Origin of the sequence: Mesorhizobium sp. B3-1-6, from assembly GCF_006439555.1 — a bacterium.
Classification (GTDB): Bacteria; Pseudomonadota; Alphaproteobacteria; order Rhizobiales; family Rhizobiaceae; genus Mesorhizobium.
This window is the reverse complement of record NZ_VFTM01000003.1, coordinates 112,499-226,786: the sequence shown is the minus strand read 5'-3', so window position 1 is coordinate 226,786 and position 114,288 is coordinate 112,499. Positions and strand designations below refer to the sequence as shown.

General features: G+C 62.7%; 102 protein-coding genes, 1 tRNA gene and 4 pseudogenes (1 of these 107 running past the window's edge). 55 read left to right on the top strand and 52 right to left on the bottom strand.

Features of this window, described 5'->3' with window-relative positions; translation table 11 throughout:
- Positions 1–194, bottom strand: partial view of a nucleoside hydrolase gene (locus tag FJ414_RS05305; protein WP_246672306.1) — the 5' end (the start) only. It extends 739 nt beyond the left edge of the window; the window shows 194 of its 933 coding nt (coding positions 1–194); it begins with the start codon at positions 192–194; the stop codon falls past the left edge of the window.
- Positions 195–424: 230 nt separating this feature from the next.
- Between FJ414_RS05305 and FJ414_RS05300 the strand changes: the two genes are divergently transcribed.
- A complete protein-coding gene (locus tag FJ414_RS05300) occupies positions 425–1,420 on the top strand; it encodes a LacI family DNA-binding transcriptional regulator (RefSeq protein ID WP_181181530.1) in 996 nt (331 codons plus the stop codon).
- Positions 1,421–1,498: 78 nt separating this feature from the next.
- Here FJ414_RS05300 and FJ414_RS05295 read toward each other — a convergent pair whose 3' ends face one another.
- The 4 genes from FJ414_RS05295 to FJ414_RS05280 all read right to left on the bottom strand — a co-directional run bounded on the left by FJ414_RS05295 (position 1,499) and on the right by FJ414_RS05280 (position 6,015).
- Positions 1,499–2,422, bottom strand: a complete 924-nt coding sequence (locus FJ414_RS05295; RefSeq protein WP_140642022.1) for a glycosyltransferase family 4 protein — start codon at positions 2,420–2,422, stop codon at positions 1,499–1,501.
- 205 nt (positions 2,423–2,627) lie between these two features.
- A complete protein-coding gene (locus FJ414_RS05290; protein ID WP_281405792.1) occupies positions 2,628–3,029 on the bottom strand; it encodes a hypothetical protein in 402 nt (133 codons plus the stop codon).
- A 147-nt stretch (positions 3,030–3,176) separates the two neighbouring features.
- Positions 3,177–4,919, bottom strand: a complete 1,743-nt coding sequence (locus FJ414_RS05285; protein WP_181175534.1) for a GGDEF domain-containing phosphodiesterase — start codon at positions 4,917–4,919, stop codon at positions 3,177–3,179.
- Positions 4,920–5,127: 208 nt separating this feature from the next.
- A complete protein-coding gene (locus FJ414_RS05280; RefSeq protein ID WP_181181529.1) occupies positions 5,128–6,015 on the bottom strand; it encodes an MEDS domain-containing protein in 888 nt (295 codons plus the stop codon).
- 186 nt (positions 6,016–6,201) lie between these two features.
- On the opposite strand from FJ414_RS05280, the gene FJ414_RS05275 reads away from it, so the two are divergent.
- Entirely contained in the window at positions 6,202–7,092 is an 891-nt protein-coding gene (locus FJ414_RS05275) for a LysR substrate-binding domain-containing protein (RefSeq protein ID WP_140642016.1), read from the top strand.
- A gap of 48 nt (positions 7,093–7,140) precedes the next feature.
- Here the strand turns inward: FJ414_RS05275 and gshB are convergent, their stop codons facing one another.
- The 3 genes from gshB to FJ414_RS05260 all read right to left on the bottom strand — a co-directional run bounded on the left by gshB (position 7,141) and on the right by FJ414_RS05260 (position 9,686).
- Complete coding sequence (gene gshB, locus FJ414_RS05270) at positions 7,141–8,082, bottom strand: glutathione synthase (RefSeq protein WP_140642014.1); 942 nt, start codon at positions 8,080–8,082, stop codon at positions 7,141–7,143.
- A 225-nt stretch (positions 8,083–8,307) separates the two neighbouring features.
- Entirely contained in the window at positions 8,308–8,682 is a 375-nt protein-coding gene (locus FJ414_RS05265) for a GtrA family protein (protein WP_140642012.1), read from the bottom strand.
- The gene (locus tag FJ414_RS05260) at positions 8,682–9,686 is read right to left on the bottom strand and encodes a glycosyltransferase (RefSeq protein WP_140642010.1); all 1,005 of its coding nucleotides are present in this window, start codon (positions 9,684–9,686) and stop codon (positions 8,682–8,684) included. The genes FJ414_RS05265 and FJ414_RS05260 overlap by 1 nt, the downstream gene beginning before the upstream one ends.
- 126 nt (positions 9,687–9,812) lie before the next feature.
- Between FJ414_RS05260 and FJ414_RS05255 the strand changes: the two genes are divergently transcribed.
- From FJ414_RS05255 to FJ414_RS05220, 8 genes are all read left to right on the top strand, one after another.
- On the top strand, positions 9,813–11,609 hold the full coding sequence (locus FJ414_RS05255; RefSeq protein ID WP_140642007.1) for a GtrA family protein: 1,797 nt from the start codon (positions 9,813–9,815) through the stop codon (positions 11,607–11,609).
- A gap of 257 nt (positions 11,610–11,866) precedes the next feature.
- The gene (locus FJ414_RS05250; RefSeq protein ID WP_140642085.1) at positions 11,867–13,216 is read left to right on the top strand and encodes an EAL domain-containing protein; all 1,350 of its coding nucleotides are present in this window, start codon (positions 11,867–11,869) and stop codon (positions 13,214–13,216) included.
- A 274-nt stretch (positions 13,217–13,490) separates the two neighbouring features.
- The gene (locus FJ414_RS05245; RefSeq protein WP_140642005.1) at positions 13,491–14,258 is read left to right on the top strand and encodes an SDR family oxidoreductase; all 768 of its coding nucleotides are present in this window, start codon (positions 13,491–13,493) and stop codon (positions 14,256–14,258) included.
- Positions 14,255–15,187 carry a 2-dehydro-3-deoxygalactonokinase gene (locus FJ414_RS05240; RefSeq protein ID WP_246672302.1) on the top strand — a complete coding sequence of 311 codons (933 nt, stop codon included), beginning with the start codon at positions 14,255–14,257 and terminating at the stop codon, positions 15,185–15,187. The genes FJ414_RS05245 and FJ414_RS05240 overlap by 4 nt, the downstream gene beginning before the upstream one ends.
- Positions 15,187–15,825 (top strand): 2-dehydro-3-deoxy-6-phosphogalactonate aldolase, encoded by a 639-nt coding sequence (locus tag FJ414_RS05235; protein ID WP_140642001.1) that lies wholly within the window; start codon positions 15,187–15,189, stop codon positions 15,823–15,825. The genes FJ414_RS05240 and FJ414_RS05235 overlap by 1 nt, the downstream gene beginning before the upstream one ends.
- Positions 15,825–16,697, top strand: coding sequence for an SMP-30/gluconolactonase/LRE family protein (locus tag FJ414_RS05230; protein WP_140641999.1), 873 nt, complete (start codon positions 15,825–15,827; stop codon positions 16,695–16,697). The genes FJ414_RS05235 and FJ414_RS05230 overlap by 1 nt, the downstream gene beginning before the upstream one ends.
- Before the next feature lie 112 nt (positions 16,698–16,809).
- Complete coding sequence (locus FJ414_RS05225) at positions 16,810–17,868, top strand: D-alanine:D-lactate ligase-like protein (RefSeq protein WP_140641997.1); 1,059 nt, start codon at positions 16,810–16,812, stop codon at positions 17,866–17,868.
- A gap of 83 nt (positions 17,869–17,951) precedes the next feature.
- Positions 17,952–19,220, top strand: a complete 1,269-nt coding sequence (locus FJ414_RS05220; protein WP_210239638.1) for a low temperature requirement protein A — start codon at positions 17,952–17,954, stop codon at positions 19,218–19,220.
- A 17-nt stretch (positions 19,221–19,237) separates the two neighbouring features.
- Here FJ414_RS05220 and FJ414_RS05215 read toward each other — a convergent pair whose 3' ends face one another.
- The 9 genes from FJ414_RS05215 to FJ414_RS05175 form a co-directional block, all read right to left on the bottom strand.
- Positions 19,238–19,525: a DUF1330 domain-containing protein gene (locus tag FJ414_RS05215; protein WP_040986451.1), complete on the bottom strand. Its 288-nt coding sequence runs from the start codon at positions 19,523–19,525 to the stop codon at positions 19,238–19,240.
- Positions 19,526–19,756: 231 nt separating this feature from the next.
- Positions 19,757–20,440 carry an orotidine-5'-phosphate decarboxylase gene (pyrF, locus tag FJ414_RS05210; RefSeq protein WP_140642081.1) on the bottom strand — a complete coding sequence of 228 codons (684 nt, stop codon included), beginning with the start codon at positions 20,438–20,440 and terminating at the stop codon, positions 19,757–19,759.
- 23 nt (positions 20,441–20,463) lie between these two features.
- Positions 20,464–21,060 (bottom strand): NADPH-dependent FMN reductase, encoded by a 597-nt coding sequence (locus tag FJ414_RS05205; protein ID WP_140641995.1) that lies wholly within the window; start codon positions 21,058–21,060, stop codon positions 20,464–20,466.
- Positions 21,061–21,132: 72 nt separating this feature from the next.
- Positions 21,133–21,735, bottom strand: coding sequence for a phospholipid N-methyltransferase PmtA (gene pmtA / locus FJ414_RS05200; protein ID WP_140641993.1), 603 nt, complete (start codon positions 21,733–21,735; stop codon positions 21,133–21,135).
- 164 nt (positions 21,736–21,899) lie between these two features.
- The gene (gene dnaJ, locus FJ414_RS05195) at positions 21,900–23,030 is read right to left on the bottom strand and encodes a molecular chaperone DnaJ (protein ID WP_140641991.1); all 1,131 of its coding nucleotides are present in this window, start codon (positions 23,028–23,030) and stop codon (positions 21,900–21,902) included.
- 222 nt (positions 23,031–23,252) lie between these two features.
- The gene (gene dnaK / locus FJ414_RS05190) at positions 23,253–25,169 is read right to left on the bottom strand and encodes a molecular chaperone DnaK (protein ID WP_140641989.1); all 1,917 of its coding nucleotides are present in this window, start codon (positions 25,167–25,169) and stop codon (positions 23,253–23,255) included.
- Positions 25,170–25,632: 463 nt separating this feature from the next.
- Positions 25,633–26,601 carry a substrate-binding domain-containing protein gene (locus tag FJ414_RS05185; protein WP_140641987.1) on the bottom strand — a complete coding sequence of 323 codons (969 nt, stop codon included), beginning with the start codon at positions 26,599–26,601 and terminating at the stop codon, positions 25,633–25,635.
- An 18-nt stretch (positions 26,602–26,619) separates the two neighbouring features.
- Positions 26,620–27,915 (bottom strand): ABC transporter permease, encoded by a 1,296-nt coding sequence (locus FJ414_RS05180; protein ID WP_140641985.1) that lies wholly within the window; start codon positions 27,913–27,915, stop codon positions 26,620–26,622.
- A complete protein-coding gene (locus FJ414_RS05175) occupies positions 27,912–29,492 on the bottom strand; it encodes a sugar ABC transporter ATP-binding protein (protein ID WP_140641983.1) in 1,581 nt (526 codons plus the stop codon). Before FJ414_RS05175 ends, FJ414_RS05180 begins: the two co-directional genes overlap by 4 nt.
- A gap of 219 nt (positions 29,493–29,711) precedes the next feature.
- Between FJ414_RS05175 and FJ414_RS05170 the strand changes: the two genes are divergently transcribed.
- Positions 29,712–30,731: a LacI family DNA-binding transcriptional regulator gene (locus FJ414_RS05170; RefSeq protein ID WP_140641981.1), complete on the top strand. Its 1,020-nt coding sequence runs from the start codon at positions 29,712–29,714 to the stop codon at positions 30,729–30,731.
- On the opposite strand, the gene FJ414_RS05165 is transcribed toward FJ414_RS05170, so the two are convergent.
- The 5 genes from FJ414_RS05165 to FJ414_RS05140 form a co-directional block, all read right to left on the bottom strand.
- Positions 30,721–31,521 (bottom strand): inositol monophosphatase family protein, encoded by an 801-nt coding sequence (locus FJ414_RS05165; protein ID WP_140641979.1) that lies wholly within the window; start codon positions 31,519–31,521, stop codon positions 30,721–30,723. The two genes, FJ414_RS05170 and FJ414_RS05165, sit on opposite strands and share 11 nt — an antisense overlap.
- A 72-nt stretch (positions 31,522–31,593) precedes the next feature.
- Complete coding sequence (locus FJ414_RS05160; RefSeq protein ID WP_140641977.1) at positions 31,594–32,592, bottom strand: LLM class flavin-dependent oxidoreductase; 999 nt, start codon at positions 32,590–32,592, stop codon at positions 31,594–31,596.
- A gap of 3 nt (positions 32,593–32,595) precedes the next feature.
- Positions 32,596–33,417 carry an arylamine N-acetyltransferase gene (locus FJ414_RS05155; protein ID WP_140641974.1) on the bottom strand — a complete coding sequence of 274 codons (822 nt, stop codon included), beginning with the start codon at positions 33,415–33,417 and terminating at the stop codon, positions 32,596–32,598.
- A gap of 91 nt (positions 33,418–33,508) precedes the next feature.
- The gene (locus FJ414_RS05150; RefSeq protein WP_140641971.1) at positions 33,509–34,678 is read right to left on the bottom strand and encodes an AI-2E family transporter; all 1,170 of its coding nucleotides are present in this window, start codon (positions 34,676–34,678) and stop codon (positions 33,509–33,511) included.
- A gap of 443 nt (positions 34,679–35,121) precedes the next feature.
- Positions 35,122–36,183, bottom strand: coding sequence for an LLM class flavin-dependent oxidoreductase (locus FJ414_RS05140; RefSeq protein ID WP_140641969.1), 1,062 nt, complete (start codon positions 36,181–36,183; stop codon positions 35,122–35,124).
- A 232-nt stretch (positions 36,184–36,415) separates the two neighbouring features.
- Between FJ414_RS05140 and FJ414_RS05135 the strand changes: the two genes are divergently transcribed.
- The gene (locus tag FJ414_RS05135; RefSeq protein ID WP_140641967.1) at positions 36,416–36,844 is read left to right on the top strand and encodes a DUF6481 family protein; all 429 of its coding nucleotides are present in this window, start codon (positions 36,416–36,418) and stop codon (positions 36,842–36,844) included.
- 164 nt (positions 36,845–37,008) lie between these two features.
- Here FJ414_RS05135 and sugE read toward each other — a convergent pair whose 3' ends face one another.
- Both sugE and FJ414_RS31975 read right to left on the bottom strand, forming a co-directional pair.
- The gene (gene sugE, locus FJ414_RS05130; RefSeq protein ID WP_140641965.1) at positions 37,009–37,323 is read right to left on the bottom strand and encodes a quaternary ammonium compound efflux SMR transporter SugE; all 315 of its coding nucleotides are present in this window, start codon (positions 37,321–37,323) and stop codon (positions 37,009–37,011) included.
- Between the two features lie 193 nt (positions 37,324–37,516).
- On the bottom strand, positions 37,517–37,642 hold the full coding sequence (locus FJ414_RS31975; RefSeq protein ID WP_095819016.1) for a hypothetical protein: 126 nt from the start codon (positions 37,640–37,642) through the stop codon (positions 37,517–37,519).
- Positions 37,643–37,865: 223 nt separating this feature from the next.
- Between FJ414_RS31975 and FJ414_RS05120 the strand changes: the two genes are divergently transcribed.
- Positions 37,866–38,825: a cation diffusion facilitator family transporter gene (locus FJ414_RS05120; protein ID WP_140641963.1), complete on the top strand. Its 960-nt coding sequence runs from the start codon at positions 37,866–37,868 to the stop codon at positions 38,823–38,825.
- A gap of 35 nt (positions 38,826–38,860) precedes the next feature.
- The gene (locus tag FJ414_RS05115) at positions 38,861–39,265 is read left to right on the top strand and encodes a GFA family protein (protein ID WP_140641961.1); all 405 of its coding nucleotides are present in this window, start codon (positions 38,861–38,863) and stop codon (positions 39,263–39,265) included.
- Positions 39,266–39,321: 56 nt separating this feature from the next.
- On the opposite strand, the gene FJ414_RS05110 is transcribed toward FJ414_RS05115, so the two are convergent.
- Entirely contained in the window at positions 39,322–40,575 is a 1,254-nt protein-coding gene (locus tag FJ414_RS05110; protein ID WP_140641959.1) for a DNA recombination protein RmuC, read from the bottom strand.
- Between the two features lie 103 nt (positions 40,576–40,678).
- Between FJ414_RS05110 and def the strand changes: the two genes are divergently transcribed.
- Genes def through truA form a run of 4 tightly spaced genes read left to right on the top strand, consistent with a single transcriptional unit; the run spans position 40,679 to position 43,521 of the window.
- Positions 40,679–41,209 (top strand): peptide deformylase, encoded by a 531-nt coding sequence (gene def, locus FJ414_RS05105; protein WP_140641957.1) that lies wholly within the window; start codon positions 40,679–40,681, stop codon positions 41,207–41,209.
- A gap of 58 nt (positions 41,210–41,267) precedes the next feature.
- Positions 41,268–42,203 carry a methionyl-tRNA formyltransferase gene (gene fmt / locus FJ414_RS05100; protein ID WP_140641955.1) on the top strand — a complete coding sequence of 312 codons (936 nt, stop codon included), beginning with the start codon at positions 41,268–41,270 and terminating at the stop codon, positions 42,201–42,203.
- On the top strand, positions 42,200–42,706 hold the full coding sequence (locus FJ414_RS05095) for an N-acetyltransferase (RefSeq protein ID WP_140641953.1): 507 nt from the start codon (positions 42,200–42,202) through the stop codon (positions 42,704–42,706). The genes fmt and FJ414_RS05095 overlap by 4 nt, the downstream gene beginning before the upstream one ends.
- 23 nt (positions 42,707–42,729) lie before the next feature.
- Positions 42,730–43,521 carry a tRNA pseudouridine(38-40) synthase TruA gene (truA, locus tag FJ414_RS05090; protein WP_140641950.1) on the top strand — a complete coding sequence of 264 codons (792 nt, stop codon included), beginning with the start codon at positions 42,730–42,732 and terminating at the stop codon, positions 43,519–43,521.
- Here the strand turns inward: truA and FJ414_RS05085 are convergent.
- Positions 43,518–44,123, bottom strand: coding sequence for a transporter (locus FJ414_RS05085; protein ID WP_140642079.1), 606 nt, complete (start codon positions 44,121–44,123; stop codon positions 43,518–43,520). The genes truA and FJ414_RS05085 overlap by 4 nt on opposite strands.
- Positions 44,124–44,125: 2 nt before the next feature.
- Positions 44,126–45,325 carry a succinyl-diaminopimelate desuccinylase gene (dapE, locus tag FJ414_RS05080; RefSeq protein WP_140641948.1) on the bottom strand — a complete coding sequence of 400 codons (1,200 nt, stop codon included), beginning with the start codon at positions 45,323–45,325 and terminating at the stop codon, positions 44,126–44,128.
- A 176-nt stretch (positions 45,326–45,501) separates the two neighbouring features.
- Between dapE and FJ414_RS05075 the strand changes: the two genes are divergently transcribed.
- Positions 45,502–46,536, top strand: coding sequence for a 2-dehydropantoate 2-reductase (locus tag FJ414_RS05075; protein ID WP_246672301.1), 1,035 nt, complete (start codon positions 45,502–45,504; stop codon positions 46,534–46,536).
- Here FJ414_RS05075 and FJ414_RS05070 read toward each other — a convergent pair.
- Genes FJ414_RS05070 through dapD form a run of 3 tightly spaced genes read right to left on the bottom strand, consistent with a single transcriptional unit; the run spans position 46,511 to position 48,470 of the window.
- Positions 46,511–47,212, bottom strand: coding sequence for a hypothetical protein (locus tag FJ414_RS05070; RefSeq protein WP_140641944.1), 702 nt, complete (start codon positions 47,210–47,212; stop codon positions 46,511–46,513). The two genes, FJ414_RS05075 and FJ414_RS05070, sit on opposite strands and share 26 nt — an antisense overlap.
- A 7-nt stretch (positions 47,213–47,219) precedes the next feature.
- Positions 47,220–47,591: a DUF805 domain-containing protein gene (locus tag FJ414_RS05065; RefSeq protein ID WP_140641942.1), complete on the bottom strand. Its 372-nt coding sequence runs from the start codon at positions 47,589–47,591 to the stop codon at positions 47,220–47,222.
- Positions 47,592–47,615: 24 nt separating this feature from the next.
- The gene (gene dapD, locus FJ414_RS05060; RefSeq protein WP_140641940.1) at positions 47,616–48,470 is read right to left on the bottom strand and encodes a 2,3,4,5-tetrahydropyridine-2,6-dicarboxylate N-succinyltransferase; all 855 of its coding nucleotides are present in this window, start codon (positions 48,468–48,470) and stop codon (positions 47,616–47,618) included.
- A gap of 144 nt (positions 48,471–48,614) precedes the next feature.
- Here dapD and FJ414_RS05055 point away from each other — a divergent pair, with 144 nt between their 5' ends.
- Positions 48,615–49,454 carry an LOG family protein gene (locus FJ414_RS05055; RefSeq protein WP_140641938.1) on the top strand — a complete coding sequence of 280 codons (840 nt, stop codon included), beginning with the start codon at positions 48,615–48,617 and terminating at the stop codon, positions 49,452–49,454.
- A 35-nt stretch (positions 49,455–49,489) separates the two neighbouring features.
- Here FJ414_RS05055 and FJ414_RS05050 read toward each other — a convergent pair whose 3' ends face one another.
- The gene (locus FJ414_RS05050; protein WP_246672300.1) at positions 49,490–50,113 is read right to left on the bottom strand and encodes a response regulator transcription factor; all 624 of its coding nucleotides are present in this window, start codon (positions 50,111–50,113) and stop codon (positions 49,490–49,492) included.
- A 297-nt stretch (positions 50,114–50,410) separates the two neighbouring features.
- Positions 50,411–51,088, bottom strand: a complete 678-nt coding sequence (locus tag FJ414_RS05045; RefSeq protein WP_181181528.1) for a sensor histidine kinase — start codon at positions 51,086–51,088, stop codon at positions 50,411–50,413.
- A gap of 275 nt (positions 51,089–51,363) precedes the next feature.
- Between FJ414_RS05045 and FJ414_RS31385 the strand changes: the two genes are divergently transcribed.
- From FJ414_RS31385 to FJ414_RS31380, 3 genes are all read left to right on the top strand, one after another.
- Complete coding sequence (locus FJ414_RS31385; protein WP_181181527.1) at positions 51,364–51,741, top strand: hypothetical protein; 378 nt, start codon at positions 51,364–51,366, stop codon at positions 51,739–51,741.
- 160 nt (positions 51,742–51,901) lie between these two features.
- Entirely contained in the window at positions 51,902–52,354 is a 453-nt protein-coding gene (locus FJ414_RS05035; protein WP_140641933.1) for a hypothetical protein, read from the top strand.
- Positions 52,354–52,821 (top strand): hypothetical protein, encoded by a 468-nt coding sequence (locus tag FJ414_RS31380; RefSeq protein ID WP_181181526.1) that lies wholly within the window; start codon positions 52,354–52,356, stop codon positions 52,819–52,821. The genes FJ414_RS05035 and FJ414_RS31380 overlap by 1 nt, the downstream gene beginning before the upstream one ends.
- A gap of 336 nt (positions 52,822–53,157) precedes the next feature.
- Here FJ414_RS31380 and FJ414_RS05025 read toward each other — a convergent pair whose 3' ends face one another.
- The gene (locus FJ414_RS05025) at positions 53,158–53,865 is read right to left on the bottom strand and encodes a pyrimidine 5'-nucleotidase (protein ID WP_140641931.1); all 708 of its coding nucleotides are present in this window, start codon (positions 53,863–53,865) and stop codon (positions 53,158–53,160) included.
- Positions 53,866–54,015: 150 nt separating this feature from the next.
- Here FJ414_RS05025 and FJ414_RS05020 point away from each other — a divergent pair, with 150 nt between their 5' ends.
- From FJ414_RS05020 to FJ414_RS05015, 3 genes are all read left to right on the top strand, one after another.
- A complete protein-coding gene (locus FJ414_RS05020) occupies positions 54,016–54,777 on the top strand; it encodes a GGDEF domain-containing protein (protein ID WP_140641929.1) in 762 nt (253 codons plus the stop codon).
- Positions 54,778–54,945: 168 nt separating this feature from the next.
- Positions 54,946–55,104 (top strand): hypothetical protein, encoded by a 159-nt coding sequence (locus FJ414_RS31375; protein ID WP_181166880.1) that lies wholly within the window; start codon positions 54,946–54,948, stop codon positions 55,102–55,104.
- Positions 55,101–56,540, top strand: coding sequence for a GMC family oxidoreductase (locus FJ414_RS05015; RefSeq protein WP_140641927.1), 1,440 nt, complete (start codon positions 55,101–55,103; stop codon positions 56,538–56,540). The genes FJ414_RS31375 and FJ414_RS05015 overlap by 4 nt, the downstream gene beginning before the upstream one ends.
- A gap of 93 nt (positions 56,541–56,633) precedes the next feature.
- On the opposite strand, the gene phhA is transcribed toward FJ414_RS05015, so the two are convergent.
- Entirely contained in the window at positions 56,634–57,470 is an 837-nt protein-coding gene (gene phhA, locus FJ414_RS05010; RefSeq protein ID WP_140641925.1) for a phenylalanine 4-monooxygenase, read from the bottom strand.
- A 135-nt stretch (positions 57,471–57,605) separates the two neighbouring features.
- Between phhA and FJ414_RS05005 the strand changes: the two genes are divergently transcribed.
- Positions 57,606–58,082: an Lrp/AsnC family transcriptional regulator gene (locus FJ414_RS05005; RefSeq protein WP_140641923.1), complete on the top strand. Its 477-nt coding sequence runs from the start codon at positions 57,606–57,608 to the stop codon at positions 58,080–58,082.
- A 290-nt stretch (positions 58,083–58,372) separates the two neighbouring features.
- Positions 58,373–59,941, top strand: coding sequence for a magnesium-protoporphyrin IX monomethyl ester anaerobic oxidative cyclase (gene bchE, locus FJ414_RS05000; protein ID WP_140641920.1), 1,569 nt, complete (start codon positions 58,373–58,375; stop codon positions 59,939–59,941).
- Positions 59,942–59,985: 44 nt separating this feature from the next.
- On the opposite strand, the gene argB is transcribed toward bchE, so the two are convergent.
- Both argB and FJ414_RS04990 read right to left on the bottom strand, forming a co-directional pair.
- Positions 59,986–60,879: an acetylglutamate kinase gene (gene argB, locus FJ414_RS04995; RefSeq protein ID WP_140641918.1), complete on the bottom strand. Its 894-nt coding sequence runs from the start codon at positions 60,877–60,879 to the stop codon at positions 59,986–59,988.
- A 452-nt stretch (positions 60,880–61,331) separates the two neighbouring features.
- Entirely contained in the window at positions 61,332–62,846 is a 1,515-nt protein-coding gene (locus tag FJ414_RS04990) for an amidase (protein ID WP_140641916.1), read from the bottom strand.
- Positions 62,847–62,989: 143 nt separating this feature from the next.
- Between FJ414_RS04990 and FJ414_RS04985 the strand changes: the two genes are divergently transcribed.
- The 4 genes from FJ414_RS04985 to msrB all read left to right on the top strand — a co-directional run bounded on the left by FJ414_RS04985 (position 62,990) and on the right by msrB (position 65,746).
- Positions 62,990–63,529 carry a sigma-70 family RNA polymerase sigma factor gene (locus FJ414_RS04985; RefSeq protein ID WP_140641914.1) on the top strand — a complete coding sequence of 180 codons (540 nt, stop codon included), beginning with the start codon at positions 62,990–62,992 and terminating at the stop codon, positions 63,527–63,529.
- Entirely contained in the window at positions 63,526–64,248 is a 723-nt protein-coding gene (locus tag FJ414_RS04980) for an anti-sigma factor (protein ID WP_140641912.1), read from the top strand. The genes FJ414_RS04985 and FJ414_RS04980 overlap by 4 nt, the downstream gene beginning before the upstream one ends.
- 206 nt (positions 64,249–64,454) lie before the next feature.
- Entirely contained in the window at positions 64,455–65,012 is a 558-nt protein-coding gene (locus FJ414_RS04975) for a fasciclin domain-containing protein (RefSeq protein WP_140641910.1), read from the top strand.
- Between the two features lie 230 nt (positions 65,013–65,242).
- Positions 65,243–65,746, top strand: a complete 504-nt coding sequence (msrB, locus tag FJ414_RS04970) for a peptide-methionine (R)-S-oxide reductase MsrB (RefSeq protein ID WP_140641908.1) — start codon at positions 65,243–65,245, stop codon at positions 65,744–65,746.
- Positions 65,747–65,839: 93 nt separating this feature from the next.
- On the opposite strand, the gene FJ414_RS04965 is transcribed toward msrB, so the two are convergent.
- Entirely contained in the window at positions 65,840–67,453 is a 1,614-nt protein-coding gene (locus tag FJ414_RS04965; RefSeq protein ID WP_140641905.1) for a DHA2 family efflux MFS transporter permease subunit, read from the bottom strand.
- Between the two features lie 118 nt (positions 67,454–67,571).
- Complete coding sequence (locus FJ414_RS04960) at positions 67,572–68,765, bottom strand: HlyD family secretion protein (protein WP_140641903.1); 1,194 nt, start codon at positions 68,763–68,765, stop codon at positions 67,572–67,574.
- Between the two features lie 133 nt (positions 68,766–68,898).
- Between FJ414_RS04960 and FJ414_RS04955 the strand changes: the two genes are divergently transcribed.
- Both FJ414_RS04955 and FJ414_RS04950 read left to right on the top strand, forming a co-directional pair.
- Complete coding sequence (locus tag FJ414_RS04955; RefSeq protein WP_140641901.1) at positions 68,899–69,597, top strand: TetR/AcrR family transcriptional regulator; 699 nt, start codon at positions 68,899–68,901, stop codon at positions 69,595–69,597.
- Positions 69,598–69,818: 221 nt separating this feature from the next.
- Complete coding sequence (locus tag FJ414_RS04950) at positions 69,819–72,293, top strand: DNA translocase FtsK (RefSeq protein ID WP_140641899.1); 2,475 nt, start codon at positions 69,819–69,821, stop codon at positions 72,291–72,293.
- Positions 72,294–72,305: 12 nt separating this feature from the next.
- Here the strand turns inward: FJ414_RS04950 and yihA are convergent, their stop codons facing one another.
- From yihA to FJ414_RS04935, 3 genes are all read right to left on the bottom strand, one after another.
- Entirely contained in the window at positions 72,306–72,974 is a 669-nt protein-coding gene (gene yihA / locus FJ414_RS04945) for a ribosome biogenesis GTP-binding protein YihA/YsxC (RefSeq protein WP_140641897.1), read from the bottom strand.
- Between the two features lie 14 nt (positions 72,975–72,988).
- Complete coding sequence (locus FJ414_RS04940; protein WP_140641895.1) at positions 72,989–73,627, bottom strand: CatB-related O-acetyltransferase; 639 nt, start codon at positions 73,625–73,627, stop codon at positions 72,989–72,991.
- A gap of 87 nt (positions 73,628–73,714) precedes the next feature.
- The gene (locus FJ414_RS04935) at positions 73,715–74,029 is read right to left on the bottom strand and encodes a hypothetical protein (protein WP_140641893.1); all 315 of its coding nucleotides are present in this window, start codon (positions 74,027–74,029) and stop codon (positions 73,715–73,717) included.
- 166 nt (positions 74,030–74,195) lie between these two features.
- Here FJ414_RS04935 and FJ414_RS04930 point away from each other — a divergent pair, with 166 nt between their 5' ends.
- The 3 genes from FJ414_RS04930 to FJ414_RS04920 are packed head-to-tail and all read left to right on the top strand — an operon-like array spanning position 74,196 to position 77,483.
- A complete protein-coding gene (locus tag FJ414_RS04930; RefSeq protein ID WP_140641891.1) occupies positions 74,196–74,660 on the top strand; it encodes a MarR family winged helix-turn-helix transcriptional regulator in 465 nt (154 codons plus the stop codon).
- Complete coding sequence (locus tag FJ414_RS04925; RefSeq protein WP_140641889.1) at positions 74,653–75,942, top strand: efflux RND transporter periplasmic adaptor subunit; 1,290 nt, start codon at positions 74,653–74,655, stop codon at positions 75,940–75,942. The genes FJ414_RS04930 and FJ414_RS04925 overlap by 8 nt, the downstream gene beginning before the upstream one ends.
- Positions 75,939–77,483, top strand: a complete 1,545-nt coding sequence (locus FJ414_RS04920; RefSeq protein WP_140641887.1) for a DHA2 family efflux MFS transporter permease subunit — start codon at positions 75,939–75,941, stop codon at positions 77,481–77,483. Before FJ414_RS04925 ends, FJ414_RS04920 begins: the two co-directional genes overlap by 4 nt.
- A 445-nt stretch (positions 77,484–77,928) precedes the next feature.
- On the opposite strand, the gene yidC is transcribed toward FJ414_RS04920, so the two are convergent.
- From yidC to rpmH, 3 genes are read right to left on the bottom strand one after another with little or no spacing between them, the layout of a single operon-like run.
- Entirely contained in the window at positions 77,929–79,749 is a 1,821-nt protein-coding gene (gene yidC / locus FJ414_RS04915; RefSeq protein WP_140641885.1) for a membrane protein insertase YidC, read from the bottom strand.
- 14 nt (positions 79,750–79,763) lie between these two features.
- Positions 79,764–80,117 carry a ribonuclease P protein component gene (gene rnpA, locus FJ414_RS04910; protein WP_140641883.1) on the bottom strand — a complete coding sequence of 118 codons (354 nt, stop codon included), beginning with the start codon at positions 80,115–80,117 and terminating at the stop codon, positions 79,764–79,766.
- 16 nt (positions 80,118–80,133) lie between these two features.
- A complete protein-coding gene (rpmH, locus tag FJ414_RS04905) occupies positions 80,134–80,268 on the bottom strand; it encodes a 50S ribosomal protein L34 (protein WP_008833937.1) in 135 nt (44 codons plus the stop codon).
- 254 nt (positions 80,269–80,522) lie between these two features.
- Between rpmH and FJ414_RS04900 the strand changes: the two genes are divergently transcribed.
- Both FJ414_RS04900 and FJ414_RS04895 read left to right on the top strand, forming a co-directional pair.
- Positions 80,523–82,013: a HAMP domain-containing sensor histidine kinase gene (locus FJ414_RS04900; RefSeq protein ID WP_140641881.1), complete on the top strand. Its 1,491-nt coding sequence runs from the start codon at positions 80,523–80,525 to the stop codon at positions 82,011–82,013.
- Between the two features lie 188 nt (positions 82,014–82,201).
- Positions 82,202–82,278 (top strand) — tRNA-Arg (locus tag FJ414_RS04895).
- 327 nt (positions 82,279–82,605) lie between these two features.
- On the opposite strand, the gene FJ414_RS04890 is transcribed toward FJ414_RS04895, so the two are convergent.
- A complete protein-coding gene (locus FJ414_RS04890; RefSeq protein ID WP_140642075.1) occupies positions 82,606–84,171 on the bottom strand; it encodes a winged helix-turn-helix domain-containing protein in 1,566 nt (521 codons plus the stop codon).
- A 178-nt stretch (positions 84,172–84,349) separates the two neighbouring features.
- On the opposite strand from FJ414_RS04890, the gene FJ414_RS04885 reads away from it, so the two are divergent.
- Positions 84,350–85,597 (top strand): NAD(P)/FAD-dependent oxidoreductase, encoded by a 1,248-nt coding sequence (locus FJ414_RS04885; protein WP_140641879.1) that lies wholly within the window; start codon positions 84,350–84,352, stop codon positions 85,595–85,597.
- A gap of 401 nt (positions 85,598–85,998) precedes the next feature.
- On the opposite strand, the gene FJ414_RS04880 is transcribed toward FJ414_RS04885, so the two are convergent.
- Together FJ414_RS04880 and FJ414_RS04870 are read right to left on the bottom strand one after the other, a co-directional pair.
- Positions 85,999–87,669: a recombinase family protein gene (locus FJ414_RS04880; protein ID WP_140641876.1), complete on the bottom strand. Its 1,671-nt coding sequence runs from the start codon at positions 87,667–87,669 to the stop codon at positions 85,999–86,001.
- Positions 87,670–88,035: 366 nt separating this feature from the next.
- Positions 88,036–88,491, bottom strand: coding sequence for a hypothetical protein (locus FJ414_RS04870; protein ID WP_140641874.1), 456 nt, complete (start codon positions 88,489–88,491; stop codon positions 88,036–88,038).
- 246 nt (positions 88,492–88,737) lie between these two features.
- Between FJ414_RS04870 and FJ414_RS04865 the strand changes: the two genes are divergently transcribed.
- A complete protein-coding gene (locus FJ414_RS04865; protein ID WP_140641870.1) occupies positions 88,738–88,950 on the top strand; it encodes a helix-turn-helix transcriptional regulator in 213 nt (70 codons plus the stop codon).
- 220 nt (positions 88,951–89,170) lie between these two features.
- On the opposite strand, the gene FJ414_RS04860 is transcribed toward FJ414_RS04865, so the two are convergent.
- Complete coding sequence (locus tag FJ414_RS04860) at positions 89,171–90,646, bottom strand: inorganic triphosphatase (protein WP_348639989.1); 1,476 nt, start codon at positions 90,644–90,646, stop codon at positions 89,171–89,173.
- Positions 90,647–90,770: 124 nt separating this feature from the next.
- On the opposite strand from FJ414_RS04860, the gene FJ414_RS04855 reads away from it, so the two are divergent.
- A complete protein-coding gene (locus tag FJ414_RS04855; protein ID WP_140641868.1) occupies positions 90,771–90,950 on the top strand; it encodes a hypothetical protein in 180 nt (59 codons plus the stop codon).
- Between the two features lie 303 nt (positions 90,951–91,253).
- On the opposite strand, the gene FJ414_RS04850 is transcribed toward FJ414_RS04855, so the two are convergent.
- Positions 91,254–92,285, bottom strand: a complete 1,032-nt coding sequence (locus FJ414_RS04850; RefSeq protein ID WP_140641866.1) for a helix-turn-helix domain-containing protein — start codon at positions 92,283–92,285, stop codon at positions 91,254–91,256.
- A gap of 85 nt (positions 92,286–92,370) precedes the next feature.
- Between FJ414_RS04850 and FJ414_RS04845 the strand changes: the two genes are divergently transcribed.
- Complete coding sequence (locus tag FJ414_RS04845) at positions 92,371–93,786, top strand: FAD-binding oxidoreductase (RefSeq protein WP_140641864.1); 1,416 nt, start codon at positions 92,371–92,373, stop codon at positions 93,784–93,786.
- Between the two features lie 400 nt (positions 93,787–94,186).
- On the opposite strand, the gene FJ414_RS04840 is transcribed toward FJ414_RS04845, so the two are convergent.
- Positions 94,187–98,992, bottom strand: coding sequence for a winged helix-turn-helix domain-containing protein (locus tag FJ414_RS04840; RefSeq protein ID WP_181181525.1), 4,806 nt, complete (start codon positions 98,990–98,992; stop codon positions 94,187–94,189).
- A 229-nt stretch (positions 98,993–99,221) separates the two neighbouring features.
- Between FJ414_RS04840 and FJ414_RS04835 the strand changes: the two genes are divergently transcribed.
- The 4 genes and pseudogenes from FJ414_RS04835 (at position 99,222) to FJ414_RS04815 (ending at position 102,798) form a co-directional block, all read left to right on the top strand.
- Positions 99,222–100,037: a DUF1194 domain-containing protein gene (locus FJ414_RS04835; protein ID WP_181181524.1), complete on the top strand. Its 816-nt coding sequence runs from the start codon at positions 99,222–99,224 to the stop codon at positions 100,035–100,037.
- A 297-nt stretch (positions 100,038–100,334) separates the two neighbouring features.
- Positions 100,335–100,433 (top strand): annotated as a pseudogene (locus tag FJ414_RS31715) (ATP-dependent DNA ligase); the annotation flags it as partial.
- Positions 100,434–101,437: 1,004 nt separating this feature from the next.
- Positions 101,438–102,349 carry an ankyrin repeat domain-containing protein gene (locus FJ414_RS04820; RefSeq protein ID WP_140641855.1) on the top strand — a complete coding sequence of 304 codons (912 nt, stop codon included), beginning with the start codon at positions 101,438–101,440 and terminating at the stop codon, positions 102,347–102,349.
- A gap of 137 nt (positions 102,350–102,486) precedes the next feature.
- Entirely contained in the window at positions 102,487–102,798 is a 312-nt protein-coding gene (locus FJ414_RS04815) for a thermonuclease family protein (protein ID WP_181181522.1), read from the top strand.
- A gap of 1,207 nt (positions 102,799–104,005) precedes the next feature.
- On the opposite strand, the pseudogene FJ414_RS04810 reads toward FJ414_RS04815, so the two are convergent.
- A pseudogene (locus FJ414_RS04810) lies at positions 104,006–104,740 on the bottom strand (transposase); the annotation flags it as partial.
- Between the two features lie 197 nt (positions 104,741–104,937).
- Between FJ414_RS04810 and FJ414_RS04805 the strand changes: the two are divergent.
- The 7 genes from FJ414_RS04805 (at position 104,938) to FJ414_RS04770 (ending at position 113,374) form a co-directional block, all read left to right on the top strand.
- Positions 104,938–105,231, top strand: a complete 294-nt coding sequence (locus tag FJ414_RS04805) for a hypothetical protein (RefSeq protein ID WP_140641851.1) — start codon at positions 104,938–104,940, stop codon at positions 105,229–105,231.
- 98 nt (positions 105,232–105,329) lie between these two features.
- On the top strand, positions 105,330–106,625 hold the full coding sequence (locus FJ414_RS04800) for a HEPN domain-containing protein (protein ID WP_140641849.1): 1,296 nt from the start codon (positions 105,330–105,332) through the stop codon (positions 106,623–106,625).
- Positions 106,626–107,423: 798 nt separating this feature from the next.
- Positions 107,424–108,104, top strand: a complete 681-nt coding sequence (locus FJ414_RS04795) for a hypothetical protein (protein WP_140641847.1) — start codon at positions 107,424–107,426, stop codon at positions 108,102–108,104.
- A gap of 94 nt (positions 108,105–108,198) precedes the next feature.
- Complete coding sequence (locus tag FJ414_RS04790) at positions 108,199–110,073, top strand: hypothetical protein (protein ID WP_140641845.1); 1,875 nt, start codon at positions 108,199–108,201, stop codon at positions 110,071–110,073.
- Between the two features lie 351 nt (positions 110,074–110,424).
- Positions 110,425–110,730, top strand: a complete 306-nt coding sequence (locus FJ414_RS04785; protein WP_140641842.1) for a DUF2604 domain-containing protein — start codon at positions 110,425–110,427, stop codon at positions 110,728–110,730.
- Entirely contained in the window at positions 110,727–111,344 is a 618-nt protein-coding gene (locus FJ414_RS04780) for a putative metal-binding protein (protein ID WP_140641840.1), read from the top strand. The genes FJ414_RS04785 and FJ414_RS04780 overlap by 4 nt, the downstream gene beginning before the upstream one ends.
- A 494-nt stretch (positions 111,345–111,838) precedes the next feature.
- Positions 111,839–113,374, top strand: coding sequence for an E2 ligase fold family C protein (locus FJ414_RS04770; protein WP_140641836.1), 1,536 nt, complete (start codon positions 111,839–111,841; stop codon positions 113,372–113,374).
- Between the two features lie 526 nt (positions 113,375–113,900).
- Here the strand turns inward: FJ414_RS04770 and FJ414_RS04765 are convergent.
- A pseudogene (locus FJ414_RS04765) lies at positions 113,901–114,149 on the bottom strand (NmrA/HSCARG family protein); the annotation flags it as partial.
- A gap of 1 nt (position 114,150) precedes the next feature.
- On the opposite strand from FJ414_RS04765, the pseudogene FJ414_RS31645 reads away from it, so the two are divergent.
- Positions 114,151–114,255, top strand: a pseudogene (locus FJ414_RS31645) (LysR family transcriptional regulator); the annotation flags it as partial.
- Positions 114,256–114,288: the final 33 nt, after the last annotated feature.

Below are 114,288 nucleotides of genomic sequence, written 5' to 3'. Positions count from 1 at the left end.
ACGGGCGCGTCGCAGCCGAGAAAATCGATCAGATCCAGCGTGTTCCTGGCCGTCTTCTCGATCTCGACATTGCCGCAGACGGCGCCGATCCCGACCAGCTCGATCCTGTCCGCGCAGAGCGTCGCCGCCGCGATGCAGACGGCATCGTCGGTGCCGGTGTCGACATCCATCACCAGCGGGATCCTGGAAAGCATGGTCACGTCGCGGTCTCTTGCGTTGCCGGGCTTGCACTGTGGGACAGCGGAACGGGCATTGGAAAGTCTCATATATCGAGGAAGTTAAACGTTTACCTAAGGCAATACCGGCCAGCTGTCAACACGATCGGCCGGCCGGAGCTCCTGCTCGCCACCTGGCCTGTCGACTTTGCCGACGTAAGAGGCTACGGGATCAGGGCGACGGCGCTTGACAAGCAATGCGAGGACATGTGGCGGCGACCATCAAGGATATTGCGAGAGGTGCCGGCGTATCCATCGCCACCGTCTCCAAGGTCCTCAACCGCAAGGACGCCTTTATCAGCGAGGAAACGCGCAGCCGCATCTGGTCGCTGGCGCGCGAGCTCAACTACACGCCCAACTCCATCGCCCGCTCGCTGGTCACCCGTCGCTCGCAGGTCCTCGGCATCATCGTTCCGGATATTCTCAATCCCTATTTCACCGAGCTGGTTCGCGCCTGCGACGACGCTGCCCGGCAGCGCGGCTATACGACGATCCTGTGCAACTCGGATGGCATTCCGGATAAGGAGGAGGCGCATCTGGCCTTCCTCGCCGGCCATGGCGTGGACGGCATCGTGCTGGCGGCGAGCGGCGTGATCCCGAATGCCGGCCTGCTGCGGGGCCTGAACATCCCGTTCGTGTCGATGGACCGCGAGGTCCCGGAGCTCGATTGCCTGGCGGCGACCGTCGATACCGACTATCGCAACGGCGCCTTCCAGTCGGCCGGCTACCTGATCGCCAAGGGCCACACCCGCATCGCCTTCCTGAGCGGTTCGGCGGAAAGCTCGAACACCAGGATCAGGCTCGCCGGCTTCGAGGAAGCGCACCGCCAGGCCGGCATCGCCGTCGATCGAAACCTCATCCGCTGCGGCGAATTCCAGCACAGTTTCGGGCGCCAGGCGACATTGGAGCTTCTGGAAGCCACCCGGTTTTCGGCCATCTGCTGCATGAGCGACATGCTGGCCATCGGCGCCACGGTTGCGCTCCGCGAAAAGGGGCTTGTTGTCCCCGACGACTGCGCCGTCATGGGCTTCGACAACATCTATCTGGCGCCGTTGCTGGAACGCCCGCTGTCGACGATCGACCGCCGCATCTTCGAAGCAGGCACCATCGCCATCGACGCGCTGGTCGACTTCCTCGAAGGGCCCGACCGGCGCCGCGCGGCGATCGTGATGGAGCCCAGCGTGGTCGAGCGCAAGACGGCCTAATTGGCGCAGTGGGACGACGCCCGGAGCGCTACCTAATGCATGTCGCGCAAAACCGAGGTCACTTTTGCGCGACATGCATTAGGCGGTGATGAAGGCATCGACCGTACCTGAAAGCGATCGATCGATTGCGATGTGGGGTGGAAGCCACTCCATGACAGGATATCGGAAAGGCCAAGGCATGGCGATCCGGCGCAAAGAGCCGCTTTCCAGAAAAATCTCATTTACAAGGTCTATGAACCGCCCGCGGTCTCGTTCAACTCGTTTCAAAGTTTGCGAACGAATATAAGCCCGGGGGATTCGTCGCTCCTTCAGCGCTAAGACAGCCTCCGCGATGGATCGAGGATCGGGTGGAACTGTAAGCGAATAATCGTCACCCAGATAAAGGTCTCGGCCACCATGGTTCGGGGTCGTGACAACAGGTAGCCCCGCGAGAAGATATTCTGTGCTGGCGAACATTGGTCCCTCCATTTCAGAGAGACAAATTCCCACGGCTGCACGATTTAGATGCATGTTCACGTGAGCCGGCGCCAATCGGACAGGCTTGCCGGTGCTGTCAAACTCATTGATAAACACGTGACCCGGCGCGAACTCCTTGTGCCGATTTATTCGCGCCCTTTCCGACTCCGTCGTAGATGACCCGACTAAATCACGATAAAAGACAAATGCGCAACGCTCGATGCCAAGAGACAAGTCGTGGCGTTTCCACGAAGCCAGTTGCGCATTGTAGATTGCATCAAATTCTACAGGGACGTTCTTGAGGGGCCTGAATATGTATTCGGAGGTTGTTGAAGTCTTGTTGTGCAGGACGGCCGCCTCACCGGACTGGTTCAAGAGGTCAGCCTCGGCTTGTGTGTTGGATAGGAAGATCAGCGAGTGACGGGGGTTCCTAAGTCTATGCAGAACGGCATAGGTCCGGATCGTTTTGACGCTGGAATTGTTTTCGATGGACCAGGTTGGCGAGATGAGAAACCAGGCACGGTGGCTGCGTGGAAGGAGAGGCATGTGACTTGCCAATCCGAGGGGCGTGCCGGACATTCCCGAATAGGATATGAACGGATCGCCCGACAGCAAACTTGCCTGAAGAGCAGGTTGCGACTTCGCCGAAGGGTACCCTTTCCGGAGATAGCGGCGATGACGCAACATTGCTCCGACAATCTCGAATACGGTAGGAGGGCGATACCCGTGCTGTAGAGTCAACATGCGGCAATTACGCGGCCGACTTCAGCCGCTTCTCCTCCACGCAATCCCAGAACAGGGCAGCTATATCGGCGCCGCCGAAACGCTGCACCTCGCGCACGCCGGTCGGCGAGGTCACGTTGATCTCGGTCATGTAGTCGCCGATCACGTCGATGCCGACCAGGATGAAGCCGCGTTCCCTGAGCGCCGGCCCGATGCGGGCGCAGATCTCGCGCTCGCGTTCCGTCAGCTCGGTTTTTTCGGCGCGGCCGCCGACATGCATGTTGGAGCGGGAATCGTGATCGGCCGGCACGCGGTTGATGGCGCCCACCGGCTCGCCGTCGATCAGGATGATGCGCTTGTCGCCCCTGAGTTCCGAGAACTCGGTGACGAAGATCTTTTTCCGGGCGACCGTGCGAATCCGCGCCACCATCTTTTCTCAAGCCCCCGGATACCGGCTCGCTCGCGGCCCTGCGTCAGGTTGCGAGCGAGATCAAGCCAGACAACCACAGATTTTTGCTTTGGGCAAGAACATTACGGGAACATATCGACGCTGAGGTTATGCCAGCCACGCACGATCCTAACGGTGTCCAAGCTGGGGCGGGAGGCACGCGAAAGTCGCGGCATCAACGGCCTCGCCAAAGAAAAACCCTTGTCCGAAGCGGCAATTCATATCCCGTAGACGTGCGCAGTCATCGCCCGTTTGTATCCCCTCCGCTACGACACGAAATCCGAGTTCGTTCGAGATCCTGATGATCGATTCGACGATGATCTGCTTGGAGCGGCTCTCTCCAAGCCCCGTGATAAAGGTGCGATCGATTTTGATCTCCGTAATTGGAAGCTCTTCCAGGTAGCGCAGGTTCGCGTAGCCCGTCCCGAAGTCATCGATCGAGAGCCCGACCCCAAGTTGACGAAGGTCTCTCATTATCGACAGCATTTCAGCGGAGCTTTCGACCATCAAGCCCTCGGTAAGCTCAAGCGTGATCCAGGCGGGATTGACCTCGCGTTCCGACAGAACCTCGGAAACGAATTGCGGCATATCGCGAAGCTTGAATTCGATCGCCGAGACGTTCATCGAGAACTTGAGCGCAGTCGACCGGCCGTCGTTTGTCCGCTGCGCATAGTCCACGACTGCCCGCAAACCGCGGAACCCGATGTCAAGTATGAGGCCCGTGTCTTCGGCGTGCTCGATGAATCTACCGGGCTGCTGAGTTCCGAACAGGCCGTGATGCCATCGCAACAAAGCCTCACCACCGACCAGAGTTCCCGTGTCCAGCTCGACCTGCGGCTGATAATAAAAACCGAATTCGTCATTGGCCAATGCCTGCTGCATTTCGCGGGTCAGGCGCAGCCGATTGCGGGCCTGCCGCTCATCCTCGGGTTTGAATTCGCGAACCTCCAGGAAAGCCGATGATTTTGATCTGCGCAAGGCAACGCCGGCTTGGCGGGCCAGAGTCATCGCATCGGCCTTCGGGTGTCCGACGACATAACCCATGGCGAACCGCATGTTGATGGTGGCGCCGGCAACGACGAAGCTTTGCGAAAGGACCGACCGGATCGTCGCATTGGTGGTCTCAGCACTTTGGCCGGGTGTCAGCGGATGCGCGACGCCAAATTCGTCTGAGCCGGTCCGCGAGACGACGGCGATGCTCGCTCTGGCGAGCCGCTGCGCAATCTGTTTCAGGACCTGATCGCCGACGTCGTAGCCGTAGCCTTCGTTGATGTCATGGAACCCTGCCATGTCGATCTTGGCGATCAGGATCTGTTCCTGCCGGCCAACCAGGAGATTTCCAATTTCCTCGATAAAGGCATACCGATTGAGGGCCCCGGTCAGAAGGTCTGAGCGCGCACTATGCTCGATCTGCTCAGCGGCGTTCTTCCCTGCGGTCACATTGCGGATCAATCCGATGTAGTGCGTTGCCTCCTGCCCATCCGCACTGACCGGCACGAGCCGAAGATCATTCCAGAACAGACTGCCGTCTTTGCGATAGTTCCTCAAAGTGACGGATATGCTCGTCCGCCTCGCAATTGCCTCGCTAACCGCATGTATTTCAGGCTGGAGCCGGTCGCTACCTTGCAGAAAGCGGCAGTTTTTCCCGACAAGCTCGCTGCTGACGTAGCCTGTAATCTCCTGGAAGGCCCGGTTGACGTACACCAGCGCGCAATCCTTGTCGCGGAGATCACTGATGGCCACGCCGTCTCGTGAGAGATCAGGCAGCCTATTCGTGATTGTTTCCGGTAAGTGGTCGCGAAGCCAGTCCGAGCGTTCATTCCCTGTCGAGGTAACCAGCGCGCCGAAACCGGCCTTGAATTTTGGTGGCATGGCTCGCCTGCAAGACATGTGGGTTCAGGCAGAAAGTATCAGCCGCCGTCACACTTTCTACTGGGAGGAATAACAGGGCAGATGTTCACGTCCAGCGTAGCGACGCCAGTCTGGTGCGCCACGTGGTGAGGCGGGAGCGCGAAAAATGAGTACTCCGCTGGCAGACTGGCGGAACTTCCGAAGTCCGTCCTTGCTGTGTTCGTTCGCGCTAATCGCTCAGGACGATGCGAAGCAGGTCGACGGTGCTCCTCGCCCCGGTCTTCTTGATGAGGTTCTCGCGGTGAAACTCGACGGTTCGGGGGGCGATGTTCAAGATGCGGGCGATCTCCTTGCTTGAGTGCCCTTTGACGATCTGGGCCAGCACCGTGCGCTCTCTTGACGTCAGCGCATCATGTCCCGGAAATGAATTCGGCAGCATGTCCGGCGCGCCGTTGGGCTTCTTTCCGCCCTGCTGTTTTGGTTGCCTGAGCTCAGGGGACTCAAGAAACTCCCAATCATTGTTTTGCCTGATAATCGTGCCCTGATGGGCGCGCGCCACCTCGAGAAGGTCCACGATCCCGCTTTTCGCCATGGAATAAGTGCACAAGACGAGCATTTTCTGGCCCTCGACGGACCGGTCCAGGTCGCGCTCATATTCGCAAAACTTCTCCCAATGGTCGGTGCCGAGCCAGAATGCGTTCCCGCTGATCCGTATTCCGTCATAGCCTTTCGTCAGTGCGTTCCCAAGCTTTTCGTTCCAGCTTCGGATAATCCGTTTCAGGTCAAATTCACCGCCGGGCAGGTACCACTCGGCAGCACACACCATTTCGATCTGGCCGGCAGATAGGCGCGCGTCGATATCGGGAATGGAACCTCGCAGCGCGTTTCTGGCTTCTTCCTCTGTGATCGGCTCGGAGATCGCCCATAGGCAAAACTCGTTGTTCTCCAACCCGGCCTGAAAGTATGCGGCATTGGCATCTAGCAAATCTTGTGCGGCTTCGTAGAAAACGCACATATGCATGCCCCAAGAAATCTCGCCGAAAACGCCTATCCCTGACTTGCGCTGTGGGCCGGTCCCATCGTCGTCATGCCATTCTGAGGAGTGCCTGGAGGTCATCGGAAAATCACCTGCAGCGCAGGCGTTGCATATCCTTAATCGCAACATAGGGTCGCACATGGACCGGAAAGCGACGAGGCGCTCGCCGCGACATGAAAACCCAAGATGGGCATCCCTTGCCTATCACTCAAATAGATTATACTAATGCCATTAAGCGATTTGATAGCTTAATTAAAGGACGCTTCCTTGGAAATTCGACAGCTGCAGCATTTCGTCGCCGTGGCGGAGGAAAAGCACTTCACCCGGGCCGCGCAGCGCGTGAACATCGTGCAGTCGGCGCTTTCAAATTCGATCCGGTTGCTCGAGGAAGAACTCGACGCCAAATTGTTTATCCGGAGCACGCGTCAAGTAAGGCTGACCGACGCTGGACGAATGTTGCTCGACAAGGCGAGGAGTGCGCTGGATTCCATCCGGGATGCGCGCGAGTCTGTTGCAGCTGTCCGCAATCTGGAACGAGGAACATTGAGCATCGGTACGGTCCAAAGTCTGCCGGCGTTTCTTGATCTGCCCTCGCTCATCGAAAAATTCCACGCCTTGCATCCCGGCGTTGAGGTCAAACTCCGCCAAGGCAGCTCTTCGGAACTCATCGAAAGAATGAGGAACGGTCGTCTCGATCTGGCGTTTTTCCCCCTCAGCGAGTCACCAGCCGATATCAAGACCGATATGATTGCCTGCGAGCCTCTCGTCCTGGCATGTGCTCCAGGGCATCCCCTCGCGGGGGCGCAAGGCGTCTCTTTTGCTGCTCTGAAAGATGAGCCCTTTGTCGATTTCGAACCGACCTGGGGGACGCGATGGCTGGTTGACCAAGGATTTCTCGGCGCCGGCATTGGCCGACACATTGCCTTCGAGGTCAGCGATCTCGAAACTCTCTTCGAGTTGGTGAGGCGAGGCATGGGCGTGGCTCTTTTACCCGAAGCGATCGCGGAAGCTCGTCTCCCCTCGCTCGGAATTGCTCAACTCGCCGGGCCGGAGATTTGCTGGGAACTCGTGGTGGCCTACCAGACAGTAGAAGGCGACGATGAGGGACCGCCAGATCATGCTGCGCGAGCCTTTTTGAATCTATTGGATATGCCATAGGGTCGGTCGAATGCCACTGCCCGAACTGACCCATAGCGCGGGCCGAAGCTACCCCCGCTTCTCCTCCACGCAATCCCAGAACAGGGCAGCTATATCGGCGCCGCCGAAACGCTGCACCTCGCGCACGCCGGTCGGCGAGGTCACGTTGATCTCGGTCATGTAGTCGCCGATCACGTCGATGCCGACCAGGATGAAGCCGCGTTCCCTGAGCGCCGGCCCGATGCGGGCGCAGATCTCGCGCTCGCGTTCCGTCAGCTCGGTTTTTTCGGCGCGGCCGCCGACATGCATGTTGGAGCGGGAATCGTGATCGGCCGGCACGCGGTTGATGGCGCCCACCGGCTCGCCGTCGATCAGGATGATGCGCTTGTCGCCCTTGCGCACGTCCTTGAGATAGCGCTGCACGATATAGGGCTCGCGGAACAGCTGGCCGAACATCTCGAGCAGCGAGGCGAGATTGCGGTCGGCTTCTAGCAGATGGAAGATGCCGGCGCCGCCATTGCCGTAGAGCGGCTTGACGATGATGTCGCCGAATTGCTTGCGGAAGGCGGCCACCTCCTGAGAGTCCTTGGTGATCAGCGTCTCCGGCATCAGGTCCGGGAATTCGGTGACGAAGATCTTTTCCGGGCTGTTGCGCACCCAGGCCGGGTCGTTGATCACCAGCGTCTTCGGATGGATGCGCTCCAGTATATGCGTGGTGGTGATGTAGTTCATGTCGAAGGGCGGATCCTGCCTCAGCAGCACCACGTCCATCTCGGAGAGGTCGGTGCGCACCTTCTCGCCGAGCGAATAGTGGTTGCCCTTCTCGTCGCGCACCTGCATCTCCTCGATGCGCGCGAACACCTTGCCGCCCAGCATCGACAGCCGGTCCGGCGTGTAGTGAAAAAGCTTGTGGCCGCGCCGCTGCGCCTCCAGCGACAGCGCGAAGCTGGTGTCGCCGGCGATCGACACGGTGGAGACATGGTCCATCTGGACGGCGATCTTCAGCGGCATTTGCGGTCTCCGGGGAACTCAGACGCCCGATATAAGGAAATCGGCGGCGCCTGCCAATCGTGCTCGCTTGGTGCAGAAGCTCAGAGACCCGTTTCGAAATTCGCTCTGGCGAGTCATATGGTGGTTGTTTCGAGAACCGGAGCGGAGCGGACGTTTGGGTCCGTGAGCACCGGAAGCGCAGAAACCGCCATCAGATGGCCGCCAGAGTAGAATTTCCAAACGGTCTCAGCGGTCGAAGACCAGCCTGGAATAGCCCAGGAAGGACAGCGTCATCGCGACGACCGAGGCGACGCCAAGGGCCGCCAGCGGCGTCAGCGCAGGCAGCGCGAAGAGCAGCGCGCAATAAACCAGGTAGTTGACGATGCCGGTGGCGATGCCGACGCCGCCATAGCGCGCGCCTTCCTGCGCCAAGCCTCGGCTCGACGGCGAGAAGGTCAAATGGCGGTTGATCTGCCAGGTGACGCAGAGCGCGAAGCCGATCGACAGCACGCGCGCCGCTATCGGGCCGAGCGGCGTGGTGGCAAGCAGCAGCCAGAGCGCCGCCGCGTCGGCGACGAAACCGATGCCGCCGGTAAGGATGAAGCGGACGAGGCGGCCCACTATGCCGCCCGCGAGGCCTTGCCCGGCTCGCTTTTCGATGAGGCCTGCCCGGATATCCCGCGCTCGGCCCGGCCGGAGGAAATCGACAGGTAGAAGATGCGCTTCTGCTCGGCCCGGCCGCGCGACACCGAATCGAGGATCAGCCCGGTCATCATCGAAAGCATGGCCAGAAGCAGCATGCCGATCGACAGCACCCAGGTCGGCATGCGCGGCACCAGTCCTGTCTCGGCGAATTCGACCAGCACGGGTATCATCAGGCCGACGCTCGCCGCCAGGAAGAACAGCGCGAACGTGCCGAAGAAGCGCAGCGGCTGCGTCTCCTTCACCAGCATGGCGAACATCCACAGGATCCTGGCGCCGTCGCGGAAAGTCGACAGTTTCGACGACGAGCCCTCCGGGCGGCGGCCGTAATCGAGCGCCATCTCGCTCACCGGCAGCTTGAGCTGCGAGGCATGCACCGACATCTCGGTCTCGATCTCGAAGCCGCCGGACACGGCCGGGAAACTCTTGACGAAGCGGCGCGAAAACACCCGGTAGCCGGAGAAGATGTCGGTGAAGTCGGTCCCGAACAGGCCCTTGTAAAGGCGGTTGAAGACGCGGTTGCCGAAGGCGTGGCCGTTGCGGCCGGCATCGTCGGTGACGCCGCGCCTGGTGCCCACCACCATGTCGGAGCGCTCCGTCTGCAGCACATTGATCAGCTGCGGCGCATCTTCCGGCGCGTAGGTGCCGTCGCCGTCGGCCATCACATAGATGTCCGCGTCGATGTCGGCGAACATGCGCCGCACCACATTGCCCTTGCCCTGGCGCGGTTCGCGCACGACGGTGGCGCCGGCCGCGCGAGCTTTCAGCGCCGTGAGGTCCTTGGAATTGTTGTCGTAGACATAGATCGCGGCCGAAGGCAGCGTCTCGCGGAAGCGCAGCACGACCTCGCCGATCGTCAGCTCCTCATTGTAGCAAGGCAGGAGCACGGCAATAACCGGCTCGTGGCGGACTGCATGCGGCATGTCTGTCTCCGGACGCTCGACCAGCCTCCAGCCGTCCCTGTGCCGGCCCCTCGAGCCGTTTTACTATTTATTGAAGCCGTTAAGGCTAGGTTTAAAACCGATCCTCTCCCTGCAAAGGCCACTGCAATGGGCACAACCGAGACCGGCGCCGCCACCTGGAAGTCCGATCTGGTGCTGGCGCTGCTTGCGGCCCTGCTCGCCTTCGCCGTCGATGCGTGGGCCGGCTTTGGCCAACTGACCGATGCCGGCGGCGACAACGACAATCTGCTGCGCCTCGTCGAGGTCCGCGACCTGCTGGCCGGCCAGGGCTGGTTCGACCTGCACCAGTACCGGATGGGGCTGGAAGGCGGCTTCGTCATGCACTGGTCGAGGCTGGTCGACGCGCCGATCGCGGCCATCGCGCTTGCCGCTTCCGCGCTCACCGGCAGCAGGCCGGTTGGCGAGGACGTGGCGCAGGTGCTGTGGCCGGCGCTGCTGCTTTGGTCGACCTTGTTCTTCACCGCCCGCGCCGCGCGCAGCTTCGGCGGCGGCGGCGCGGTGCTGCCCGCCATCCTGATTGGCGCGGCCGGCTACTATTTCATCGGCATCTACGACCCCGGCGCGCTCGATCATCACAACGTCCAGCTGATGCTCACCATGGCGAGCCTAGCTTTGCTGCTCGAGGCGCCTTCCCGGCGCTGGGCCGCGCTGTTGTCCGGCCTCTGCGCCGCGCTGACGCTCGCCGTCGGCATGGAAACCGTGCCCTACGTCGCCACCATCGGCCTTTGCGTGTCGCTGTTGTTCGTCGCCGATCCGGGCGGCGAGCGGGCGATCGCCCGGGATTTCGGCCTCGGCTTCGCCGGCGTCGCGGCGCTTGTCTTCCTGGTCACCATCCGTCCGTCTGATTGGGGCGCGGCGCAGTGCGATGCCTTCTCGGTGGCGCAGTTCGTCGTCGCGGCCATTGCCGGCATCGGCCTGGCGGCAATCGCCGCTGTCGAGCCCGCCGCAGGCAGCTGGCGGCGCAGATTGGCGTCGCTTGCCGCGCTGGGCGTCGTGCTCGGCGTGGTCGTGGCGGTGCTGTTCCCGCAATGCCTCTCGGCGCCCTACGCCTCGCTCGACCCGCGCCTCAAGGAATTGTGGCTCGACCATATCGACGAGGCCCAGTCGCTGTTCACGCTGCTTGTCCGCGATCCGGCGCGTGTCGCGGCGCGTTACGCCACGCCGCTGGTCGCGATCGTCCTGATGGCGCTGCATCTGCGCCGCGGCGGCTGGCGGCGGCAGGACAGCCTCGTCGCGGCACTGCTCGCCGTCGCTTTCGTGGTCGGCGCCTGGCAGGTGCGCGGCACCACCTTCTCGATCGCCTTCGCGGTCGTCCCGCTGTCGGCCTGGATCGCCAAATGGCGGGCGCGGGCCGAAACCAGTTCCTCATTTAGCGTGGCGCTGCGCCTTGCGGCTGTCTGGCTGGTCTCGATCAATCCGGTATGGACGGGCGTCGCCGCGGCCGCCTCGGTCGCGTTCGAAAAAGGCAAGGCCGTCGCCGACGGCAGCGCAACGGACAAGACCTGCGAGAAGAAGGCCACCTTCACGCCGCTTGGCGCCATGGCCGATACCACCGTGCTCACGATTTCCAATCTTGGAGCGCCCGTCCTCGTCTATAGCGACCATCGCGTCTTCGCCGGTCCCTATCACCGCAATGTCGCCGGCAATCTCCTGGCGCTGGACGCCTTTCTCGGCTCGGCCGACAACGCGCGCGCAATCGTCGAGGCGCATCGTGTCGGCCTCGTCGCCGTCTGCCCCGGCAATGTCGAGACCCTGATCCTGACCCGGAAAGCCCCGCAGGGCTTCCTTGCCGGCCTGCTGCGCGGCTCCGTGCCGGACTGGCTCGAGCCGGTCAGCGGGAAAGGCAGCCCGATCGAACTCTACCGCGTAAAGCAAGCCGGCTAAAGCAATGTCCCGAAAGGCGCGAAGCGGCCATCCGTTCGCCTTAACCGGGAGCATCCCGGAAAAGGTCGTTCGATATTTCTATTAGAGATTACGCATGAACGACTATTTGGGGCTAGATTACCGCTTTTTGCCCGAAGCTGAACAGCCGCCGGCGAGGCAAGCAACTTTTGCATAACAGAAAATCGATTTTCCGATACTTTTCCTAAACGCTTTGCTGCCAGTGTGGCCGAAAATACCGACATCAGAACAGAGGCATGATGCAAACGACGTTTGGCACCGGTCAGCCAGGCAAGGAAAATACGGATCTGGCCTTCACGGATTCGTTGACCGGGCTCGGCAACCATCGTCGCTTCTTCGACAAGGTCGATCGCCTGATCAGCGACCGCGCCGACGATCCCGCGCCGTTCACCGTCGGCATCCTCGACCTCGACGGCTTCAAGCCGATTAACGACCTGTTCGGCCACAAGGCCGGCGACGACATCCTGATCCAGGTGGCGATGCGGCTGCGCGCCTCGATGGATGGCTACTCCACCGTCTGCCGCATCGGCGCCGACGAGTTCGCCTACCTCTACCCGATGGTGTTCTCGGAGGAGCAGGCGGCCGAGAAGTCGCGCATGCTGATCGAGATTCTGTCGGCGCCCTATGATGTCGGCGAACGCACCGCCAGGCTTTCGGCCTCGGTCGGCTGCTCACTGTTCTATTCCGGCGACGAGACCACCGAGATCCTCATCAATAAGGCCGAGACCGCGCTCTATCACGCCAAGCGCTCGGGCCGCGGCCGCGTCGTCGTCTACACCCGCGAGATGGAAGAGGCGGCCAAGCGCGTCACCCGCATCGAGCAGGCGCTGCGCCGCGCCGTCTCGGCCGGCGAGGTCGAACCGCATTTCCAGCCGATCGTCGACTTGAACAGCCGCCGCACCATCGGCTTCGAGACGCTGGCGCGCTGGACCGACCGCGACCTCGGCGTCGTGCCGCCATCCGTCTTCATCCCGATCGCCGAGGAACGCGGCATCATCGGCCCGCTGTCGCAGCTGGTGCTGCGCAAGGCGACCGAGGCGGCGCGCAGCTGGCCGAAGGAATTGTTCCTGTCCTTCAACCTGTCGCCGTCGCAGCTCGTCGACCAGAACACCGGCCTGCATATCCTGGCCATCCTCGACCGCACCGGCTTCGATCCGCGCCGGCTGGAGATCGAGATCACCGAGACCGGCCTGATGAACGATCCGGCCTCGGCCGAGAAGATCGTCGAGGATCTGCGCCGCGTCGGCATCCGTGTCTCGCTCGACGATTTCGGCACCGGCCAGTCGTCGCTCGGCCGCCTGCGCGAGTTCCATTTCGACAAGCTCAAGATCGATCGCGCCTTCGTCTCCTCCATCCTCGACGACCGCCCGTCCGAGCACATCATCCGCGCCATTCTTGCCATGTGCGAGGGGCTCGGCATGGATGTCGTCGCCGAAGGCATCGAGGACGAGGCGCAGGCCGACCGCCTCGTCCAGTTCGGCTGCGCCGGCGGACAGGGCTATCTGTTCGGCAAGCCGGCCGATGCCGACGCCACGCTCGGCTATCTGCGCGATTCCTATCGCGGAGCGCTGCACGCCAAGGCAATCTGACAAGGTCTGTTGATATTCAGGTGAGGCCGGTCTGCAAATGGCGGTCTCCTGCGCTTCCGGTGCTCACGTACTTTAGGTACGCTCCGCTCCGGTTCTCGGAACCCACCATTTTCGATTCGGCCTGACCTGAATCTCAACAAACCTTGAGCTGCTTCCGGGAGGCGGAGGTGCAGACCTCATTTGTCGGACATAAGCTTCCGAAATCCGACGTTTCTCCCTTGCTCCCGCGCTTTGTCTGGCTAGGATGCGCGCCGGCAAAACGGGAGAACGGATCATGATGCCATCGGCGCGTTTCGCCGACCTTGACGGCGCCTCGGTGCTGATCACCGGCGGCGGCTCCGGCATCGGCGCCGCGTTGACGGAAGGCTTCATGCGGCAGAACGCGAAAGTCGCCTTCATCGATATCGCCGACAAGCCAAGCACTGCCCTTGCCGACCGGCTGGAGAATGAGATTGGCCGCCGCCCGCTCTATCTCAAGGCCGATCTGCGCGACATCGAGGCGCTGCGCGCCGCCGCGGCCAGGGCGGCTGAAGCGCATGGCGACGTCACGGTGCTGGTCAACAATGCCGCGCTCGACGAGCGTCACGCGGTGGAAGACGTCACCGTCGAGTTCTGGGACAACAATCTCGCCGTCAATCTGCGGCCGCATTTCTTCACCGCGCAGGCGGTGGCGCCCGGCATGAAGCGCGCCGGCGGCGGCTCGATCATCAACTTCACCTCCACCTCCTATCTGATCAACCACCCCGACATGCCGGCCTACACCGCGGCCAAGGCAGGCATACTCGGCCTGACCAAGGGCCTTGCCGGCAAGCTCGGCGGCGACCGCATCCGCGTCAACGCGGTGGCGCCGGGCTGGGTCATCACCGAACGGCAGCGCGAGCTTTGGGTCACCGATGAGGGACTTGCCGCACATGTCGCCAAGCAATGCATCAGGCAAGTGATGCAGCCCGACGACATGGTGGGCACGGTGCTGTTCCTGGCGTCGGATGCTTCGCGCATGCTGACCGCGCAGATGTTGATCGTCGACGGAGGCTTCCTGTGAGCCCGGCACCCGCGGTCGCCGCGCTCGACTGGGGCACGACCAGGCTCAGGGCCTGGCTGCTCGACGGTACGGGCAAGGTTCTTGCCGAGCGGCGCGGCGACGACGGTCTGATCACCGCCCGCGAAAAAGGTTTTGCCAACGTGCTGGAAGGCCATCTTGGCGCCATGGGCGCGCCGGACACGCTGCCCGTCATCATCTGCGGCATGGCCGGTTCCCGGCAAGGCTGGATCGAGGCGCCCTACGTCACCGTGCCGGCGCCGATCGGCGCCGTCTTGCGCGGCGCCGCCCGCATCGAGGGCTCGAGCCGCGACATCCGCATCGTGCCAGGTCTCGCGCAGCGCCTGGCCGAAGCGCCGGATGTCATGCGCGGCGAGGAAACCCAGCTTGCCGGCGCCGGTTTGCCGGCAAAGGGACGCCATCTCGTCTGCATGCCCGGCACGCATTCCAAATGGGTCGCGGTCGAGGATGGCTCGGTCGAAGGTTTTGGCACCTGGCCGACCGGGGAATTGTTTTCGGTGCTCGCCACGCACTCGATCCTGAAACATTCGCTGGGCGAGCATCCCGCTCCGGTCGCCGCGGACAGCCCGTTCTTCGGGCAGTGGTGCGAGCGGGCCCTGGGCGAGGGTGGTGAGGTCACCTCGAAACTGTTTGCCATCCGCGCAGCCGGCCTCTTGCAGGATCTGCAGCCCGCCGATGCGGCGGCATGCCTGTCCGGACTTCTGATCGGCGGCGAGATCGCCTCGGCGAGGCGCCGCTATGGCGCGAGCGACGCACCGGTGGCGCTGGTCGCTTCGGGCGCGCTGGCCACGCTTTATGGCGCGGCGCTCGGCCTTGCCGGCCTTGCTTTTCGCACTGTCGACGCCGATGAAGCGGTGCGCGCCGGTCTCGTCGAGGCCGCGCGCGAGAACGGCATGATTGGAGGCGCTTGATGAGCCAGACCGCACCCTTCCCGAAGCTGAAACGCGGCCTTGTCGCCATCCTGCGCGGCCTCAAGCCGGCGGAAGCGGTGGCGATCGGCCGAGCGGTCCACGACGCCGGCATCGAGGCGATCGAAGTGCCGCTCAATTCGCCGGAGCCGTTCGTCTCCATCGCCGATCTGGTCAAGGCGCTCCCGCAGACCGCGCTGATCGGCGCCGGCACGGTGCTGACGGCGACGGACGTCGATGCTTTGCACAAGGCAGGCGGACGCCTGCTGGTCAGCCCCAACATCGATGCCGAGGTCATGGGCCGCGCCATGCATCATGGCATGGTGACGATGCCAGGCGTGTTCACGCCCACCGAGGCTTTCCAGGCGATCCGGCTCGGCGCCTCGGCGCTGAAATTCTTCCCCGCCAGCGTGCTTGGATCGAGCGGCATCGCGGCGATCCGCGCCGTGCTGCCGGCAACGACGCTGGTCGGCGCCGTCGGCGGCGTTTCCGACAAGGATTTTGCCGGCTACAAGGCGGTCGGCGTCAGCGTCTTCGGCCTGGGGTCGAGCCTCTACAAGCCGGGTGCGACAGTCGAGGACGTGGCGCAGCGCGCCCGCGCCGCGGTCGCCGCCTGGGACGAAGCTTTCGGAGTGGCGTGATGGACGGCGTTTCGGTTTTTTCCGACCATATCTGCGAGCTCGGCGAAGGCCCGAGCTACGATCCCACCACCGACACGCTGTTCTGGTTCGACATCGTCAACGGCAAGCTTCTGGAAAAGCCGCTCGCCGGCGCGCTGAAGGTGCATGATCTCGGCACCATGGCCAGCGCCATCGCCGTCATCGACGACGACCGTCAACTGATTGCCACCGAGATCGGCCTGCAGGTCCGGGACGTCAAGACCGGCAGGCTGACGCTGCACACGCCGATCGAGGCCGACAACCCGCTGACGCGCTCCAACGATTCCCGCGTTCATCCCTGCGGCGCCTTCTGGACCGGCACGATGGGCAAGGACGAGAAGAAGGGCGCCGGCTCGATCTACTGGTTCTTCAAGGGCGAGCTGCGCCGGCTGTTTTCGGGCATCACAGTCTCGAATTCCATCTGCTTCTCAGAGGACGGCAAAATCGCCTACTACACCGACACCGCGACCGGGCTTCTGATGCGCGTCGCCTGCGATCCGGCGACCGGCCTGCCCGCCGGTGAAGTGAAAGTGTTCGTCGATCATCGCTCCTCGAAAGGCTATGTCGACGGTTCAGTCGTCGACCGCGACGGCGTGCTGTGGAACGCCGTCTGGGGCGGCAGGGCGGTGAAGGCCTATGCGCCCGACGGCACGCTGCTGCGCGAGATCGCCATGCCGGTGACCCAGGCGTCCTGCCCCGCCTTTGTCGGCCAGAAAGCCGACCGGTTGGCGGTGACCTCGGCCTGGAAAGGCAAGGACGAGAAGCAGCGCGCTCTCGATCCGCAGGCCGGCATGACCTTCCTGCTCGACATTCCGGTCAAAGGCCGCTTCGAGCCGCGCGTGCTGATCGCCTGAGCGGAACGGCGCGCAGCTGTCGCGCAACCGTCCGGCCCGGTCGGTTTCCCGCAAGCCAATCATGGGCGCCATGCGATGGTGGCGGCCGACGTCCCTCCAGAGCAGTCCACCCATGCCGCGTAGCAATCCCAAGCTGATCCTCGTCCATGAGCCCGAGAAGGCTTGTTTCGACCGGCTGGTCGCGGACGGCCATGCGCCGGATCGCGCCGCCGAGATATCGTCCTACCTGGCGCAGTCGACCGATCTCGCGCCCGATTTCGATTCGCTGGCCGTCGCCTGCGACAAACGCGGCCTCGCCTTCGTACCGGTGGAACTGGATGCCGCCGCAAACGCGCTCGCCGGGGCTGACCCAAACGTCACGCTGGTCTGGACGCTGACCGACGGCATCGCCTATTTCCGTGGCGGTGCGGCCCCTGCGCTCGCCCGCCTCAACGGCCTGCGCACCATCGGCGCCGACGATTCGCTGTTCGCGCTTTGCCAGGACAAGTTCCGCTGCGGCGCCGTGCTTGGCGCTCTCGGTCTTCCGGCGCCGCAAGCAGGCCTTGCCCGCCGCGGCGAATGGCTTGTCGAGCCGCCGCCGTCGCCTGCCGGTTGGTTCGTGAAACCCAACCGGCTCGGCGCCAAGATCGGCATCTGGCCGGATTCCCGCGTCAGCGATCTCGGCCATGTGTTGGAGCTTAGCCGGCGTGTCTTTTCCCATTATCGCGACGACGTCGTCGTCCAGCCCTATGTCGCCGGCAGCAACGTGCGCGCGAGCTTCCTCGGGTTGAAACCCGAAACCGGCGTCGAGGCTTTGGGCATCTTCTTCGTCGACTCCGGCGGCGACTTTCAGACCATGGCCGACTCGATGGCGCTCTACGGCGAAACCGGCCAGGCCGCGAAGGATGCGGGCACCTATGCCGAGCCGGAACTCGAGCCGGTCGGCTCGAGCCAGCCGGCGGCCGACCGGAAAATCCGCGCCATTGCGCAAAAACTGATAAGCGGTCTTGGCCTTCGGGATGTCTTTTCCGTCGATTTCAGGGTCGAGGCCGACGACACCGTGCATCTCATCGAGTTCGAGGTGTGCCCCGGCCTGCCCTGTTTCGATTTTCGCGACTATTGCCGCAGGCAGTGGGGCCTGAGCCTCGCCGATGCGATGGCGGAGACGGCCGCCAACAGGCTCTTTGGTTGAGACAGGCTCTCGGCGCGATAGCCGCGCCTTGACGCTTGATTCATCGCCTCTACTGTCGCGGCTGTGTCAACGAGAGCCGCGCAATGAACACAACGCCCGTCAGCGTTCAAAGTCTCCACCATCATTTGAAGCGCATGAGCGGCCGCGACCCGCATGAGGAGCATCGCGTCGCCACGCCGCTCGAGCTGCTCTTCGACCTGACTTTCGTCACCGCTTTCGGCCTCGCCGCCTCGCAGCTGGCGCATGCCCTGGCCGAGGGCCATTATGCAGCCGGGCTGCTCGGCTTCGGCTTCGCCAGCTTCGCCATCTGTTGGGCCTGGATCAATTTCTCCTGGTTCTCCTCGGCCTATGACACCGACGACTGGGTCTTCCGCCTCATCACCATGGTGCAGATGATCGGTGTGCTGGTGCTGGCCATCGGCCTGCCGCGCATGTTCGCCTCGATCGAGCATGGTGAGCATCTCGACAATTCCGTCATGGTGCTGGGCTACGTCATCATGCGCGTCGCCATGATCTTCCAGTGGCTGCGCGCGGCCAGGCAGGATCCGGCGCGGCGCGACATCTGCCTCACCTATGTCACGGCCATCGCCATCGCCCAGGTCGGCTGGGTGGTGCAGATCCTGGTCGATTTCTCGATCGAGACCAGCGCCGTGCTTGCAATCATCCTGCTGCTGGTCGAGCTTGCCGGGCCCGTGCTCGCCGAGCGCAGGAATGGCGGCACGCCCTGGCACGCGCATCACATGGCCGAACGCTACAGCCTGTTCGCCATCATCGCGCTCGGCGAAGGGGTTGTCGGCACGTTGGCTTCGTTGTCGGCCGTCGTCGAGGAGCAGGGCTGGAACCTCGATGCCGCGCTTGTCGGCGTCGCCGGCACCGGTCTCACCTTCGGCATGTGGTGGTGCTACTACATGCTGCCGTCGGCACCGGTCCTGCATACGCACCGCGACCGCTCATTCGTCTGGGGCTACGGCCAGATGCTGATCGTGGCCGCGATCGTCGCCACCGGCGCCGGCCTGCATGTCGCGGCCTATTTCCTCGAGCACAAGGCCCATATCGGTCCGCTGGCGACGCTGCTCTCAACCGCGATCCCGCTCGCCATCTTCCTCGGCATGATCTATGCGCTCTACTATTATCTCGTGCGGCGCTTCGACCCGTTCCACATCTGGCTGCTGCTGGCCACGGCGGCGGTCGTGGCACTTGCCGTCGCCGCCGCCATTGCCGGCGTGGACATGGCGGTGTGCCTGATCATTCTGACGCTGGCGCCGGCGGTCACCGTCGTCGGCTACGAGATCCATGGCCACCGGCATGAGGCGGAATCGCTCGCCATCGACGAGCGGCACACGCTGCACTGACGGGTTTTCGAGGCTGGTCAGATGCCTTCGACCAGAACGATCTCGCCGTCGGCCACTTTCTGGCGGATCGCGACGGCGCGCTGGTATTCCGGCGAGTGGTAGCAGTCATGCGCCGCCGCCAGCGATTCGAACTCGATGATCACGTTGCGGGCGCGGCCCGGCCCTTCGGCCTTTTCATGCTCGCCGCCGCGCGCCAGAAATTTCGCGCCGAAGCGGTCGAAGGCGAGCTTCGCGGCGGCGACATAGTCCTTGTAGCCCTCGGCGTCGCGCACATCGACACGGGCGATCCAATATCCCTTCGGCATTCTTTTTCTCCTGTCTGTTTTCGCGAACGAGGACCAGTTCCGAAAGTCGCTCCGGTGAGGCAGCTGGTGGTGCTTTCGAGAACCGGCCTTCGCCGTAGCCTTCATGGAACGGAGACTTATGAGGGCTTCGGCCGGCGAAGGCCGGAGCGGAGCGTACTTAAAGTACGTGAGCACCGGAAGCGCAGAAAACGCCGCCAGATGACCGCCGGAGTAGAGTTTCGAAACTGGTCCTCAGGCCGACTGCATTTCGGCGAGTATCGCTTCGGCTGCCGCGCGCCGGTCCGGCGCCGCGACGATCGGCCGGCCGACGACCAGGTGGCTGGCGCCGTTGCGGATCGCCTGCGCCGGCGTCACCACGCGTTTCTGGTCGCCATGGTCGCTGCCCGCCGGCCGGATGCCCGGCGTCACCACCGCCATGTCGGGTCCGACGATCCGTCGCACCGCCTCGGCCTCCTCGGCCGAGCAGACGATGCCGCCCATGCCGGTGTGCAGCGCCTGTTCGGAGCGTCTGAGCACCAGCGTGTGCGGGTCGTATTCATAGCCGGCGTCGATCATGTCCTGCTCGTCCATCGAGGTGAGCACGCTGACCGCCAGCAGGCAAAGCTCGCTTCCCCTGGCCGCGTCCACGGCGGCCCGCATGGCCTTCGGATAGGAATGGATGGTGAGCATCGTCATGCCCATCCTGACGATGTTCTCGACCCCTTTGGCCACCGTGTTGTCGATGTCGAGCAGTTTCATGTCGAGGAACACCTTGGTGCCGCCGCTGGCCAGTTCCCGCGCGAAGTCCAATCCGCCGGCGAAGGCGAGCTGGTAGCCGATCTTGTAGAAGGAAACGGCGCCTTCGAGCTCGCGCACCGCCTTCTCGGCCTCCTTCAGCGTCGGCAGGTCGAGCCCGACGATCAGCCGCTCCCGCATTGCATCGGCCTCCGCGAAATTGATCACGCCTCGATCCGGGTGGACAGCATGCGCGAGGTTTCGATCAGTGTACGGCATAGGCGCTCCATCGATTGGTGTAGTCTGGCGTCCTTGAACTGTCCGTCCTCGGCGAACGCCGTGTCGGCCTCGGAGACCGAGCATTCCGGCGTGATCACCTCCATCTGGCAACGCACCAGCACCGCGCGCAGATGATTGATGCAGCGTATGCCGGCGAATTTGCCCTCCGACGACGAGCAGAGTCCGACCGGCTTGCCGGCAAACGGTCTGTACGCGCGGCTGCCGTCGCGCCGTATCCGGCTCACCCAGTCGATGCTGTTCTTGAGCAGGGGCGGGATCGAGCCGTTATATTCGGGCGTCGCGATCAGCAAGCCGTCATGGGCGGCGATCTGGCGGCCGAGCTTGACCGCGTTCTCGGGGATGCCTTTTTCCTTTTCCAGGTCCTCGTCCATGATCGGCAGCGGATAATCGCCAAGCGAGATGCGCGTCACCTCGGCGCCTTGCATGGCGAGTTCCTTCTGCGCCGCATCGGCGGTCCGGCCGCTGAAGGCGCCGGTCCGGACCGAGCCGGCGAAGACGAGGATTCTTGGGATCACGGGCATTGCTTCGCAAAAGGCAGTAGGCAGTAGGGGATAGGCATTAGGAGAGTGGTTTCCTGACTATTCCCTACCGCCTTATCCCTCCCTTCGGTAGATCCAAAGCTGCGTCGGCGGGATGTTGCGGATGATGAAATCGAAATGCTTGACCGTGTAGTTGCCGCGGCCGGGCGGGATCGGCGACAGCGGGCCGTAGGTCAGCTGCACGATCGGCCTGCCGGCGGGAATGCGGGCGAGCAGGCTTTCGATATAGGCGATGCGCTGGGCGACCGGGAAGTTGAGCAGCGGCACGCCGGAAACGACCGAATCGAACACCATGTCGCGCTTGTCGCCGAGCGTGGCATTGAGATTGAAGGCGTCGCCCTCGATCACGTTGACGCCGGGATAGAGCCCGCGCAGATGGCGCACGAAGTCGGTCGAATATTCGACCGCGTAGAGGTTTTCGGGCTTCACGCCCTGGGCCAGGATGGCGCGGGTGATGACCCCGGTGCCGGGCCCGACCTCGAGCACCGGCAGGCCCGATCTCGGATTGACGATCGACGCCATCTTGCGGGCGGTGATGGAACTGGTGGGAACGATCGAGCCGACGGTTTTCGGCTTGTCGATCCAGCCTTTGAAGAACTTCAGCTCGTCGTCGAATTTTTCCGCCAGCGCTTTGCGCAACCCGGGACTACGTGCCATGCGAGCTCTCCTCAATGCTCACCCCCCGATCCGCTACTTAGCAGTTGGGTGGAACAAGGCAAGGCGTCAACCTGGCATAAGGTGTTGACGACGCTTGGGAAGCCGAACGCAAGTCGCTCAAAAGCGCGAAGCGGTTTGGGACAACGACTTGCGTCAAAAAGACCTCAGCCTTCGCCGAACGACTCGAAGAAGTCCTTCATGCGGGCGAAAAAGCCGCTCGACTGGGGCGAATTGTCCTTCGAGGAGAGTTGCTCGAACTCTTCCAGCAATTCGCGCTGGCGGCGCGTCAGGTTCTGCGGCGTCTCGACCGCCGTCTGGATATAGAGGTCGCCGACATTGGGCTGGCGCAGCACCGGCATGCCCTTGCCCTTCAAGCGGAACTGGCGCCCGTTCTGGGTGCCTTCCGTCACCTTGACCTTGGTCTGCGTGCCATCGAGCGTGGTGACCTCGAAGGAGCCGCCAAGCGCTGCCGTCGTCATCGAGATCGGCACCTTGCAATAAAGATCGGCGCCGTCGCGCTGGAAGAATTCGTGCGGCTTGACCGCCAGGAAGATGTAGAGGTCGCCGGACGGTCCGCCGCGCAGGCCGGCTTCGCCCTCATTGGCCAGCCGGATGCGGGTGCCGTCCTCGATGCCGGCCGGGATGTTGACCGACAGCGAGCGCTCCTCGGTGACGCGGCCCTGTCCGGCGCATTTCGGGCAGGGATCCTTGATCGTCTGGCCGCGGCCCTGGCATTGCGGGCAGGTGCGTTCGATCGAGAAGAAGCCTTGTGTGGCGCGCACCTTGCCGTGGCCGTGGCACATCGAGCAGGTCACCGGCTGCGTGCCGGGCTTGGCGCCGCTGCCGGAGCATTCCGAGCACGAGATCGAAGCCGGCACGCGGATCTGCGCCGTCTTGCCGGCAAAGGCTTCTTCCAGCGTGATTTCCATGTTGTAGCGCAGGTCGGCGCCGCGTTCGCGGCCGCCGGAGGAGCGGCGCTGGCGGCCGCCCATCATGTCGCCGAAAATATCCTCGAAGATGTCGGCGAAGCCGCCGGCGCCGAAACCGTGTGCTGCGCCGTTCATGCCGCCCTGCTCGAAGGCGGCGTGGCCGAAACGGTCATAGGCGGCGCGCTTCTGCGGGTCCTTCAGCGTCTCGTAGGCTTCGTTGATTTCCTTGAACTTGTGCTCGCAGGCACCGTCACCCGGGTTGCGGTCGGGATGGAACTGCATGGCGAGCTTACGGAAAGCGCTCTTGAGTTCCTTGTCGTCGGCGCCTTTTTGCACGCCCAGCGTTTCGTAGAAATCAGCTTTCATTTTTTCCCGCTGTCCGGATGCTCAATGTCTTCAAGCATTGTTGGCGACGTTTGCCGGCACGTTCTTGGATTTAGGAGCGATGTTTCCCGGATGCTAGTACCAAGCCGGCGCCACTCCGGGTTTTTCCGTCACATTTTCAGGCAGGTCCGCACTTTTTCAACGAAGGTTGCAAAAAAGCCCGGCCTTGCGCCGGGCTTTTGCACTTATTCGCCGTCAGCCGGCTCAAGCCGACTTCTTCTTGTCGTCGTCTTCGTCGATTTCCTCGAAGTCGGCGTCGACCACGTCCGAATCCTTGGCGGCATCCGCCTTGGCGTCGGCTTCGGCCGCTTCCTTCTGCGAGGCCTCGTACATGGCCTGGCCGAGCTTCATCGAAGCTTCGGCAAGCGACTGCGACTTGGCCTCGATATCGGCCGGGTCGTCGCCTTCGGCCGCGGCCTTCAGCGCGGCGATGGCGTCGGCAATCGCGGTGCGGTCAGCCTCCGAGACCTTGTCGCCATAGTCCTTGAGCGACTTCTCGGAAGAATGCACCAGCGCTTCGGCCTGGTTGCGCGCCTCGACGAGGGCACGGCGCTTCTTGTCCGCGTCGGCATTGGCCTCGGCGTCCTTCACCATCTTCTCGATGTCGGCGTCGGACAGGCCGCCCGAAGCCTGGATGCGGATCTGGTGCTCCTTGCCGGTGCCCTTGTCCTTGGCCGAGACGTTGACGATGCCGTTGGCGTCGATGTCGAAGGTGACCTCGATCTGCGGCACGCCGCGCGGGGCCGGCGGGATGCCGACCAGGTCGAACTGACCGAGCATCTTGTTGTCGGCCGCCATTTCGCGCTCGCCCTGGAAGACCCGGATCGTCACCGCCGACTGCGAATCCTCGGCGGTCGAGAAGGTCTGGCTCTTCTTGGTCGGGATCGTCGTGTTGCGCTCGATCAGCCTGGTGAACACGCCACCCAGCGTCTCGATGCCCAGCGATAGCGGCGTCACGTCGAGCAGGAGCACGTCCTTGACGTCGCCCTGCAGCACGCCGGCCTGGATGGCGGCGCCGAGAGCGACGACCTCATCCGGGTTGACGCCCTTGTGCGGCTCCTTGCCGAAGAACTGCTTCACGATCTCCTGGATCTTGGGCATGCGGGTCATGCCGCCGACCAGCACCACTTCGTCGATCTCGCCGGCCTTCAGGCCGGCATCCTTGAGCGCCGCCTTGCAGGGCTCGATCGTGCGCTGCACGAGATCCTCGACCAGGCTTTCGAACTTTGCCCGGGTGAGCTTCATCGTCAGGTGCTTCGGGCCGCTGGCGTCGGCGGTGATGAAGGGCAGGTTGATCTCGGTCTGCGTCGTCGACGACAGCTCGATCTTGGCCTTTTCCGCGGCTTCCTTGAGGCGCTGCAGGGCAAGCTTGTCGTTCTTCAGGTCGATGCCCTGTTCCTTCTTGAACTCGGCCGCCAGATACTCGACGAGCCGCATGTCGAAGTCCTCGCCGCCGAGGAAGGTGTCGCCGTTGGTCGACTTCACCTCGAACACGCCATCGCCGATTTCCAGCACGGAAATATCGAAGGTGCCGCCGCCAAGGTCATAGACCGCGATGGTCTTGCCGTCCTTCTTCTCCAGGCCATAGGCGAGCGCCGCGGCCGTCGGCTCGTTGATGATGCGCAGCACCTCGAGGCCGGCGATCCTGCCGGCGTCCTTGGTCGCCTGGCGCTGGGCGTCGTTGAAATAGGCCGGAACGGTAATGACCGCCTTCTCGACCTTCTCGCCGAGATAGGCTTCCGCCGTCTCCTTCATCTTCTGCAGGATCATGGCCGAGATCTGGCTGGGCGACTGCTTCTTGCCGCCGGCCTCGACCCACGCGTCGCCATTGTCGCCCTTGACGATCTTGTAGGGGACAAGCTTCTTGTCCTTCTCCGTCACCGGGTCGTCATAGCGGCGGCCGATCAGGCGCTTGACCGCGAAGATGGTGTTTTCCGGATTGGTGACCGCCTGGCGCTTGGCCGGCTGGCCGACGAGACGTTCGCCGTCATTCGAGATGGCGACGATGGAAGGCGTCGTGCGCGCGCCCTCAGCGTTCTCGATCACCTTGGGGTCCTTGCCATCCATGATGGCGATACAGGAATTGGTGGTGCCGAGATCGATACCGATAACTTTTGCCATTGTTCTAGTCTCTCCTCTAAGCAGGCTCTCAGGACCCTTCAAAAGGCGTTCCGACGAAAGCCCCTGTTCACAAGAAATCCCATCGCGGTCCCCGCTTTTCGAGGCCGGACGGCTGGCGCGTATATAAGAACAGGCGACACAAGGCGCAAGCATTCTGCGCAAGGTGTCCGTCGTCTCGGCGCGGGCCGGAAGGCGAGCCGCCGCGCCTTGCGGCAGGACCGGCGCGAGATCGCGCTATCGCATTGTTCCGGATCGCTTTTTTGAAACAGGCGCCGTTGACGGCGCGCGGATAGGCCTTCCGGGCAGGGCACGGCTTGCCCTGGCGGGCGTGACTTTCGGTCGCGAAAGAGCCCGAAATCCGCGTTGCCGCGATGGTTTCGGAACCTGGCGACGAGATTTGAAGAGCGCCCAGCGCCCTGGCAAAAGCCCTGCCGGGCGCGTGGCCCGGCAGGGTATCCCGGGCTTAGAGCCCGTTGTCCTTGAGAATCTTGGCGGCGTTGTCCTTGGTGACCCTTTCCGTCGGCAGCGTGATGGTCTTCTCGACCTTCTCGCCGTTCAGGAACTTGATCGCCTGGCGCAGGCCCTCGGCGCCCGGCGTGACATAGGTGAAGGTCGCCGTCAGTTCGCCCTTGTTCACCATCTGCACGCCTTCGTTGGGCAGGCCGTCGATGCCGATGAACTTGATGTCCTTTTCGCGCCCGACGTCCTTGGCCGCGAGATAGGCGCCATAGGCCATCGGATCGTTGTGGCCGTAGACGAGGTCGATCTTCTCGTTGGTCTTCAGCGCGTTGGCCATGATGTTGTAGGCCTGGTCCTGCTTCCAGTCGCCCGACTGCTGGTCGAGCAGGTACTTGATGCCCGGCTCCTTGTCGGTGAATTCATGGAAGCCGTCATGGCGGTCATGCGCCGGCTGCGTTCCCATGCCGCCCCAGATCTCGACGACATTGCCGGCGGCCTTGCCCTTGCCGCCGAGGAGCTCGACGGCGTATTCGCCCGCGGCACGGCCGATCAGCGCGTTGTCTCCGCCGACGAACTGCGTGTAATCCTTGGTGTCGACATTGCGGTCGAGCACGAAGACCGGGATCTTGGCGTCGATCGCCTGCTGCACCACGCCGGTGAGCCCGGCCGATTCCTTCGGCGACACCAGCAGCGCGTCGACTTCCTGGCGGATCAGGTTCTCGACATCGGCGACCTGCTTTTCGGTCTTGTCCTCGCCGTCGGTGATGATCAGCTCGACGTCCGGATGCTTGGCGGCCTCCGCGATGATGTCCTTGTTGAACTGGGCGCGCCAGGGCTCGATGGTCGTCACCTGCGAGAAGCCGATCTTCCACTTCTTGTCCTGGGCAAAGGCATGGTTGCCGGACAAGATTGCGGTGGTCGTCAGCAGTGCCGCCGCGAAAGTGGCGAGCTTCAGCATATCACGTCGTTTCATGGTCCTGTTTCCTCCGGATTATAGAGACGAGGTCTCCTGTGACGGTCGCTTGGCCGCGGCCGTTTCCTTTTGCGCCGCCCGTCCGTTGGGCAGGCGCAGATAGCTGAGAAGGTCGCCGGCGTTGCGCTCCTGCACGAGCACGGTGCCGATGATGATCGCCCCCTTCAGCACCAGCTGAAGGTTGGAATTGATGTTGTGCAGTTGCAGGATGTTGGACAGCAGCCCGAAGATCAGCACGCCGCAGAAGGTGCCGATCAGGCTGCCGCGTCCGCCCATCAGGCTGGTGCCGCCGATGACCACGGCGGCGATGGCGTCGAGCTCGAGCCCCGCGCCGGCATCGGGCTTGCCTTGCCGGTACTGCGCCACGTAGAGCACCGCCGCGATGCCGGCGAGCAGGCCGGACACCGCATAGGTGGCGATCTTGACGCGCCCCGCGGCGATGCCCGAAAGCCGCGCCGCCTCCTCATTGCCGCCGATGGCGTAGACATAGCGGCCGAAGGGCGTGAAGCGCAGCACCGCGCCGTAGATCACGATCGCGCCGAGGAAGAACAGGCCCGGCATCGGCACGACGCCGAACACCAGCGAGCGCAGGATCTCGAATTCGGCGGTGGCGTTGGAACCGGTATAGACCGGCAGCACCGCATTGTTCTGGCCGGCGGTCAGCCTGGCGATGCCGAGCGCGGTCACCATCATCGCCAGCGTGACGATGAAGGGCTGCAGCCGCCCGGCGACGATGATGAAGCCGTTGATGGTGCCGAACAGAAGGCCGACGCAAGGCGCCACCAGAAGCACGCCGAGTACACCGAACTTGGTCTCGACCTGCGGCAGCAGGTACCACAGCGAAAGGCAGCATAGGATGACGCCGACCACGCCCGGGATGACCAGCCCGCGCGCCTTGTCCAGCCGCACCTCGCGGCCGGCTTCGGCGCCGGCGCGGGATTTCTCGATGTTGAGCAGGATGAAGCGGGTGACGAGCGCGCCGAGGCACAAGGCGACCAGCGCCGTTGTCGGCACGCCGAGCGCCGCCGACGGCGTGACGCCCGGCACCGTCAGCAGCATGGCGCAGACGACCGAGCAGATCGCCATCAGCGAGCCGACGGAAAGATCGATGCCGCCGGTCAGGATCACCGCCGTCATGCCGGTGGCGATGAGGCCGGTGGTCGACACCTGGCGCAGCACGTCGAGCAGGTTGCCGTAGGACAAAAAGATGTTGTTGCCCTTGGAGCTGATCGGCGAGCCGAACACGCCGATCAGGAAGATGGCGATCAGCCCCCAGTAAAGCTTGGTGCGGGAGAGAAGGCTGATGAGGTTCATGCGGCGGATCTCGCTGTGCGTCTCGGCGCGGCGAGCCGCATGATAGCTTCCTCGCTGGCTTCGGCGCGGGACAGGATGCCGCGCTGGCGGCCTTCCGCCATAACCAGGATGCGATCGGCGAGATGCAGAAGCTCCGGCAGTTCGGAGCTGATCACGGCAATCGCCAAACCGTCGCCGGCGAGCTTGAAGATGAGGTCGTAGATTTCGCGCTTGGCGCCGACATCGATGCCGCGCGTCGGCTCGTCGAGCAGAAGCACGCGCGGCCGCGTCGCCAGCCATTTGCCGATCACCACCTTCTGCTGGTTGCCGCCCGACAGCGTGCCGGCGGCCTGCTCGATGCTTTCGCAGCGTATGCCGAGCGCCCTGACCGCCTCTCGCGCAAGGCCTTGCTCGCCTGAGCGCGAGCGCAGGCCAAAGCGCGCCAGCGCGCCGACCAGAGGCAGGGCGACATTGTCGGTGATCGAGGCTTGGAGATGCAGGCCTTGCGTCTTGCGGTCCTCGGTCACCAGGGCGATGCCGAGCCGTCGGGCCTCGCGCGGCGAGCCGATCTCGACCGGCGCGCCGTCGAGCTGGATCTCGCCGCCGGTGCGGCCGCCGCTGGAGCCGAAGATCGCTTCCAGGATTTCGGTGCGGCCGGAACCCAGCAGCCCGCCGATGCCGAGGATCTCGCCCGCCGAAAGGTCGAAGCTCACGCCCTCGATCACCGTGCGCCAGCCATGCCGGTCGGGCTTCGACAGCGACAGGTCCCTGACCGAGAGCACCACCTTGTCGCCGGTGCCGCGCTCATGATCGGAGGAAGCGAGGAGGTCGCGGCCGACCATGGCCGAGATGATGGCGTCTTCGCCTAGTCCCGCCATGTCCTCGGTCAGCACATGGCGCCCGTCGCGCAGCACCGTCACCCGGCTTGCCAGATGCATCACCTCGTCGATGCGGTGCGAGATATAGACGATCGCGACGCCGCTTGCCGCAAGCTGGCCGATGATGCGGAACAGTCTCTCGCACTCGGCCGGCGACAGCGCCGAGGTCGGCTCGTCCATGATCAGGATGCGCGCCGATTTCGACAGCGCCTTGGCGATCTCCACCAGTTGCTGCTCGCCGACCCTGAGCGTGCCGACCCGCGCTTCCGGATCGAGCTCGATGCCCAGCCGCTGCAGCAGCGCGCTGGCGGCGCGGCTGCTCGCCTTGCGGTCGACGACCAGCCCGGCGATCAGCTTTTCGCGGCCGAGGAAGATGTTGTCGGCGACGCTGAGCTCGGGAACGAGGTTGAGCTCCTGGTGGATGATGGCGATGCCCGCATCCTCGGCGTCGCGGACGCCGGTGAAACGCACCGCCTGACCGTCGATCGCCACGGCGCCTTCGTAATCGGTATAGACGCCCGAGAGGATCTTCATCAGCGTCGACTTGCCGGCGCCGTTCTCGCCCATCAGCGCATGCACCTCGCCGGGCCTGAGGTCCAGGCTCACATCGGACAGCGCGGCGATGCCGCCAAATCGCTTGGAAATGCCGGTCGCGCTCAGGACGACGGCGGGACCGTCGGCGGCCGCAATGCCAGTCGTGATGGAATCAGCGCGCTGCATGGCAAAAGGACGGCCTCCCTCCGTCGTCTTCGACTGCCCGAACGCTAATCTAAACGTTTCGAATGTGTCAAGCGCCTATCTCCTCACTGAGGATTGATGCATTTCAATTCTTGCGAAAAACACCGGGTTTACGTAGGTTTAGCCAAATAAGGGTGGCTAAACGTTTCGAAAATGACGGTGTCAGGGCGGAAAAACCAGCGGAAATCCACGGCGCCGACCATGTTGCATGTGGCGGAGGCGGCGCGTGTGTCCGTGGCCACCGTGTCGGCATTGCTGAACGGCACCGCCACCGTCAGTCCGGAGCTTACCCAGCGCATCGAGCAGGCGATCCGCGACATCGGCTACAAGCGCAACGCCATTGCCCGCAGCCTCAAGATGGGCACCACGCGGACCATCGGGCTCACCGTGCCGCACATCACCAACCCGTTCTTCACCGATGTCGTCTCGGTCATCCAGCAGGCGTTCGACCGCGCCGGCTATGCCGTCATGCTGTGCTGCACGGACGAGGATTTGAACACGCAGGACGAGCAGATACGCCTGCTGCTCGACCGCATGGTCGACGGGCTGATCGTGGCCCGCGTCGGCGACGGCGGCATTTTGAAGAGCATCGTCGAGGACGCCAATGTGCCGGTGGTGCTGCTCGACCGTCTCTGCGAAGGCGTCGACACCGATGCGGTGGTGCTGGACAACCAGCGCGCCGTGTTCGACGCCGTCACCTATCTTATCCATCTTGGCCACCGGCGCATCGGCTACATCACCGGCACCTCCGACATATCCCCCATGCATGACCGCATGATCGGCTACCGCGAGGCGCTGCAGGCCGCCGGCCTGCCGGTGGCCGAGGAGCTCGTGCGCTCCGGCAATTTCCACGAGATCGACGGCTACAACGCGACCATGCAGCTCTTGTCGCTGCACGACCGGCCAAGCGCGATCTTCTCGGCCAACAACCCGATGGTGATCGGCACCATGAAGGCGATCCGCGACATCGGCCTCAGCTGCCCCGAGGACATCTCGGTCGCCTGCTTCGACGATTTTCCCTGGTCGGACGTGTTCGTGCCGCAGCTGACCACCGTGGCGCAGCCCGTGCAGGCGATCGGCGAGCAGGCGGCGAACCTTCTGCTCGACCGGCTGGCCGGCAATCGCGACGCGCCGCCGCGCAAGCTCGTCCTCAAGGGCCGGCTGATGATCCGCAATTCCTGTCGGCCGCTGGGAGCGGTCGCGCAGACCGTCAGCGCGTAAATCCGAAGGCGGTCTCGCAAAGCAGCTGCAGCCTGGGGAAGATGTGTTTGCCGCCGGTGATCACGCGGGTGCCTTTGCCGATCACGGTCTTGGGGTCCGCTTTCAGCACCGTGCCGCCGGCCTCCTCGACCAGCAGCATGCCGGCCAGGCAATCCCAGGCATTCATGTGCTCCTCGATATAGCCGATCAGCCGGCCGGACGCCGCATAGGCAAGCATCAGCGCTCCAGAAGCATTGCGGTAGAAGACGCCGCCTTCGCCCATGATCAGGCCGATGAGCACGACGACATTCGTGGTCGAAACGCGGTTGGAAAGCCCGGTGCCGACGGCGCCCTCGGAAAGCGACGCCGCATTGCTGGCCTTGATCGGCTTGCCATTGAGGAAGGCGCCGCCGCCGAGGCGGCCGTAGAAGGTCTCGTCGGTCGAAGGCTCATGGATGACGCCGACCTCCGTCTCGCCATTCCTGGCGCAGGCGATCACCACGCACCAGGCGGGAATGCCGCGCACGAAATTGGCGGTGCCGTCGATCGGGTCGATCACCCAGACATGACCGGTTGTTCCGGCCACGGCCGCGTGCTCCTCGCCGACGATGCCGTCTTGCGGATAGGCCTCGGCGATTGCCGCGCGGATGAACAGCTCGACCTCGCGGTCGCCTTCGGAAACCAGGTCCTGATGGCCCTTGCTCTCGACGGTCAAATTGTCGAGGTCGCGAAAATATTTGAGGCCCAGCTCGCCGGCGCGCCGCGCCAGGTCGATGGCAAAATGCATGCGGTCGTCGAGGTCGTGGGTCACGGGGGAACTCTTTGTTGAGGAAAAGCCGTCCGCGCCCTTAGCAGACCGGTGTGTCATTCAAAAGCGGCCCTCTCAGGCCGCCTTCGACATCGATTTGTGCACGTCGGCGAGGATCTCGAAGGAACGCACGCGCGCCGCGTGATCGAAGCACTGCGCCGTCACCATCAATTCGTCGGCGCCGGTGCGGCCTATGAAGGCGTCGATGCCCTGGCGCACCGTTTCCGGCGAACCGACGACGGCGCAGGACAGCGCCTGGGCAAGCATGGTCTTCGCGACGGAATCGAGATCGCGGTCGTAATTCTCGACCGGCGGCGGCAACTGGCCGGGCCGGCCGCTGCGCAGATTGACGAAGGCCTGCTGCAGCGAGCTGAACAGAAGCTTCGCTTCGGCGTCGGTCGGCGCGGCAAAGACGTTGAGGCCGAGCATGACATAGGGCTTGTCGAGCTGCGCCGAGGGCTGGAACCGCGTGCGATAAACCTCCAGCGCATGGTCGAGCTCGGCCGGCGCGAAATGCGAGGCGAAGGCGTAAGGCAGGCCGAGAAGTGCCGCGAGCTGCGCGCCATAGAGGCTGGAGCCGAGGATCCAGACCGGTACGGTCTGGCCTTCGCCGGGCACCGCGCGGATGCGCTGGCCTTCCTCGGCCGGCTGGAAATAGCCCATCAGCTCGACCACGTCCTGCGGGAAGTTATCGGTGGACTCCAGGTTGCGGCGCAGCGCTCGCGCGGTCAGCATGTCGGTGCCCGGCGCGCGGCCGAGACCGAGGTCGATGCGGCCGGGAAAAAGCGCGGCCAGCGTGCCGAACTGCTCGGCGATCACCAGTGGCGCATGGTTGGGCAGCATGATGCCGCCGGCGCCGACGCGGATCGACTTGGTGCCGCCGGCGACATGCGCGATCACGACGGACGTCGCGGCGCTCGCAATGCCCGGCATGTTGTGGTGCTCGGCCAGCCAGTAACGCTTGTAGCCCAGGCGCTCGGCATGGCGGGCAAGGTCGAGCGAATTGGCGAGCGACTGCGTTGCGGTGCTGCCTTGCGTGATCGGCGACAGGTCGAGAACCGAAAGGTCCGTCATTGGTCAGGTCTCCACGATGCGTTTTTCCCGCAGCCTTGTCTCGAAGGCGGCGCGGTCGGGAATGACGATGGCGAGCTGGTTCTCCAGCACGTCGGCGAGTTCGGCGGCCATCGCGATTTCGCGCTGCTCGCTGCGGCCGCCGGCATGATGCGTCGACAGCCGGTTGTTGCGCAGCGCATAGCGCCGGTCGGGCAAGGCGAGCGCGGCCACCAGCGTCGTCAGGAAATGCGAGCTCGGATGCGTCGACAGGAAATGGCTGGCGACCCGGTAATCGACCTCATAGGCTTGGCTCATGTCGAAGCGGTAGAGCGTACGCCAATCACCGCCAATGCCTGCTTGCAGGCGCAGATGGTCGCCGGTTTCGACAACGCGGAAGGCCTCGTGCGGCGTCTGCTGTTCGAGGCCCGGCTCCAGCAGCAACGGCGCCGTCAGCGTCAGGCCGCCGAAGCCGACATCGGCGATATAGGCACGGCCGCCAAGCTCGATGCGCAGCAGCATATGGCTGCGCGCCGTAATGGCGTCATCAGGCTGGCCCCAGAGCACGCGGGCGGCAAGTCCGCTGACCGTGAACCCCAGCGCGTCAAGCGCATGCATGAAGATCAGATTGTGCTCGAAGCAATAGCCGCCGCGGCCCCGGCTAAAAATCTTGTCCTGCAGCGAAGCGACGTCGAGGCCGACGGAAACGCCCATCAAGGCGTCGATGTTCTCGAACGGAATCGCCCGCGGGTGGATTGCGTGCAGCGCCTGCAGCGTGGCGAGCGAAACGTCGGTTGGCCCGTCATAACCTATGCGGGCGAAATAGCCATCGAGATCGAAGTCGCTCATTCAGGGGACAGGTCCGGCTTGACCGGTCCGATATAGGCACTCGCCGGCGGTGCCGCAAACAATGTGCGAGGTTTGAGATTGTGCCAAGGTTTCAGGGCGCGGATTTATGATTGTTCTCGGTCGCTTCCTCGTCCACGGCCATGGACTGCTGCGCCGCGAGGAAGTTGCCGACATGGCTCAAGCCCTCGAAATGGTCGCAGAAGACCTTGATGACGACCAGCAACGGCACCGCCATCAGCGCGCCGACGAAGCCCCATAGCCATGACCAGAAGGCGATGGCGATTAAGATCGCCACCGCGTTGATCTCAAGGCGGCGGCCGACCACCGTCGGCGTCACGAACTGGCCTTCGACGATATCGCACAACACCACGAAAGCCGGCGGCAGCAGCGCATAGGCGATCGTGTCGAAGCTGATCAACGCGATGATGGCGACGAGCAGGACGGTCATCAGCGCGCCGACATAGGGCAGGAAATTGAGCAGCGCCGCCGCCGCGCCCCACACCAGCGGGGTGGGCATGCCGAGCCCCCAGAGGCCCAGCCCGATTGTCGTGCCGAGGCCGGCATTGATCAGGGCAACGGTAAGCAGATAGTGCGAGATTTCGTGCTCGACGTCATAGACCACGCGCAGCGCCCGCTTCTTCTGGGTCATGCTGGTGAAGGACTGCACGATCTTCTCGTAGAACAGCGTGCCCGAGGCGAGCAGGAACAGCGACAGCACGAAGACGATGGTGATCGAGGTGCCGGCTTCCAGGATATTGCTGGCCGCCGTGGACAGAACGCCGGAAGGCGCCACCGCGACCCGCTGCACGCCTGGCTCCTGCGAAGTCTCGGTCAGCGCTTCGAGCTGATGCGCGAGATCCATCACCCGTTCGAGCGGCCGCTTGAACGGTGCCAGCCGCTCGGTGAGCTGCTGGCCGATCGAATAGGAGTTGTTGATGAGGTCGATGACCGGACCGCTGAGCAGATAGCCCGCGACGACGAAAACAAAGATGGAAAGCAGCACCAGCAGCGTCGCCGAAACCACCTCCGGTACGCCGTGCTTGCGCAGGAAGCGCACGATCGGCGTCAGCGTCAGCGCCAGCAGGAAGGCGAGGATCACCGGCATGAAGAAGTCACGGGCGAAGTAGAGCGCTGCGATCGTCAGCAGAATGAAAATCCCGATCACCAGCGACCGCGTCAAGCGCATGTCCGCCCGGGCGTTGGCACGCGGATCAGGGCTTTCGGCAACGCTCGCGCCCGAAGCAATCGGTTCGGTTTTCATCGGTTCCCCTTGCAGCCCGTCACCCAAACAATGAATGCATGGCAGGCTTCTGCGCGAAACGCGGGAGTTCCGGGCAAGGTTCCATGAGCCGGCTTTCCCCGGCATCGCTCATGCGGTCGCGCTATTACATGACGTGTAATTGAGCCGCCGCGCCGGCCTGGCCTAATACGGGGCAGGCTTTCGCGACGACAGATCGAGCCGCAAACCGTCGCCGCCCAGGAACCGCGTGTCGAGTGCATGTTCCCGGCCGATGAGGCAACCGAGACGCTCCATGCCGAAGTGATGGCCGTCGGCGCCGGGCATCCAGAGGCCTAGCGCGCTTCACCGTTTCACGGAAACGGCGAACCGCTCTATCTCTTTGTTTCTACGCAATTCCGGACGGAAAACCGCTCACACGTTTCCTGGAATTGCTCTAGCATCTGGAGACCGGCTTCGACTGCCGCTCAGGCGACCGGCGCCAAGATGGCGGGCGCGGCCTTGGCCGTTTCCTTGCGCACGATCGGCGCGACCTTGGTGCCGTAGAGCTCGATCGCCTTCATGATCTTGGCATGCGGCATGGTGCCGATCGCCATCTGCAGCAGGAAGCGGTCGTTGCCGAAGATCTTGTGCTGGGCGACGATCTTTTCCGCCACAGCTTCAGGATTGCCGACGAAGAGCGCGCCGTTGGGTCCGCGCGCCTGGTCGAAATGGGCGCGCGAGGTTGGGCCCCAGCCACGCTCGCGGCCGATGCGGTTCATTACTTCGGCCTGCGGTCCATAGAAGTCGTCGGCGGCCTGTTCGATCGTCTGGGCGATGAAGCCGTGCACGTTGATGCTGGTGGCAAGCGTTGCCGGGTCGGTGCCGGCGCGCCGCGCTGCCTCGCGATAGATATCGAACAGCGGCGCGAAACGCGCAGGCTCGCCGCCGATGATGGCCAGGGCCAGCGGCAGGCCGAGCACGCCGGCGCGGGCGGCGGATTGCGGCGTGCCGCCGATGGCGATCCAGACCGGTAGTTTTTCCTGTAACGGTCGCGGATAGACGCCGCGGCCGTTGATCGGCGCGCGCAGCTTGCCCTGCCACGTCACTGTCACCTGGTCGCGGATGGCGAGCAACAGGTCGAGCTTCTCGGCGAAGAGCTCGTCATAGTCCTCGAGATTGTAGCCGAACAGCGGGAAGGATTCGATGAAGGAGCCGCGCCCGGCCATGATCTCGGCGCGGCCGCCGGACAGAAGGTCGAGCGTCGCGAATTGCTGGAAGACGCGCACCGGATCGTCGGAGGAAAGCACCGTGACCGCGCTGGTCAGGCGGATGCGCTTCGTGCGCTCGGCCGCCGCGGCCAGCGCCACGACCGGAGCCGAGGCGGCATAGTCGGGGCGGTGATGCTCGCCGAGGCCGAACACGTCGAGGCCGACCTGGTCGGCCAGCTCGATTTCCTCGATGAGGTTGCGCAGCCGCTCATGCGGGCCGATCGCGCCGACACCCGGCTCCGGGTTGACATCGGCGAAAGTGTAGAGACCGAGTTCCATCTGGTTTTTATCCTGAGGTGTTCATATGGGTGTTGCTTGTCGGCACTAGAGGTAGCCATCTACCGTTCTGCCCGCCAGAGGTGCGATCTGTGAACAGTGCATCGCGCGCTGCCGAGCCGTATCCCTTCGGCAACAAGCCCGGATTTTTCATGGCTGGTATACCGTTTTGGCGCTTGAACTTGCCGCTTTCACGCGTATGTAAGCGTCGCGAATAGACTGCAGGGAAGTGCACTTGGCTATCTACAGGGAAAAAGACATTTTCGAGCGGCGCAATGCCGCGAACGAGGCAAAGAAGGCGCTGCTCGAGCGCTTCAAGGCAAAACCGGCGGCGGATGATCCGACAGTGCTGGCTCGCCAGGCCGAACGCAAGGCTATCCTTGAGGCCCGCGCCATCCGCGAGGCGGAAAAGGCAAGGCTGAAGCAGGAAAAGCTGGCGCGCGAAGCGGCGCAGAAGGCCGAGCGCGAGGCGATTGCTGAAGCGGCGCGTCTTGCGGCGGAAGCAGCGGCGGCCGAAGAGGCCAAGCGCCGCGAGGCCGAGGACTCCGAGCGCATCGCTTTCGAACTCGCCGATGAGGCCGCGCGCAAGGCCAAGCGTGACGCACGCTACGCCGCTCGCAAGGCACGCGTCGGCCGCACGCCTCCGGGCTTCTCCGCCCGCTAAAGCAATTCCAGGAAAATGGTTCAGGGTCGCTGAAAGCGGCCCTGAACGCGTTTGTGCTGCGGATAACGGGCTAATGCATGTCGCGCAAAGTAACCTCGGTTTTGCGACAACGACATGTATCAAGCAACGCGCGTCGCGTGAATCCGTTTCGACGCGACGCGCTTTTAGGCGACCAGTTTCAGCCCGACGATGCCGCAGACGATCAGGCCGATACAGGCGAGCCGGACAATCGTCGCGGGCTCGCCGAGCAGCCAGATGCCGAGCAGCGCCGTGCCGACGGTGCCGATGCCGGTCCACACCGCGTAGGCCGTGCCGACGGGCAGGGTCTTCAGCGCCAGCCCGAGCAGGCCGAGGCTGACGATCATCGAGGGAATGGTGAGAAGGGTCGGCAGCGGCTTCGAGAAGCCGTCGGTATATTTGAGGCCGATCGCCCAGCCGATCTCGAACAGGCCGGCGAAGAAAAGAAGAATCCAGGACATCGAAGACACTCCGTCATTCCGGCATCGCTTGAGATGCCTGGTGGCGGGTCGTCCCGGCCGGTTTTCGGGGAAGCGAGGTCGTCCTCGCCCTTGATATGGGGTGGCCTGTTTCCCGATCAACAAAACACCGGCAGCACTGTCATGCCGCCGGTTCAAAGTCTGCATTGAGCCGGATCGACCGAATTTCGGCCGCTTACTTTTCCTTTATGCGCATCGCCTTGACCGGCGGCGCCTTCGGAGCCGGGGCCGCAGCGGGCTTCTTGGCGTCCTTCTTCGGCTTGCGGGCTTCCTTGCCCGCCTTCATCGCACCTTTAGCCATGATTCGCTCCTCCGATTGTGGACGTGCAAGTGAAACAAGAGAAATGCCGGACCGCAAGAGGCCCCGCCTCGCTTGCGAAGCCGTCCAGCCGGATGTCAACCGGTTTCCCGACGCCATGCTGGCTCGAGCGCGCTATGGTGGCTTGAACTTCGGACTGCCTGGCGCATTGTCTGTGGAGTTTCGCCTGGGCGGGCATCAATGCTCGGGCGCGCCGGGAGATCGAATGGCAGGACATAGCGGGTCAAGACGAGTGATCTATGCCGCGCTCGCCGGCAATTTGGCGATCGCGCTGACCAAATTCGCGGCGGCGTTCTTCACCGGTTCGTCCTCCATGCTGTCGGAAGGCGTGCATTCGCTGGTCGACACTGGCAATGGCGGGCTCCTGCTCTACGGCATGCACCGCGCCGCGCGGCCGCCCGACCGTACCCACCCGCTCGGCCACGGACGCGAGCTCTATTTCTGGAGCTTCATCGTGGCGCTTCTGGTGTTCGCGCTCGGCGCCGGCGTTTCCTTCTATGAGGGCGTCATCCACATCATGGCGCCCGAACCGGTCGTCAATGCCAAGGTCAACTACATCGTGCTTGCCCTCTCCTTCGTCTTCGAGGGCAGCTCATGGCTGGTGGCGCTGAAGGAGTTCCGGCAGCAGAAGGGTAAGCAAGGCTGGTTGCAGGCTGTGCAATCGAGCAAGGATCCGAGCGTCTACACGGTGCTGTTCGAGGACAGCGCCGCGCTGCTTGGCCTTATCGTCGCCTTCGCCGGCATCCTGTCCGCCGAACTTCTGGAAATCCCCGAGCTCGACGGCGTCGGCTCGATCGGCATCGCCATCATCCTGGGCGCCACGGCTATCTTCCTGGCGCGCGAGAGCAAGGGCCTGCTGCTCGGTGAACCTGCCTCGTCCGAAGTGCAGAAGAAGGTGCTGGCGATCGTCCAGGAGGATCCGGCGGTCCAGCGGGCGAACGGAATCCTGAGCGTCCATATCGGGCCGGAGGAAATCGTCGCGGGTTTGAGCATCGAATTCGAGGATCATCTCACCGCGCCCGAGATCGAGGCCTGCGTCGAGCGCCTGGAGGCGAGGCTGAAGCAGGAAATGCCGCAGATATCCAGGCTCTTCGTCAAGCCGCAAACGACTGGCACATGGGAGCAGCGGCGCGAGGCCATCGCCGAGGCTTCGGACGAGAGTTAGGTTCAACGCAACGGACTTCGTGAGGAGGAAAGCTGATGAAGATCGACGGCGGATGTCATTGCGGCGCGATCGCCTATGAGGCGGAGGTCGATCCGCAAAAGACCTCGATCTGCCACTGCACCGACTGCCAGCAGCTGACCGGCACGGCCTTTCGGGTCACCGTTCCGGCGCCGGAAAGCGACTACCGGATCACCAGGGGCGCGCCGAAGATCTACATCAAGGTCGTGGCAAGCGGCGCCAGGCGCGCCCAGGCTTTTTGTGCCGACTGCGGCTCGCATCTTTATGCAACGTCGGTCGGCGATGGTCCGAAGGTTTATGGGATCAGGGTCGGGACCGCGCGGCAGCGTCAGGACTTGGTTCCCAGACAGCAGAAATGGCACCGGTCGGCCCTGCGCTGGCTTCCGGAATTCGAGGGCATGGCGACGACGGAAGAGCAATAGCGCTATCGGATCGGCCCGCCGGCGCGAGCCTTGGCGATTGGCCGAATCTTCCGCGACTACTCGTCTCCCTCGACGACTCGCAGCCTGAGTTGGCCGGTCTTGGAATCAGCCACGCGCGCCCCGGCCTCGACCTTGGCCGGCCCATTGCGCGGCGGCTCGGCCTCGCCCTCGGCAAACTCCAGCGCCTCGATCTTCTGGCCGCGCTTGGTCACTTTCGACGTCGAGACCAGGATGTCGTCGATGTCCTTGGTCGCCTGGCCGAAATGCGTCTGCAGCCGGCGCACCCGCTCGTCGACCCGCGCCACATCCTCCATCAGCCGGATGACCTCGCCCTGGATCAGATGCGCCTGCTCGCGCATGCGGGCGTCCTTCAGGATCGACTGGATGACCTGGATCGACAGCATCAGCAGCGAGGGCGAGACGATGACGACGCGGGCGCGGTGCGCCTTCTGCACCACCGCCTCGAAATTCTCGTGGATCTCGGCGAATACCGATTCCGACGGCACGAACATGAAGGCGGTGTCCTGCGTCTCGCCCTGGATCAGATATTTTTCGGCGATATCGCGGATATGTATCTCGATGTCGCGCCGAAAAGCCTGCGCCGCCGCCTTCTGCATGTCGGCGCCCTCGGCGGCCCGGATGGCGTTCCAGGCTTCGAGCGGGAACTTGGCATCGACGGCCAGCATCGGCGCGCCGTTCGGCATCCGCACCAGGCAATCGGGCCGGCTGCCATTGCTCAGACTGGCCTGGAACTCGTAGGCGCCGTGCGGCAGGCCATCGGCGACGATCGCCTCCATGCGCGACTGGCCGAAGGCGCCGCGCGTCTGCTTGTTGGAGAGGATCGCCTGCAACTGCACGACCTGGCCGGCCAAGGACTGGATGTTGCCTTGCGCGGTGTCGATCACCGCCAGCCGCTCCTGCAGCTTGGCCAGGCTCTCATGCGTCGACTTGGTCTGCTCGGCCATGGTCTGGCCGAGACGCCCGGTCATGGCGTCGAGCCGTTGTCCGAGCGACTGGGTGAGCTCGGCCTGCCTCGCCCCAAAAACTTCGGCGATCGCGCCCATGCGCCCCTGCATCTCGGCTTGCGCCTGCATAATGTCGGCCATTCTCGCCTCGGCATCGCGGGCATGGTCGGCGGCTTCGGCGGCCGCCATCGCGCGCGCCCCGGCCGCGCGCCACAGGGCGACCACGAGCGCCACGAACAGCGCAAGCAGAAGGACTGCGCCGAAAGCCAGCGCCTGGCCAAACGTGATGGTCGTGGCGCCAAGCCGCGCGATGGGCTCGGAAAGCATGGAGGTCATGTCGTTCATTTGGCCAGCATAACCGATTCGGCCTCCTGGCACAGATCAAAACGTGAACAAGCCAAAGATGCCCCGGTTGACGCTTTTCAAGCGAGGTCTTAGGTGAGACGCCATGTCGATCAAGCCTCTCATCATCCTTCCCGATCCTGTGCTGCGCCAGGTTTCCGAGTCGGTCGAGCGCGTCGATGCCGATTTGCGCAAGTTGGCCGACGACATGCTCGACACCATGTATGACGCGCCGGGCATCGGCCTTGCGGCGATCCAGGTCGGCGAGCCGCGGCGGCTGCTGGTCATCGACCTCGCCAAGGAAGGCGAGCCGCCGGAGCCGCATGTCTTCATCAATCCGGAAGTGCTCGAAAGTTCCGACCAGCGTTCCGTCTATGAGGAGGGCTGCCTGTCGATCCCAGACTATTATGCCGAGGTCGAGCGCCCGGCTTCGGTGCGGGTGAAGTATCTCGACCGCGACGGCAAGCTGCAGGAGATGCAGGCGGAAGGCCTGATGGCCACCTGCCTGCAGCACGAGATCGACCATCTCAACGGTGTGCTGTTCATCGACCACATCTCGAAGCTGAAGCGCGACATGGTGGTGCGGAAGTTCAAGAAGCTCGCCAAGGACAAGGTGCCGGGCAAGATGGTGGGCTAGGGGCGGTCTGGACCGCGCGAGCACCTGGAGCTGCCATGAAACAGGATCGCAGGACGTCATGCCGCTTCGCGTCATCTTCATGGGCACGCCGGATTTTTCCGTGCCGACCTTGCGCGCCATCGTCGAGGCCGGCCACCAGATCGCGGCCGTCTACACGCAGCCGCCGCGTGCCGCCGGCCGGCGCGGGCTGGAGCTGACGCCCTCGCCGGTGCAGCGCGAGGCCGAGCGGCTGGGGCTCGAAATGCGCACGCCGACATCGCTGAAAGGCGAGGCCGAGCAGCAGGCCTTCGCCGCCTTGCGGGCCGATCTCGCGGTCGTCGTCGCCTACGGTTTGCTGTTGCCGAAAGCCGTTTTGGACACGCCGAGGCTAGGCTGTCTGAACGGCCACGCCTCGCTTTTGCCACGCTGGCGTGGTGCTGCTCCCATCCAGCGCGCGATCATGGCCGGCGATGCGGAGACCGGCATGATGATCATGCGCATGGAAGAAGGTTTGGACACCGGGCCGGTGGCAATGGTTGAAAAAGTCGCCATCGCACCCGATATGACGGCCGGCGAATTGCACGACCTCCTGATGGTTCAGGGCGCTTCGCTGATGGTTGAGGCGCTCGCCCAGTTGGGGATAAATTGTCTGACATTTGCCCAACAGGCGACGGCAGGGGTGACCTACGCCCGAAAGATCGATAAATCGGAGACACGCGTAGACTGGACGCGGCCTTCTGGCGAAGTCCACAATCACATTCGCGGCCTCTCGCCCTTTCCGGGCGCGTGGTGCGAGGTCGAAATTGGCGGCCGCATGGAGCGGCTGAAACTGCTTCGCTCGACGCTCTCGGATGGCGTCGGCGAGTCGGGAGGAATTCTCGATGACCGGCTGACGGTCGCCTGCGGGTCGGGCGCGGTCAGGCTGGTCGAAGTTCAACGGGCGGGCGGAAGGCCTGCCGCCGCGCAGGAGTTTTTGCGCGGAGCCAAGATCGAAAAAGGAACGAAACTCACATGAGCATGATGTCGATACGCGCGGCGACGCCGCGGGATCGCGAGGCGATCCGCCTCGTCGAAGAACATGCCTTTGGCCAGCAGGCGGAAGCCGGCCTGGTCGACGCGATTGTCACTGGCGGCGATGCCGTCGTCGAACTGGTTGCCGAGGAAGACGGCCAGGTCGTCGGCCATATTCTTTTCTCGCGGCTTTTCGTGCAGAACGGCGCCAAGCAGTTCGCCGCTGTCGCGCTGGCGCCGCTGGCGGTCGAGCCCTCCTTCCACGGCACCGGCATCGGCGGCGCGCTGATCCGCGAGGCGCATGTGCGGCTCAAGGAAGCCGGCGAGACGCTGGCCGTGGTTTTGGGCGATCCGGTCTATTACGGCCGCTTCGGCTACACCCACGCCCGCGCCGGAAAGTTCGAAAGCGAGTACCAGGGCGAGGCGCTGCAGGCGCTGGCCTGGGGCGACTCGCCCGAGACCGGCAAGCTGGTCTACGCTTCAGCCTTCACCGCTTTAGCCGCCTAGGTTAAGGCGAAAGCACAGCTGGCATGCCGCGTTTTCGGCTCGATATCGAATATGACGGCAGCCGGTTCGCGGGCTGGCAGCATCAGGCCGACCAGCCCTCCGTGCAGCAGGCGATCGAGCAGGCGATCGAAAAGTTCTGCGGCGAGGCCGTAAGAATACGTGCCGCCGGCCGCACCGACGCCGGCGTGCACGCCACTGCCCAGGTGGCGCATGTCGACCTGGCCAAAGCGTGGCCGGGCGACAAGGTGCGCGATGCGGTGAACGCCCATCTGCAGGCGGCCGGCGCGCGCGTCGCCGTCCTGAAAGCGGCCGTCGTCGCCGACGGTTTCGACGCGCGCTTTTCCGCCACCGGCCGCCACTATCTCTATCGCATCCTCAATCGCCGGGCGCCGGCGGCGCTGGAAAAGGGCAAGATCTGGTGGGTGCCGAAGCGCCTCGACGCCGAGGCCATGCATGAGGCTGCCAAGGTGCTCCTCGGCCGGCACGATTTCACCACCTTCCGCTCCACCCAGTGCCAGGCCGAAAGCCCGGTCCGCACGCTTGACCGCCTCGACGTCAGCCGCGATGGCGACTTCATCGAGGTGCGCAGCTCGGCCCGCTCTTTTCTGCACAACCAGGTTCGCTCGATGGTCGGCTCGCTGAAGCGCGTCGGCGACGGCTCCTGGGGCGCCGCCGATCTCAAGGCGGCGCTCGAAGCACGCGACCGCGCCGCCTGCGGCCAGGTTGCGCCGCCGGATGGACTGTTTCTTGTCGGGGTGGATTATGCGGCGGCAACCCAAGAGCCAAACGCCGCAGCCGAGGATAGGGTGACCTAACCCGTCGTGCCGTCCGGTATGTCGATGCCGAGCAGTGCCTGCAAGCCGAACAGGACGAGCAGCGAGGCAATGAACATGCCGACGAACACGGTGGTGCCCACGGCGGCGCCCCTGCCGATCGATGCATTGGTCATGCGCCATGTCAGCACCATCGAGAGCGCGAACAGGAACAGCGACACGAGGCTGTTGACGTCGCTGGTCGAAGGCAGGAAGAGCCTGAGCAGCGCCGAGGGCAGCATCAGCCAGGCGATGATCGCCGACGTCCAGTTGGAAGCGACGACATAGTGGACGAAGCGGCCGCCGATGCCGGCGCGCGGCGCGACCAGCGCGAGCGCCACCAGCGGCAGCACCCAGGAGCCGATATCGACGGTCGCCAGCCGTATCAGCATGCCGAGGCGTCCGGCGAAGGCGTCCGGATCGCCGATCTCATTGGCTATCCCGACCCAGCCGACGATCAGCGCCGGCGCCGCCACGACAATGGCGAAGAAGGAATTCCAGAAACCGTCGGCCGAAAGGTCGAGCAGGCGCAGGCCGTCGGCCTTGCCGAACATCAGCCGCCAGGCGCCGGCCAGCGAAGCATAGGTTTCGTCCGCCGAAAGCATGGTCACGAAAGGCCTTGTCCGAACCAGTCTTCGATGAAGCGTTCGTAGATTTGCGTCAGCGTCTCGAGGTCGGCAAGCGCGACGCGCTCGTCCACCATATGCATGGTCTTGCCGACCAGGCCGAACTCGACCACCGGGCAATAATCCTTGATGAAGCGCGCGTCCGACGTACCGCCGGAGGTGGAGAGCGCCGGCGTCTTGCCGACCACCGCCTTGACCGAGCTGCCCAGCGTATCGATCAGCTTTTCGTCACGCGTGAGGAAGACATGGCTCGGCCGATCGCGCCAGACAAGCTCGTACTCGACCGGCGCCTTCTTGCCCGGCCGGTATTTCTTGCGCCCGGCGGCCTGGTCGAGCCGGTTGTGGATATCGGCCTGGACGGTCTCCGCATCCCAGGTGTCGTTGAAGCGGATGTTGAAAATGGCCGTCGCCTTGGCTGGGATGACGTTGGTCGCCGGATTGCCGACATCGATCGATGTCACTTCGAGGTTGGTCGGCTGGAAATCCTTGGTTCCCTTGTCGAACACCGGATGGAGCAGCGCGTCGACCAGGCTGATGAGCCCGCGCACCGGGTTGTCGGCAAGCTGCGGATAGGCGGCATGGCCCTGGCGTCCATTGACGGTCACGCTGCCCGACAGCGAACCGCGCCGGCCGATCTTGATCATGTCGCCGAGCGCATCCGGATTGGTCGGTTCGCCGACGATCGAGGCGTCCCATTTCTCGCCCTTGGCCGCCGCCCAGTCGAGCAGCTTCGTCGTGCCGTTGATGGCCGGTCCTTCCTCGTCGCCGGTGATCAGCAGCGACACCGAGCCTTTCGGCCCGCCATTCTTCGCGACATGGCGCGCCACCGCCGCGATGAAGCAGGCGATGCCGCCTTTCATGTCGACGGCGCCGCGGCCATACATCTCGCCATTGGCGATTTCGGCGGCGAAGGGCGGATGCGTCCAGGCCGCCTCGTCGCCCACCGGAACCACATCGGTATGGCCGGCAAACATCAGATGCGGGCCGTTGCCCGAGCGCCGCGCATAGAGGTTTTCGATGTCCGGCGTGCCGTCTTCCGAGAAGACCGGTCGCTCGACCGAGAAGCCGAGCGGCTTCAGCATACCCTCCAGCGCGGCAAGCGCCCCGCCTTCGGCGGGCGTCACGGAAGGGCAACGGATCAGGGCGGCAAGATTCGCGGCGGGATCGGTCGGCAATGTCATGGGCAAAGCGATAGTCGAAAGCGTTTGTCGTGTCACGATGGCAGATCATCGCCGGTCATGCCGCCGACAATATGGTTTTCGTGGCGTATAAATGCATGTCGCCCGGAAGTGTGGGCAGCGTTTCCGGGAAAACGACATGCATAATGGTAAGTTGCGGGCCAAGCGAGGACGAATGCGTGGCCAGTGAAACAAGCACCATCGCGATAGCCGGCGCCGGCAGCATCGGCTGCTATGTCGGCGGCTGCCTGGCGCTCGCCGGACGCAAAGTCGTCTTCCTCGGCCGCGGCGGCGTCGTCGAGGCCATGCGCGAAAGCGGGCTGCGCGTCAGCGATCTTGACGGCCGCGACCGCCGCGTCGAAGCGCGAGCGAGTTCGGCCACGGACGATCCGGCGGAAGCACTCCCCGATGCGGACGTCATCCTGGTGACGGTGAAGAGCGGCGCAACCGCGGAGATGGCCGGGCTGATCGCCGCCCACGGGCGCCCGGATGCCGTGGTGGTCAGCCTGCAGAACGGCGTCGACAATGCGGACAGGTTGCGCGCCGCGCTCCCTGGACGGCGGGTGCTGACTGGCATGGTCATGTTCAACGTCGTCCAGTCGCCCGACGGCGAGACGCCGTTGCGTGCGCATCGCGCCAGCCAGGGCGAGGTGATGATCGACGATGGCGTCGATGGCCTTGCCGGTCTGCTCGACGTCGACGGGCTTGCCGTCGAAGCGCGCGCCGACATGAAGGCGGTGCAATGGAGCAAATTGCTGATGAACCTCAACAATGCCCTGGTGGCGCTCTCCGACCTGCCGCTGGCGAGGCAACTGGCCGACCGAAGCTGGCGCGTCATCCTCGCCGCCGAGATCGACGAGGCGCTCGCCGCTATGAGGGCGGCGGGCATAGCCCCGGCGCGCATCACCGGCCTGCCGCCGGCGCTGCTGCCGAAAGTGCTGCGGTTGCCCGACTGGCTGTTCGGGCTTCTGGCGCGCCGCATGCTGGCGATCGACCCTCGGGCGCGCTCGTCGATGTGGGATGACCTCAAACGCGGCCGCCCGACCGAGATCGACGAGTTGCAGGGCGCGGTCATTCGCCTAGCCAGGCGAACGGGCGCCCCGACGCCGGTCAACGAACGCGTCACCGCGCTGGTGCGTCAGGCGGAAGCGGTAAAGTGCGGTCCGCCTGGTCTTAGGCCGGAAGTGGTCAGCGGCGGTCCTCGATCAGCGTGATCTTCTGCCAGATCTTGCGCGACAGGTTGGAGGACAGGTTCTCGATGTCGTTGACCGCGTTGACGACGACATCGTCGTTGACCGACTGCGCGAACAGCGCCGCGATCTTGCCGGTGATCGACAGCATCTCCGAGCAATAGTCGAGATAGCGCGCCAGGTCGGCGGGGTTGGTGATGCGAGCGGGCGAGTGCGAGGTCGGCTTGAAGTCGGCCGACAGCGTCGCCGGATCCTTGGTCAACTGGTGCATGTCGATGACATGGATCAGCGAGCGCAGCCCGTGCAGCTGCCGGAACACTTTCTTGCGCTTGATCCGCTCCTCGGCGCGGATCAGCGCCAGCAGGCCGAGCACCGCCAGGATCACGGTGTTGATCGTCGCCTCGATGCCCTGCATCGACTGCACGGCATCGTCGGCGCCCGAAATGCGGTCGAGCGGCAGGATGGTGCCGACGAACAGGAACATCGCCACGCCGGCAATGAAGGCCGCGACGATGACACCGCGCAGCCACCAGATCGGCGCTTCCAGCTGCTTGGCGGCCTTGGCGAGGTCCCGCGACAGCGACACCAGTTCGGCGGCGACGGCGCGCAGGCCCCTTTCCGGGAACCGCTCGGCGACACGCTCCTCCAGCCTTTGGGCGGTCTCGATGATCCGCGTCGGATCGAGCGTGCGGTAGCGCATGGCGACTTCAGCTATCGCCCGGCGCGTTGGTGCGCCTGCCGTAGCGGTTCGGTCCGGGATCGCTGCGGAAACAGGCAAGGATGATGAGCAGGATGGGACCGATGATCAGCGAGATCAGCGCAAAATAGGTCGGCTTGCCGAAATCATGGAAGCGCTTCGCCGTCACCGCGAACGTGGCCCAGGCCGAGATCAGTAGCACGCCCCAGCATATCATGGCCCAGTTCTGGCTGGCGCTTGTGTTCAGCTCCACCCGCGCGAACTGGTAGAACGGGAAAAACTGGACAAGCACCAGCAAAATCCCGGCCAGCGCATAGGCGACCGGGCTCAGCCGCCCCGAAAGGCTGAAGAACAGCCAGAGGAATTGCGATCTTTCAGACACTAGCGTCCGCTCCGTGGTGGAGGATCAGTCGCGCAGCAATTCGTTGATCGAGGTCTTGGAACGGGTCTTGGCGTCGACGCGCTTGACGATGACGGCGCAGTAGAGACTCGGACCTGGCTCGCCATTGGGCAGCGGCTTGCCCGGCAACGATCCGGCGACCACCACCGAATTCGGCGGCACTTCGCCGTAAAAGATCTCGCCGGTGGCGCGGTCGACGATCTTGGTCGACTGGCCGATGAACACGCCCATGCCGAGCACCGAGCCTTCGCGCACGATACAGCCTTCGACCACTTCGGAGCGCGCGCCGATGAAGCAATTGTCCTCGATGATGGTCGGGCCGGCCTGCATCGGCTCCAGCACGCCGCCGATGCCGACGCCGCCGGAAAGATGCACGTTCTTGCCGATCTGGGCGCAGGAGCCGACCGAGGCCCAGGTGTCGACCATGGTGCCCGAATCGACATAGGCGCCGACATTGACGAAGGACGGCATCAGCACCGCGCCCGGCGCGACATAGGCCGAGCGGCGCACGATCGAAGACGGCACGGCGCGGAAGCCGGCCTTCTCGAAGTCGACTTCGCTCCAGCCGTCGAACTTGGATGGCACCTTGTCCCACCACACGGCCTGGCCGGGACCGCCCTTGATGATTTCCATCGGGTTCAGCCGGAAGGAGAGCAGCACCGCCTTCTTCAGCCATTGATTGACGTGCCACTTGCCGTCGTCCCGCCGCTCGGCGACGCGGGCGACGCCGCGATCGAGCAGGTCGAGCGCCGTCTGGATGGCGTCGCGCGTCTCGCCGCGCGTCGCGGTCGAAATCGTGTCGCGCTCCTCGAAGGCCTTTTCGATGGTCTTTTCGAGGCTCGCCAGATCGGGCTTCGACATGATTTCGCTCCATTACCAAGCTGTTAAGGGGCTGCGCCTTAACCTGTTTAAAAGTCGCGCGGACCCTATGTTAAGGCTCAATGGGGGTCAATCGCGCCAGCGTCACGGGACGGCGCAAGTAAGGGAATTGGACGGGTGGATTCGATGACTCCCATGGAAAAGGCGGGATGGACGCCGCTGCCGCATTCGGACGAGGATCTGGAACGCTCGAAAGGCGTGCCGGATACCCCGCAGACACGTGCCGAGACCTACCGGCTGGCCTGGAACGATCCCGAGTTCATGACGCGTCGCGAATTGCGCGCCGTACGGCTGCAGCTTGAGCTGCTCAAGCCGGAAATGATCCTGGCCGAACGCGGCATTCGCTCGACCGTCATCCTGTTCGGCGGCGCCCGCCTGCCCGAACCGGGCGGCGAGGCCTGGGCGGCGAAGAACGAGACGCAGAAGAAGAACCTCGAGGCGAACAGCAAATATTACGAGGAAGCGCGCAAATTCGCCCGCCTGTGCTCGCAGCAGTCGGCCACCTCCTATTATCGTGAATATGTCGTGGTGACCGGTGGCGGGCCTGGCGTCATGGAGGCCGGCAACCGCGGCGCCGATGATGTCGGCGCGCCGTCGATCGGCTTGAACATCGTTTTGCCGCACGAGCAGGCGCCCAACGCCTATGTCACGCCGGAGCTCTGCTTCAACTTCCACTACTTCGCCATCCGCAAGATGCATTTCGTCATGCGCGCCAAGGCGGTCGCGGTGTTTCCGGGCGGCTTCGGCACGATGGACGAGTTCTTCGAGACGCTGACGCTCATCCAGACGGGACGCATGGAGCGCGTCCCGGTCATCCTGTTCGGCAAGGCGTTCTGGCAAAGGGCGATCGATCTCGACTTCCTCGCCGAGCAGGGCACGATCTCGCCCGGCGATCAGGACATCATCGATTTCGTCGACACGGCCGACGAAGCCTGGGACATCATCCGCCGCTTCTACAAGCTCTGAAAGCGGAGCCCCGGAAGCGCAACCTGCCGGTTCGCCTACACCGGCAGTTCGATCAGCCAGCCATTCGAGTGCGCGAAGCGCACGATGGCGGCGCGGGAGTGAAGTTCGAGCTTGTCGGTTGCCCTGGTGCGATAGGTTTCGATCGTCTTTATGCTGAGGCTGAGCCGCGACGAGATTTCCTTGTTGCTGTAACCGAGCGCCACCAACTGGATGACCGACCGCTCCCGTTCGCTGAGATTGCCCGGATCGCCCTGCGCGCCGCCGCGTGGGCTCAATATGCGCGCCGCAAGCGCCGGATCGACATAGTTGTCGCCGGCCAACACGCATCGGATGGCCTGCAGCAGGTCCGTCGCGGTCGACCGCTTGACCACGAAGCCGCGCCCGCCCGCCGCCAGCACCTGACGCAGGCAGCCCGGGTCCTCATGCGCCGTCAGCGCTATGCAGCTGACCTCGGGAAAGCGTTCGCCAAGCCGTTCGATCAGCGTGACCCCGTTGATGCCCGGAAGCGATATGTCGACCACCGCGACGTCGGGCAGCGACTTGCCGATCCCCTCGAGGGCATCGTCGGCATTGCCGGCCAGTCCGACGATCGTCAGATCGTCCTGGCTGTTGATCATCGCCCCGACCCCCGACAGGATGATCGGGTGGTCATCGACCACAAATATCCGTCTGCAGCACACCTTCAACCTCCATCAGTCGATGAAAGAGCCTCTCGCCTGGAGCGGGCCCTCTTGTTCTTGATGGTCTAGGCAACTGCCCCGCCTGGCGCGGGACGCCCGTCTGTCCTGGCAGGCCTGAACGGCCGCAACGGGTAAGCCATCCCCCGCCTAACCCAATGATGCCGCACTGTAAGCCGCGGCTAATGTCCGGGATGTGCAGCGCTTCACGTAATCCCACCTGACGCCGAAGATGCCGTTTCAGACCCGATCGCATCGTTGCCGGCTCGAAGCCGCCGGTCAGCCGGCGAGGGGCACATCGGCGTAAATGGTGGTCCCCTTGCCCCAGGCGGTTTCAACCGACAATTTGCCGCCGACCAGCGCCAGCCGCTCCCGCATTCCGGCAAGTCCCAAATGGCCTGGACCAGGTTCGGCGCTGCCGTCAAAGCCGCGGCCGTCATCCTCGATCGTCAGGCGCATCCGATCGTCCTGGATGTGCGCCGTGACGCTGACGCGGCTCGGCGCGGCATGCTTGCCGATATTGGTGAGCGCTTCCTGGGCAATGCGGTACAGCGTGAGCGCGATCTCGGCAGGCGGCGGGCTCGACAGGGCTTCAAGGTCCATCTCGCATGCAATGCCGAGTTGACCGCAAAGCATGGTTGTCAGGTCCTCGACCGAAGCCTTGAAGCCGAGGCGATCGAGGTCCGCGGGTCGCAGGCTCCAGGCGGCGTCATGCACCCTGGCGCTCAGCTGGTCGATAAGCATCGCGGCGCGCTCGAGGCGGGCGTCCATCTCCGGCGAGCCGGCGCGAACGATGTGCAATTCGAGCGCGACGCTGGCGAGCATCTGGCCCAGATCGTCATGTAGCTCGCGCGACAGGCGCAGGCGCTGCTCTTCCTGCACGGCAACCAGATGCCGCGCCAGGCCACGGCGCTTTCTCGAGCTATCGTCTTTGCCGGTGTCGATGCCACCCTCCATCGACTTCTTTTCCGTCAACGCCGCGAAGTGCCGGCCCCGCGAGAAGAGGCACAAGGGTTGATGCTCCGCGCAATATACACCCGGCATATGCTTTTATGCCTGTCAGTTTTTTCCCGATTACTTCAACTTTCCCTGACACGGGGATCAGCAGAAAAACCGACGGCACCTGCCGATCAGCCCGAATTCATGGGCGCTATTTCTGCGTGCATCCTTGGAGCGTCCTCTCGGTCATCTTGAACTGGCCGGGAAGCTCAACACAAACCAAGGAGAACGTCATGAAAAAGATCATCCTGGCCGCGGCTGTCCTGTCGGCTCTGACTGGTTCGGCATCCGCATTTTCGGTCGGTAGCGGCAACGGCAACGGCAACGGCAATGTCGGCGTCGGCAACGGCAACGGCAACGGCAACGCCAACACCGGCGCCTTCAACGGCAACTTCAACGGCAACGGCAATTTCGGCGCTGGCAACGGCAACGGAAATGGAAACGCCAACATGGGTGCCTTCAGCGGCAACTATAACGGCAACCTCAATGCCGGCGCCGCCAACGGCAACGGCAACGGCAACGGCAACTTCGGCCTCGGCAACGGCAATGCCAACGGCAACGGCAACTGGGGCGCCGGTAACGGCAACGGAAACGGCAACGCCAACCACTAGCGTCGCCAAGCTTTAACTTGGAAAGACGCAGACGTCTCTGGGATCGCCGAGCCACGCGCCCGTCCCCCGCGCAAGGCTATCGCGACATGTCGCCGGCGGTCCCAGTCCTTTTCGAAACAGGTGCAATTTCAAAAAGCTAAGCCATGGAAGGAGCTCGCAGATGAAACGCTACGTCATATCGGCGCTATGCCTGGGGTTGTTGAGTGCAACCGCGGCGAAGGCTGACACCGCGACGGGCAGCCAGGCCTTCGGCATGTCGGCTGTCCAGGGGGCGGTCGGCAAATACGGCCAAGCCATCGGTTCGAACGTCAGGAGCATGAACCCGCTCGGCAACTTCGGCGGCAATGTCGGCTACAAGAACAGCGGTACCGGTAATGTCGGCGCCTTCAACAGCGGCACCGGCAATGTCGGCGCCTTCAACGGCAACAGCAACACCTCGCCGACAAGCGGCAACAGCAACATTGGCGCCTTCAACGGCAACTCCAACACCGGCCAATACAACGGCAACAGCAACATCGGTGCCGGCAACGGCAACTTCAACGGCGGCAACTTCAACGGCAACGGCAATGTCGGCGGCTTCAACGGCAACTCCAACGGCCGAGGGAACCGCTGATGACCATCTTGAGATCAGCCGCGCCCGTTCGGCCTCGCCGGCGCCGGGTGGCGGCGAGGCTGCTTGAAGGAAGCTGCCTCGCGCTCGGCACGCTGCTTGCCGCGATCCTGGCTGCCGACGCCTCGACCCTGGTCAGGATTGCCGACCTTGCGATCGGCGTCGGCGTGACCAACGGTCTTGGCACCACCGGCAATTTCAACGGCAACGGCAATTCCGGCAACTTCAACGGCAATGGCAACAGCGGCAATTTCAACGGCAACGGCAATGCCGGAAGTTTCAGCGGCAACTTCAATGGCGGCAGCTTCAACGGCAACGCCAATTGCGGCAACGGCCACGGCAACGGCTACTCGTCCGACGGCAATGGCAACGGCATGGGAGCCGGAAGCACTCCGGACTTGTGCCGGTTTCTGAAGGACCTGAATGGCCGGCTGGGGCTGCCGCCCGGCACGATTCCGGATTTCGATTAGGTCCTCGATACAAGATTGCAGGCCCATCGATAGGCCAGATACTCACCGCTCATTCGATGAAATCAGGGCAAACGCTGGGGATTGGCCGAAGCCTCCCAGCCTCGTCATTCTAGGGCGGAGCAGCCGCGAAGCGGCGTCGCGCAGACCCTGGAATCCATTCCGTGACCTGGGCCGTGGAATGCAGCAGAGCAGAATTCTGCACCGCGGCAACGCTCGAAAGCCACGGAATGGATCCTCGGGTCTACGCGCGTCGCTTCGCTCCTTGCTCCGCCCGTGGATGACGATCGCGATGGGCGTTTCGGCCAACCTCCCAGGCTTGCCCTATGCAAACATCGTTCAGGCCACGACCTCGACGATCGCGGTCAGGAAGCTGGCGAGATCGTCGGTGACGAAATCGACGTCGTCCTCGTTTGCAGGGTCGCGTTCCCAGATCTCCGAAAAGGTCGGCTCGAAATTGCGCGGCACCACCAGCACGGTCGTCATGCCGAGCGTTTTCGGCACGGCCAGATTGCGCGCCAGATCCTCGAACATCACCGCATTATGTCCGGTCACCGAGTGCAATTCGGCAAAACGCTCATAGGTCTGGCGCTCCGGCTTGGGATTGAGCCCCGCCGCGACGATGTCGAAGATGGCGTCGAAATGTTCCAGTATGCCGAGCTGGCGCGCGGTGCGCTCGGCATGCCTGCGGTCGCCATTGGTGAAGATGAATTTGCGCCCGGGAAGCTGGCGGATCGCCGCGCCCAGCACCGGATCCGGCACCAGCCGCGAATAGTCGATGTCGTGCACCTTCTCGAGGAAATCGTCGGGATCGATGCCGTGCCGCTTCATCAGCCCGTTCAGCGTCGTGCCGTATTCCAGGTAGAGCTCCTTCTGCAGCTTGCGCGCCTCGTCGCGCGAAAGCGTCAGCAACTCGCCGACATAGGCGGTCATCTTGACGTCGATCTGCGCGAACAGGTTCGAGTGATGCGGATAGAGCGTGTTGTCGAGGTCGAACACCCAGTCCGTGACATGGGCAAAGCGGGCAGGATCGGGTGTCATCGTCATACGCTTCTTATGGCACGCCGGCGCGGAGGTTATCCACAACTTATGCGCGTCACGAAGTGTGAAAATGGCGTCTCACTTCAAATTTTAAAAGTCTCGGAAAGGTCGCCTTCAGCGCTTGCTGGCACAGAGGCTATCCGTTGGGAGCAAGTGATGAGTCGCATATTTTTGAGGGCCGCTGCCGTGGCGTTCGCTTCGGTCGCTGCCTCGCTGTTGTTGACGCTGATTGTGGTTCCGGCAATGGGCTTTCCGATGAGCCGCACCGTCTGGCTGGCGTCGACGGTTTGCCCGCTCGTGCTCGCCTGGGCCGCCAGCGCCAGCAGCTTCTGGCAAAGCGACCGGTTGCAGAACGCCCATCGCGAGCTTGCCCGCGCCCATGCGCAGCTTGCGGCGGCGCACAGGCGCCTGTCGGAAAAGGCAAGCCGCGACGACATGACCGGCATGCTCAACCGCGAAACCTTCTTTGCCGCGCTCGACGGGTCGCGGCGCAAGAGCGATCGCGGCGCGCTGCTCATCATCGACGCCGATCACTTCAAGAGGATCAATGACAGCTACGGTCATCTGACGGGAGACGAAGCGCTGCTTCTGATTGCCGGCGCCATCGAACGCGGCATTCGCAGCGGCGACATGCTCGGCCGCATCGGCGGCGAGGAATTCGCGGCTTTCCTGGTCGGCGCCAGCGAACCGGAAGCCAAGCATATCGCCGAGCGTATCCGCCGCGAGGTCGAGCTGATCCGCTTCCGCCCCGTCGACGAGCGGACCGTGCCGCTCACGGTCTCGATCGGCGGCATAAGCTGCGGCGAGAGCGCTACCGTTTCCGATCTGATGCGCGCCGCCGATCGCAGGCTTTACGAGGCGAAGAACCGCGGCCGCAATCTTTCGATCCTCGACCGCGAACTCCCCGAGGCGGCATGAAGCCGCGGGCGTTAGGAAAACCCTAACCATGTCCATATTCAACCGCGCTGAACTTCCGGGTGTAACCCCGTTTTCACCTAGGTTTGGCACGGAATTGGCCTCCTTGGCGGCATGTGTGCCGTTCAGGAACGGCATGCGTGGATCGACGCCCCTATCGAGAGACGTGTCATGAGCAGGTTCATAAGAAAAATGTCGCGCCGCGCGATCGTACAGGCGCTGATCGCGCTGCCCGCGCTGTCGCTGTTCCGCAACCAGCCGGCCGTGGCCGACCCCGATGAAATCGTCGAGATCAATGGCTGGATCCTGCGGCGGAGCGATCTCGCATGATCTTCGACAGCTACGAAGCCTACAAGCAGGCCGGCTTCAAACCCAAGGCCTGTATCCTCGGCTCCGGTCCGGCCGGTACGACGATCGCCAGGAAGCTCGGCGCAGCCGGCATCCCGGTCGTTGTCCTGGAGGCGGGTTCGCGCGAATTCAGCGACGAGTCGCAGGATTTCTATCGCGGCAGGACGGTCGGCGATTTCTATTTCGACCTCGACATCACCAGGCTGCGCTTCATGGGCGGCTCATCCAACCACTGGGCCGGCTGGTGCCGCGTGCTCGACAGCCAAGATTTCGAGCCCAAGGCCTGGGCGCCGGACACCGGCTGGCCGATCAGCCGCGCCGACATCGAACCCTACCTCGGCGAAGTCCACGACATCCTCGAGCTTCCCGACTTCCGCCCCGATGTGCCGGTTTCGGACGACATCCGCTGGGTGCAGTTGATCAAGAGCCCGGCGGTGCGCTTCGGCGAGAAGTTCGCCGACGAACTCGACAAGAGCAAGAACATCGCCGTCGTGCTCAACACCTACGCGACCGAGCTTACCGGCGACGGCAAGCGCGTCACCGGCGCGAAGCTCTGGTCGAACGGGCAGGACGCCGGCACCTTCGGCGCGGACTATTTCGTCACCTGCACCGGCGGGCTGGAAAACTCGCGGCTGCTGTTATGGTCGAATGAGCGCTCGAATGGCGGCGTGGTGCCGAATGCGACGGCGCTCGGCCGCTACTGGATGGAGCATCCGACCTTCGAGGGCGGCAATGCCATCCTCGCCAGTTACTCGGAGTTCGAGGTCGACGCCTCGAACGAAGCCTTCTTCTCGCCGACGCTTGCCGCGATGGAGCGGCTGCGGATCATGAATTTCGGCATCCGGCTGATCGAGTCGCCCTATCCCAATGTCAAGAAGCTGATCGCCGATCTCGCCTGCACCGCGCCCAACATGGCGGAGTGGATGTCGTCCCAGCTGGACCAGAGGCTGCACTGCGCGGCCCAGCTTTACGTCGCCTGGGAACAGGCGCCGCTTGCCTCCAACCAGATCGAGCTGTCGAAGGTCGATGTCGACCACGCCGGCGTGCCGCGCATCGAATTGCATTGGAAGAAGTCGCCGCTCGAGCGCCGCACGCTGCTCGAAGGCCTGAAGCTTTTCGGCGCGACCATGGCGCAGAAGAATCTCGGCCGCGTCCGCATCGACGACTGGATCGGCAATGGCGACGATTATCCGACCAATGAGGAAACGGCCGGCCACCACCACATGGGCGGCACCCGCATGGGCACCGATGTCTTGAAAAGCGTCGTCGACGCCAATTGCAAGGTGCACGGCATGGACAATCTCTATGTCGGCGGCTCCTCGGTGTTCTGCACCTCCGGCCAGTGCAACCCGACGACGACCATCACCGCGCTCGCTTGCCGCCTGGGCGAGCACCTCGGCAAGGTGATCGTCGTCTGATCTACCGAAAAGACCGGCTTGGCCGATGCAAAGCGGCCCAGCCGCCTGTCAGCGGCTGAACCGCCCTGAATGTCGGTTGGGCGAAAACCGACCTCAGACCGTGGCCGGGTCGAGCGCCGGCTGACCCTTGAACCGCGCCACGATGCCGGCGAGGTCGCCATGGGCGAAAGCATCGCGCAGCGCATCGAAGGACGGCAGCACGAAATAGGCGCGCTGGAACTTGTCGATCTCATAGCCGGTGCGCATCACCGTCGCAAGGTCGAACGGCACGTGGTGGGCATCCTTGCTCTCGACCGCGAATTGCAGCTCGGTGAAGGACGACATCAGCCCGGCGCCGAAGGCCTTCAGCGGCTGCCCGGCTTCCTGGATGAGGCCGTATTCGGCGCTGTACCAGTAGAGCCTTGTGATCATCTCGTCGCCGCCGAGCGCAATGACGTCCTCGGCCTTCTCGCCATACATCTGCATGAAATCGGCGAACACCGGCTGGGTCAGGATCGGCACATGGCCGAAGAAATCGTGGAACATGTCCGGCTCGACGATATAGTCGAGCTCTTTCTTCGTCCGCAGCCAGTTGGTCACCGGAAAGCGGCGATTGGCGAGATGATCGAAGAACGGGCCGGCTGGGATCAGGCCGGGCACGGCGACGATCTCCCAGCCCGTCAGTCTGGTGAGCTTTTCGCTGACCTCGTCGAAATCCGGAATCCTGTCGAGCAGGCCGAGCGCGGCGACACCATCCAGATAGGAGTGGTGCGCGAGCTTCTGGGTCAGCTTCGTCTGGCGGTCGCACAGCATGCGCCACACCGCCTGTTCCTCGGCTGAATAGTCGTAGCCCTGCGCCACGGTGAAATCGCCGCGGCAGACCGAATAGTCGCCGCGAAGGCCCTGCGCCGCGCATTCGGCGGCGTAATCGGCAACGCTGATCGTCATCATATCCTCCTCGAGATCGTGATCCGCGGATCGTGGAGAGGAGTTTAGGAGCGAACGCTGAGGTAAATCCGCCTTGTTTGTAGCTCGTTAGCTGATTTCGAGGTAAAAGAACTCAGATAGACGTGAGATCGACAAAACATGCCTCAATTCGATGGTTTCGAGATAAGGATGCTCGACATCCTGCAGCGCGATGGCCGCAAGCCCGTCTCGGAGCTGGCGCAAGAGATCGGTCTGTCGACCACGCCTTGCGCGCGCCGCTTCGAGGCTCTGCAGGAAGCCGGTATCATCAAGGGCTTTGCCGCCGTGCTCAGCCGCCGCGCCGTGGGCTTGACCGTCGAGGTGTTCATCCAGGTGCGGCTGGTCAGCCACAGCGACGGCTCGCCCGAAAGCTTCATCGCCGCCGTGCAGCGCATGGACGAGGTCTCGTCCTGCTGGACGATGACAGGCGACTACGATTTCCTGCTGCATGTCTTGGTGCCGTCGGTGGACGAGCTGAACGCCTTCGTCATGCACCGGCTGATGCGATTGCCTGGTGTGCGCGACGTCCACACGCAACTGGTGCTGCAGAACATCAAGGGCCCCGGCCACGTGCCGCTCAGCCACCTGCGGCGCTGACGCAATTCCAGGAAAAGTGCGACGTGGTTTTCCGTCCGGAATTGCGTCCACGCAAAAAGCAATTCCAGGAAAAGTGCGACGCGGTTTTCCGTCCGGAATTGCGTCCAAGCAAAAAGCAATTCCAGGAAAAGTGTGAAGCGTTTAGGCTCGGCAACTTGGCCGTAGCCCTCCGCCCGGAATTGCTTCAAAACAAAACTTCTCCCGAAAAGCTGCGTGGAAACTGCTGAACCGCGCCAAGGCGGCTTCGACATCGCCGACTAGCACAAGCGGACCAACGCAAGAGGTCCGCCATGAACATCGTGCTGATCAATCCGCCGCACACGGCCATCGGCAGCCGCGTGCCCGACGATCATTTGCCGCCGCTCGGGCTGCTGGCGATCGGCGGCCCGCTGATCGATTCCGGCCATCAGGTCCGGCTGGTCGATGCCGAGTTCGGGCCGATGCCGCTTGCCGTGCTGGTCGACGATGCCTTGCGCGACGATCCGGATTTCGTCCTGATCGGCCATTCCGGCTCGACCTCGGCGCACCCGACCGCCTTGAAGATCGCCGAAACGATTAAGGCGCGCGCACCGGGCGTCATCGTCATCTATGGCGGCGTCTTCCCGACCTATCATTGGCGCGACATCCTGGCGGCGACGGACGTCTTCGATTTCATCGTGCGCGGCGAGGGCGAGGCCACCGCGACGGCGCTGGTCGAGGCGATCGAGATGCGCCAGCCGGTGGCAAGCGTCGCCGGCATCGCCTATCGCGACGACCTCGGCCTTCCCGTCGCGACCCAGGCGGCCATGACGATCGCCGATCTCGACGCCTGGCGCGTCGGCTGGGAGCTGATCGATCATCGCCGCTACTCCTATTGGGGCGGCAAGCGGGCCGTGGTCATGCAGTTCTCGCGCGGTTGCCCGCATCTGTGCAACTATTGCGGCCAGCGCGGCTTCTGGACCAGCTGGCGTCACCGCGATCCGGTCAAATTCGCCAGGGAGATCGCCTGGCTCCATCATGAGCACGGCGTCGAGTTGATCAACCTGGCGGACGAGAATCCGACCTCCTCGAAGAAAGCCTGGCGCGCCTTTCTCGATGCCATGATCGCCGAGAATGTGCCGGTGCTGATCGTCGGCTCGACCCGCGCCGACGACATCGTGCGCGATGCCGATATCCTGCACCTCTATCGCAGGGTTGGCGTCATCCGTTGGCTGCTGGGCATGGAGAACACCGACGAAGAAACGCTGTCGCTGATCCGCAAGGGCGGCAGCACCAAGTCCGACCGCGAGGCGATCCGGCTGCTCAGGCGACACGGCATCCTGTCGATGGCGACCTGGGTCGCCGGCTTCGAGGACGAGACCTTGCGCGATCTCTGGCGCGGCTTCCGCCAGCTCATCGCTTACGATCCGGACCAGATCCAGGCGCTCTATGTCACGCCGCATCGCTGGACGCCGTTCTTCCGCATCGCCAGCGACCGCAAGGTGATCCAGAAGGACGTGCGCCTCTGGGACTACAAGCACCAGGTTCTGCACATGACCCGGCTGAAACCCTGGATGCTGTTCTTCGCCGTCAAGCTGATCGAGGTCGCGGTGCAGTCGCGGCCGAAGGCGCTGGCGCGCATCCTCTTCCACCCCGATCCCGAGCAGCGCCATTCGATGCGCTGGTACACGAAGATGGGGCGTCGCGTCTGGTTCCGTGAGGTCTGGGGTTTTCTCGCCCGCGATGGCCGCGTCACGGACGGCCCAACGCTTGCTGAGTTCTGGGGCGCGCCACAGGACGCCGAGGAAGAATCGATGATCGTCATGCGGCCGGTCCGCAGGCCGGCCTTGCCTGCTATCGAAGTCCGAGCCGAGGCGGGTGAAAAAAGATTAGCCGGCTGATTATGCAAGTTCACCGTTTCATGAAAACGGTGAACTTGCCCTTGTTACGGAACAATCAGCGTGCCGGCGCCGTGCTCGGTGAAGAGTTCCAGCAGCACCGAATGCGGCGTCTTGCCGTTGAGGATGACGACGCCCTCGACCCCGCGCTCGATCGCTTCGATGCAGGTCTCGACTTTCGGGATCATGCCGCCCGACACGGTGCCGTCCTTGATCAGCGCCCTGGCTTCGGCGACCGTCAGCTCGTCGATCAGCTTCTTGTTCTTGTCGAGCACGCCGGGCACGTCGGTGAGGAAGAGCAGGCGCGAGGCCCGGCATGCGCCCGCGATGGCGCCCGCAAACGTGTCGGCATTGATGTTGTAGGTGTGGCCGTCGCGGCCCGGCGCGACCGGCGCCAGCACCGGGATCATTTCGGAGCGCGCCAGAAGATCGAGCAGCGTGCGGTCGACCTCGACCGGCTCGCCGACGAAGCCGAGATCGAGCACCCGCTCGATGTTGGAGTCCGGATCGACCATCGTCTTGCGCGCCTTTTCGGCGAACACCATGTTGCCGTCCTTGCCGCAGAGCCCGATCGCCCACTCGCCCTCGGCGTTGATCAGCGCCACGATCTCCTTGTTGATCGAGCCTGCCAGCACCATCTCGACGATCTCGACCGTCTTCTGGTCGGTGACGCGCAGGCCGCCCTCGAACTTGGATTCGATGCCCATCTTGCTCAGCATCGCGCCGATCTGCGGCCCGCCGCCATGCACGACGATCGGGTTGACGCCGGACTGCTTCAACAGCGCGATATCGCGGGCGAACGCCTTGCCGAGCTCATGGTCGCCCATGGCGTGGCCGCCATACTTCACCACCACGGTCTTGTTCTCGTAGCGTTGCATATAGGGCAGCGCGCGCGAAAGCAGCGCGGCCTGCATTTCGGCGGTGGCGGCGATGTCCGTCATCGATTGGTTCCCGGCTTCTAGGAAAGGACGGCGGCGTCTTAGCGGGAATTGCCGCAGGCCGCAAACGGCTTTGCGGTCACAATGACGAAATCTGCTAGTTCCCCAGCACAGTGATTTTGACGGGCAGGCCGTATCTGTGTTGGTAGGTGGCATGCCTTGGAGATCGGCCGAAACGGCCCAACCTCGTCATCCACGGGCGGAGCAAGGAGCGAAGCGACGCGCGCAGACCCGAGGATCCATTCCGTGACGCATGAGCGCCGCAACCGTGCAGAATTCTGCTCTGCTGCAGTCTACGATCAAGGTCACGGCGTGGATTCCAGGGTCTCCGCGACGCCGCTTCGCGGCTGCTCCGCCCTGGAATGACGAGGTCGGAAGGCTTCGGCCAATTCGCAGCGTTTGCGCTGATCTCACCGAAATGACGATGACAATCTTACCGTGATAAGTGGCAGTTTTCAAAATCCCTGCGCAGAACCACCAGGCACTTTCAGCGGCGCCCGCCGCTTCAGCCAACCCGAAAGCTTCTCCATCTGCGCGGCGAAGGACAACAGCGTCTCCTCGTCGCCGGGCCGGCCGGCCGCCTGGATGCCGAGCGGCAGGCCGTCCGCGGTGACATGCACCGGCAGCGCGATCGACGGCTGCCCGCTGACATTCTGGATCGCCGGCCAGTGGGTGAACCAAAGGCTCTTGTCCATCAGCTGGCCGAACAGCGCCTTGACCTTGAGCAGGCGGGTGAGATGCAATTTGTCGAGCAGGTTCTCGACGAATTCGTCGGCGCCTTTGGGGTCCATCGAACCGCAGGCCAAAGGCGGATGCGCGATGATCGGCATCAGCACAGCGTCGAAGCGCGCGGTCTCTTCGATCAGCCGCCGCGCCGTGGCGTTGAGCCGCTGCACGCCCTCATAGATTTCGCCGGCGGACAGCATTTCGCCGAGACGTGCGAGAACGCGGGTCGCACGCTCGACCTCGCCGGTCACCGGGCGGCCGACGCGCTGCGCCTCGCCCCGGATCGTGCCGGCAACGGCAGAAGCGACCGTCTTGCAGAAATCGGAAATGAAATCGCGGCCGATGAAAGGCAGGTCGATCTCTTCCACGGTGTGGCCGCCTTCGCGCGCCAGCGCCACCGCGGTGTCGAGCGCCTGGAGCGTCTCGGCCGAAATCGGCAGGCCGAGCGGCGACTTGCGGTAGACGGCGAGGCTGAGCTTGCCCGGGTCGCGCGCCGCGGCCACCGCGAAGAAACCCTGCGGGGCGCGCGCCGCGTAGGGCGAGAGCGGATCGGCGCCATGGGTGAGGTCGAGCAGAAGCGCCGTATCGCGCACCGAGCGGCTGACGGCATGGTCGACGACCATGCCGTACCAGCTTTCACTGACGAGCGGCGTCAGCGGCACGCGCCCGCGCGAGGTCTTCAAGCCGACCAGCCCGCTGCAGGCGGAGGGCACACGGATCGAGCCGCCGCCGTCGGAGGCGTGCGCCGCCGGCACAACGCCCGCAGCGACGAGCGCCGCCGATCCGCCCGATGAGCCGCCGGTCGTGTGGCCGGTGTTCCAGGGATTGCGGGTGATCCCGAAGCGGGCCGACTCCGTCATCAGCCTGAGCCCGTGCTCGGGCGAGGTGCTGGTGGCGATCGGGATCAGGCCGGCTGCAAGATAACGCTCGACCATCACCGAGCTGAAATCGGCCGTGAAGGGCGGGATGCGGCTGCCGCCGTGGATCGGCACGCCCTTGAGGCCGATGCCGAGGTCCTTGAGCGCGAACGGCACGCCGGCCAGTGGCAGCGTGCGGTCGATGGTCTTCGCCCGTGCCCGCGCTGCCTCGTAAAGCGGCGTGGCGATGGCGTTGATGTCGGGCCGTGTCGCCTCGGCGCGCGCGATCGCCGCGTCGACCAGTTCGGGCGGCGAGATTTCATTCCTGTGCACGAGGTCGGCGAGACCGGTCGCGTCCCGCTCCCAAAGCACGTGTTCAATCGACATCGCCGCCCCTCTTTTGGCGAAGACTATCTCATGAGCCTGCAAATCGGTATCGGGATTCGACAAGCCAATGGCACGACAAACCTTGGGGTGACCAAGCTCTCGGCGCCCGTTGCAAATAAATCGCAACCTTCTAATTTGCCTGCATGGCGCCGCAGGACATCAGCAAGCTGATCGTCCGGACTTCGATGAAGGACCGGGCAGCGTTCGATCTGCTCTACAAGCAGACCAGCGCGAAACTTTTCGGTGTCTGCCTTCGTGTATTGCGGGACAGGGGAGATGCGGAAGAAGCGCTGCAGGAGGTCTTCGTCAAAATCTGGATGAAGGCGGATCGTTTCGCGGTTTCCGATCTGAGCCCGATTTCCTGGCTGGTGGCCGTTGCGCGCAACCATGCGATTGATCGCATCCGGGCGCGGCGCAGCCCTTCTGCCAACATCGATACGGCCTTCGACATCGCCGATCCGACGCCGGGACCTGAGGCCATGGCAGTGGCGGCCGGCGAGGCCGAACGCATCTACCATTGCCTTGACGAGCTGGAACAAGACCGGGCGGCGGCCGTCCGGGGCGCCTATTTGAGCGGCGAAAGCTATGCCGAGCTGGCGGAGCGCTTCAAGGTCCCGCTGAACACGATGCGGACTTGGCTGCGGCGAAGCCTGCTCAAACTTAGAGAATGCCTGGAAAGATGACGCTGGCGGAAGACAACGGACCGGAACATGGAGGCGACGAGCTGCTCGCCGCCGAATACGTTCTCGGCGTTCTGGCGGCCGACGAACGCCAGATCGCGTCCCGCCGCATCGACGCCGAGACGGCGTTCGCCCGCCTGGTCGATGCCTGGGAAGCCAACTTCGCGCCGATGGCTGCCGCCTATGCCGCGGTCGAGCCGCCGGCTTCCGTCAAGGTGGCGATCGACCGCCGCCTGTTCGCGTCGTCTGCGGCCACGTCCGGCGCGCCGAGTGGCAGCCTGTGGACGAGCCTGGCGTTTTGGCGCGGCCTCGCCGCGGCGGCCATCGCCGCCTTGGCCGTCTATGTCGCCCTGCCTTATGTCAACGCGCCGGTCCAGCCGCCCGAGACCAGGCTGGTCGCGTCACTCGCCGCCGACAACAGCAACGTCAAATACCTTGCCGTCTATGACGCCGCCCGCCACGAGGTCGGCCTGTCGCTGGTCTCCGGCGATCGCGGCGCCGGCAAGGATTTCGAATTGTGGATGATCGAAGGCAAGAACGCGCCGGTCTCGATGGGCGTCATCCCCGCCGGCCCGACCGCACGCATGGCGGTCACAGCGGCCGTTCAGCAGAAGCTGGCGCAAGGCGCCGTGCTCGCCGTCAGTCTCGAGCCTTCGGGCGGTTCGCCGACCGGTCAGCCGACCGGTCCGGTCGTCGCCGCGGGTGACCTGAAGGGCATCTGATCTCCGGCGACATGTTCTCAAAGAGTGATTAAAGTCTATCGCTTGCCTTCCGCAATCGGCGGAAGTCCGCTGTCGCCACAGGTGGTGTGAGAGAAATAAATCGAAAGAAAAAAGTCTCTCGACGCTCGTGAAACTAACTTTTTTCACATCCGTATCTCCTCTCGTTCCCACTGACGGGAAGAAAACAACCCGAGGAGACTGACATCATGCGTAAATTCGCCACCCTTTTGCTTGCCTCTACGCTCGGCCTTTCGGCGCTCGGCGCCGTCGCCTATGCCGCCAATCCGATGGTCGGCGGCGCGCCGATGTACGCCAAGAAGAACATCATCGAGAACGCCGTCAATTCGAAAGACCACACCACGCTGGTCGCCGCGGTCAAGGCCGCCGGCCTGGTCGACACGCTGCAGGGCGCCGGTCCCTTCACCGTCTTCGCGCCGACCAACGAGGCCTTTGCGGCGCTGCCCGCCGGCACGGTCGACACGCTGCTCAAGCCCGAGAACAAGGACAGGCTGGCCAAGGTTCTCACCTGCCATGTCATCGCCGCCAAGGCGCTGGCCGCCGATGTCGCCAAGATGGCCAAGGCCGATGGCGGCGCGCACCAGGTCAAGACGGTCGGCGGCTGCGAGCTGACGCTGAAGTCGCAAAAGGGCAAGGTCACCGTCACCGACGAGAATGGCAATGTCGCCAACGTCACCATCGCCGATGTCCGCCAGTCGAACGGCGTCATCCACGTCATCGACAAGGTTCTCTTGCCGAAGATGTAACAAAGCGGACCCGGCCGGCGAAGACATGGCTGAACGCCGGCCGCGACATCCAAGATCCGCGCCGCCGGCAAGGGTGTGCTTCGCGCCGTCCCGAAAGGGGGCGCGGAGCGGCAATTCAGGAAGGCGCCACGCGGTTTCCGGCTGGAATTGCTCAACATGGATAGGGCGTCACCGGCTTTTGATTTCCGGGCGTCGCTCTATCTTGGCAAAATGCGTCAGGAGGAACGGCCATGAACCGTCGCGATTTTCTCTGGAGCGGGGCTGCCGCCACCGCTCTGATCGTCGGATCCGGGGCGATGCTGCGCGCCGGCGGACCGAAACCGGCTTTGGCCGCCGAGACCTTCGAGGTCACAAAGACCGATGCCGAGTGGCACGCCATCCTTTCGGACGAGGCCTTCGACGTGCTGCGCAAAGAGGGCACCGAATATCCCGGCACCAGCCCGCTGCTCAACGAGCATCGCAAGGGCATCTTCGCCTGCGCCGGCTGCGACCTGCCGGTCTATTCGTCGGAGACGAAATTCGATTCCGGCACCGGCTGGCCGAGCTTCTACCAGGAAATCGCCAACTCCATCGGCAAGACGCAGGACACTTCTCTCGGCATGACCCGCACCGAGGTCCACTGCCGCCGCTGCGGCGGCCATCTCGGCCATGTCTTCGACGACGGCCCGCCGCCCACCGGCCTGCGCCATTGCATCAACGGCGTGGCATTGAGCTTCAAGCCGGCGGCGGCTTGAGCAAATCCAGTCCTGCCGAAAAGAATGACCCCGGAAATCGTCGCCGATTTCCGGGGTCACGCGTTGAGGAAGCCAGGCGGGGGTTCCGGCTCCTCAATGACCTCCGCCGCCACCGCCGCCCTGCTGGGCCGGCTTGTTGATGAACAGAACGAAGAATCCAAGTGAGGCGAACAGCACCGTCAGCATCATGAACACGTCCATGAAGGACAAAAGCGCGGCCTGCTGCTGCACCATGCCGGACAGTTTCGAGATCGCGGCACTTGTGGCGTCGAGGCCGGCGGTCTGCTCGAAAGTCTGCGTCATGTTCTGCAGCTTGGCCTGCGCCGCCTGACTGCCCCACTGCACATGCTCGGCGAGCCGCGCATAGTGGAAGGCGTTGCGGTCGATCAGCACCGTGTTGATGAGCGCGAGGCCGACGGCGCCGCCGAGGTTGCGGGTCAGATTGAACAGGCCCGACGCATTCTTCAGCCGTTCCGGCGGCAGCGTGCCGAGCGCGATGTTGTTGATCGGCACCATGCACAGCATCATCGAGCAGCCGCGCAGGATCTGCGGGATCAACAGCTCATAGAAATCCCAGTCGGCGGTGAGGTTCGTCATCCACCAGGTGCCGGTGGCGAAGCCGAGGAAGCCGATCATCATCATCAGCCTGAGATCGATCTTGTTCGACAGGATGCCGGCAACGGGCGCGGTGAAGAACATCGCCAGGCCGCTGACGAACAGCGCCTCGCCGATCATCATCGAATCGTAACCGCGGATACGGCCGAGGAACACCGGATAGAGATAGGTGAGCCCGTAAAGGCCGATGCCGACGACGAAGGAGAACAGCGAGCCGAAGGCGAAGTTGACGTTGCTGAAGGCTCGGAGGTCGACAATCGGCTCCTCGGCGGTGAAGACGCGCCAGAAGAAGATGATGCCGCCGATGGTCATGATGACGGCGCAGGCAAACACCGCCGGCTCCTGCAGCCAATCATGGTTCGGACCTTCCTCCAGCACATATTCCATGCAGCCGAGGAAGGCGGCCATGCCGGCGAGGCCCCACCAGTCGAACTTGGAGAACAGTTTCAGGTTGGGCTTGTCGAAATCGATCAGCGCCCAGGCCGCCGTCGCCACCAGGATACCGGGCACGACATTGATCAGGAACAGCCAGTGCCAGGACATGGCATGGCTGATATAGCCGCCCACCGTCGGGCCGATCGTCGGCGCCAGCGTCGCCACCAGGCCGATCATCGGCGAGACCACAGCGCGCCTGGAGGGCGGGAAGATGGTGAAGGCGGCCGCGAACACGCTGGGGATCATGCCGCCGCCGATAAAGCCCTGGATGGCGCGGTAGACGATCATCTGGTCGATATTGGTGGCGGTGGCGGCAAGCGCGCTGGCCGCGGTGAAGCCGGCCGCAGCGGTGGTGAACAGCACCCGCGTCGACAGCATGCGGCTGAGGAAGCCCGACAGCGGGATCATCACCACCTCGGCGATCAGGTAGGCGGTCTGCACCCAAGGGATCTCGTCGGAGCTGGCGCTCAGGCCCGCCTGGATTTCCGACAGCGAGGCCGAGACGATCTGGATGTCGAGGATCGCCATGAACATGCCGAACACCATCGCCAGGAAGGCGACGACGCGGCGCACAGGCATATGGTCCGCGGGCAGGGCCGGGGCGGCAGCGACCGGACGTCCTGGTGCCGATCCTGCGGTGATGGTTGCGGTTGCCATGTCATGGCCTCCCTAAGCAATTCTCGAGGACGAGCGCGTGGCGGTCCCGAATTGCGTCGAAACGGATAAAGCAGGCTGGGCGGCTCGGCGCTCGAATGGCCACCGAACCGCCCCCCAATTAGTTGGTCGTCGAGGCCGGCGCGGTGCGGCTGTCGACCGCGACGACGACGCTCAGGCCGGCGCGCAGCTTGCCGGTTTTCAAGACGTCGGCCGGCACGTCGATGCGCACGGGCACGCGCTGCACCACCTTGGTGAAGTTGCCGGTGGCGTTTTCCGGCGGCAGCAGCGAGAACACCGCGCCCGAAGCCGGGGCCAGTGAGGACACGGTGCCCTCGAAGGTCTGGCCGTCGATCGCGTCGACGGTGATGCGGACCTTCTCGCCGGGCACCATGCGGCCGAGCTGCGTCTCCTTGAAGTTGCCGACGATGTAGAGCTTGTCCATCGGCACGACGACGGCGAGTTTCTGGCCGGGGCTGACGAGGTCGCCCTGCTCGACCGAGCGGTTGCCGACGACGCCGTCATAAGGCGCCTTCAGCACGGTGAAGGACAGGTCGCGCTGGGCCTTGTCGCGGGTGAGCTGCAGCGAGGCGAGCGTCGAGGCCGATTCCGCGCGCTGCGCTTCCAGAACGCCGATATTGGCCTGCGCCGCGGCGATCTGGGCGTCGGCGCCGACAAGCGCCGCCTTCGCCTGGTCGAGCGCGGTCTGGGCGTCGTCGAGCTGGGCCTGCGTGCCGACATGGGTCTTGAGCAGCTGCGCGGCGCGGTCCTGGGCGCGCGCCGCATTGTCGGCGGCGGCCTGGTCCGCGACCTTCTGCGCCTCGGCCTGCGACAGCGAGGCCTGGGCCGCCTTGGTCTGGGCGTCGATGCGGTCGAGCGTCTTGCTCAATGTGGCGATCTGCGCCTCGGCCTGGGCGACCGCGATCTTGTAGTCGCCATTGTCGATGACGAACAGCGGATCGCCGGCCCTGACCTGCTGGTTCTCGCTCACCAGCACCTTGTCGATGTAACCGGATATTTTCGGCGACACGAACGACATATCGGCCTGGACATAGGCGTCGTCGGTGGCGATCATGAACCGGCCGTCGGTCCAATAGTTGTATCCGTACCAGGACCCGGCGCCGAGGAGGGCAAGGCCGATGATCGGCAGAAGGAAAGAGCGCACCGAACGCTTCTTCTTGGCCGGCGCGTCGGCCGCGGGAGGCGCAATCGGGGTGACGGGCTGGACAGGCGCTTCCGGGGCTTCGGTCGAGGGCTGGACCTTGGCGTTGGGAAACGTGCGGACTTCGGCGGTGGCGGGCGCGTTCGAGGACATGGCGATCTCTCTGGAATGTCAGTCAGACTGAACCGTTCGGTTCGAATTCGCCGTTGACATAGCGCGGAAAGAGGACCATATCAAGAGGAAATCGAACCGAGCGGTTCGAAATATTTTCTAGGGAATGACTTCCATGGTCGAAACGACAGCCGATAGCGATCTGCTCGACTTGCGCAAGGGCCGCCCGGCGGCCGGGCAGGATCCTGTAAAACGGGCCCAGATCATCGAGGGCGCCCGCCGCGTCTTCATAGACAAGGGCTTCGAGGCCGCCTCGATGAACGACATCACGCGCGAGGCAGGCGTCTCCAAAGGCACGATCTACGTCTATTTCGAGAACAAGGAAGAGCTGTTCGAGGCTCTCATCGAGGAAGAGCGCGGCACCATCTTCAAGAATATGTATGAGGTGCTCGACCACTTCGACGACCTGCGCAAGACGCTGGTGAAGTTTGGCACCGTGCTTTCCGTCAAGATCACCTCGGCCAAGGTCATCCAGGCCCAGCGCACGGTGGTCGGCGCGTCCGACAGGATCCCGGAGCTCGGCGCGCGTTTCTACGAGCGCGGCCCGAAGCGCGGCCACGACAAGGTCATGGCTTTCCTTATTGAAGCCGTCGAACGCGGCCTGCTCAAGATCGATGATGTCGACCTTGCCGCCTATCAGTTCACCGAGCTCTGTCTCGCCGGCCTGTTCCGCCAGTGCATCTTCTCCTACCGCACCAAGGCGCCGAGCCAGGCGGAGATCGAGCACATCGTGACCTCCGGTGTCGACGTCTTCCTCAAGGCCTACGCCACGGAAAAATTCTTCGCCGAGGAAAAGGCGTTGCAATCGGCCTGACTGCCCCGGGGCACGTGGATCCCAAAGCGTGCGAAGCAAGGCTGAAGGGCCTCGCCGCGTCTTTGACGGCGCGGGCAATGACGGCTGAACGCGACGTCGTCGAGATCGTCCGCCGACCCTCTCAAAATTTCGATCGGCATCGTCCGGCAGGCACTTTCGGAAGGACCTGTTAACCATCGCTTCCTATGTCTCGGGAGACGTTCAATCGGCGAGTCTCGAGAATGACATCCACGCGCTTTTCCCGTGCCAATCTTTCCGGCGCTTCCGCTTATAACGGCGAAGACGATCACGGCACGAACGGGCGCGGTGGCGGGGCCTCGCAGCCGCAGGCGCAATCGGGGCAGGTGGTCGCGTTGCGCGTTGCGCCGGCAGGCGAAGCGGACGCGTCTCGCGCCGCATCCTCCGAATCGGCCGATGGCGGCGAGTTCAGCCGCCCGGCATGGCAGGACTATTTCTTCCTTGCGCCCAATGTACGGTTCACCCGCACACCGGATACCGATCTCTCCAGGCGCGCCGCCCCGCAGGTGGAAGATGCCGCGCATGGCAAGGTATCCGAGCCCATCCGGCCCGCGCCGCCGGCGCCTGCCGCTCCGGTCCGCAAAAGCCCCACCGTCATAGCCGCTCCCGCCGCAGCGCCGATGCAAACCAGACCGGTCCGCGCGCCTTCCACGATTGCCCCTGCCGCAATCCCTCCGGCCGCGGCGCCCTCCCAGGCTACCGCCGCTCCGACGCCAAAACCGCGCCCAAGCGGACTGCGCTGGTCTTATCTTTCCGACCATGCCTTCTTCGAATTCGGCATGCCCTTCCTCGCCGAGCGCATGGCGCGGGCGCGTTTGAACGAAGCCGGCCAGGCGCCGGCCGTTCCGGCGCAGCCGCCGGTCAAGCCGATACCGGCGCATCGTCCGGCGGCCCAGTCGAGCCAAGCCCATGCCCCCTTCATGAGCGAGGCGACGTCGTTTTACCGGGTCATCGAATGGCGCTCCAACGTGTCGAATGCCGGCTCTGCCTCGACGTCCACGCCGGCTTTCGCGGCCGTCCAGCCGACGCCTGTCGAGCCCGTGCCGGTTTCCGCCCCGTCGAGTGCAAGGACGGCCAGGCGGACGTCTTCGCTGCCCATAGCCGGCGAGGTTGTGCCGCTATCCACGATGGCCGGCTACGAGCTTCCCTCCGAGGACCTTCTGCAGATGCCGCCGGAAGGCCAGGGCTTCTACATGTCGCAGGAGCGGATGGAGCAGAACGCCGACCTGCTCGAAAGCGTGCTGGAGGATTTCGGCGTCAAGGGCGAGATCATCCATGTCCGCCCCGGCCCGGTCGTCACGCTCTACGAGTTCGAGCCGGCGCCGGGCGTGAAATCCAGCCGCGTCATCGGGCTGGCCGACGATATTGCCCGCTCCATGTCGGCCATCTCGGCTCGCGTCGCCGTGGTGCCGGGCCGCAATGTCATCGGCGTCGAGCTGCCCAACGAAACGCGCGAGACGGTCTATTTCCGCGAGCTGGTCGGATCGGCCGGTTTCCGCAACACCTCCTGCAAGCTGGCGCTCGGCCTCGGCAAGACGATCGGCGGTGAGCCGGTCATCGCCGAACTCGCCAAGATGCCGCATCTGCTGGTGGCCGGCACCACCGGCTCCGGCAAGTCGGTCGCCATCAACACCATGATCCTGTCGCTGCTCTACAGGCTGACGCCGCAGGAATGCCGTCTCATCATGGTCGATCCCAAGATGCTGGAACTCTCCGTCTATGACGGCATCCCGCATCTGCTTACGCCGGTCGTCACCGATCCCAAGAAGGCGGTTACGGCGCTCAAATGGGCGGTGCGCGAGATGGAGGATCGCTACCGCAAGATGGCGCGCCTCGGCGTGCGCAACATCGACGGCTACAACCAGCGCGCCGCAAGCGCCCGCGACAAGGGCGAGGTCGTGACCATGCAGGTGCAGGCAGGCTTCGAGAAAGGCACCGGCGCGCCGCTGTTCGAGGAGCGCGCGATCGACCTCGCGCCCATGCCCTACATCGTCATCATCGTCGACGAGATGGCCGACCTGATGATGGTCGCCGGCAAAGAGATCGAAGGCGCCATCCAGCGGCTGGCGCAAATGGCGCGCGCCGCCGGCATCCATCTGATCATGGCCACGCAGCGCCCGTCCGTCGACGTCATCACCGGCACGATCAAGGCCAATTTCCCGACCCGCATCTCCTTCCAGGTGACGTCGAAGATCGACAGCCGCACGATCCTCGGCGAGCAGGGCGCCGAGCAGCTGCTCGGCCAGGGCGACATGCTGCACATGGCCGGCGGCGGCCGCATTTCGCGCGTGCACGGTCCCTTCGTGTCCGACCTGGAGGTCGAGCAGGTCGTGGCGCATCTGAAAGCGCAGGGACGTCCCGAATATCTCGACACCGTCACCGCCGACGAGGAGGAAGCCGAGGAAGCCGCCGACGCCGGCCCGGTCTTCGACAAAAGCGCGATCACGGAGGAGGATGGCGACGCGCTCTATGAGGAAGCCGTCAAGGTGGTCAAGCGCGACAAGAAATGCTCGACCTCCTACATCCAGCGCCGCCTCGGCGTCGGCTACAACCGCGCCGCCTCGCTGGTCGAGCGCATGGAGAAGGAAGGGCTGGTCGGCGCCCCCAACCATGTCGGCAAGCGCGAGATCCTCACCGGCCGGCGCGACCGCGAGCCTGAACGCGACGAGATGGATTGAGATCCAACGAAATCAGCCGCCGTTCGCCACCAGGGCGATGGCCGCGCGCAGCTCGTCCAGCCCGGCGGCTTTTTCCGACGAGGTGGCCAGCACCACCGGGAACGCCGCCGGCCGCTTCTTAATCTTGGCAAGCGTCTCCTCGATCAGCCTCGGCACGCCGGCGGCCTTGATCTTGTCGGTCTTGGTCAGCACCACCTGGTAGGACACGGCCGCCTTGTCGAGCAGAGTCAGCACTTCCTCGTCCTTGGCCTTGATGCCGTGGCGCGCGTCGATCAGCACATAGACGCGCTTCAGCGTCACGCGGCCCTGCAGATACTCGTAGATGAGTTTCGTCCACTCATCGACCTTGTCCTTCGGCGCGCTGGCGTAGCCGTAGCCCGGCATGTCGACCAGCGCCATCGGCGGCAGGTCGGCGCCTTCGCCGGAAAAGCCGTCGGGCACGAAATAGTTGAGCTCCTGCGTGCGCCCCGGCGTGTTCGACGTCCGCGCCAGGCCCTTGTGCCCGACCAGCGCGTTGATCAGCGACGACTTGCCGACATTGGAGCGTCCGGCGAAAGCGATCTCCGGCGGTCCTTCCGGCGGCAGGAATTTCATCGACGGCACGCCGCGGATGAAGATCCAACCACGGGTGAACAGCTCCGGGCTTATCGCCGTTTCGTTCGTGCTCTTGTCGTTTGTCATTTTCTCGGGCGCATTCAAACCGCTGCCTCCAGCCTGGAAATATCGGCGCCGCGGATGGCATCGAGGTTGCGGCTGATCTTGTCGACCGGCCAGTCCCACCATGCTGCCGTCAAAAGCCGCCGCACCGTGAATTCATCGAAGCGCATCTTCACCACCTTGGCCGCATTGCCGGCGACGATCGCATAAGGCGGCACGTCGTGCGTGACAACCGATTTCGCGGCGACGATGGCGCCGTGGCCGATCTTGACGCCCGGCATGACCACCGCGTCCATGCCGATCCACACGTCATTGCCGATGACGGTGTCGCCGCGGATCTCGTTCGACCATGTCCGCGGGTCGAAACCCTCCTCCCAGCCATGGCCGAAGATGTTGAACGGATAGGTCGAGAAGCCGGACATGGCGTGGTTGGCTCCGTTCATGATGAAGCGCGCGCCCTCGGCGATGGCGCAGAACTTGCCGATCACCAGCCGGTCGCCGATGAAGTCGTAGTGATGCAGCACGCATTTCTCGGCGAATTTGTCGGGACCGTCGGGGTCGTCGTAATAGGTGAAGTCGCCGATCTCGATATTCGGCGCGCTCACCAGCCCCTTCAGGAAGCCGACGCGCGGATGCATCGCAATCGGATGCTTGATGTTGGGGTTGGGTCCGGTCATCGCGGTCCTTTGCAGGCGTGTTTGGGCGCGGCCGACGGCACCCGCGCGCGATCAAACTAACGTGATCCGTTCCACAGCGCCAACCGTTCAATGGTTGCCGCGGCAGATCACGATCGGGTTGGAAAGAGCGCTGTCGAAACCGCTGCCCTGATAGATCTGGACGTTCGAGGCTCCGGGCGGCAGCGAGAAGCTGCCTTCGACGATTTTCTGCTCGCCGGTCGTCGTGTGCAGCGTCCAGCTGAAGGTGCAGAATTGCGGCGGCGCCTTGGGTTGCACGTGGCTGCAATTGAGCTGCGCGCCACCCAGCATCGCCGCTCCGCCGCAGCTCACAGCGTCCTTAGCGGCGGCTGGAAAAGCATATCCCGCCAGCAGCGCCAGCATGATGATCTTGAGCCGGTTCATCGTCTTGTCCTTGCCGCAAACCAGGCCGGCCCGGCCGGGTTTTGGCCTATGCGATATTTTTACCAAGCGCCTTAGTCGGTCTTGCGCTCCGCGTCCAGCAGGATTATGTGCATGATGATAATAAGCATGCTCACGAAAGCTTGTCCGCAGCCTCCGAAGTCCTCCCATGTCCACCTCGCCAAATATCAGCTTCGTGCTGCACGATGTCGCGCGCCTGCTCAGGAAGCGGTTCGAGCAGCGGTCGCGCGCCTTTGGCCTGACCCGCGCGCAGTGGCAGGTGCTGGCGTATCTTTCGTTGCGTGAGGGCATCCACCAGAACAAGCAGGCCGACCTCATCGAGATCATGCCGATCACGCTCGCGAGGCTGCTCGACAAGATGCAGGCGCGCGGCTTCATCGAGCGTCGGCCCAATCCGGCCGACCGCCGGGCGTGGCTTCTCTATCTGACCCCGAAGGCCCATCCGCTCATCGAAGTGATGCGCAGCAACGGCCAGAAGACGCGCGAGGAGGCCTTCACCGGCCTGTCCGCGGAAGCGCAGCGGCAACTGCTGCAAACCCTTTGCCTAATCAAATCCAATCTGCTCGAGGCCTGCGCCCAGCCGGCCCTCGACCGGGAGAAAGTCCATGTCTGAAGGAACCTCACCCAGAAAGCCCACCGACGAGGAAAATGTCGGCGAAAGAGTAAGCGACCAGGTCATCAGCCTGGACAGCCAGCGCGAACAGAGGCGCGCCAACCCGCCTGTCGTCGAAGACGACGAGCTGGAAGCGCCCGTGGCGCCGGAGCCGGTAGCCGAGGCTCCATCGGCACAGCCGAAGCCGGCAGCCGTCACGGTGACTCCGCCCGCTCCCGTAAAGCCGCGCCGCAGCCTGACGCGGCCCATCCTGTTTGCGCTGCTGCCCGTCGCGCTGGTGGCCGGCGGCTACTACTACGTCATCGGCGGCCAGATCATGACCACCGACAACGCCTATATCCAGGCGCAATCGCTCGGCGTCTCGACCGACGTCTCCGGCACCGTGCAGGAGATCGACGTGCGCGACAACCAGGCGGTGAAGAAGGGCGATGTGCTCTTCCGTTTGCGGCCTGCCTCCTTCGAAACCGCGCTCGCGGGCGCCAAGGCGCAGCTCGGCACCGTGCGCAACCAGGTGCTGACGCTGCAGGCGAGCTACCAGCAGTCGCTCGCGTCGATCGACCAGGCGCAAGCGGACATTCCCTATTACGAGTCCGCCTTCCAGCGTCAGCAGGACCTGCTCAAGACCTCGACCGCCTCCAAGGCGACCTTCGACAGCGCCCAGCACGACCTCGTTGCGGCCCGCCAGAAGGTGACTGTCGCCAAGGCGCAGGCGCAGGCGATGCTTGCCCAGCTCGGCGGCGACGCCGGCCAGCCGGTCGAGCAGAACCCGTTCTATCTGCAGGCCCAGTCGGCGGTGGACGACGCGCAGCGCAACCTGAACGATTCCGTCGTCAAGGCGCCGTTCGATGGCATCGTCACCAATGTCGACGCGCTGCAGGTCGGCAAGTACCTGCCGGCCTCGCAGCCGGCCTTCAGCCTGGTGTCGTCGACCGACATCTGGATCGCGGCCGAGCCCAAGGAAACCGAGCTCACCTATGTGCGTCCCGGCCAGACGGCGACGATCAGCATCGATGGCTATCCGGGCGAGGTCTGGCACGGCACCGTCGGCTCGATCAGCCCTGCTTCCTCGTCCAGCTTCTCGCTGCTGCCGGCGCAGAACACCAGCGGCAACTGGGTCAAGGTCGTGCAGCGCATCCCGATGCGGGTGACGATCGACGATCCGGACGGCAAGCCGCCGCTGCGCGGCGGCATGAGCGCCGTCGTCAGCATCGACACCGGCCACGCCCGCGGCCTGCCGGATTTCATCACCAACCTCTTCAAGCAATCCGGACCAAAGTCATGACAACGGCTTCCGCGACAGGCGCGTCGGTGGTCGCCAATCGCGGCGCCATCACCGCCTGTGTGATCCTTGCGGTCATCATGCAGGCGCTGGACACCACCATCGCCAACGTCGCGCTGCCCTATATCCAGGGCAGCGTCTCGGCGAGCGCCGACCAGATCAACTGGGTGCTCACCTCCTATATCGTCGCCGCCGCCGTGATGACGCCGCCGTCCGGCTATCTCGCCAACCGCTTCGGCCGCAAGCGCATCCTTCTGGTGGCGATCACCGGCTTCGTGGTGGCCTCGGTGCTGTGCGGTTTTGCCCAGTCGCTGCCGCAGATCGTCGGCTTCCGTCTGCTGCAGGGCCTGTTCGGCGCGGCGCTCGTGCCGCTGTCGCAGTCGATCCTGCTCGACATCTACAGCGTCGAGGAGCGCGGCTCGGCCATGGCGCTGTTCGGCGTCTCGGTCATGGTCGGCCCGGTGCTTGGCCCGGTCATCGGCGGCTGGCTGACCGAGAACGTCTCCTGGCGCTGGGTCTTCTACATCAACGTGCCGATCGGCGCGCTGGCTTTTATCGGCGTCTCGATGTTCGTCCAGGAAACCAAGCTCGACTTGAAGGCCAGGCTCGACTGGCTCGGCTTCGGCATGCTCTCGATAGCCATCGCCTCGCTGCAGATGTTCCTCGACCGCGGCGAGCAGCTCAACTGGTTCTCATCGGCCGAGATCATCGTCGAGGCCCTCGTTTGCGCCTCGGCCTTCTACATCTTCATCGTCCATACTTTCACCGCGCGCGACACCTTCGTGAACCCGCGGCTGTTCCTCGACCGCAACTTCGCCGTCGGCATGGTGTTCATCTTCATCATCGGCATCACCTATCTCGCCTCGCTGGCGCTGATGACGCCTTACCTGCAGACGCTGATGGGCTATCCGGTGGTGACGGCCGGCATCGTCATGGGGCCGCGCGGCCTCGGCACCATGGCCTGCATGTTCATCGTCGGCAGGCTGGTCGGCAAGGTCGACACACGCTGGCTGCTGTTCATCGGCCTCGCGATCACCGCCTGGGCGATGTACGACATGACCGGATGGACGCCGGACGTCTCGCAATGGACGATCATCAGCACCGGCTTCATCCAGGGCGCCGGCTTGGGCTTCCTGTTCGTGCCGCTCACCACCATCACCTTCGCCACGCTGGCGCCGGAGCGGCGCTCCGAAGGCACCGGCCTCTACAATCTGTCGCGCAACATCGGCTCCAGCGTCGGTATCTCGGTGGTCACGGCGTTGCTGACGCAGAACCAGCAGATCAACCACGCCAACATCGCCACCTATGTGACGCCGTACAACCCGGCCTTCAGCGATCCGGCGGTCTCGCAGGCGCTGAGCCCCTACACCGCCGCCGGCCGCGCCGCGCTCGACGGCCTGGTGACGCTGCAGGCGACGATCATCAGCTATGTCGACGACTTCAAGCTGATGATGATCCTGTCTTTAGCCGCCATCCCGCTGGTGCTTCTGCTGCGCAAGCCGGGCACGCCGGCCAAGGTCGACCACAGCGCTGTTATGGAGTGAGGCGTCCGCCCAGCTCGGCCATCCGGCCCCCGCGACGTCGTCATACCCGGGCTTGACTCGAGCTTCGCTCCTTGCTCCGCCCTGGAATGACGACCGGGAAGAGGGACACGGCCAATCGCGAAGGTTGGCGCGGGCGCTATTGGTGCCGGCGTTGGAGGTTGGCCGAAACCCCCGTGACGTCGTCATCCTCGGGCTTGACCCGAGGATCCATTCCGTGACCTTTGCCGCAGAGTGTGACGGTGCAGAATTCTGTAACCGTTGCAACGCCTTAGCGTAACGGCATGGATTCCAGGGTCTGCGCGCGTGGCTTCGCTCCTTGCTCCGCCCCGGAATGACGATCGGGAAGAGGGACACGGCCAATCGCGAAGGTTGGCGCTGTCCCGTCGGCATCTCCAACAAAACCCCGGCCAAGGCCGGGGTTTTGATCTGTAACCCGTGACGCCTTCTATTCCGCTGGCGATGGTTTCTTGCGGAACAGCGCCGCCAGATTGTCCCACAATTCGATCTTGGCGCCCTGGCGCTTCATGATCACGCCCTGCTGAAGGATCGACAGCGTGTTGTTCCAGGCCCAGTAGATGACGAGGCCGGCCGGGAAGGAGCCCATCATGAAGGTGAAGATCACCGGCATCCAGGTGAAGATCGCCGCCTGCGTCGGATCCGGCGGCGCCGGGTTCATGCGCATCTGCAGGAACATGGTGATGCCCATGACCACCGCCCAGGCGCCCATATGCGGCAGGAAGGCGGGCGCCGCGAAGGGCAGCAGGCCGAACAGGTTGAAGATCGACGTCGGATCGGGCGCCGCAAGGTCGTGGATCCAGCCGAAGAACGGCGCGTGCCGCATCTCGATGGTGATGTAGAGCACCTTGTAGAGCGAGAAGAAGACCGGGATCTGCAGCGCCACCGGCCAGCAGCCGGCGAGCGGATTGATCTTCTCGGTCTTGTAGAGCTCCATCATCGCCTGCTGCTGCTTCATCTTGTCGTCCGCGTATTTCTCGCGGATCTCGACCATCTTCGGCTGCACCTTCTTCATGTTCGCCATCGAGGCGTAGGATTTGTTCGCCAGCGGGAAGAAGATGGCCTTGACGACGACGGTGGTGGCGAGGATCGCCAGGCCGAAATTGCCGAAGAATTTGTAGAGCGTGTCGATCAGCCAGAACATCGGCTTGGTGATGAAGTAGAACCAGCCCCAGTCGATCAACAAGTTGAACTGGCGAATGTGACGGTCAGCCTCATAAGCGTTGATCTTGGCGACTTCCTTGGCGCCGGCGAAAATCTCCGTCTCGACAGTCGCGGACTGGCCGGCACCGACATTGATCGCATCGGTGAGGAAGTCGGATTGATAGCGGTGGCGCCCGTCCTCGAAGTAGCCATAGCGCGGCTGGAAGGGCTGCTTTTCGGTAGGCACCAGGGTGACGGCCCAGTATTTGTCGGTGATGCCGAGCCAGCCGTCTGTCGACTTGCCCGGCTTGACTTCCTTGTCCTTTTCGATGGCCGCGTATTTGTATTCCGTCAGCCCTTCGGTGCCGGTGACGCCGATCAGGCCTTCATGCAGCACATAGGTGCTGGCGACGGCCGGCTTGTCGTAGCGCGTGACGCGGCCGTAGTTGAACAGGCTGACGGCTGCGCTTCCCGAATTCTGCACCGTGTCGGAAACGGTGAACATGTAGTTGTCGTCGACCGAGATGGTGCGCTTGAAGGTCAGGCCCTTGTCGTTGGTGTAGGTGAGCGTCACCGGCGTCGACGGGGTCAGCGTCGGATTGCCTTCGACGCTCCACACCGTGTCCGAACTAGGCACCGCGCCTGTCTTGTCGGTGCCGACGAAACCGATCTCGGCGAAATAGCCGGTGGGCAGCGCCTGCGGGTTGAGAAGCTGGATCTCGGGCGAGTTCTTGTCGACCGTCTCGGTATAGTGCTTGAGCTTCAGGTCGTCGAGACGCGCGCCTGTCAGGTTGATCGAACCCTCGAGGCTGGGCGTGTCGATCTTGACGCGCTTGGTCGCCGCAACAGCCTGGTCGCGGCTGGCCGCCGTCACCGTATCGCCGCCGGGCGCGTTGGGGATCGCGCCAGCGGTGGGAGCCGGCGTTCCGGCCGCGCCGGAGTTGGCGCCGCCGCCCGCTTCCTTCTTCTGCGCCTCGACGCGCTGTTGCTCGACGCGGGTCTGCTCGCGCTGCTGCTCCATGCGCGGGTTCATGTAGAACACCTGCCAGAGGGTCAGGATCAGCACCGACAGCGCGATGGTGATGAAGAAATTGCGGTTGTTTTCCATCGAAAGCCTTTGGCCTATCGTGTTCCGCGCAGCCGGCGGGAAAGCTCGGCCTTCAACTGGCCGAACGGGATGGCAAGCACGTCTTCACGCCCGACGATGACATAATCACTGCCGGGCGCCATGTCATCGGCGGCATGGACGCGCACGGCTTCCCTCAGTCGCCGCCGGACGCGATTGCGCACCACGGCGTTGCCGACCTTCTTGGTGACGGTGTAGCCGACGCGCGGCGCAAGGTCATCGCCGCGGTCGAGAACTTCAACGAGAAAAAGCCGCCCGCGGCGTTTCTCGCCGCCGCGCACAGCCAGGAATTCCGCGCGTTTCAGAAGCCGCCCGGGGGTTTTCCCCTTTGGCTTGCCGGTTGCGGGCAACGATCTCGTCTTTCGTTCAGGCGCTGAGCCGCTTGCGGCCGCGATTGCGGCGGGCGGCAACGACGCCACGGCCACCCTTGGTGGCCATGCGGGCACGGAAACCATGGCGGCGCTTACGGACGAGCTTGGACGGTTGGTAGGTACGCTTCATTTGTTTTAATACCGCGGGGTGCGGCCCTTCTTGATTCTGTCACTCTGTAACAGGAGCTTTGCCGGGCCGGCTTAGGCGCGATCGAAACCGCGCCGGGACGAATGGCCCGAGCGTGAGCGGGCTTATAGGAAGAAGGTTTTGGGAAGTCAATCCGGGGTGCCTCCGAGGCATTTTTGCTGGACCAAGGTTGAAATTGGCAAAAAAGCCGCAAATCGCATAATCTTGGCCGATCAAGCCTTTGTGAATGCGCGTCAATGACGAGTGAAACTCTGCCCACGAACGAGAAGGCAAGGCCGGCGGCGAATGCGACGCGCCGGGTGCCGCTGTCGCGCGGCCTGTCGACCAAGCTCCTCTTCCTCACCATCGCCTTCGTGCTTTTGGCTGAAATCCTGATCTTCCTGCCCTGGATCGCCAGCTACCGGGTCAATTGGCTGAAGGAGCGGTTGAGCACCGCCGCCGCCGTGTCGATCGTGCTCTTGCAGGGCGAGCCCAACGCGCTGTCGCATAACGCTCAGAACGACGTGCTGATGGCGATCGGCGCCAAGGCGATCGCCGTGCGCGACGGCGGCGTCTCGCGGCTGCTCGTCGTTTCCGACATGCCGCCCCAGGTCGACGAGCATATCGACATCGCCGATGTCGGCCTGGTCAACGGCATGACCGGCGCGCTCGACACGCTGTTCTTCGGCGGCAAGCGCATGCTGCGGGTCTTCGGCCCGGTCGGCGACAGCGACAAGGAATTCGAGCTGATCATGCCGGACTACAGGCTGCGCGACGCCATGCTTCGATATTCGCGCAACGTCGCCGTCGTCTCGCTGCTGATTTCGCTGTTCACCGCCATGCTGGTCTATGCGGCGATCGACCTGATCATGATCGGGCCGATCCGCACCATGACGCGCTCGATCCTGGCTTTCTCCGAGGCGCCCGACGATCCCGGCCGCGTCATCCGCCCCGCCGACCGCGCCGACGAGATCGGCGTGGCCGAGCGCGAGCTGTCGCAGATGCAGGACCGGCTGCAGAAGATGCTGTCGGAGCAGAAGCATCTCGCCGACCTCGGCCTGGCCGTCTCCAAGATCAACCACGACATGCGCAACATCCTGGCGTCCGCGCAGCTGATGTCGGATCGCCTGCGCCAGGTGAAGGACCCGACCGTGCAGGCCTTCGCGCCGAAGCTTCTGCGCGCCCTCGACCGCGCCGTCTCCTATTCCGAAGGCGTGCTTCACTACGGCCGCACCCAGGAGCCGGCGCCGTCGCGCCGGCGGCTCAGGCTGCGCCAGCTGGTCGACGACGTGCACGGCCTGCTCGACATCGAGGAGGGCATCGAGTTCATCAACGGCGTCGAGCTCGCCTTCGAGGTCGACGCCGATTCCGACCATCTCTTCCGCGTGCTCACCAATCTCTGCCGCAACTCCATTCAGGCGATGGCCGCCGACACCGAAAGCGCGGTGGTGCGCCGGCTGGCGGTCGCGGCCGAGCGCCATGGCAGCGTCAGCCGCATCACCGTCACCGACACCGGCCCCGGCCTGCCGCCCAAGGCGCGCGAGAACCTGTTCGCCGCCTTCCGCGGCTCGGCCCGCAGCGGCGGCACCGGCCTCGGCCTGGCGATCGCGCACGAGCTGACCCGCGCCCATGGCGGCACCGTCGAGCTCGTCGAATCGATCGGCGGCCGCACCGTCTTCGCCGTCACCATCCCCGACCAGCCTGTCCGGCTCGACCAGGCGCGCAACGGCCTGCGCCGCCCGGCTTGAGGTTGCCACCTCCGGCTGAGCCGCCTGTCGGCAGCGGCGCGCCTCGATCAAAGCCGGCAAAACCGCCTGCGACAAAACTTTTGCCGGATCGGCTTGCTTTTCGCGAATTCAGTCGTTAGGGAACACTCCACATCGCGGCCGGCCGTCTCGACCGGATCGCGGGGCCTGTGTCATGCACGGCCTGTTGCGCGCCCGTAGCTCAGCTGGATAGAGCACCAGACTACGAATCTGGGGGTCAGGAGTTCGAATCTCTTCGGGCGCGCCAAATTCTCCAGGAAAATCCGTTAGTTGCAGAATTGCTGAGGTCTAGTCGACATTCAAATTTGCCTTAAAATATACGAGATTTCTAGGAATTGTGTCCCGAAACGTTTCCATGGAAACGGACTTCGCCAAATTGTTAGAAAAACTTGCCCCAAAATGCCGTGTTCAACTATCCACAAAATCTCAAAAATCGTGACAGAAAGGATCGATCTAGTTGAGGGCGTAAACTCCCAATGCAAAGTTGGATTATGTCGAGGTATGCTCTTGGACCGTAACCGGCCCCTTTTCTGCGACCGTCTGGTCGCGGGAGCGCCACAAGCAGAGGTGTAAATCATTCCGGGAGCCCCGCTTTTCGCAGTGCCTCTGACCATCGCTCGAAATCCTCTGCTCGGCGTAACGGAGGCAGCCCCTGGAGATCGGAAATCCGTAGCTTGGGATCGAGTTCAAGCATGCGCTCAACGAGCTTTTTCGCTTGATCGACCCGGCCGGCAACGGCGTGACATGCGGCGCCGATCCTGAGGGCGGTGAGCCAATCGGCTCGGCGCAGCGCCTTTTCCGCCCATGCCGAAGCCTGGTCGTTCCGGCCAGCAAAGAAATGGGCGTAAGCCAATCCCGCATGCACCCGGAAAAGGAGCGGGTCGAGGGGATTGAGCTCGATTGCTCGGGTCAGAGGTTCGATGCCGGCTTCAGCATTTCCGGCATAAATTCGCAGGTGGCCGAGAAGGTACCATGCGGCGGCAAGGTTTGGATTGAGGGCCAGGGCCTGATCGACATAACCGATCGCATCGTCCAGCTCATAGGCAAGAAAACCGAGCGAGAAACCGCCCCAGCAAAATGCAAGTGCATCCTCATTCGCCAGTCTCACGGCTTTGCGAGCCATCTCGGCTCCATCGGCAATCTCCGCCGCGCGGTCGATCATCCAGCCATTCACCCTTTGGATGACGCGACACCACGCGGCCATGCCGTACGCCGCCGCAAACTCTGGGTCGAGCTCTATCGCCCGCCTGAATAGGCGCAGTCCTTCCGCTTGACCGTCTTGCGTATAGGCCACCGTTTTGGCGACGCCCCGCAAGTATACATCGTAGGCATCGAGATTTTCCGTCGGCTTGCGCTTTGCGCGTTCAATCTCGGCTTGCTCTAGTTTCGGCCCGATCGCCCCAACCACTCTCGTGCTGACCTGATCCTGTAGATCAAAAATGTCTTCGAATGCGCCATCGAAGCGGTCGGCCCAGAGATGTGCGCCAGTTGATGCGTCGATGAGCTTCGCCGTGATGCGTATGCGCTTGGGCGCCCGGCGCACGCTGCCTTCGAGCACGTAGCGCACCCCCAGCTCGCGGCCGATTTCCTTGACATCGGCGCTGCGTCCCTTGAACGTGAACGTCGAGCTTCGTGCCATCACGAACAGCCATCGAAAGTGCGACAGCGCTGTCGTGATGTCCTCGACGATGCCGTCGACGAAGTAGTCCTGCTCGGGATCGCCAGACATATTCGCGAAGGGGAGCACGGCGATCGATGGTTTGCGCAAACCGGGCGGCGGCAGAGCGTCATCGATGTCCCAACGCCCTTGGTCTGCGCGGCCGACAGGACCGAGACGGCCGGCAAAGCGATAGCCGATGCGCGGAATGGTGGCGATCCACTCGCCGCCGTCCGGCGATTGCCCGAGAGCCTTGCGCAAAGTGGCGATTTGAACCGAAAGGTTGCTCTCTTCGACCGTCGTGTCCGGCCAGCCTGCGTCGATCAGCTCAGCCTTGGTGAGGACTTCACCGGGCTTTCGGAGCAGCGCATCGAGGATTAGGACGCCGCGATGCCCGACCGTAACCGGCTCGCCGCCGCGAAGCAGCACGCGCCGACCTGGATCAAGGTGAAACGGGCCAAATGCGAACTGCTGCCCACGCATTGTCGTTATCGTCCGCTTCGGAAATACTTTGGAATCTCTTTGGAGCGGCTTCAATACGCTCGCCTCATGCTCTGCCATGGTACCTTGAACCTCGATGAAGCGACAAGTCCCTAGCGGGGCGCAGCAGGAGTCCTGACTGGACCGCCTGCGAGGCCAATATGGAGACCGAGGAACAAGCATGCGCCAGGCTAATCACATCGAAACGGTCATTGTTGGCGGAGGCCAGGCCGGATTGGCTATGAGCTATCATTTGCGTCAACGCGGCAGAGAGCATGTCATCCTCGAACGGCGAAGGGTGGCCGAGCGCTGGCGAAGCGAGCGTTGGGATTCCTTGCGATTCCAGTTGCCAAACCACTGGCTCGCGTTGCCGGGGAAACCATATGCGGGTACGGACCCTGGCGGCTTTGTGCATCATTCCGAGGTTGCGCGTTTCATCCTCGACTACGCCGCAGAGATCGCAGCCCCAGTTCGCACTGGCATCGAAGTCACCAACCTCGACCGCGATGAAGACGGCGGATGTTATTCGCTCGCAACTGCCGACGGCCAGATCAAAGCACGGCATGTCATCATCGCCACCGGTCCTTTTCAGCACCCGATGATTCCGGATTTTAGCCGCGCCGTTCCAGCCTCGGTCTGTCAGATCGATGCCGCCTGCTATCGGAACCCTGAACAACTGCCGCCCGGCGCGGTGCTTGTCGTGGGCAGTGCCAACTCTGGCTGCCAGATCGCGGACGAACTCTTGCGCAGCGGCCGGCGTATATTCTTAGCGATCAGCCGCCACAGCCGCGTGCCCCGTCGCTATCGCGGCCGGGATATTATCTGGTGGTACGAAGAACTGGGCCGCTTCGATATAACCATCGACTCGTTTCCGGGCAGACGGTATCCGCCGCCGATTATTCTAACCGGCGTCGGTGGAGGCTACGATCTCGACCCGCGTCACTTGGGCAGCGCGGGTGTCACCCTGATCGGGCGCGTGCTTGGCATTGCCGATGGCGACCTTGCAATCGCTGATGATGCCATGGACCTGATGGCGGCAGCCGACAAAGCCTATGCCGGCTTCATCGACGCGGCCGATGCCTTGGCCAACACGCGGCCGGGGAGTTTCGAGCTTGACAAGAAGGAGTCTCCCTCAGCGCCTCCGATTATCGACGTAGAAACCATCCGTACGCTGAATCTGCGCGAGGAAAATATCGGCACCATTATCTGGGCGAGCGGATACGGCTATGACTTCGATTGGATAAAGCTGCCCGTTATCCATGCCGACGGCTCGCCAATCCAGCAGCGCGGTGTGACCGGCTGTCCGGGAGTCTATTTTCTTGGGTTGCACTGGATGCACACCTGGCGATCCGCCATTCTCGCTTTTGTCGGCCGAGACGCTGCTTATCTCGCCGACCACATTGATCGATTGGGTCCCGGGCCGGGATAGCTTGACACTGCGCGACATCCGCTAGCCAAACTTGTGATGGTCGCCAACAGCTATCACGTTAAACATGTCGGCGCGCGTTTTGCCGCCTCGGAGGTGGTTGCGTTGCAACGACCTTTTTCAAAGAGGCAAGGTCGTTAGCCAGCATGTTGCGGCGGCGACGAGGAGGAGCTGATTGAAACTGACGACGAGGCATGCAGCCACTCTCGGATGGACCGGGGACAGTCGATCAAAGTCAGCACCCGCTTTATGACTCTGGGGCTCAGCTAGGCAAGAATGGCTGTCATAAATTCGATAGCAAATGCACGCAGAGCGTTTCCATCCGTTTCCACAGGAAGAACAAACCTACTAACACATTGATTATAAATGAATTTTTCGATCAAAGAATACTACGAATCTGGGGGTCAGGAGTTCGAATCTCTTCGGGTGCGCCACTTCAGTACAGAACTGCGAACTCCCGACACCGCCGTTTCTTCGCCTGATGCCGCTACCAGGGCTTCGAGCAATTCGGATTTCGATCCGATGATTCTGACTTCCTTCTCGGCCACTTCGATCCGCTGCGCCAACGCTCGCAGGTGATCGCGGCGGTAGCCGCCACGCGGATCGCGCATGCGCTCGCGAGCAGCCCGGGCGAATGTTGTGACCATTTCGGAAGTGATGGGCTGGTTGCCTATGCTGTCGAGCGATGCCTTGATGCGCTCGGCGTCGGTCGTTGCCTGGTCTTTGATCGCCTTTAGACCCGCCATGCGATCCTTGAGAGCAGGATCGTTGATATCTGTGACGCCAGCCTCAATAGCGTCATAGAGCCGATTGAGGCGCTGGTCGGTCTCGGTGATCTTCCGCTTCAGTTCGCCCAGGTGCTCGCGGCGGCGCTCAGTGCGTTCCTGCCTCCGGTCCAGGACAGCCTCAAGAATGGTGGTGAGCCGTTCTGGCTTAAGAAGCCGCTTCTCCAGATGATTGGCAACCAGGTCGTCCAGAAAGGCCATGGGGATTGATTTGCCCTGGCAACCGGCCTTGCCCTGGCGGGCGCGTGTCGAGCAGGTGTAGTAACGATACATAGTGCCAGCGCAGCCCTTGCCGGTCCTGAGCGTCATGGCTCCTCCGCACTTGGCGCAAAAGCAGATACCGGTAAGGAGAACGGGACTGGTGGTGACCCTGGGTGGCGTCAGCATTGGATGGCGAGATTTGAGACGCGCTTGCACGGCATCGAAGGTCTTGCGCTCGATGATTGCCGGCACCGCCATAACGACAATCTCGTCGTCCGGCTTCTTTGCCCTGCCCTTGAAGCTGCGCGTATTGAAGCGGTGTTCGCCAATATAGGTGGTTCGGGTTAGTACGGCGTGGATTTGCGCCAGTCCCCAGAGACCGCCGTCTCGTGTGAACAACCGGTTCTCATTCAGATGGCAGGCGATCGATTTGACGCCCATTGGTCCTGAGATTCCATTGCCCTGAAGAAAGAGGCGGTAGATCATTCGGACGGTGTCGGCGTGCAGCGGATCAACCTCCAGCTTCTTCTTGGTCTTCGATCCGCGCTGCTCTGCCGCAACGATCCGGTAGCCGATCGGAGGCAACGCCCCATTCCAGAAGCCCTGCCTGGCATTCTCGTTCATGGCGCGGAGCACATGCTTGGCGTTCTCTTTCGACTGGTACTCATCGAAGAGAGCCATGATCTGGCGCATCATGACATGCATTGGATCGTCACCCATCTCCTGGGTAATCGACACAAGTCTTACGCCGTTTTTCGCAAGCCGCCTGACATGGAACTCAAGCTCGAAGTGATCGCGGAAGAATCGGCTGAAGGAATGAACGACCACGACATCGAAGGGGGAAGGCTTTGAGGTGCCTTCCTCGATCATGCGCTGGAACTCTGGACGCTTGTCATTGGTGGCCGATGCGCCTGCCTCGACAAAGGTATCGACCAGCTCATAGCCACGAGAGACGCAGTAAGCCTCACCTTGGCGCCTCTGGTCGGGAATGGAGACATCGTGCTCGGCCTGGCGGGCCGTGGATACGCGAAGGTAGAGGACTGCCCGCGATCCCTTTGTAGACTGCTGCTGTTGTGAAGCCGTCTTCATAAGCATTGTCTCCCTGTCATTTCATGGGCGATCTCCGAAAAGCTGATCGAAGATGTCGCCAAACCACGCCTCGAACGCGTCGATTTCCGGGGAAGTGACAGGGACGGGGTTTGGCAGATTGTCGGTAACGCGCCACTCGCGTGGATCGTGTTGAACCGGTCGGCCAACGCGTGGACGCGGCTCAACGTGTAGGTAGTCATACAGGTCGATCGGCAATGTACCGAGGCGGACCCGTGACAGTTCCGCAGAGGTCGCTTTGCGAGCCGGGTGGGACATGGCCCAAATATGCCCCAGCAACCCGTCAAAGCGGAACGACCTATGTATTCGCCAGAACCACCATTCGCACGCTGACGGATCAGCTTTCGTTCAACCGGTTTGGCCGCATCGCTCCCAGGCATCTTCCTCCTCCAGGGCTGCGACCAGCTTGGCTGCCGCCTCCCAATGTCTGGCGATGTCGGCGCGGACCGTCGCCCTCTCCGGCCGATCCATACCTATGTCTCCAACGATCGCCTTCATGTCCCGAAGCACCGACGCGATGTGCGGCCAGGGGAAGTCAGACGGATCGTCGATTTCCCTGTCTGCTCCAACGATCATCTCCAGCTTGGCGACCACGCCAGCAAGCGAAGTCGCCGTGACATCGGGGATTGCGTCGAGATGCTTCAACTCCTCCGTCACGGCGAGCACTTCCGCTTCACGTGCAACTGCAAACTCTGGGCTACCATCGACCGTCTGCCAGGCCGCGATCTGCGCCGCATGGACGCCATTTCCGGAGCCCGGTGCCGCCAAATCCGTCAATACCGGAATTCCGGTATTGACCAACATTCGGCTCTCCAGCCGTTGCTGTATTCGGCACAGTAGGAGAGCGACGTGATGGGCTCGCTGCTGGTGGGACCAAAGGTACAGTGCTCGGTCATCGAACCGGCTTTCCAATGCGGGTTGTCTATCGAATCTCTCCATGCGGGTGAGCCTTTTCGTTTGCAGGAAGGCATCTCCTCCATACCATAGTGAATGCCGAATAGGAACTATCGTTCCTGGAATGATCGTTCCATTCCTGAGCTATCTCTGGGAATGGACCTCAAGGAAGTTTTTGCGATCAACTTGCGTCAGATCAGAACCAGCAGTGGGCTGACGCAGGAAGAGTTGGCAGAGCGCGCAGGGCTTAGCGCTAGATACATCGGCTCAATCGAGCGAGCAGACGTTTCGGCAAGTGTCACAGTGCTCGGGCGCATCGCAGACGCGCTGGGTGTCGAGCCGCACACGCTGGTGCGGCTGAACAGATAGCCTCCCGCGACCGTTGAGTCGCTCGCGAGCGCGCCCTCAACAGCGCTGTAGCGAGCGGGCGGCGGCTTTGCGCCTCATGTCAGTCGTTACTGCGGACTCTCCATTCGCCGAAAAGGGACGTTGCCGGGATTACGCCTAGTTTGCGCAAGAAGCAGCCATTGCATTTGAGAACCCGGCGGTGGGCATATCGGTGCTGGAGTCACTCCCTCTGCATGCCGCCTCAACGCCAGAAGCGCTTGGTATTGACAAAGGCGTCGTATGCTTCCGCGGCCTCCTTGAGAAGCTTGGACTTGTCGTCGGCGCTGAAGAGATCCTTCGCACCAGCCACGTCCGAAAGCTCCAGCGCTGCCAGCATATCGGGGGCGGTGGCGATATCGTTGAGGTTACCGAGCTGATCCTGCAGGCCTTTCATCGCCTCGATGAACCGTCGATGGCGTTTGGCTTCCGCCTTGCTGTTGTAAAGCGGCTCGAAGAACTCCGCCGCGTAGCGCAGTTTCTTTGCGGCGATCCGCACTTTATGGCGAGTCTCGTCATCGGCATCGATGAGATTGCTGCCGCCCTTCGCTACCTTTTTCCAAAATTTGTCAAATACATCCGAGGCGAAATCCCTTAACGATTGCTCGTCCGATTGGGTTCGCCAGTCTCTGAGGGATATCCACTCGATGGCATCGATCATCAACGAGCGCGCGCGCACCGAGGAGAGCGATGCTTCGACCGCCGTATAGGCGACGTCGCGCGCATCTTGAAGACGGCTTGAAAGAGCCTCGCTCGAAGCGCGGTCGATCATCACGTCAATATTGCGCGCGTCGCCAAATTCCGAGGTAAGCCATTTAAATTCTTCTCGCAGGTGGTCGAAACGGCTGTCGTCGAACAGCGACTTGCAGATCGAAAATAGGGAGCGCAGCCGTCGCAGCGACACACGAGCCTGATGCAGGGCGTCCGAATCTTGAGACCAGCCCAGCGCCGTTTCGTTGAGACGAAACTGTTTGAGACAGGCCGCTGCGATGCGCGCGAACGCCGTTTCCGCGCTCATCTCGGAGGTGAGCGGGGTCGCGGCCGATTTCACAGCACCGGGTGCCGAGCCAAGCAGACGATAGCCTCGTTCAGCTTTGCTCAGCACTCCGACATGCGCCGGCGTGATCAGGTCGACTTTCCGGGCGAGCGCAAACAGCGCTGTCGGCGAGCCCGCCTTCTTTTCCAACTCGATCTCGCAGACCGGCGCCTCGCGATCGGCTGCAACGACCTTGCCAAGATCCAAAGCGACTTCGACCGTGGCGCCGCTGTCCGTCACATTCCAACGATGCCGTTTGACATGAACCTCGAACAGGGGCGCGAGTTTGGGGCCAGCCCCGGCGAGCAGGTCTCGGATCTCCGGATCGTCAAGCATCGGTATATCGCCGGCGACCGGTTGCTCCCATTCCTCGCGTGCGAACGATCCGGCCGCGGCGTCATCGCTGGCTTTGACGGTTTGTATCCGTTCATTTCCCGATTGCCGAATGCGAAGCGACAGGCCGCGCTTGGAGAGGTCCCATCCCGGAGTGTCGAAATAGATCGATCTTTGTTGGAGAATGGTAGGCGAGGCTCCGAACGGATTTTTCTTGAGGAGCGATCCCGCACCCGACCGCGAAAGCTCGAGCTTCAGTTCCGTTTCCTGCATAATGTCCTCGGCGCAGCCTCGCTTCGCATGGTGCGTCATAAACCTGTCACAAACAACTGGACCAACTGCGTCCGGATTCAAGCCGGCGAACGACAATGCGCCAACCGGAACCACACTTCTCAGTCTTCGTTCATCAGATGATGCAAGAGAAAGACACACGGAGATGGCTACCAAAGAAAAGAAGAACAAAGAGAGCCGCGTGGTGAAAGGGCAAGAGTTGGAGGTGGAGCACCTGACGGAAATTGCCGACGTCTCGCCGAAGCAAGCGCGCGCTTTATTGCGCAAGCATGGTGCTGACTGGACCAAGCTTAAAGACGAAGCCGAAGATTTGAAGGAGGAGTGAGACTCCGGCGCGACTTCTTTCAGCCCGACACCGAATGTCCCGTTGCGACCCGGGCGATGCTTCATGCAATTCCCAGCCAGGGTCTGCTTCGGGATATGAGACCATCCTCGGGTGGAGTTGAGCAGCCGCTGTTACGATTATTCCTCCGAAAGAAGCCGGTCCGCTGTCGGCCCATACATCCTCCCATCAGACGCCGGTCAGCAGTGCGCCTCAAGCCGGTCGTTCAGAGGGGTTTGCCGACTACCCGGAAGCGGACATTTGCCCTTGATGAAATCAACGTCCTCCTTGCCGGATTATCCGCGGTCATCCGTTTTGGACCGCCCGGCGCAACGACCCGAAGCGCAAGCGGTATTGCATCGGTGTAATACCGACCTTGCGGCGGAACAGGCGCCCGAAGAAACTCGTGTCCTCGTAGCCGACCTCATTGGCGATCGCCTCGATGGCCTCGTCGCTCGTTTCCAGCAGCCACTTGGCTTCTTCGAGCCGCAGCGCGTGAACATAGTCCAACGCCTTCATGCCCGTTGCCTTGGCGAAGCGACGCGCGAAGGAGCGTTCGGGCAAACCTGACAGGCGCGCCATGACGGCGACCGGTGCCGGCTTGCGGAAATTCGATTCCGCCCATTGCTGACTTTGCTTGATCACTGCGTCGCTGGTCTGCCGCGAGCGCGCCAGCGTGGCGAAGGGCTGCTGGCCGAGGTCGTGCCATTGCAGCATGTAGACCCTCGCCACCTCGATCGCCTCACGCAGACCGACGAAGCGCGCGATCAGATACAGAGCCAGATCCTGCCAACTCGATCCGCCGCCAGCCATGACGATGCGCTGCGCCTCGCCGCTCAGCACCAGCGACTGCTCCACTTTCACCTTTACGCCGGGATAGTTGTTCGTCAGCGTGTCGACATAGCCCCAGTGGATTGTCGCCTCGCGGTTCGCGAGAAGCCCGGCTTCGCCCAGCAGCACCGCGCCTGAACAGGCGCTCGCCAGCAGCGCGCCTTCCTTATGCACGCGCTTCAGCCAGCGCGCTTCAGGGTCATACTGCCCGGCGACGTTTTCGCCCGGATTGACGAAGAAATCGGGGATGCAGACGATATCAGGACGCGGACAGTCGGCAATCGTGTGATCAGGATGTACCCAGACGCCGTTCGCAGCGCGAAACCGGTCTGCTCCGCGCGCCACGACGTAGGGCCGCATCCGCTGGTCACCAGCCATGCCCTGCGTGATGAAGCGAAAGTCCCGCCCCGGCGAGGAGAACAGGTCGACCATCCCGTAGAGCGCCGAAGCCGTGACCTCGGGCACGGCGAGGATCGCCACATTGAACGGAGCCACCTGTTCAGGCATGGCAGAAATGACCGTTTCGTTGCGTTTTCGACTTTAGCCGGCGCATTCGTTCCGCGCTAGCATTCTGGAAACGGAGGATGGGACGATGAACGCGACGACCACGCCTTCGCTTTCGCCAGCCAGCATCGAAAACCTTCGCTCCAGAATGCGCGGCGAGGTGCTGGTTCCGACGAGCGAGGCCTACGATGCAACCCGGGTCGTTTGGAACGGCATGATCAACCGAAGCCCAGCCCTCATCGCCCGCTGCCGGAACGCCGCCGATGTCATGGTCTCGGTAAATTTCGCGCGCGAGCACAGACTCGCCATCGCCATCCGTTCTGGCGGCCACAATGTCGCGGGTTATGCGGTCTGCGACGGCGGATTGATGATCGACATGTCGCCGATGAACGCGGTGCGCGTCGTGCCCGGCCTCGACCGCGCCATCGTCGGTGGCGGTGCGACCTGGGCGGATGTCGACGCCGCGACGACGCCTTTCGGCCGTGCCACGCCGGGGGGCCTCATCTCCGAGACCGGCGTTGCGGGCCTGACATTGTCCGGCGGCATCGGGTGGCTCCGCGGCACTCATGGCCTCTGCGTCGACAATCTCGTCGCGGCCGATGTCGTCACCGCCGAGGGCAACCTGATCCGCGCCGACGAGACGGAAAACCGCGATCTTCTCTGGGCGCTCCGCGGCGGCGGCGGCAATTTCGGTGTCGTGGTGAGCTTCGAGTTCAAGCTGCACCCGATCGAATCTGAGCTGATGTTCTGTGGCCCCGCCTATCCCGAGGAACGCGCGGACGAGGTCATTGCGCGCTGGCGCGACTTCATGGAAACGGCACCGGAGCGGCTGAGCGGACTCGCTGAATTCTCGACGCTGCCTGACGATCCTTCCCTCCCCGAGCCCGCGCGCGGCCGGCGCGTAGTGTCACTTGCGCATGTGTATGACGGCCCGGCGGATGAAGGCGAACGGATCGTAGCGCCGCTCCGCGGTTTTGGCGAACCGCTGGTCGATTTCAGCGGCCGCATGCCCTATCGCACCATTCAGTCACTGTACGACGCGCTGTTTCCGAAGGGGCGCGACCGCTGCTACTGGAAATCAACCTATCTCTCCCGCCTCGACGACGGCGTCATTGCGGATATCGTGCGGCAGATGGCGAAACGTCCGTCCGAGATGACCTTCGCCTCGATCTGGAAATTCGGCGGCCACGTGCAGCGCGTGCCGGAAGACGCGACAGCCTTCGGCGACCGGTCCATGCCCTACATGCTGAGCCTCGACGCGATCTGGTCGAGGGCTTCGGACGACGACGCGAATATCGGCTGGGTGCGCACCTTCTGGCAGCACATGCAGCGACACTCGACCGGCCGGCTCTATCTCAATTTCCCAGGCCATGGCGAAGGTGCCGACCTCGTCCGCGATGCGTTTGGCCCTCAGGCTTACGGACGTCTTCAACAGGTAAAGCGGCGCTATGATCCCGAGAACATCTTCCGGATGAACCAGAACATCGATCCTGGAGCCGCATAGTGACCTGGAGGCCGAATTTCCTCGACCGACGATCCTTCAAAACAAACTCTCCTGCGCCTTTTGGGGCTTCGATCAGCTCATCTAGCCGGAGGCCAAACGGCAGCTGTCCGCTAAACGCGCTCTGATAGCGGACCGACGGCTCTCGGCCCCAAAGACGACGTGGCAGCAACGCGCTCATTGCAGCCGTCAAGGTCCCCTCCGCCGCTTCCAAAAGCAGACATCACAAGCGAACGCTCTGATCGTGGTCGGACCCGAGCCAATCCGACGGGCAAGCCAAACCCAACGGTTATGCGTCACGCCGTCCGGACCCAGATTGATTCACTCGGTCATCACGTTTGGGGCCGGACGGGTGGCGGTTCCAGCAGGCGGCCTAAGGGGCAAAGTCTGACCGCTGTCGACCTCAGCCGGGACAGGTGCCGTTTGCAGGGACTTCAGGAAGGAAGAGGCTTCGCCGCTCGCAAGGGGTCAGTTCGCGAGGGACGGTACGCCGGGCGTATTCAATAAGCTCCTTGGGCGTCTGGAAGACGCGAACGATGCTGACCCTTTGTTCGCCGGAAACAATCGCGACATGGGTGCCGTCGGAGCTGAAAGCTGCGCGTGTAAAGCCCGGTCGAAAGGTTGCTTCGTCCTGGCTGCCAAGGACAGCAATCTGGCGCCCCGATTGCGCCGCCCATAATCGGACCGTTCGATCTTCGGTCGACGCGGTCACGACATACAAGCCATTGGGGCTGAATTCGGCGCTGTCCAGCGCGCCGCTGTGGCCCCTGAGAACCTTTTGCAGATCGCCTGAGACGCTCCAGATCCGGGCGGTCCCATCGCGCGAAGCGGTTAGCAACGACTGACTGTCGGGACTGAAGGCGACCACCGTCACCGCGCCGGTATGTCCCTCCAGCGTTCTGACGCTTGTCCCCTCGGTGGTCGACCAAATTCGGACCGTGTGGTCGAGTGAGCCCGTGGCGACGAGTTGACCGTGAGGGTTGAAGGCCCCTGCCGTGATGCGATCCTGATGCCCGACAAGAGCACGTAGTTCGACTCCGCTCGTCGTCATAAGGTGTCCCACATTGTCTTCCCTGGTCGAGAGGATCAGACGTCCGTCAGGGCTAAGAATGGCTTGCGGCAGATTGCTGCTAGTATTGATGGCGGCCAGCTCGGTGCCGGTCGTGGCGTCCCACAGTTGCGCGGTGCCGTTGATCCATGCGCAAACAAGCGATTTGCCATCGCGACCAAACTGGATCTTGATCAGTCCGGCATCTGATAGGAACTGGGCGGTCTCGTGTCCCGTGGCCACGTCAAAAATTCGGACCACGCCCTCAAGAGATGCCGTGGCGACGCGCCTCCCATCTGGGCTGAACGAGGCGCTTTGAATGATCTCATGCGTGTTGAGGCGGATTATCTCGCGCCCGCTCACTACATCCCACACGTGCGCCGCGCTGTCACCGCCGCCGGTCAGCAGGTGGACGTTGTCGGGACTGAAAACCGCGAAAGTCGGCCGATATTCATGTGAGAGCGAGGTCGTCAGGGCGCCGTCGACATCCCAAAGCCGAGCGGTGCCATCGTGTGAAGCAGTGAGTAGAATGTTGCTGTCGACCGGGCTGAATTCCAAATGCTCGACCAAGGATTCGTGACCGGCGATCGTCGTCACCAATGAGGCGCGCTCAGCGTCCCAGATGCGGATCGGCCCATTGATCGAGGTCGTCGCAAGGAAGCGGTCGTCCTTGGTGAAAGCACCGTTCATCTCCACATCGCGTTCATCTGTATCGATCTCAGGCTTCAGCCCCGAAACCTCTTGGCCGAGCACTTCATCCAGCGTTCCCAACGTTCCATCCCAAATCCGGGCAGTGCCATCGAGGGATACCGTGGCGATCCGCTGACCCCCGTGGCTGAAAATCACGCCGTTCAATTGTGTGTCGCTCTTGCTGCCGGCCAACTTTGCGATCTCCGTTCCTTTCGACAAATCGAAAAGGCTGGAAGTGTCGCGGTGTGAATGCCAACCCCACGGGCCGGCCACCATCCGGCTTCCGTCCGGGCTGAACGCCAGGGTGTAGGGCCAGGAGGTCACTCGGATCGACTGCGTCAGCGCGCCGTCTGCGGTATTCCAGATCGAAACAAAATGCTTGCCCGCCGTCGCGAAGCTGCGGCCGTCTGAACTGAAAGCAGCACGCGTATATGCGTCGCTGCTTACACCCAAGACTTTCTTTCCGGTTCGGGCATCCCAGAGCGTTGCATCGCTGCTCTCCCCCGCCGTCAGCACCCGGGTGCCATCCGGGCTGAAGATTGCCGTCGGGTAATTGCCTAGCGGCCGCAGGATGTAGAGCTGCTCTCCCGAGACGGCGTCCCAAAGACGTGCAGTGCCGTCCCTCGCGGCCGTCAGGATACGGGTCCCATCGGGGCTGAATTCGGCCCTCTCCACGGCCCCATCATGACCTTTTAGAATTGCAGTTTCGGTACCGGTGGCGATGTCCCAGACGGCTGCGGTTTTGTCGTAGGATGCGGTGACAACACGATCACCTGTAGGGTTGAATGCCGCATGCGCCACACTGGCGCCAGGGCGGAGGATTTTGATCTGCCGGTGCGCCAGCAGAGCCTTGTAGAGGGCTGCTTCCGCCTCGAAGAGATATGGCCGCTCGGGTTGCTCTTTCGACGGCAGCGCCTCAAGTGCCAACCGGATCGCAGCCTCGGTGTTGCCTGCCGCGGCGGACCGCTCCGAAAGGAACGAGAGCGAAAGGAACTGATTGCGCAGGGCCTGATCGCGTTGGCCCCTTGCTTCCTCCCGCGCTTTGAGGGCGACCAATGCGCCTGCACCTGCCATAAGAGCGAGCATTATTGCCACGACAGCGGCGTTCCGTGTCCGTCGGGCAAGCCGGTTTGCTGCGGCAGCCGCGAGGCTCCGGCGCTCGGCCTCCCGCTCCAGGCGCTCGCGTTTTGCCTCTTCGGCGGCCGCGACCAGTGCTAGCTCTGCGTGACGGTCCTTCTCCTCCTTCTGCCGATGGGTACGCAAGGACTCCTCGATGTATTCAAGGACGGCTTCGTCGACCTCCTCCCGCCTTGAAAGCATCAACTCTTCGCCCTCCGCCAGACGTTTGCCGGACGGAAGGAGAAGCTCTCGATTCCTGCTTTCCAGGTGCCATCGGTGGGCGTCAGCCCTCAGGCGTTCGCGCGTCGCGAGGAAGTTGCGGTTTGCATTCACAATGTCACTGGCGCGCGGCCAACGGCTCAACAGGGCCTCATGTGCAAGACGAACGAAGACATGCCCTGCGGCGTCCTCGTCGCTGACGAGGAGCCGGGCCTCGATTAATGCCCTGACGAGGGCCGATCGCGCGGGAGTGCCCGCGACTTCGGTATACAGCGCTGCACGTGCCGTGACTGTTTCATCGCCCAGGTTCGCCGTGGTGAGGGCGCGCAGCACCGCGGGCAAGGCCTCCTGGATCCCGGGCGCCAGCAAGTCCAGGACTTCGTCGGCGCGGCGCGCGATTGCGCCTTCGAGCCCGCCGAGCGCACGATAGTGCGCAAAGGTGAGAACGCGTCGGTCGCCACTGGCTTGGTACAACGCGTCGAGGACAAACTCGAGAAGCGGCAATGATCCGGGGTCCGCAGTTGCTGCCGCCTGCAGCACGTCATCGAGCCGCCCCAACTCGGCACTCTCCTCGAAGCGGAGCCCGGCCACGACCGCAGGTTCGCGGATCATCTGCGCGATCTCTGGGCCGGTTGGTGGCAGAAGTTCGTAGCTGGCGAGGCCGTCCTTGAGCGCCGAGAAACCTTGGACCTCACCGCAGCGGTGAAAGAAATCCGAACGGATCGCCGCTATCATCCAGACCAGTCCGCTCGCGGCCAGCACCGCCATGAACCGCACAAGGGCCTCGCGCGTCGCCGGCTGCTTCTCCGTCGTGAACAGCTCCTCCAGTTGATCTATGACAACAAGCAGTCTGATCTGCGAGCGGGCCGGCCCAGCGGCCTTGCGAAGTGCCTGTCGGACCATCGCCAAGGCACGATCCGGCGTGTCCCTGCAGAGTCGAGCGAAATCCGCGGCTGTTGCTTCTGAGGACAGCTCCGGCACAGCGGCGTCGTGAAGCAGCGCCGCAGCCAACACAGCGAATGCATCCGGTCCTTCGGAGAGGCGGATCAGGCACCGGCGAAACAAGGATATGCCTGCCACGGCTCCAGGTCGCGTCAATGACGGCAGCAGGCCAGCGCGCAGGAGGGAAGACTTGCCACAACCGCTCATTCCGTAGATGAGCAGGAATGCCGTGCCGTTTGCTGCCTGCTGCTCCAGTCTGGCAGTGCAGGCGGCAATCGCCCGCGCTCGGCCGAAGAATAGATCGGCATCTTCGAATTCGAAGGCATCGAGACCGCGAAATGGCGACCTGACCGGTTCCTCGGACGCAAGACATACGCGGTAGATGCGCAAGGCACGGGCGACATCCTTCAGTTTGTGCTCGCCGAGATCGATGAATTCCAGCGAGAGGCGGTCCTGAGCCTGGGCGCGGACCGCTTCCGTGATGCAAATTCCGCCGGGGCGTGACAAGGTTTGAAGATGAGCTGCGACCTCGACGGCCTCGCCCCTGCGGTGGTCGCCCTCGGCGGCGACGTAACCGAGGTCAACGCCGATGCGGAAGCGCAGCCGCTTTGTCTCGGGAATGTCGCAGTTCCGCCTGTCGACCTCATGCTGGATCTCGTTCGCACACCGCAACGCCTCGACAGGGCCAGCAAACTCCGCAAGGACTGTCTCTTCGACGCTCGCGAAGACACGACCGGCATGTTTTATCAGCAGCCGATCAAGGACCTGCCTGTACGCCGGGGTAGGTGCAGCAATGCTCCGCTCATCCTTGCCTGCGGGCCGGACTTCGGCGGCCAATTCTGCCGCCAGAATTGTAATCAATCTTGGTCCGGCATTTGAGGGAAGGACCAACCTGTAACCGCGCCTCGGCACTGTCTGCACGACGGCCTGGCGACTGTCGTTGAGCGCCGCACGGATCTCGTGAATGCATTGGACCAGGCTGTCATCGGTGACGGCTAGCCCATTCCAGACCGCCTTCATCAGCTCGTCCTTGGTGATGACGCGATCAGCGTTCTCCAGAAGGTGGCGAAGTACCGCGAAGGTCTGGTGGCGAACTGCGATTGTCCTGTTGAACTGGTCGCGCAAGGTCTCCCTGCTCACGTCGGCGGTCACGCCGTTGAGCACGAACGTCGTGGGCGGCGAGCTGTTCAAGCCGGTTCCCCTCAAGCACGAAGCCGCAGTCCCATACTAGCACGGTTTCGCGCTGCGAAGACTGATCATCATTCAGACCGTGCGGGGAGCGCGGATTTCGGCGAATGATCGTAAGCCGTTCGTGACTTGGCGAATGCCCCGGACCGACAATTTCACATTCCATTGTCGGTGAGAGGGGTTCGCTATGGACTGCTTAGTACGGATTGCTGCAACCATGGGTGCAAGACCAGTGCTGCGGCTCACGGGCGCCTTCCTGCTCACCCTGATCTTCGCGACAGCGCCACAGGCTCACTCGACGGGCCGTCCTGCGGGCGGCCTGGCCGAAGTCGATTTGCAATTGATCCTTGCCGTGGACGTCTCGCCGTCGATGAGCAGAATTGAGCAAAAAGTGCAGCGCGACGGCTATGTTGATGCTTTCCGCCACGCGGACATCGCGATGGCAATCAGGGCCGGAGAACTGGGAAGAATCGCAGTGCTCTATCTGGAGTGGGCCGGGCCAAATCAGCAAACCGTCATCGTGCCGTGGACAATTGTCGAAAGCCGCGAGGACGCTCTGACTTTGGCGGATAGGCTCGCAGCTCTGTCGTTGACTGAAGGCCGCGGAACGTCGATTTCCGGCGCGTTGCAGGCCGCGAATGGCCTGTTCGCAATGAGCGGCTTGCGCAGCGCGCGCCGTGTTATTGACGTCTCTGGCGACGGACCCAACAATGCCGGAGCACTCATTGACCCCATCCGGCAGTTTCTTCTCGCGGAAGGTGTGACGATCAACGGGCTGCCTATCGCACTACCCCGCATTGGCGAGGCCGACTGGTTTGCGCGGTACGATCCCTCCAGCCTGCAATCCTATTTCGAGCGCTGCGTCATCGGCGGACCGGACGCGTTTGCAATCGGCGTCACCGACGCCGCGATGTTCGCCACCGCGGTCCGTCGAAAGCTGGTTCGTGAAATCTCCATGAACAAGGACCAGGTGATCCACGCCGCGTACACCGAGCGTACCGGCCCCACGGTCGATTGCAACATGATCGGTCAGTTGCCAGGCCGATGACGCACGGCAATGAAGTCCCAGCATGGGAATAGCTTCGCGCATTGCTGCCGACAGTCCAATGTACCAACAGCAGCGATGAATGCGCTCAAAAGGGCTAAAGGGTTGCTTGTCGAGAACTTCGTTTCGAGACCGGAAGGCAAGTTTCGGTTATGTGCAGCCGTTTTCGCCGCTCGTCGTTTTCCAGTCGGCCGCGATCAGCGCCTCCTTTGCCGATCCGCCATGCTTGAGCAGATAGGGTGCCAGACGTGCGTTCATCTGCTCGACGAGCTTTGCGTAGTAAGTTCTGCCCAGAAGGCCGAGTGGCTCAAGCCGGGTCTTGTAGGGCGGGTTAAGTTTCTTAGGGGCGAGGAGAAGCTTCGCCATGCGTCACTGAAGGATTTTCGGGAGGCTGATTAGACAAGGCGGCCGCCGGACCTATGCGGCGACCGATGCGACCTCAAGAATGAAGATTAGCGATGTCTAATGTGGTATTCAGGTTGCGAGGGGATTTCGATGACGCAGTCAAAGCGGTATTTCGCATTGGCGTGGCTCGCACTGATCGGCAATGCCGAGGCCCACGATTGGTATACGGGTAAGACGGACCCCGTTCTTCACTACGACTGCTGTGGAGGCAATGATTGTCATCCTATCGATCCAAGCCATGTCAGGATGAAAAGAGACGGCTATTTCGTCCGGCCGCCCCGCCCCTTCTACCTAAACGAGCCACAAGAGCCGGAGTGGTTTATTCCCAGAGAGCGTGTCCAGACCTCGCCGGATGATCAATATCATATTTGCGAGCGCCTGATGACGTTCTATCGGACGCTGACCCCACACATGAGTTTCGAGGCTTATCACAGGTTTCGATGGACGTGCTTTTTCGCCCCGCCCGGCACTGGTTCAATCGGGCGAAGCTAGAAGAACATTCACATTGCATCCGCTGGCGCGAAGAAGCAGTTTTCGTCTTCTTCCGTGGGATGCAGACAGATGTGGAAGTTGTCATCCCCCGAGGGGATTACGACTTCGTACGGCACGAAGTAGCGGTTCCGACGCGTGACTTTATGATGGTCGCCTGGACGCAGAATAATCACATAGCCATCTGGCCGGGGCGTCACAGTTGAACTGGGAATTTTCCCGCAGTCGCCAGTGAGCGGGTCGCCGTGGCAGCAAGCCGGTGGATAGCCCCAATTTTCATCCGGGCCGTGGGCTAACGCCGCACTTCCCTCAATTGCCGCAGCCGTGGCGATCACACCTGCAAAGCACGTTGCCTGTCTTGTCCTGACTGCATGCATCGATTGGGGGCCGCCCTCAACGGCAACTTATGTCGTCAAGGCCATTATATACCATTAGCCTACGCTAATATACGCTGGAAGCCCGCGCCTGTCGGGTATATTCTCCTCCTTGATCGGCGGAGGGATGCCGAAATGCGGGGCTTATTCGCAAGCTTCCTGATCTTGCTATGTGCCGTCACAACAGCGCATGGCGGTGCGCTCCACGACGCGGCCAAGAGCGGCGACCTTACTGCAATCACGGCGGCGCTCGATGCCGGTGCTAACATCGAGGAGCAGGAGAAGGGGGCAACACCGCTATTCCTGGCTGTGCGCAGCGGCCACGTCGAGGCGGCGGAACTGCTGATCAAGCGTGGTGCCGATGTCAACAAGGAAGCGGTGCTCGGCCTGCCGATAACCGTTGCCGTGCTGAAGAACGCCGCCGACATGATCCGGCTGCTTTTGTCGCATGGTGCCGACGCCAACGGCAAGACGCGGGGAGAGCCGATGCTGACCCTCGCGGTCGCCAGTGGCTGCCTTGACTGCGTTAAGGTGCTGGTCGAGGCGGGCGCTGACGTCAACATCATCTGGGTCCAGGGCGATCCCAATCAACGGCCGGGCATCATCACGGCCTACCATCTCGCAAAGCACGATGATCATGAGGACATCGCCGCCTACCTTTTGGAGCATGGCGTCGTCATCCTGAAACCGGAGCCGATTTCCGCCCGGCTCGCGGAGGGCGACCCCACCAAGGGCGCGGCCTTCTTTGCAAGCACCTGTGCCCCTTGCCATGTCGTGCGGCCAAAGGAACTTCCCACCATCGGGCCGAACCTTTGGAACGTCGTCGGTCGCGACAAGGCATCGACGAAGTTCGAGCGTTACTCCAAGACCCTGCTGGGCTGGGAGGGAAACTGGACCTACGAGGACTTGAACATCTTCCTCGCCGGTCCCACGCTGACGAAGCCCGGCGTCAACATGGATATTCGCGGGGTGCCTGAAGAGGCCGATCGGCTGAACGTGATCGCCTATCTCAGAACGCTCGCCGACACACCGATGCCACTGCCGTAGGGGATGTGCGTTTAGCACGGCCATGTGTAGGTTGATCCTCACCCTTGCCTTCGTGCTCACCTGTGGCCGGGTGTCCGCAGGAGAGCATTGGTCTGCTGAGGACGGCGACACGCTGTGGCACGACAAAACGAATTCAATTGCTCGGTTTTGATGCCCCCAAACTTTCGCAGGCGTGTTTTGATGCCGCTGGCAAAATCTGGCCCTGCGGCAAGTATGCGCGTGACCACATCCAACATCTTATCGCCTCAGGCGATGTATCCTGCATCGTCGAGGGCAAGGACGGTTATAACGACGACCTCGGCGTCTGCTTCGTGGGAGGCATCGATCTCGGACGGGACCTGGTGAAACACGGATTGGCGGTGGCCGACACTCGATACCTTGCCGAGGAGCAAGAAGCCCGCATTGCCAAACGCAACTTGTGGGCAGGGAGCGTCAGCAAGCGGCGATAGCAGCTGGGCGTCCACCCCGATCGATACCTTTCTCTGATTATGGCTGATAATTATGGCTGGCACTTGCAATAGCGGCATGTCACTCGCACCACGCGCAGCGTGTCGATGGCGAGAGACGCCAAGCGAAAGAGTCGGCCACAGCATCTGCACCGCTTCCGTAAGGGATAGGGCCGGTCGCGTCGTCTCTGCCGCAACGTTGACCGTTAGGGACACGTGGCCGACTGCGGGAGGGAGCAATTTCGTCCGGGAACATAATCCATTGCTAAGGTTTCGATCGTGAGGGCGAGGATCAGAGGCCGGGCGACCTCCGAACCTGGAACGCCAATCCTCTTCGTTCACGAAAGAATCGATGGCATTTGCGAAATAGTCGCCGAATGTTAGAAAGCGGTCCGTATCATCCTCGGCGTGCCGCGACGAGACAGCGCGGCGGCCGCTCTAACAGGCGGGCGAAGGCAAACCGAGAGATCAGAAAACGGAAGTCAGAACCTCCAGTTGAGGGATGGCGAATCGCTACCTACTTGCGGGGTTCCGCAGCTATGGACGCATCAGCGCCTTTCGAGCGTATTGAACCCAATGCGGACCTTCACCTTTCGGCCCCAATGCGGACGTTTGAAGGATAAGGGGCAAACCCCGGTATGGGCCAGCGAATGTGCTCCGCACCTTGTAGATTCTCACACCAGATCAATAATATATCGTAAAATTGCACATTGCAGCGAAGGCGAGCAATGTGTGAGAAATGGCGAAAACGCCAGCGAAAACAGCCAACCGAGCGCCGCACAATGTGCGCCCTTTTATCTTGCCGTCTTAATCGGTCGTACTTTGTGAGGCTTGTTTTCCATCGTCGTTCCTCTTCCAGTCTGCGATAATACACTACTCTATTCTCTATGCCACGATTCCGTATTCTGGTGTCGAGTTCCGATGCGCCGTGCAGTCTTCCGCGCTCTGCGACGGGATAGTTGCGCTGCTTATTTGCAGCACTGGAACCGTCGTGGCGCACTTTTCCATCGGACTGACGGAGCATCGTCACAGGCAATCCGGCGCGGTCCGGCCGTCTCGCGATCGGCGCGGCCGCAGGCAAGATAACGTGCGTTCCGTCGTTCCTGGTCTGCATCGGTCCTCATCCGCCGGAGCGGATCCCTTGTGTCAGGTGGCGCGCGTCACTTCGGTTCGCTGCGGAATTGCCGACATAGAACGTTCCGTCGCTTCACATGGCGTGCATGATCACCGCCAGCTTGCGCCCCACGGCGACGTAGGCTTTGCGGTGGCAGGAGCGTTTGGCATCGCCTGGCCCCCGGTCTTGACCTTGTCCCTGCCCTTGAAGCGCGTCATCAGCCCCGAAGCCGCGCGTCGTAAAGCGAGCGTCGCACATCAGCACTGCCGGCTTTATATGCGACCCTGAACGTCGATCGAGGTGCGCGACCGCAAGCGCCGCGAGGTCAGTCCGAAGTAGGCCGCGACGTCACGCGAGCGACGGAAGCTCGGCGGATCGTCGATCGCCGTCATGAACGAACGTGCTGTGACTGGCTCGACGCCGCGTCGTCGGCACAGTTCGCTGCGAGCCACCATTTTCACGACCAGATCGTGCGGCCGGCAGTACTGCCTCCATTAGCGCTGCAAGCGCCGAGAGCATGGCGCCCAGCAGCTTGCACGACAGGGGATCTTCCGCCACCGCAGTGCGCACCGCGTGATCGAAGGCTCCTCGGCCGACCTTGCCAAGGCGGATGCCGAACGCCTTTAACGAATGGCGTATGGCGTTCCCCAAGTCGAGGAACTTGGCCTTCAGATTGCGCCGATGTGTCAGCAGAAGCTTCGTTCGGTAGCACCTTTCCGACGTGATATTGGCCCGCCGGAACCAGTCGGTGCGCATGATGTGGGCGATGCCCAGCGCATCGGCCTTGTCAGTTTTGTTGCGCTACGCCGACATCGCTGAGCGCACGTGCTGCTGCACCAGGGGCAGGGTTCGACGGCTGGGCTTGCTCACCCGAGCTCCTGAACGATAACCCTGCATAGCAACGGTTATGCGTTCAGCCGTGCTCGACCTTCGCTGGCGATCCGATATCTGACAACCCGAGTCGCGGACGCTTGCATCTTGCTCCCGATAAGCCATGATTTGTCCAAATTGGGCAGGGGCGCCTAGCTATGAATCGTCAGATGCAGGGACTTATCGCGGCAGCATGCATCGCGGTGATCGCGGGGGTCGGATATTACTTTTGGGGCGAATTCTCCAGCTATCGAGCGCGGGCAGCGGAGGAAGCGAAGGTAGAGAGCGTTCGAGCCGAGCTGTTCGATTTAGCCGAGGCAAAATCATATGAACCCGAGAAAGTTCGAATGATGTGCGCGCGGCTAAGGGAAAAGCTGGAGACGGAATTAAAAGACAATGACATGGCTAAACAGGCCTTTGTGAATTGTCGCGTTCTCCGATACGCCGATTGATCCGAATGGCCTTCCGGTGCGGCTTTACAGAATGAAGGCTGACCGCGTAACTCAGCCGTAATGCCCCTAATCAAGCGGTATATTGAAAGCCAACGAGTATGTCAGAATCACACGTAGGCCCGCATTCCATTTATGAGGGCCACCCCAAAGGGCCAATCGATCTCGACAGCGAGGTCACTGCTGTCCAATTTGACGGCGAGCTTTCCACTATATCGACGGCCCGCGTTCGCCTTGATGAACGTTTGCGGGTTCTCGTGGATTGGGCGGAAACATCAAAGAAGCCGGACCTCCACATCCACGATAAGGATCTGCGCATCAGCTTGGACAATAGCGATCCGATCGAATTTTTCGTCAACAATCACCAAATGAACTTGGTTAGTGGCGAGGCCAAATTTGAAGCAGAGCCGACAAGGGAACCTGCCTTGCTCTCCGGAAACCCGTCCAACGAGGCCTTCGGGTTAATAGTGAACGGACCAAGGCTGAACATCCCGAGGCTAGACGGTCTCACCTTCGTAAATGAGAATTTGAAGGTAACCCTGCACGTTTTCGACCATACGCATACACTCTACCAGGGGCGCGAGCGCCTACATATTTCAAAGGCAATAACTCACTATTTCACCGCGTCTACGATAGACGGCGTGGAGATAGACGGTTCAACGTTGTTCAAGCAGGTTGGGCGTCTGGTTGATTTTCTGGGATTCGTGAAGGGCATCCGAGTTGGCTTTGGCCAAATGAGGGGTAGTCCGAAAGTCGCCGACAGCTACCGGTTGCTCGGCTTCACAAAGCACGATCGTTTCGAGCCCCCCGCGAACTGGTACTATCGATCGCTGACGGAAAACCTGCCCGCACTTTTCGAAGACTATGTCCGTCGCCTTGCGGTGATCGAAGGAAAACGCACGCTCGGTCGCGCGTTGCAGTACTACAAGGCTGGAAACTACACCCAGACCGATGCCACCGAAATCGCGCTCATAATGTCAGCTGCTGGCTTAGAGACCATGGCCTACTATGTCCTCTCCACGGAGGGTGGCTGGTCGAAGGCGCTATTCAAAAGTGCCACACTTGCTGATAAACTTCGCGCCTGCACCCGCCTTTTGAAGGTTAAGGGTGACCCTACCGAGAAATCCGAAGCGCTGACAAAGATAGTGAAGGCCAAAAGCAACGATAAATACGACGGATTCACACTTCTTGCGGATTTTCGAAACGGACTAACTCATCCAGGAGAGCTTAGCTACACCGGAGAGGAACTGCTACACGCGTGGTTTGCGACACAATGGTTGCTAGAAGTTCTAATTCTGGCCTTCCTTGGCTACAGCGGCAAATATCAGGATAGACGCATGCAGCTAGGTGGCAGGGCGGGAGCTCATGACGACCTTCCGATTGAGAAAACGGCGTGAATGCAAGATCTGATGCACCATCTGCTTTCAACCTCTTTGTAGCGTGGCATCGTGTAGGCGAACGAGGCAGGCGGCATGGCGTTGCGTCAATCCGCCTAGTCGGCTAGAATAACTAAATGATGGATCTAGCAGCTCATATGTTTGATCTTCTAACGGCGCTGCTTGGCTTGGCAACTGTAAGCCTTCCTGCGTTCTTGTTTTTTAAAAATACCTAAAAAATCGATATCTTCTTTTTTTATGCGAACGAAAACACCCTCGCCAGATCGGGAATCTTGAAGGACGTTGGCACAAAGAACTGGATGTCCTTTGCGAGACTTCTGGCGCAAGCCAAACGAGTGGCCGACAGTCAAATCTCGGAACGAGAGTTTATCCGGGCGGTGATGCCGGGGCAACCAGTGCGCGCGATCTGCACCCAACCTCTCAAACATAAAACCGTGTCGCCATGGTGCTGGCGTAGGAGCCTAACACCACATCCTTGAAAACTGGCTTCCCATTTTCAACCCAGTTCGTGAGCATCACTAGGCAGAAATTCACTGAGGCTGCCCCGTCAACGCCGGACCAGTTCCTTGACATGCTTGTGCTTGAATTCGCTACGTGTCGCCTGACGATCCGTTCTCGTATTCAAGTAGATCAGCAACACCCTCCGGCCATTTGTTTTCCGAGCCACATCTTGTTACTGATTGTCATCGTCGGGTGCCTAGTTGACGAGTCGCCATTTCGGACGTCCGAGGATGCAGTCCCAGTGAACAGTGCCGGTAGCAAAGGCTAGCAGGCTTCGACAGCTTGAGGTGACTAAGCATGGATGTTCTGTGGTTCCTGAAAGAGCGAACGAAATTCATCCGCAACTACTACGAGACGGCCGGTGCGCCGTTCCGTGAAACCATACGCAAAATCGAGGCGGAGGAAGCGCCCTACGAACCGCCCTACAGTGAGGACGGAGAACCGCCGTTTCTCGCCGAATGGGGCGCTGCAGATACTTCTCTGGAGATTTTGGGGGCTACATGCATTTCGATGCTGTCGGAGTCCCTCAAGCTCTACTTTTCGACATGGGAGGAACTGCTAGGGGCAAAATGCCAGAAAAATTTCTCTGGCTCGTTCAAGGGGAAGGGCTTTGTCACCGGCTACAGGGATTGCTTCGGCGCAATCCTCAAAACTGACTGGAGCACCTGTCCCGCTGACTTCGCCGTCCTCGAACAAGTAGTAATGGCCCGCAACGCGGCAGAGCATCCGGCCGATATCGTATTTCTGCACCTGAATCATCACGAGAACCTGCAACAGAAGTTACCGACTCCGGTCTTCATAAGCGAATATGAAAAACGGCTCATTGAACAAAATGCGCAGGTGTGGCCGCGTCTCCAACTTGTGGTGACCGGGAATGCCCTATTCGAGGCTATTCGACAGGTCGAGCTACTGGCGGAATGGATGGAAGAGCGCCTATTCAACGTGCTCTATCCCAGCAGCCGCGCGGGAAGACTTTGACGGGAATTAGAAGACGTGAATCGACCTAGGGACTTTCTCGACGGCTGGACGGCCATCTCATCCAAGCGGCGCAGCGACGAAAGGCTTACGTTCAATGGCTGATGGGGAAAACGCGGAAAGAAAAGAAATCCCCGGCGTTACTTTCGTAGTTCCGCTAGATGCATTTCGGCGCGACGCGGTGCAAAGTGCGATCGCGGCAACCGCCGTGGTAGACAGTAGCGACATCTACGCTCGCATTCATGAAGGAAATGCCGCCGCCAAGACAGCCGGGGATGTTGACAGCTTATCGGCGTTGGACGTGCTTGGACAAATTTCAACTTACCATTTTGTGCCAGATGATCGTATTGAGCCGTTTCGTCCTTTGGCAATCATGGGCGGACGAAGGTCGCCAATCCCGGCTGACCTCCTATCCGATCAGATCGTCATCCTGGCGGAGTTGGTGCCCAACATTGGTCACCACGCCTTTCGAGCAAGAGTCGCTGATGTCTGCTGGTTGCTAAATAAGAAGGACGCGGCCTCAGGCCTCCGGGCCGTCTCATCGTATGGTCAGTGCATCAAGTTGGTTCTGGACGGTGAAGCCAAATTCGACTTCGAAGAAAGCAATCCCGCTAGTGTACCGGCAGCCGAGTATCTGACGCGGGCAACAATCATCGCACGATTAATGGGATGGAAGCGAAGTGAATTCGACCCGTTGCGACAGATCATTGCCAACGTGTCGCAACGTGCTCTAGATGCCGATGATGGATGGGGCTTCATCCACATTGGTCCTATCAATCTAAGCAATCACGTTTGGGAATTGGTCCAGACAGCACAGGCCGCTGAAATTCTCGCGGTAAGCGTCAAGCTTGGTGATGATCACCCGGCCCGCCGTTCTCTATGGGAACTCGCGGGGCGCGCTTACCTAAGTGCCAAAGATGCCGAAAACAGCAATCGATGTTTGGTCGAAGCAGCCGAGACATACGTCGCGGATGCCGATGCGCGACAAGATTCGGCCGCCGTGCAAGTGCATTTCCTCAACGATGCGATTCAAGCATTAAGACCCATCCCTGGGACTGTCGATCGACGACGGGCTTTGCAAGACCGATTGAGTGCGATCCAGCCTCGCATAACGGACGAAATGTCCAGCTTCTCACATCAAATCAACATTACAGAACTCGTGGAGGCGGCCGAAGCTGACGTTCGCGGCAAGCCGCTCGCGCAAGTCATTCGTAGATTGCTTATGTGCGAGAGCTCACCCGATCCTGACAAGCTGCGCGATCAGGTTCTGAACGCAAGCTCTGGAAGCCTAGCCGCTATATTCTCAACGACTTTGAGCGACAGCCAAGGCCGAACTCGCTTCATTGCACCCGGTCTCGATCTCAACGGTCCGCCTGACGAAAATCAGGTCCGATTCATGATCAATCAGCATGACCGAATTCGACGTAACCTTGTTGTAGAGGGAAGAATTCATCCTATCAGGCGGGTCCTTTGGGAGGAGCATTCCATTTCTGTGGACACGCTGTTGCCGCTCATGCGGGCAAGTCCCTTCGTCCCACCTCGCCACGAGTATACCTTTGCAATCGGTGCTGCCAAGTTCGTCGGCGGCGACGAACTCGAAGCCGCGCATTTGATCCTGCCGCAACTGGAAAACTCACTTCGCTACATCCTCAGCTCGTCGGGTGTAGAAACCAATCGCATCAATCAGGATGGCACACAGGAAGAGGCCATGCTTAGCCGTCTGCTAGGGGAGTTCCGGGAGCCCCTTTTGCAACTCATGCCTGCCGCCCTAATTGAGGAGATAGACCGTTTGTTCAACTTTCGTGGCGGACCTGCGATACGCCATGAACTTGCGCACGGGAAAATGACCGATGGCGAGTTCTGGAGCCCGGACGTAACCTATTCGATATGGCTGGTCCTGCACATCGTCATTTTACCAACGTTGCGTTTCTGGGATGATGTCGCGGCCGAAATGTCGCGTCGTGGTCGATAGGGACGGTTTCTCATCCGCCGCAGCGGAACTGGTTTTGTTCAGACGGCTGTGTGCGCGCGCCCCACATTCAATGGTGGTGGAATGCCGCTTTAGCCGGCAATAAAAGGCCCCTCGGCGCCTTCGCCATCAACGGCAATGATGAAATTCTTGTCCCTATCGGCTCGGCTGTGGTGAGCGGTCCTTGTTCCGCTTGTCTGCGACGTAGTTCTTCCATTCGATTGTTCGCCCTCGTACCCACGCCGCAGCAGCTTCTGGCCCAAAGCGTGGATTGACAGAAACCGAAAGTTTACCCTAGGCCCAGAGGTGGGCCCGTGGTAGTAATAGCGGAACCTTAACATGGACGGTTAGAATATGGCAAAGCCCCCGAAAAGTTCACCTGAAACAGCGGCGCCGACAGCCGGCCCAAAAAACAGAATAACTCTGACTATCGTTGTTAATGGTGAGCCAGTGGCTGTGGAAGCCAATGTCAAGTCGCCGTTGCATACAGTTATCGCTAAGGCGCTAGCTGATTCCGGGAACGTCGGCCAGCCGCCGGAGAACTGGGAGCTGAAGGACGAGGCAGGAGTTGTCCTAGATGCAAGTAAGAAGATCGAGGACCTTGGGATCATTGAGGGCCAGAAGTTGTTCCTGAGCCTCAAGGCCGGTGCAGCAGGTTGATCGAAGGTCAGTTCGTCGACGAGTCGGTTTCTAGGCGCAAGTATGACCGCGAAGTCGCGCAGTACCGAAAGCTTGACCATATATATCGTCGGCGAGGCTGGTTCCTTGTCGAGGCCGAGTTTCCGACGGTAGTCGTGTTGTTTGCCGCCCTTAAAGTTAAGCCCCCGGCACTGGTTTGCGCAGTGCGATTGGATTTTACCAACTACGACCTTGCCCCACCGTCGGTGAAATTCGTAGATCCTGGTACCGGCGCGGAACTGCCCTTCAAGAACTTGGGCTTCCAGATGCTCCGTTTGAAGGGCGTCGAAAATGCCTCGCCTGAAACGATAACGGCTCTAGCGCAGCAACAACGTCTACCGGCTCAATCTTTGCTTCAGGCACACGACCCTGACGATGTCCCTTTCCTTTGCTTGCCCGGGGTACGCGAATACCACGACCACCCGGCCCATACAGGTGACTCATGGCTTTTGCATCGTCGCTCTGGAGAAGGCTCCTTGCACTTTATTCTAGAGCAAATCTGGGCCAGCGGAATCAACCCGATCCAAGCGGCCAATTACCACATTCAGATCGCCTTCGCGGGGTTCCAGCACAACCCGGCGGCCTTTCCAAGGTAAGGAGCAGCCTTGCCACTGCCGAAAAATTCATTGTCCCCCGGGCTGCATTCGATGATGTGCACGCGCATCTAGTCGAGGTAGGGCGATCCGGATACGAGGGACTGGGCCTTTGGGTCGGTCGCATAGGAGCGGGCACAGCCACAGTGGAACGTGCACTCATTCCGGAGCAGAGGCTCATTCGTGGCCCTGCTGGTGTCGGCGTGCTAGTCGATGGGGCCGAGTTGCACCGTATCAACGTTTGGCTCTTCGATAATGGTCTACGCATCCTGGCGCAGATTCACAGCCACCCTACGGATGCGTATCACTCCGACACTGACGACGATAATGCGTTAGCAACGACAGTAGGCTCGCTTTCCCTGGTCGTTCCAGACTTCGCGAGAGGGCCGGCGGATTTGTCCCAAACGGCCGTCTATCGGCTTAACGGCGCCGGTGACTGGATCCCCGTAACCGCCGTGGATGTAGCACGTCTCATTGAAATTGTGGATTGACCTAGCATGGCGCTCGCAAGCTATTTCGGCCGTGCCGCAACCGCCGCCTCGCAAGTGCTGCAGGGATTCCTGACAAAGGATTTCGAGCAGCTACTGAACGGGTTGGTGATTGGAATTGCCTTTGACGAAAGTGCCTGCTCTAGCGAGGGCAGAGCATCGCTAGATCTCGCGGTCCGGCTGGTCGCCCGCCTTTACCCCAATATCTGTTTCCTTCCGGAAGGCGACGAGGCCAAGAAGTTGGCACGTAGCCTCAGTGCGCTAGCGCGCTCTATAAACGGACAAATCGATATAGTCCGCCCACGCGTAGGGGCGCCTTCGCAGTGCCTGGTCGTCGGCTCGGCAAGCCCGGATGTCGCCTGCCCTCAGATGTTCTTGGGGTCTGACGGTTGGATGGCCAAATTCTCGACAGAGCAGCCGGTGGGTTCCGGCAATAGTAGCAATATGTTCGGTGCAGGCGCGGCAGCGTGCATCGCGGCATCGAATTTGTTTCGAGTGATATTCAACGAGCAGATGGGCGGGGCGACGGTGGACCGTTCTGTTTCGTTCTCACTGTTTGACTACGCGCCTGGATCCGACGCCAACCCGCCGCTTGAGACGAACACCATCCTCGATGCCGTGTTCCTGTTAGGACTAGGTGCAATCGGCAACGGTGCGGTATGGGCCCTCGCGCGCGTGCCCGGCCTCCAAGGGCAGTTGGGGATCGTCGACGACGAGGAGATCGACCAAGGTAACCTGCAGCGCTATGTACTAGCTCTGGAAAAGGACGTCGGCCGCAGCAAGGTGAAGCTTGCCCGACGTCACCTGACATCTCAAGCTCGCTTGTCGATTGAGGAGCACCCTTACAAATGGCAGACCCTAGCGGGGTCGCACTCGCTGCAGCACGTTGCGATCGCACTAGATACAGCGTCTGATCGCATCGCGGTCCAAGCTACCTTGCCTCGCTGGGCCATCAACAGTTGGACGCAGCGGGGGGATCTTGGCGTGTCGCATCATCGCTTCGATGGCGAACTGGCCTGCCTGGCGTGTCTTTATCTTCCTACTGGATCCGTTCCGGATGAAGATCAGGTCATTGCTCAGGCACTAGGCCTCGAGGACCGAAAAATGGATATCGTGCGACCCATGCTTCACAGTGGCGCGCCCGTCAACGTGGAATTAATGCATGAGATCGCAAGCCGCCTGACGGTCCCTGTTGGGCCGCTACTCCGATTTGTTGGCCAGCCGCTAAGAACCTTATATCAGGGAGCGATATGTGGAGGCGTGGTCTTTGAGCTGACAGGGGGCAATAACCCCGTACGCGTCGAAGTTCCGATGGCCTTCCAGTCAGCGATGGCCGGCATCATGCTCGCAGCAGAAATCGTCAAACGCGCCGCCCGCGGGGATACGCCTAGGTGGACAACCGCGAAGCTAAACTTGCTCCGCAAAATGCCCTCTGACGTGATAACAGAGCGCAGAGCAAAGGATCGTCTGGGGCGCTGTATCTGCCAAGATGCGGACTATCTGGATGCATATCGGGCAAGATATAAACCAGTGGCGTCGCACTGACGGCGATGAATTTCCCGCCGCCGTGGCGCCACTAGCGGCTGCAGCCCTCTGATGCCGACGCCATGAGAGGTAATGCATCTCACGGCCGAAGCGCTGCAAAAGCTGACAACCGCCATCGAGTCCACAGAGGGCAGGTAGGCGCGACTGTAGCATACAAACTTGCCGCCCCAATGTCTGCTATCAGGCGCATTGCCGACCGGCAGCCCTGGGCAACTTGACGATCCGTAGATAGGCACACAATGCGGACCGCACGAACCTGGTGCTCGCGACAGGCTCACCCAGCGTATCGAGCCGCGATCACGCCGAGGCCGGGTGGTCGGGCGGTAACTCAGCCATTCTGAACGCCGAACCGCCCTTAAACGCAAAAACCGCCCCGGGTTAGACCGGGACGGTTATTGATTTATGATAAAATCGGTTGCGGGGACAGGATTTGAACGCGGTATTCGAACCGACTTAAAGGAGGGCTATAGCGTAGACGTAGTTCTCATCATCACCCGGCGCGGCGCGCCAAACTACGCTCCGGCCGTCAGGCAGAAGTCGCGATCTCGGTCGCGAAGTCGCGATAGGAGTGCAGCGGGCGGCCCAGGACCTTGGTCAGACGCTCGACGTCGCCGACTTCCGGGATCATGCCGTCGCTGACATAGCGCTCGGCCATCAGGCGCATCTCGTAGGCCATCCACTTCGGCATGAAGGCCGCCAGATTCTGCTCGAACCCGGTGGGGTCATCGCCGCCATAGGCGACCGGGCGGCCCAGGACATCCGACCAGATCGCGGCCGCGTGGCGCCTGCTAAGCGCTCGGGTATCGGCATTCCTCGATCATCTGAAACGGGCCTTTCCCAAGGGGACGCCTGATGAGTTGGCGGCCTATATCGGCGAATGAACAGGAAAGCCGCGATCGACGCGCCATCGAAGG

Coding starts and splice junctions, on each gene's coding strand:
- sugE (WP_140641965.1), bottom strand. CDS start 37,323: ATGTCCTGGATTCTTCTTTTCTTCGCCGGCCTGTTCGAGATCGGCTGG.
- FJ414_RS05035 (WP_140641933.1), top strand. CDS start 51,902: ATGAAACGCTACGTCATATCGGCGCTATGCCTGGGGTTGTTGAGTGCA.
- FJ414_RS04845 (WP_140641864.1), top strand. CDS start 92,371: ATGAACGCGACGACCACGCCTTCGCTTTCGCCAGCCAGCATCGAAAAC.
- yihA (WP_140641897.1), bottom strand. CDS start 72,974: ATGACAAACGACAAGAGCACGAACGAAACGGCGATAAGCCCGGAGCTG.
- FJ414_RS04850 (WP_140641866.1), bottom strand. CDS start 92,285: ATGCCTGAACAGGTGGCTCCGTTCAATGTGGCGATCCTCGCCGTGCCC.
- FJ414_RS04785 (WP_140641842.1), top strand. CDS start 110,425: ATGGCAAAGCCCCCGAAAAGTTCACCTGAAACAGCGGCGCCGACAGCC.
- FJ414_RS04930 (WP_140641891.1), top strand. CDS start 74,196: ATGTCCACCTCGCCAAATATCAGCTTCGTGCTGCACGATGTCGCGCGC.
- dapD (WP_140641940.1), bottom strand. CDS start 48,470: ATGTCGAAGCCCGATCTGGCGAGCCTCGAAAAGACCATCGAAAAGGCC.
- FJ414_RS05150 (WP_140641971.1), bottom strand. CDS start 34,678: ATGAAAACCGAACCGATTGCTTCGGGCGCGAGCGTTGCCGAAAGCCCT.
- FJ414_RS04855 (WP_140641868.1), top strand. CDS start 90,771: ATGGCTACCAAAGAAAAGAAGAACAAAGAGAGCCGCGTGGTGAAAGGG.
- FJ414_RS05220 (WP_210239638.1), top strand. CDS start 17,952: ATGAACACAACGCCCGTCAGCGTTCAAAGTCTCCACCATCATTTGAAG.
- phhA (WP_140641925.1), bottom strand. CDS start 57,470: ATGATGACGATCAGCGTTGCCGATTACGCCGCCGAATGCGCGGCGCAG.
- FJ414_RS31975 (WP_095819016.1), bottom strand. CDS start 37,642: ATGGCTAAAGGTGCGATGAAGGCGGGCAAGGAAGCCCGCAAGCCGAAG.
- FJ414_RS04925 (WP_140641889.1), top strand. CDS start 74,653: ATGTCTGAAGGAACCTCACCCAGAAAGCCCACCGACGAGGAAAATGTC.
- FJ414_RS05295 (WP_140642022.1), bottom strand. CDS start 2,422: ATGCCTCTCCTTCCACGCAGCCACCGTGCCTGGTTTCTCATCTCGCCA.
- dnaK (WP_140641989.1), bottom strand. CDS start 25,169: ATGGCAAAAGTTATCGGTATCGATCTCGGCACCACCAATTCCTGTATC.
- bchE (WP_140641920.1), top strand. CDS start 58,373: ATGAACATCGTGCTGATCAATCCGCCGCACACGGCCATCGGCAGCCGC.
- FJ414_RS04920 (WP_140641887.1), top strand. CDS start 75,939: ATGACAACGGCTTCCGCGACAGGCGCGTCGGTGGTCGCCAATCGCGGC.
- FJ414_RS04870 (WP_140641874.1), bottom strand. CDS start 88,491: ATGTTGGTCAATACCGGAATTCCGGTATTGACGGATTTGGCGGCACCG.
- FJ414_RS05225 (WP_140641997.1), top strand. CDS start 16,810: ATGCCGCGTAGCAATCCCAAGCTGATCCTCGTCCATGAGCCCGAGAAG.
- FJ414_RS31375 (WP_181166880.1), top strand. CDS start 54,946: ATGAGCAGGTTCATAAGAAAAATGTCGCGCCGCGCGATCGTACAGGCG.
- FJ414_RS05025 (WP_140641931.1), bottom strand. CDS start 53,865: ATGACGATGACACCCGATCCTGCCCGCTTTGCCCATGTCACGGACTGG.
- FJ414_RS05110 (WP_140641959.1), bottom strand. CDS start 40,575: ATGAACGACATGACCTCCATGCTTTCCGAGCCCATCGCGCGGCTTGGC.
- FJ414_RS04820 (WP_140641855.1), top strand. CDS start 101,438: ATGCGGGGCTTATTCGCAAGCTTCCTGATCTTGCTATGTGCCGTCACA.
- FJ414_RS05115 (WP_140641961.1), top strand. CDS start 38,861: ATGAAGATCGACGGCGGATGTCATTGCGGCGCGATCGCCTATGAGGCG.
- def (WP_140641957.1), top strand. CDS start 40,679: ATGTCGATCAAGCCTCTCATCATCCTTCCCGATCCTGTGCTGCGCCAG.
- gshB (WP_140642014.1), bottom strand. CDS start 8,082: ATGCCGCTGAAGATCGCCGTCCAGATGGACCATGTCTCCACCGTGTCG.
- FJ414_RS05015 (WP_140641927.1), top strand. CDS start 55,101: ATGATCTTCGACAGCTACGAAGCCTACAAGCAGGCCGGCTTCAAACCC.
- FJ414_RS04940 (WP_140641895.1), bottom strand. CDS start 73,627: ATGACCGGACCCAACCCCAACATCAAGCATCCGATTGCGATGCATCCG.
- FJ414_RS04960 (WP_140641903.1), bottom strand. CDS start 68,765: ATGTCCTCGAACGCGCCCGCCACCGCCGAAGTCCGCACGTTTCCCAAC.
- yidC (WP_140641885.1), bottom strand. CDS start 79,749: ATGGAAAACAACCGCAATTTCTTCATCACCATCGCGCTGTCGGTGCTG.
- truA (WP_140641950.1), top strand. CDS start 42,730: ATGCCGCGTTTTCGGCTCGATATCGAATATGACGGCAGCCGGTTCGCG.
- FJ414_RS05005 (WP_140641923.1), top strand. CDS start 57,606: ATGCCTCAATTCGATGGTTTCGAGATAAGGATGCTCGACATCCTGCAG.
- FJ414_RS05280 (WP_181181529.1), bottom strand. CDS start 6,015: ATGACCTCCAGGCACTCCTCAGAATGGCATGACGACGATGGGACCGGC.
- FJ414_RS05255 (WP_140642007.1), top strand. CDS start 9,813: ATGGGCACAACCGAGACCGGCGCCGCCACCTGGAAGTCCGATCTGGTG.
- fmt (WP_140641955.1), top strand. CDS start 41,268: ATGCCGCTTCGCGTCATCTTCATGGGCACGCCGGATTTTTCCGTGCCG.
- FJ414_RS04890 (WP_140642075.1), bottom strand. CDS start 84,171: ATGCGTGGGCAGCAGTTCGCATTTGGCCCGTTTCACCTTGATCCAGGT.
- dapE (WP_140641948.1), bottom strand. CDS start 45,325: ATGACATTGCCGACCGATCCCGCCGCGAATCTTGCCGCCCTGATCCGT.
- FJ414_RS31385 (WP_181181527.1), top strand. CDS start 51,364: ATGAAAAAGATCATCCTGGCCGCGGCTGTCCTGTCGGCTCTGACTGGT.
- FJ414_RS05245 (WP_140642005.1), top strand. CDS start 13,491: ATGATGCCATCGGCGCGTTTCGCCGACCTTGACGGCGCCTCGGTGCTG.
- FJ414_RS04980 (WP_140641912.1), top strand. CDS start 63,526: ATGACGCTGGCGGAAGACAACGGACCGGAACATGGAGGCGACGAGCTG.
- FJ414_RS04935 (WP_140641893.1), bottom strand. CDS start 74,029: ATGAACCGGCTCAAGATCATCATGCTGGCGCTGCTGGCGGGATATGCT.
- FJ414_RS05160 (WP_140641977.1), bottom strand. CDS start 32,592: ATGACGGACCTTTCGGTTCTCGACCTGTCGCCGATCACGCAAGGCAGC.
- dnaJ (WP_140641991.1), bottom strand. CDS start 23,030: ATGAAAGCTGATTTCTACGAAACGCTGGGCGTGCAAAAAGGCGCCGAC.
- FJ414_RS05250 (WP_140642085.1), top strand. CDS start 11,867: ATGCAAACGACGTTTGGCACCGGTCAGCCAGGCAAGGAAAATACGGAT.
- FJ414_RS04985 (WP_140641914.1), top strand. CDS start 62,990: ATGGCGCCGCAGGACATCAGCAAGCTGATCGTCCGGACTTCGATGAAG.
- FJ414_RS04955 (WP_140641901.1), top strand. CDS start 68,899: ATGGTCGAAACGACAGCCGATAGCGATCTGCTCGACTTGCGCAAGGGC.
- FJ414_RS04990 (WP_140641916.1), bottom strand. CDS start 62,846: ATGTCGATTGAACACGTGCTTTGGGAGCGGGACGCGACCGGTCTCGCC.
- FJ414_RS05285 (WP_181175534.1), bottom strand. CDS start 4,919: ATGCCACCAAAATTCAAGGCCGGTTTCGGCGCGCTGGTTACCTCGACA.
- FJ414_RS05170 (WP_140641981.1), top strand. CDS start 29,712: ATGTTGCATGTGGCGGAGGCGGCGCGTGTGTCCGTGGCCACCGTGTCG.
- FJ414_RS05235 (WP_140642001.1), top strand. CDS start 15,187: ATGAGCCAGACCGCACCCTTCCCGAAGCTGAAACGCGGCCTTGTCGCC.
- FJ414_RS05260 (WP_140642010.1), bottom strand. CDS start 9,686: ATGCCGCATGCAGTCCGCCACGAGCCGGTTATTGCCGTGCTCCTGCCT.
- FJ414_RS04770 (WP_140641836.1), top strand. CDS start 111,839: ATGGCGCTCGCAAGCTATTTCGGCCGTGCCGCAACCGCCGCCTCGCAA.
- FJ414_RS05095 (WP_140641953.1), top strand. CDS start 42,200: ATGAGCATGATGTCGATACGCGCGGCGACGCCGCGGGATCGCGAGGCG.
- FJ414_RS31380 (WP_181181526.1), top strand. CDS start 52,354: ATGACCATCTTGAGATCAGCCGCGCCCGTTCGGCCTCGCCGGCGCCGG.
- rpmH (WP_008833937.1), bottom strand. CDS start 80,268: ATGAAGCGTACCTACCAACCGTCCAAGCTCGTCCGTAAGCGCCGCCAT.
- FJ414_RS05155 (WP_140641974.1), bottom strand. CDS start 33,417: ATGAGCGACTTCGATCTCGATGGCTATTTCGCCCGCATAGGTTATGAC.
- FJ414_RS05055 (WP_140641938.1), top strand. CDS start 48,615: ATGACTCCCATGGAAAAGGCGGGATGGACGCCGCTGCCGCATTCGGAC.
- FJ414_RS05185 (WP_140641987.1), bottom strand. CDS start 26,601: ATGAAACGACGTGATATGCTGAAGCTCGCCACTTTCGCGGCGGCACTG.
- FJ414_RS04795 (WP_140641847.1), top strand. CDS start 107,424: ATGGATGTTCTGTGGTTCCTGAAAGAGCGAACGAAATTCATCCGCAAC.
- FJ414_RS04805 (WP_140641851.1), top strand. CDS start 104,938: ATGAATCGTCAGATGCAGGGACTTATCGCGGCAGCATGCATCGCGGTG.
- FJ414_RS04790 (WP_140641845.1), top strand. CDS start 108,199: ATGGCTGATGGGGAAAACGCGGAAAGAAAAGAAATCCCCGGCGTTACT.
- FJ414_RS05205 (WP_140641995.1), bottom strand. CDS start 21,060: ATGCCCGTGATCCCAAGAATCCTCGTCTTCGCCGGCTCGGTCCGGACC.
- FJ414_RS05070 (WP_140641944.1), bottom strand. CDS start 47,212: ATGCGCTACCGCACGCTCGATCCGACGCGGATCATCGAGACCGCCCAA.
- FJ414_RS05120 (WP_140641963.1), top strand. CDS start 37,866: ATGGCAGGACATAGCGGGTCAAGACGAGTGATCTATGCCGCGCTCGCC.
- FJ414_RS04880 (WP_140641876.1), bottom strand. CDS start 87,669: ATGAAGACGGCTTCACAACAGCAGCAGTCTACAAAGGGATCGCGGGCA.
- FJ414_RS04885 (WP_140641879.1), top strand. CDS start 84,350: ATGCGCCAGGCTAATCACATCGAAACGGTCATTGTTGGCGGAGGCCAG.
- FJ414_RS05045 (WP_181181528.1), bottom strand. CDS start 51,088: ATGGAGGGTGGCATCGACACCGGCAAAGACGATAGCTCGAGAAAGCGC.
- FJ414_RS05290 (WP_281405792.1), bottom strand. CDS start 3,029: ATGGTGGCGCGGATTCGCACGGTCGCCCGGAAAAAGATCTTCGTCACC.
- FJ414_RS04800 (WP_140641849.1), top strand. CDS start 105,330: ATGTCAGAATCACACGTAGGCCCGCATTCCATTTATGAGGGCCACCCC.
- pmtA (WP_140641993.1), bottom strand. CDS start 21,735: ATGGCACGTAGTCCCGGGTTGCGCAAAGCGCTGGCGGAAAAATTCGAC.
- FJ414_RS05175 (WP_140641983.1), bottom strand. CDS start 29,492: ATGCAGCGCGCTGATTCCATCACGACTGGCATTGCGGCCGCCGACGGT.
- FJ414_RS05180 (WP_140641985.1), bottom strand. CDS start 27,915: ATGAACCTCATCAGCCTTCTCTCCCGCACCAAGCTTTACTGGGGGCTG.
- msrB (WP_140641908.1), top strand. CDS start 65,243: ATGAACCGTCGCGATTTTCTCTGGAGCGGGGCTGCCGCCACCGCTCTG.
- FJ414_RS05140 (WP_140641969.1), bottom strand. CDS start 36,183: ATGGAACTCGGTCTCTACACTTTCGCCGATGTCAACCCGGAGCCGGGT.
- pyrF (WP_140642081.1), bottom strand. CDS start 20,440: ATGCGGGAGCGGCTGATCGTCGGGCTCGACCTGCCGACGCTGAAGGAG.
- FJ414_RS05085 (WP_140642079.1), bottom strand. CDS start 44,123: ATGCTTTCGGCGGACGAAACCTATGCTTCGCTGGCCGGCGCCTGGCGG.
- FJ414_RS05020 (WP_140641929.1), top strand. CDS start 54,016: ATGAGTCGCATATTTTTGAGGGCCGCTGCCGTGGCGTTCGCTTCGGTC.
- FJ414_RS04865 (WP_140641870.1), top strand. CDS start 88,738: ATGGACCTCAAGGAAGTTTTTGCGATCAACTTGCGTCAGATCAGAACC.
- FJ414_RS05230 (WP_140641999.1), top strand. CDS start 15,825: ATGGACGGCGTTTCGGTTTTTTCCGACCATATCTGCGAGCTCGGCGAA.
- FJ414_RS04900 (WP_140641881.1), top strand. CDS start 80,523: ATGACGAGTGAAACTCTGCCCACGAACGAGAAGGCAAGGCCGGCGGCG.
- FJ414_RS04950 (WP_140641899.1), top strand. CDS start 69,819: ATGACATCCACGCGCTTTTCCCGTGCCAATCTTTCCGGCGCTTCCGCT.
- FJ414_RS04975 (WP_140641910.1), top strand. CDS start 64,455: ATGCGTAAATTCGCCACCCTTTTGCTTGCCTCTACGCTCGGCCTTTCG.
- FJ414_RS04965 (WP_140641905.1), bottom strand. CDS start 67,453: ATGGCAACCGCAACCATCACCGCAGGATCGGCACCAGGACGTCCGGTC.
- FJ414_RS04860 (WP_348639989.1), bottom strand. CDS start 90,646: ATGACGCACCATGCGAAGCGAGGCTGCGCCGAGGACATTATGCAGGAA.
- argB (WP_140641918.1), bottom strand. CDS start 60,879: ATGACGGACATCGCCGCCACCGCCGAAATGCAGGCCGCGCTGCTTTCG.
- FJ414_RS05215 (WP_040986451.1), bottom strand. CDS start 19,525: ATGCCGAAGGGATATTGGATCGCCCGTGTCGATGTGCGCGACGCCGAG.